Here is a 111,506-nt window from a genome sequence, read left to right as displayed (position 1 = left end):
GCTATACAGAAGGAGGAATGCTATCGGGAGAACGGGCGGGCGGAGGCGGGCCGACGGGAGCGCTGAATATGTCATGAATAGAACACGGCGGCTGCTGCCAATAGCACTGGCACCGGTGATTCTGTGCGCGGTTCCGGCCATTCCCGCGATGGCCCGGCGATCGGCGAGCGGGACGATCGCGATGCGTGCGGCGATAGAGATGATCGGCGTCCCGTACTCGTGGGGCGGCGGCGGGGTGAACGGCCCCGGGTTCGGCACCGGAAGAGGGGCGAAGACGTGGGGATTCGACTGCTCGGGGCTCGCGGAATACGCGTGGGCGCGGGCGGGGGTGTCGATCGGCTCGACCACGCGGGAGCAGTGGCGCTCCGGGATCCGGATACCCAAGGAGCGGGCGGAGCCGGGGGATCTGATCTTCTTCGACAGCGACTCTCACAGCCCCGGGCCCGAGCACGTCGGCATCGTCGTGGACGCGACGCGGATGGTGCACGCCCCGTACACCGGGCAGTCCGTCCGGGTGGACCCGCTCGGCAGGCGTACCTTCCTCGGCGTGGTCCGGCCGAGCGACACCTGGATGAACGGCCACGCGCTGAGCTCCGCGGCCTCGGACGGCGGCGACGCCCCGAGCTCCGCCGCCGTGAACGGCCACGCGGCCCAGGTCGTCCTGCAGTGATCGACCTGGGCCGCGGGACGGAGAGCTCGGTGCGCACCGGGCCCGTGCCGTGGGTTCGCGAACGTCCACGGCCCGTTTTCGCGGTTCACCTCAAGGCACCAGGAAGACGACCTTGGCCGGGCGGAGTCCCTCCCGGGAACCGCCGATCGGCTTCCTGCCTACGCCACGAGAGGAGCCGTCAGTTGTTGTCGCCCGTGTTCTCCTGGTTGTTCAGGATGTTGGCATCGATGTCCTGCAGGTGGAGGAGGGTCAGGATGTCGACGTACTTCACGGAGTCGTTGAGGACGTCGTTGAGCGCGGTCAGGTCGTCCAGGGCGCTCAGCTGACTCAGGATGGATTGCCCGCTGTTGTGCGGGTTGGGGCCGACGCTGGCCGAGGCTCCCGTTGCGGAGAGACCGAACGCGGCGGCCGCGATTGCTGCACCGGCCAGAATGCGACGGATCATGTGTGGTTTCCTCCATGGAACGGCGCCGGAATTCAGCGCCTAGTCGTTTGTGCAGGGCTGTGAGGTGCCGGAAATAACCATCGCGGCAGGCGGCCGGAACTGCAACTCAAAAAGCCCACCTCGAAGTCAAGGCGGCACCTCGCATTCTTGGCACGGAGTTTTCCCGACCGTCGCCGAAACGGGACCCACGCGCAGGGTTCGAAGCCCTTTTGGCGGGATTTATTTTGGCCCGTCGCGCACCCGATGGGCCGAACCTGCACTGTCGTTTAGGAAACGATCACCCGAAACTTGAGAAGCGCCCCTACGCCTGCCGGCGTACCCGGAGAGCCCTCCGGAGGCTGACGTGCCGGGCGAACAAAGCGTCGATGATGGCCGGCGAGTTCACTCAATGCGGAGGTGAGATCGATGCGGCCGAGTATCCGCAAGACGGTCATGGTTATCCATGTCATCGCGTCCGTCGCGCTGGTCGGAGAGGTGTGGGGCCTGGTCGTGCTGAATACGGCGGCGGCCCTGACAAAGGACGCCGGACTGGCGCACGCGGCCTATCGGCTGATGCCCGCCCTGGTCTTCGCGGGCGGCATACCGCTCAGCCTCATCGCATTGATCAGCGGCATCACACTGGGGCTGACCAGCCATTGGGGGCTGTTTCGCTATTACTGGGTGGCGGCCAAGCTCGTACTCCTGGTGGCCGTGATCTGCGTGGGCATGTTCCTGTTCGACCCCGAGGGAATGGCGGCCGCCACCGAAGGCGCCGCCGCCGTCCCAGCCACTCGCCAGTGGGGGCAGGTGGGCGCACTGGGAACGCAGATCGCCATGCTGATGACCGCGACCACGCTCTCGGTCTTCAAACCCCGCCGCAAACTCCGGTGACGGCCGGGTGGGTGGCGGGATTCAAAAACGACCATGAATTCCACCCGCCGCGGCCCGCTCCGCCGACGCGGCGCTCCGAGGTGCCGGGTGCTGCCCGCGTGCAAGCGCCTCGCCCCAGGACGCCCGCACGGACGACGCCGCGCACGCCCCGAAGGACGCCCGCACGCCGCGCGGCCCGCATCGCCAGGCGGCACGGGCCAAGGGCGTCGGTGGCGCGACCGGCGGGCCACCGCACCCCGGCGCCGGGCTCCACCGCACCACGTCCCGCCGACGCGGCACTCCAGGACGCCGGGGTGCTGTCCGCGTGCGGCGGCAGGGGCCTACGAGGGGGTGGTGAGGCGGTCGAGGGTGGTGGAGAGGAGGTGGAGGGCGGCGAGGCAGTCGCGGGCCGCGTCCACCCCCATCTCCGCCACCAGCCGATCAGCGAGGGCCTGATGGCCGGGGTTGATCTTGGCGACGGCCGCGCGCCCGGCGGCCGTGGGCTGGAGGAGCTTGGCGCGCCGGTGCGCCGGGTTGGGCAGGTATTCGGCCAGCCCCCGCTCCACCAGCAGGTCCGCGATCCGCTGCACCCCCTGCCTGGTCATCCCCATGACGCGGGCCACCCCCGCCACCGGGAGCGGCTCCCGCAGGACCGCCCCGAGCACCTGCCACCAGGCCGCCGTCATCCCCGCCGGGCGGGCCAGCCCCTCCGCCACCTGAAGGAACTGCCCGTTGAGCCGGAACGACCCCAGCGCCAGGCCCGAGAGCAGTTCCCCCGTGTCGGTCATGCCGCCATCAACACCCCGAACGCCGCCGGGTCGCTGCTCGCGAACAGCCGGAACCACGCGTCCAGCACCTCAGGACGGTAGATGTCGAGCCGGCGGAAGATCTCCCGCGCGAACGCCACCGGCTCCGTGGGACCAGCCGTGATGAGGTCGCCCCCGAGCACCGCGTCCCGGTCGAGGTAGTGACCGGCGCCGGCGTAGCCCTCCTGCGCCTCCAGATACTGCACCACCGCGCTCGTGTGATCACGCGAGTCCAGGAGCCCTTCGCGGGCGAGCCCGGCGGTGGCGCCGCAGATGGCCGCCACCGGCACCCCCGCGTCCAGGAACTCCCCGGCCTTGGCGGCGAACGGCGCCAGCGACGGGCCGGCGTCCCACAGGTCGGCCCCGGGCAGGATGAGCAGCGCGCTGGAGGCGGGCGAGAGCTGGTCGAGCGCCAGGTCCGGGGTGACGCGCAGCCCGCCCATGCTGACGACGGGATCCGTGGTCAACCCCACGGTGACGATCTCGAAGCCGCCCGGCTCGCGCTGGTAGCGCCCGTTGCGGAGGTGCGTGGTCGCGTGACCGGTCTCCCAGTCGGCGAACGTGTCATAAACGGCGTGGTGCACGATTCCCTTCATGACAACATCCTGTCATTTCGACAACATGCTGTCAATGCGCAATCGTGGGAGGATACCTCTCATGGCAGAGATCGTCGGCGGGGGACGTCCGGTCAACGACGCCGAACGGCGGGTGATCGCTTATCTGCGCGACCAGGCGCCCGCCGACTGGCTGCTGCTGCACAACATCGAGGTTCCGCGCGGCCACGATGTCTTCGAGGTCGACCTGATCGTGCTGACCGGCCACTCGATCGTGGTCGTCGACGTCAAGGGCACCAGGGGCCGCATCGAGGTGTCGGGCACGCGCTGGTTCCCGCCGCGCAGGGAGGCGTTCGGCTCTCCCGTGGCCAAGCTGCGGGGCACCGCCAAGGCGCTGAAGGGCCTGCTGGTGTCCAAGGCCACCCAGCTGGAGCGGGTCTACGTCGACAGCCTGGTCGTGCTCTCCTCGCCCGACGCCGAGCTGATCGACCCGGCCGGGCGCGACGCGATCAACGTCACCGACCTGCCCCGCCTGCTCGCCACGCTGAGCGACGTCTCCAGGGTCAGGCGCGGCTGCAGCCCGGACACCAAGCCGTACCTCACCGCGATCCTCGACGCGCTCAACCAGAGCGTACGCCGCAGCACCGCGCCGCCGAGGTTCGGCAACTGGGAGGTCGAGGAGCAGCTCGGCGGCGACACCAAGATCACCGAATACCGCGCGTTCAACGCCACGCTGCCGGGCAGCGAGACCGTGCTGCTGCGGGTCTACCAGGCCGACCCGCTGGCCGACCACCACGCGCGGGCGGCCGAGCGGCAGCGCATCGCCAACGCGTACCAGACCCTGGCCAGGATCCCCCCGCACCCGTGCGTGGTGCGCTCGCGCGACTTCTTCGCCATCGACGACGAGAGCCGGTTCGTGCTGGTGCTGGACGACGTGCACGGCGAGACGCTGCAGCTGTCGCTGGGCAAGGGCGCCCGGCTGGGCGTGATCCAGGACCTGCTGCGCGGGCTGGCGCACGCCCACGCCCACGGCGTCGTCCACCGCGCGCTGACCCCCGCCTCCGTCCTGGTCACCGACGACGGGCACGCGGTGCTGACCGGGTTCGACTACGCCAAGCCGGGCCCGCGCAACTACACCGTCGCTCACGAGCTGGGCAACGTGCTCGACGCGCACTACGTGGCGCCCGAGTGCCAGGAGCGGCCCGACCTCATGACGACCGCCTCCGACGTCTACGCGGCCGGCGCCATCGCCTACCAGCTCCTCACCGGCCAGTTCCCGACCAGCGCCGACGCCCACGGTCCCGACGTGCCGGAGGTCGTGCGCCGGATGCTCGACCACTCCCCGGCCAAGCGCCCGACCGCCGCGGAGGCCCTTGACGCCCTTGAGGGCGCCCCGCTCCAGGAGTCCCGCCTCAAGCGACTGGTACGTCGTCTAGTGTCCCGATCATGACTGTTCGCCTGCGTCCTGTCGAAGAGGACGACCTGTCCTTCCTGCACCGGCTCACGAGCGACCCCGGCAGCTCGGGCGAGTTCCAGTGGTACGGCTTCCAGAACCCCCATCGCATGCGCACGCGCTGGCAGGAGAACGGCATGCTGGGCGACGACGGCGGCACCCTGATCATCGCGAACGGCGACGAGCAGGTCGGTTTCCTGGTGTGGAGCAAGCACGTCGCCAACCGCGCCAGCTACTACTGGGAGATGGGGCTGATCGTGGCGCCGGAGCACCGCGGCCAGGGCCACGGCACCGAGGCGCAGCGGCTGCTCGCGCGCTACCTGTTCGACCACTCGACGGCCAACCGGATCGAAGCGTCCACGGAGATCACCAACGTGGCCGAGCAGCGGGCGCTGGAGAAGGCGGGGTTCACCCGCGAGGGCGTCATCCGCGGCGCCGGCTTCCGTGCCGGGGAGTGGCACGACGGTGTGCGGTACAGCATGATCCGCTCCGACCTCGGCGGAAGGCCCTAGACGGGCAGGCTGCGGCGCAGCGCGCTGGCGTGGCTGAGATAGGTGCGCGCCAGCCCCGTACGACCGGCCGAGCGGTACAGCTCGCCCAGGAGTTGCGTCGAGGAGGCCGCGCCGCTGAGGTCGCCGAGCTCCTGGAAGATCTCCAGCGACCTTTCGAGCCCGGTGGAGGCCCGCGCGAGGTCACCGCGCGCCGCCTGCAGCCCGGCCAGGCTCTGCAGCGCGTACGCCCCGCAGTGCCGGTCCCCCAGCGACTCGAAGATCTCCAGAGCGTGCTGGTGGAACGACATCGCCTGGTGCAGGTGCCCCATCTGGAGGCACACGCACCCCTCCCGATGGGCGTCCCCCAGCTCCTGGGCCAGCCGCATGGCCTGGCCGAGCGACTCCGACGCCTGCTCCAGGTCCCCCGACTTCAGGCAGGCCCGGCCGATGGCCTGGCGGGCGAACGCCTCGCCGTGCCGGTCGCCGGTGGCCACGAAGATGGCCAGCGCGTTCCTGAAGTGGATGAGCGAGTGCGCGGGCCGGCCTCTGAACTGGCTCACGGCCCCGAGCCCGCAGATGGAGGTGGCCTCGGCCCGCCGGTCGCCCAGGTCGCTGAATATCTGGCGGGAGCGGGTGAAGCCGTCGGCCGCCTCCTCGTAGCGGTCCTGGTAGAGGCTGACCTGCGCCAGGCCCCTGAGCATCGCGGCCTCGCCGTACCTGTCGCCGGCCGCCCGGGCGGCGGCCAGCGCGGCCCTGTGGGTGCGCCGCCAGGTGGCGAGATGGCAGTGCAGGTCGAGGTACGGGACCATGGCCGCGGCCAGCCCCCACGCCGACTCCGCGAGGCCCGACCGGGCCGCCAGGTCCACCGCCCCGGCCAGCGCCTCGTGCTCGGCCTCGAACCACGCGACCGGGTCGGCCGTCAACCGGTCGAGGGTGCGGTCGGGCAGCCGCCAGCGGGGCGCCCGGGCGGCCGTGAGGCTGAACACGGTGGTCGGCAGCCGCGCCATGGCGTGCTCCGCGGTCGCCGTCCACGCCGCCAGCACCCTGCCCACCGCGTCCAGCCGGGGTTCTCCGAGAGGGAAGGCAGGAACGCGTTCGAGCGCGTGACGGCCGATGAGGTCGGGGACGCGGTAGCGCGGCTGGCCCACCGCGTCGGTGCCGACCAGGTCCAGCAGGCTGACGTCCACCAGCAGGTCGGTCACGTCGTCGGCCCCGTGCCGCCCGAGCGCCGCGTCGACCACCCACCCGGGCTGCGCGGACGCGCCGAGCAGGCCGAACGTCGCGAGCGTACGGGCGGCCTCGGCGGGCAGGCGCGCGTACCCGCCGTCGAAGCTGGTCCGCACGTCCCGCAACTCGCCGAGCCAGTCGTCCGTCAGCCGCTGCCTGAGCACCGACAGCGACCAGCCGGGCCGGGCGGCCAGGCGCGTGCCCGCGTTCCTGACGGCCAGCGGCAGCCCGCCGCAGGAGGCCACGATGGCCAGCGCGGCCTCGCGCTCCCGGGCCACCCTGTCCCCGCCCGCGATGGAGCCGAGCAGGGACAGCGCCTCGTCGGGCGCCAGCGGTCCGAGCTGGACCAGCACCGCGCCGGGCAGCTCGGTGACGCGGCGGCGGCTGGTGACGATCACCACGCTGCCGTCGCCGGGCAGCAGCGGGCGCACCTGGTCCGCGTCGCGGGCGTCGTCGAGCAGCACCAGCATCGGCCGTTCGGCCAGCAGCGACCTGAACAGCGCGGACCGCTCGCCCACGGTCGGCGGCACGCCGGGAACGCCGAGCCCTCGGAGCGCCTCGGCCAGCAGGTCGCCCGGCTCCCGCAGGCCGAGCTCCAGGTGGAGCTGCCCGGCTGGGTAGGCGCCGCACAGCGCGTGCGCCGCGTGCACGGCCAGCGCCGACTTGCCCGAGCCCGGCGGCCCCGAGATCACCGCGACGGTGAACGGCCGGCCCAGCGCGGCCACCTCGCCCGCCCGGCCGGTGAAGTCGGGAAGGCGGGGCGGGAGCTGGCGGGGCACGGCGGGCAGCGCCTCGTCCGCGAGGATCAGCTCGTACGCCCCGCGCAGGTCGGCCCCCGGCTCGACGCCGAGCTCGTCCACGAGCTGGGCCCTGACCGTGGCGTAGGCACGCAGGGCCTCGGCCTTCCTGCCGCCGCTGTGCAGGGTCAGCACCAGCCGCCCCCACAGGTCCTCGCGGTACGGGTGCTCGGCCAGCAGCCCGCGCAGCTCGGACACGGCCCCGTCGTGGTCCCCGCGCTGGATCCGCCGGTCGATCAGCGCCTCGGCGGCCCACAGGCGTACCCGGTGGAGGGGTTCGAGGCGGCGGTCCCAGACGGGGCTGCCGGGCAGGTCGGACAGCGGCGCCCCGCGCCACAGCGCGAGCGCCTCGGCGAACTCGCCCCGGTCGACCAGGGCCTCGAACTCCAGCAGGTCGAGCGCCCCCGCCCCCACGTCGATCGCGTACCCGACCCCGTCGGCCCGGAGGAGCGCGGGCCCGAGGTCGGAGCGGAGGGAGCTGACGTACGTACGGAGGTTGGCCTGGGCGGAGCGCGGTGGGCGGTGCGGCCAGAGCACGTCGGCGAGCCGATCGGCGCCGACCACGCGGCCCGCGTCGAGCAGCAGCGTGGCCAGCAACATGCGGGGCTTCCTGCCGGAGATCCGGACGGGACGGCCATCGCGACGGACCTCCAGCGGCCCGAGCACATGGAAGGTGACCGGCACATCGGCTCCTCTACGGAGGTCTGACAGCTTCCTGTATCGGTTCTGGACGATTCCTGTGCGCTTTGTCCAGACCCTGGTCTCAGAGATCCCAGGGAAAGGATCACCCCATGAAGCTCGGCGCAGCAATGGTCGCGGGCCTCGCCTTGTTACTCAGCCTCGGTACGACGTCAGTCGCCGCGGCCGACCCCGTGCCGGGGGCGGACGCGCAGATCCTGGCCACGAACTTCCAGCTCCCGTTCCCCTGCAACCAGACGTGGACGGGCAACTCCAGCAACAGCAGCGCGCACCAGTCGTGGGAGATCGACTTCAACCGGGGCAGCACCGCGGACGCCGACCTCGGCGACACCGTGGTGGCGGCCGCGGCGGGAACCGTGGTGATCTCCGCGCACCAGGGCTCGACCAACGGGTACGGCAACCTCGTCAAGATCGACCACGGCGGCGGCTGGACCACGTACTACGCCCACCTGAACTCCCGTACGGTCAGCGAGGGCCAGGCGGTGTCGCAGGGCCAGCAGATCGGCACGGTCGGCAACACCAGCAAGCCGGGCAACAACATCAGCCCCCACCTGCACTACGAGGTGCGGCTGGGCACCAACTACCCGGACAACATCCAGAAGGCCGTCTTCAACGGCGTCACCTTCGGCTACCCGCAGCAGTCGGTGACCTCCAAGAACTGCGGCAACCCGCACACCCCGACGGAGGTCTGCGGCTCCGGCTACGACGTGATCGACTCGGCCACGCTCGGCAGTGACGGCGCCGTCTACCTGCTCTACAACTCCTCCAACGGCAACAACTGCGTGACGACGCTGAAGTACAAGAACGTCGGCACGGCCACCGCCACCACGGCCTACCTGGAAGTGGAGGGCAGTACGAGGAAGACGGACTCAGGCAACTTCGCCTACTACGCGGGACCGGTCATCGCCTCGGCGTCCGGCAAGTGCGTCAAGTGGGGCGGCAAGGCCGGCGCCTCGACCTACGACAGCCCGCTCGAACACTGCGACTGACGATGCGGAGGGGTCGGGTGGAATGCGCCCGGCCCCTCTCATACGTGAACCGTGCCCAGCACGTCTATGACGTAGAGCGACGGCCGGTCACCGAGGCCGGAGACCGCGACCCGGCTCCCGACCTGCCGGCCCACGAGCGCGCCCAGCCAGCCGTCGGGGACGTCCCCCTCCTTCAGCGTGTACGCGCTCGGCCCGCCCCTCCGGTAGGACGAGTCCACGACCGTCCGCTCGGGCCATGACGCGGCCACGTACTGGACCACCACCTTCGAACCGGCGAGGACCTCCTCGCCGGAGCCGGCGATGAGCGTGCGGGGCGGCGAGCCCGGCCCGAGGTCCGCCGGGACCACCGGCAGGGTGCGGCCGACCAGCCGGGCGTCGGGCGGGTAGCCGCCCAGGACGTCGAAGATCAGCACCATCGTGTCGGCGGGCGCGAGATCGGTCAGCGTGAGCGGCGCGTCCGGGCCGAGGGCCTCGCCCGCCTGGCTGACCAGCATGATCCGGCTGCCCGCGGACCGGCCGATGAGCGCCTGCCGCCAGGTCTCCGACACCCGCCTGCCGTCGAAGACAACGGAGGTGGGCTGGTGGCCGTCGTACGTGCTCAGATACGGCTGGTTGCCCGACCACCGCCGGATGTCCACGTCGGCGAGCACCACGTCGCCCGGCAGCGTGCGCCGTCCGCTGCCCGACGACAGCACGGTGATCCGCGGCGTGCGGCCCGGGCTGCCCTTGGGTATGGCCACGACCGGCTTGGTGCCGAACGCGCCCGTGACGACGGGCTGCGTGCCCTCCTCGGCCAGGCCGCACGAGGTGGCGAGCATGAGCACGGCCGGCAAGAACAGGCGCACGATATCCTCCATGGCCTCACGGCCGGTGGTCCGAACGTGTTACTTGCCGCGATGGGCAAAAGCAAAGCTGCCGGTCTCGCCATCTCACGACAAAGGCGCGGGAGACTTGAGGCCATGAGCAAGCCCAATCTGGCGCGCAGGGTCGCGGAGGCGGCCGAGATCGCGCTGACCACGCGGAAGTACGTGACGTTCATCGACGTGGTGACGGGCCTGCGCTGGCTGCACTCCAGGCACGTGGACATCTGGCGGCAGGGCCGGGCCGGCACGCTGGCCGAGCTGGCGGCCGTCGACGAGGACCGCCTGCTCGCGACGGCCGGCCTGCTGCGGGAATGGGCGCTGGCCAAGGGGCTCAGGCCGGTGGACACGCCGTACGTGGCCGGCACCCGCGACCGCCGGGAGCTGCGCTTCACCTCCGGGGACGGGCAGGAGCCGTTCCGCGTGCACTGGCTCTCGCCCGACCTCAGCGAGGCCAGGGTCCGCAAGCTGAGCGAGCCCAAGGTGCCCGACCTGGTGGCGGTGGCCCCGCTCGACACCTGGACGTGCGCCTCCTGCGGCGACACCGGCCCCTACCTGATCATGGAGGAGGACCGGCCGCACTGCCTGACCTGCGCGGACATGGACCACCTGGTGTTCCTGCCGTCCGGTAACGCCGCGCTCAGCCGCCGCGCCAAGCAGGAGAGCGGACTGTCGGCGGTGGTCGTGCGGTACAACCGGCGGCGCAAGGTCTACCAGCGCTTCGGCCTGCTGGTGGAGGAGGCCGCGCTGGCCGCCGCCGAGGAGCGGTGCCTGGCCGACGAGGAGGTACGCGAGCGCCGCCGCGAACGCGACCGCGACCGCAGGGCCGAGCAGGACGTCGACTTCCAGGCCAGGATGGCGGCCGAGATCGCCAGGCTGTTCCCCGGCTGCCCCCGGGACCGGGCCCAGGAGATCGCCGAGCACGCCGCCCAGCGCGGCAGCGGCCGGGTGGGCAGGACGGCGGCGGCCAAGGCGCTCGACGAGAACGCCATCACGCTGGCGGTCATCGCCTCCATCAGGCACCTCGACACCGACTACGACAGCCTGCTCATGTCGGGCGTTCCCAGGATGGAGGCCAGGGACAGAATCAGGGAACGCATCGAGCGCAAACTGGAGGAGTTCCGCGGATGAGCGACTGGCACGACGTACGGGAAGAGCTGCGCGCCTTCGCGCTCCGGCTGCCCGAGGCGCACGAGGACCACCCGTGGGGTGAGACCGTCATCAAGGCGAACAAGAAGGTCTTCCTCTTCCTCGGCATCGACGAGCAGACCGAGAAGTGGGACTCGATGTTCAGCGTGAAGCTGGTCTCGGAGGCGCACGGCCACGCGCTGACCGTCGAGGGGGCGGCGCCCACCGGCCACGGGCTCGGCCGGGCGGGGTGGGTGACGGTGCCGTTCCTGTCGGAGCTGCCCGAGACGGAGGTGCTGCTCGACTGGGTGGAGGAGAGCTACCGGGCCATCGCGCCCAAGCGGGCGGTCAAGCAACTGGACGAGCACCCGGTCAGGTGACGGCCAGGCGCGTGGCGTACCGCTCGTCCCGCCACAGCTCCTTGTCCAGCACTTCGAGCAGCATGGCCGCCGCGTCGTACACGTCGGCGTAGCCGATGTAGAGCGGCGCGAAGCCGAACCTGAGGACGTCCGGCGCGCGGAAGTCCCCGTGCACGCCCCGGTCGATCAGCGCCCGCATCACCGGGTAGCTGTGGGGGTGGCGGAAGCTCACCTGGCTGCCCCGGGCGGCGGCGTCGGCGGGCGAGACCAGCTCCAGCGCGTCGCCGACCAGGTCCACGAAGAGCGAGGTCAACGCCATGCTCTTGGCCCGCACCTGGTCCATCGGCACCCGCTCCCACATGTCGAGCGCCGCCTCCAGCGCCGCGAACGACAGCACGTGCGGGGTGCCCACCGCGAACCGCCGAATGCCCTCCGCCGGGCGGTAGCCGGTCTCGAACGCGAACGGCTCGGCGTGCCCGTGCCAGCCGGACAGCACGTTCTCGGCGGCGGCGTGGTGGCGCGGGTTGACGTAGAGGAAGGCGGGCGCGCCGGGCCCCGCGTTGAGATACTTGTACGTGCACCCCACCGCGAAGTCGGCCCCCGAGACGTCCACGTCCATGGCCCCCACGCTGTGGCACACGTCCCAGACCATCAGCGCGCCGGCCTCGTGCACCCGGGCGGTGACCGACGGCACGTCTTGGCGGGCGCCGGTGCGGTAGTCGACCTCCGACAGCAGCACCACGGCCGCGTCGTCGAACCGCCCCTGCGCGAAGTCGCGCACCTCGTAGCCGCCGAGCAGCCCGGCCAGGCCCTGGACCATGTAGTGGTCGGTGGGGAAGTTCCGGACGTCGGAGACGATCACCCGGCGGTCGGGACGCAGCCGCAGCGCCGCGGCCACCGCCTGGAAGACCGCGATCGAGGTGGTGTTGCCCACCACGACCTGCCCGGGGCCCGCGCCGATCAGCGGGGCCAGCCGGTCGCCCGCGGTCAGCGGCTGCGCGTACCAGCCGGCGTGGTTCCAGCCGCCGACGAGCTGCCTGCCCCACTCGTCCTCCACCGTCTGGCGCACCCGTTCGGCGGTACGGCGGGGCAGCGCGCCGAGCGAGTTGCCGACGAGGTAGACGACCCCCTCCGGCAGCACGAACTCGTCCTTGAAAGCCCGCAGCGGGTCGTTCGCGTCGAGGGCGAGGCACTGGTCGCGGTCCACGATTCACTCCTGTCGCGGGGGGATGGTGGCGATTATCCGGTTCACGCCATTCTGGTACTGGCGGACGTACCAGTTCTGCACCGGGTTGTGGGTCGCGTCCAGCCGGAACGTCCCGCGCGGGCCGCCCAGCTCGCCCACCGCCGCCATTCCCCCGTTCGCGGACAGGCCCCGGTCGATGAGCCGCATGGCGTCCCAGCCCTGGAGCGCGACCGCGGACGGGTTCCTGCCGGTCTTGGCCCGCCACCGGGCCACGAACGCGGCGTTGTCCGGGTTGTACAGCGCGGGCGAGTACATGCCGACGGTGGTGATGCCCTCGGCCTCCCGGCCGACGGCCCGCAGCACGTCCTCGTCCGTGAGGTTCTGGCAGCCCAGTAACGCGATCTCGGAGGCGTGCTGGCGGTACCCCTTCAGAAACTCGATCGCCTCTCCCCCGGCGTAGAACGCGTACAGGAGCTTCGTCCCGGGCGGGATCCGCGCGAAGTACGGCTCCAGGTCGGTGACCCTGCCGTAGGGCGTCAGGATGCGTTTGAGGGGCTGCGCGCCGTATCCCTCGGCGAAGCCCCTGAGCGTTTCGACGCCCGCCGAGTAGTCGGAGGCCATGAGCACCACGCCCTCCTTGCCGTACCGCTCGGCGGCGTACCGGCCGGCCGCGTAGCCGTGGTCGCGGTTGGTGTACGACACGCGGAAGACGTTCGGTCCGCCCAGCGCGTCGGCGCCCGCGTTGGCGATCACCACGGGCGTGCGGCCCGCCACCTCGACCACCGACTCGGCGACGGGCGAGGAGAGCAGCCCGGTGATCACGTTCACGCCCTCGTCCTCGATGAGCCGCCTGGCCTGCTTCTGGCCCTCCTCCGGGTTACCCGCGTCGTCGGCCACCACCAGCCCGGCCGGGCGCTCGCCCAGGCGTCCGCCGTGGTCGTCCAGGTAGAGGCGCATGGCGGCCTCCATGTCGTCGCCGAGCGCGGCGTACACGCCGGTCTGCGAGATGATCGCGCCGACCTTGACCGGGGGATCGCCCTCGGCCAGGAGCGGCGCCGTCCCGCCGCAACCGGCGGCCATCAGCACCACCAACCCCAGGACGGATACGCGCACGGCTCACCCCCGGCAGGTCATGGCCGCTCCTGCGGGCGGTAGGCGACGGCCTGCATCTCGATGAGCAGGTGGGGGTGCGGGAGCTGGTGCACCGCGACCGTGGCCCTCGTGGGCCCCTCCTCGTCGAAGAACTCGGCGTAGACCTCGTTGTAGCCCGTGAAATCGTTCATGTTGACCAGATACGTGGTGATCTGCACGAGGTCGCCGAGCGAGCCTCCGGCGGCCTTGAGGATGTCGCCGATGTTCTCGATGACCGCTCTGGTCTGTGCGCGGATGTCCAGGTTCGTCGCACCGTACGTGTCCACTTCCACACCCACGAAGGTGCCGTCGGTGCGCCGGCAGTTCGTGCCCGAGACGTACAGGAGGTCGCCTGCCTGCTTGACGTGCGGGAACCTGCCTCGGGGAGTGGCCTTGCCGGGCACCAGGAGCCCTTTGGTGCGTTCGATCACTTGGCGAACACCGCCCGGACGGAGCCCAGCCCCTCGATGCGCGCCTCGAACTCGTCCTGCGGGCCGGCGGGCACGACCGGGCCGAGCGCGCCGGTCAGCACCACGTCTCCGGCGCGCAGCGCGTAGTCGGTGCGGCCGAGCCGGGAGGCGAGCCAGACGGCGGCGTTGAGCGGGTTGCCCATGACCAGCTCGCCGGAGCCGGTCGAGACCTCCTCGCCGCCCCGGGTCATCGTCATCCGGGCCGCCCGCAGGTCGAGCCCGGCCAGCGGGACGGGCGTGTTGCCCAGCACGAACGCGCCGGCCGAGGCGTTGTCCGCGACCGTGTCGGCCAGCGTGATGTCCCAGTCGGCGATCCGCGAGTCGGCGATCTCGATGGCGGGCAGCGCGAACTCCACGGCCCTGAGCACGTCGGCGGCCGTGAAGGGCCCACCGGCCAGGTCCTTGCCGAGCACCAGCGCGACCTCGGCCTCGGCCCGCGGCTGCAGGAAGGCGTCCACGGGCACGGGGAGCCCGTCGCAGTAGGACATGTCCGCGAAGAGCATGCCGAAGTCCGGCTGGTCGATGCCGAACTGCCGCTGCAGCACGACGTTGGTCACGCCGATCTTCCTGCCCACCAGCCGCCGCCCCGCTCCGAGCGCCCGCCGCGTGTTGATCTCCTGGATGGCGTACGCCTCGGCCACCGTGCCGACCAGGTCCCTGATCGGCGGGCACGGTTTGCCGGAACTCGCGGCCTCCGCCAGCCGGTCGGCGACCTGGGACCGCGCGTCCACGGCCTCGGACCATTCGTCATGCATCGGGCTGCTCCAGTTTGATGGTGATCGTGGTGGGTTGAGAGTAGAAGTCGAGTGACTGGACGCCGCCCTCCCTGCCGATGCCCGACAGCTTCATACCGCCGAACGGGGTACGCAGGTCACGCAGATACCAAGTGTTCACCCAGACGAGCCCGGCCTCCAATCGCTGCGCCACCCTGTGGGCGCGGTCGAGGTTACCCGTCCAGAGCGTGGCGGCCAGGCCGTACTCGCTGCCGTTGGCCAGATCGACCGCCTCGGCCTCGCTGTCGAAGGGGGCGACATGGCAGACGGGGCCGAAGATCTCTTCTCTGTTGAACCTCGACCACTCCGACAAGCCTGCCACCACCGTCGGTTCCACGAAATATCCGGAATCGCGGTTGTCGCCGAACGTGGGGACGCCACCCCCAGTGAGCACCTTGGCTCCCTCCGAGCGGGCCAAGGCGTAGTAGGAGAGCACCTTCTCGCGGTGCTCCTTCGAGATCATGGGCTGCGGCTCGAACTCCTGCGCGCGGGCTGCCAGCCGGGCGCAGAACTCCTCGAAGATCGGCCGCTGCACGTAGACCCGCTCGGTGCACAGGCACACCTGCCCGCCGTTGGTGAAGACCGACTTCGCCGTCCCCTCGACGGCCCGGTCGAGCCGGCAGTCATCGAAGATCAGCCCCGCGTTCTTGCCGCCCAGCTCGAACGAGATCGGCTTGACCCGGTCGGCCGCCGTATTCATGATCGCGGTGCCGGTCCTGGTGGAACCGGTGAACGACACGGCGTCCACCCCCGGGTGCTCGACCAGGAGGTGGCCGGAGGAGCCGTACCCGAAGATGATGTTGACGACGCCGGCGGGCAGCCCGGCGTCGGCGCAGATCTCGGCGAAGACCGCCGCCGAGCCCGGCGTGTGCTCCGACGGCTTGACCACCACGGTGTTGCCGGCGACGAGGGCGGGCGCGAGCTTCCAGGTCATCAGCAGGAACGGCAGGTTCCACGGGACGATCACCGCGACCACGCCGAGCGGCCGTCGCACGGTGTAGCTGAGCACCCCGGACAGGTGGAAGGCGTCGTCCGGGCGCTGGGCGGCGATCTCGGCGAACGCGCGGAAGTTGGCGATGCCGCGCGGGACGTCGAGCGTGCGGGTCTGGTCGATCGGCTTGCCCGTGTCGGCGATCTCCGCGTCCACCAGGTCGTCGAAGCGGGACTCGATGCCCTCGGCCAGGCGCCGCATCCACCCGGCGCGCTCGCCGACGGGCAGCGCCGCCCAGTCGCGGGCCGCCTCCCTGGCCGCGCGCACCGCCCGGTCCACGACTTCGGGGTCGGCCTCGTGCACCTGCCTGATCACCGCGCCCGTCACGGGGTCATGGACGGGGAACGTCTTACCCGCGCCCACCGGCTCGCCACCGATGAAATGCGTCAGCACCACACTCTCCTCTACTTCCCTGTATAGATCGCTGGTCGATCGGCGGACAACGGGTGCGTCGGGACCTTTCTGATCGCATCGTCTCCCCGGAACGCGGCCCGCGCCATGCGCGATGCTGTTGCACATGCGAACCAGAACCGATCAAGTGGCCGCCCACGACGGCGGCTTCGACGTCCATCTGTGGTTCCCCGACGCCGGGACGGGCCCCGGCATCCTGCTCGTCCAGGAGATCTACGGCGTGGGGCCGTACATCGAGAAGGTCGCCCTGGACCTGGCCTCGCGCGGCTACGTGGTGGCCGCGCCGGACCTGTTCTGGCGCCTGCACCCCGGCTGGCTGGGCGAGCACACCCCCGAGGGCACGGCGGCCGCGATCGAGCTGGCCGGCCGGTTCGACTTCGCGCAGGGGGTGGCCGACTGCGCGCTCACGGTGGCCCACCTGGGCGAGCTGCCCGAGGTGGCGGGCGGGGTCGGCGCGGTCGGGTTCTGCCTGGGCGGCTCGATCGACTACATGCTGGCCACGCAGGTGGAGCTGGCCGCGGTCCTGTCCTTCTACGGCTCCGCCGTGCCCGACGCGACCGGGCTCATGGACCGCGTCACCGCGCCGCTCCTGCTGGTCTTCGGCGGCAGCGACCCGTTCATCCGGCGCGACCGGGTGGCCGTCGTCGAGCAGGCCGCGCAGGGCCGGCCGAACGTGGTCATGCACGTCGAGGAGGAGGCCGGGCACGCCTTCCACAACAGCGAGGCACCGATGTTCCACCACCCGGAGGCGGCCGCGCGCACCTGGGAGGTGGCGCTCACCTTCCTGTCCGAGCACCTGCCGGTGACCCTGTCCAGATAGACATCTTCCGGTACCCCTAGATCATCGCCATTATGGGCGGATGGCGCGGACGTGGGAATTGTGGGGAAACGTCATTATTGCTGGTACTTTTGCACTTCCCCTGGCCTTGCTAGCAATCTTGCTCCTCTCCCGTCACCGCGCCCGCGCCGGCCACCCGGCACCGCTGCGCACGTCGATCGCCGACGTCGGCATAGCGGTCGGCACGGCCCCGTGGATCTGGATGACCCTCACCCCGCGCAACGGTCAGACCGGAGTCAGTCTCGTCCCGTTCAAAGATCTTGCCGACCTGGTCAGCGCGCCGTGGGACGCGGTGTTGGTGCAGGTCGGAGGCAACCTGCTGGTGTTCGCCGCGCTCGGCGCGCTGCTCCCGGTACGCAGCCGGGCGATGTCCTCTCTCGCGCGCGTTGCGGCGGTCGCGGCCGCCTTTTCGGTCATCGTCGAGATCCTCCAGTACGCCTTGCGACTAGGCCGTTTCTCCTCCGTCGACGACGTGCTCATGAACACGGCAGGCGCCGTGATCTTCGCTTTGGTTACTCGGCGCTGGTGGGCCGATCGGATACCGGCCGGGACCGTTCCACGGTAACGGTCTGCTAAAACTCGCCGGAATTCACCACTCGGGCACGATCCGCTCAAAAGAAGGCCGCGACCAACCTTTCCATCTGTGCGATCGTGGACAAGACGGGGCAAGTTCTCTGGAGACGCCACAACCTGGTTGGTGACAGAGGGTGATCAAAGTTGTCTGAATCCCCGGTACCCCACGAGCCCCCTATCTATCGCCGCATCGCCGACGGCCTCCGCGCCCGGATTCTGTCCGGCGAACTGCGCGACGGGGACCGACTACCGGGCGAGAACGCGCTGATGGCCGAATACGCAATCGCACGAGCCACCGCCAGGCAGGCGCTTGCCGTACTGATCAACGAGGGGCTGGCGGTGCCCAAACGAGGTTCGGGGGTATACGTGCGGCTGTTCAAACCGATCCGCAGGCACGGCTCACGCCGCCTGTCGAGAGAGCAGTGGGGTCAGGGGCGGGCCATCTGGGACGCCGACACGCGTGGCCGGCCTTTCACGGTGGACGGGGTGGAAGTCGTGTTGGAGCGAGCCGGCGAGGAGGTGGCGGGCGTCCTCGAGAGCGGCGAGGTATGGGTACGTCGCCGCCGCTACTCGGTCGACACCAGACCCGTGCAGCTGGCCACCTCGTATTTCCCCGCGCACCTGGTCGAAGGCAGCGCGATCACCCTCGCGGACACCGGACCCGGTGGCGTCTACGCCAGGCTGAGCGACCTGGGCGTCTCCCCCGCCCACTTCACCGAGGAGGTGCGGGCCCGGATGCCGTCACCCCGCGAGATCGCGATGCTCGACCTGCCGGGGGGCACGCCGGTGATCGTGATCGCCAGGACCGCCTACACCTCGGGCGGGGTGCCCGTCGAGCTCAACGAGATGGTGCTCGACTCCGCCGCGTACGTACTCCAGTACGACTTCGATGCCTAGTTTGTCAAGGAAAGGTGACCCTGTCCGGCACGATCATTGTGTTCTCTAGAGAAGTGCCGCATCGTCGAAGGAGATGGAAACCTCGCCTGGGGCCCGGGAAAGGCGAACAGCGATGTCCTTTGATCGGCATCTTGCCGAGATTGCCCGGGAGTACCCCCAATGGACCATCTGGCGGAGCGACGCGGGCCGCTGGTGGGCCACGAGACATCGTCCGCTCGACGCGGCGCAGCGCGATGCCGGATGTGCGATGACCATCGACGCGGACGACCCGGACGGCCTGCGCGGCCGGCTCCGGGACCAGGAGAAGCGGGCCGGCGGGCAGCACCCGCGGGCCGGCCCCGCACCTCCATGACGCCGGCCGTGGCGCGTCCCACGGCCGGCGCACAAGAGCAGCCCGGTGCCGTGTCCAGCGTCTCGGCGGCCCCGGCACCGGGCCACCAGGACAGGAGGGGCCACTGACGCGGAAGCCTCCGACCCAATCGGGGGCGGGGGCTTCCGCTCCGTGGACCGCCTGCACCGCCGGGCCGCGCACCCCTTCCCCAATCGCGCGGCCCCGCGGCTCTCACCGCCCGCTCGGCTGTGGGGCGGTCCCAGCCGGGCGGGCACGCCTCCAGCCGTGCCCGCCCGGGGTGTGGACTACTTGTGCACCTCGGACAGCCGGACGACGTGGATGTCGGTGTCGTCGGAGACGCCCGCCTCCTCCAGGGGCTTCTTCTCCTCCTCGCTCTCGTCCACGATGACCCGCACGTCCTCCTGCGGCGAGACCGGGGACGCGACCGCGTCGGGGATCAGCGGCCCGGCCGCCGACTCGGTGCGCATGAGGTCGCCGAGCACCGAGCTGATCTCGGTCAGCCGCCGCACGACCTCCGAGTGCGTGTTGGTCAGATAGTCGACCCGCCGCCCCGTCTGCTCGTCGAGCGCGGCGGTGCGCTGCTGCGCGGAGGCCAGCATCGACTCCGAATCGTTCCGCGCGCCCGTCACCAGCTGCTCGGCCTGCGCGTTGGCGGCCTGCATGATCTGCTCCGACTCCGACTGGGCGGCCGTGACCAGCCGCTCGGACTCGGCGCGCGACTCGCGCAGCAGGTCCTCGGCCTCGGTGCGGGCCGCCGCGAGCTGCTCCTCCGCGTCCGAACCCGCCTGGGCCAGCATCCGCTCCGCCGCCTGAGTGGCCTCGTTCACGCGCCGCTCCGCCTCCGCCTGGGCGGAGGTGAGGATCTTGTCGGCGGTCTCCCGGGACGACGACTGCAGCCGGTCGGCCTCCGACTTGGCCGCGTCGCGCACGCTGGCGGCCTCGGCCTCGGCGTCCTCCCGCTTGGCCGCGGCCTCCTCCTCGCCGAGCCGGAGGATCTGGGCGAGTCTCGGGCTGAGGTCGTCGTAGCTCTGCGGCGCCTCGACCATGCGCCGCCTGGCCTCCGCGAGCTCGATGCGGCCCTGCTCTGCCTGGTCGATGGCCCGGGCCAGCCGCTCTTCCAGATCCCTTACCTGGTTACGGGTACGGATCATGAAGTCGTGAACCTGACGGCGGTTGTAGCCGCGCATCACGACCTCGAAGGTGTCCTCTTGCATCAGATCGGGAATGCTCTCGTGCTGGTTCATCATGGGGGTACCTAAGGGTGGTTTGCGTGAGGCGGGGGAAAATTGCGGGTTGTGAGGGTCTGACAACGAGACGTCAGGAAACGACTTTCCTGCCATCTGCCCACGTCCGCAACCGGAACGCCACAGCCGGACGGGGAATTACGATGGCTCGGATGTACATCGCATCTTTGGATAACGGGGCAGTCCCGGACATACACCCTGAAGCCTTCATAGCCCCTGGCGCCGTCGTGGTCGGCAGCGTGCGGGTGGGCCGGGCGTCCAGCATCTGGTACGGCTCCGTTCTCCGGGGGGACGACGAGCGGATCGAGATCGGCGAGGAGTGCAACGTACAGGATCTGAGCTGCTTGCACGCCGATCCCGGCGAGCCGGCGATCCTGGAGGATCGGGTCAGCCTGGGCCACAAGGCCATGGTCCACGGCGCCCATGTGGAGACCGGCGCGCTGATCGGCATCGGCGCGATCGTGCTGGGCGGCGCCCGCATCGGTGCGGGCACCCTGGTGGCCGCCGGTGCGCTCGTCGGACCGGGCAAGAAGATCCCGTCCGGCGTGCTGGTGGCCGGTGTTCCCGGAAAAATCGTACGCGAACTCACCGACGACGACCGGGCGTCCTTCGCCCGCACGCCGGACAACTACATGGCCAAGGCGCTCAGGCACCGGCAGGCGTCATCGCTTTGATCAGGACTTCGTCCGACACCGAGGCGGTGTTGAGCGCGTCCGCGTACTCGGGCAGCTCGGGGCGTAAAAACCGGACGAAGTCGACGGTCATCTTCAGATCGGGCACGCCCTTGACCTGCTTGGCGTTGGCCTTGGTCGCGTCCTTCTTGAGCAGGTTGTAGCTGTCCCAGTCGGTGTAGGCGGTGATGCCCCACTGGAGCACGTCGGGGAGGTTGGACGGCCAGCGCCGGCCGACCTTCCACTTGCCGCCGTCCTCCCGGTAGAGCGCGACGAAGACGCGGCCCACCCGGCCGAGCGCCAGGTCCACCCAGCCTGTCTTGACGGCCAGCTCCTGAGGTTTGGAGCTGCCGTCCTGGGTGTACTTCACCTCGACCTGGCCGCTCTGGTCGGCCGTGCCGGTGGTGACCGACACCCAGTTGGGCTTGGCGTACGAGCCGGGCTGGCGGGCCATCAGGCCCCCGAGCGAGAACTTCCGCTTGGGCTGCCCGCCCTTCATGCCCTCGACCTTGACCCTGGCGTACATGAGGACGTCGCCCGCCAGCTCCTGGTACACGTAGGGGCCGCGGAAGCCGTCGAACCACGTCGAGGTCCTGGGCTCCAGATACAGGGAGCCCTTCACTGTCTTGTTGATGTCGAGCTTGCCGATCCGGTCGACGTCCTTCTCCGTCTCGCTCAGCTTGGTCCACATGGACATGTCCGTCGCGTTCTGGAACTCCGTGGACGCCTCGCCCACCTCGCCGCCGGGCTCCGGCGCCGTGGCCTTGTCCAGCGTGAGCACGCCGGGCCCCGTCGGGGACGGCTGCGCCGTCGTGGTCGTACCGCATCCGGAGAGCGCACCGACCACCGCCAGCACCCCTGCAACCTTCGCCCTCATAACGGTCATTCTGCCGTGAAATGCCGATGGATGATTTGGGCGCTCCCAGTACGATGGCGCCCGTGCGACCCTGGGATGCGTTCACCTCCGCCGAGGCGGAGGTCCGAGCGATGGTCGCGGACCCGCGCTGGCAAGGGCTTTCCGTCCCCGATCGGGCCCACGTGCTGGCCGCCAGAATACTTGTGACCCCAGATGGCGACAGATGGCTCTTCGGGGTGCACGCGCGCTGGCATCTGCACGATCCGGCCGACGGCCGCTGGCGCCTCGCGCCGCCGCCGAGGGGCACCCGGGCGCGCCAGGTGCAGCATCCCGCGGCGGTGCTGCCGGAGGACGTGATCCCGTACGGGCCCGACTTCCACGCCGAGCCCGGCTCCACCCAGGCGTTCATCGGCCCGGACGTCTCCGAGGGCCTCACCGAGCGGCTCAGGGTGCTGCTGCGGTCCAGCGGGCTCAAGTCGGAGCTGGACTACCCGCTGACGGCGTTCGACGAGATCTTCGGCTCCGACGTGCCGAGCACGGTGGCGGCCGTCTGGGGCGCGATCATGTGGTGCGCGTACGCGCCCGCGTTCGACGGCAACGAGCGGCTGATCACGGTGTTCGGCGAATACCTGCGCCGCCCGCTGCCCGGCGACGAGTGGGTGCGCTGGCTGCCCGCGCCGCCGCTGCTCGACCTGGCCACGCTCGTCGCCGAGCGGCAGCGGGCAGGGCAGCCGCGGGCCGCGCTCAGGCTCGCCGCCACGATGGCGGACGCGGCCCAGATCCTGATGTCCGACACCCGCTTCAGGCCGCGGGCGCTCGCCCTGCTGACGATGGTCGAGCCCATGCTGCGCCGGCAGGGGCTCGACGACCCCCACACCGACGCCGAGGCCCTGCGCGCGGCCTGGCTGGAGCGTTGCCCGCGGCGGCTGTGCCGGGCCCTGCTCGTCGAGAACGACCTGGAGGCGGACTTCTCGCACGCCGTCTACGACCTGGTCGAGGCGCTGGCCTTCATGCCCGACCCGCCCATGGCCGCCGCCACGTTCCTGGCCGACCTGTCGGACTCCAAGGGGCGGTTGCCGGCCCGGCTGGACCACCGGCTCAGGCGCGCGTACGAGGAGCTGGAGCGCGCCGGGCTGACCGGTACCTCAGCGAGCGAGTCGACCGAGCCGGACGGCTTCCCCGTGCCCGGTCAGGTGCTGACCAAGCCCGCGGCGGTGCTGGAGGTCTCGCCGCCGGACCGGGCGAGCACCGCGGCCGTGCTCGGGGCCGCGTACGCGACGGGACTGGCGTGGGGCCGGCTGACGGGGGCCAGGGTGCCGGAGCGGGGGCTGGCCGGGCAGACCGCGCTCGTGCACAGACTCATCCACGAACGCGACGACAACCACACAGACCACACCTAAACCACAAATATCGTTATTTAACCCTTACTTCGCCTATATGGTTCTAACGCTCAGGTAACAGGCAATTCTCCGAATTGTGATCTCCGATTCGGGAAATGATCGTTCCCGGGCCCCGCAGTTCGGAAAGGAATGACTCCGATGGGCCATGTTGCCAGAAGGGTCTCCGCCGTAACCTCGTAGAGGGTGTGGGCTGCGGAAGGAAGGACGACGCGGTGGGGCACGATGACCTGGACTCTCGGGTCCACGACCGTGTCGCGTTGGACGAGATTGCGCTCTACGCCGAGGTGCTCACGGCCGTGGCTGTCAGCGAGCGGCGGCTGACCTTGGACGAACTCGACGACGCGCTCGGATTGCGGACTTCGGCGAGCCGCTGAAGGATCAACTCGATTACTAGCCCCGGAGACCTAGTTAGAAGGTTTCCGGGGTTTCTCATAACTAGTTAATCCCTCGGAATGTCCTCCTTCTGGAGGATGACCGCCCCGCCTATGAGCGGACGAGGCGCGCGATGGCCGCCGAGGCCTCCTTGACCTTCGCGTCGGCCTCCGGCCCGCCACTGTTGATCGCATCCGCCACACAGTGGGAGATGTGCTCCTCCAGCAGCCCCAGCGCCACCGCCTGGAGCGCCCGCGTGGCCGCGGAGACCTGAGTGAGCACGTCGATGCAGTAGGCGTCGTCATCGACCATGCGCTGCAGGCCCCTGATCTGACCCTCGATCCGCCTGAGACGCGTCAGATACGCCTGCTTGTCTCCGCTGTACCCATGCATGCTTCTAAGGTACCCGTAACCGGTTGGGGGTGCCCGGGTCGTTCAGCGGAGGTCGCCGATGAGCTTCTCCCACTGCTCGGCCACCTCACCGGCCGCGTGGCGCACCGCGGTGTCCAGGGCGCCCGCCGCGAGCGAGCGCCGCCTGCGCTCGTCGTCGATCAGCGCCAGCAGGGCCGCCGCGAACAGCTCCAGGCCGCCCTCGTTCTCCGGCACCAGCACCCCGTTGTAGCCCGTCGCCACGAACTCCCTCGGCCCCCTGGCCCCGTCGAAGGCCACCACGGGCACCCCGCAGCCCATGGCCTCCAGCACCGCCATGCCGAGGTCCTCGGTGAGCGAGGTGCTGGCCACGATCGACGCCTTGGCGAACTCGCCCGCCAGGTCGGGCGTCGTGCCCATGAAGTAGACGTGGTTGTGCAGGCTGAGCTCGCGGACCAGCGCGCGCAGCCGCCGCTCCTCCGGCCCGCCGCCGTACAGGCGCAGCCGCCAGTCGGGGCGCTTGTCCACCACGATCGCGAACGCCCTGATCAGCCGGTCGTACGCCTTGACCGGCACCCACCGGCCGCCGGCGGCCACGATCCGGTTGTCCATCCGCGAGCGCGGCCACGGCCCGTCGGGCAGCGCGTCCAGCACAGAGGCCACAGGGGGCCCGTCGGTGAGGAGCTTGCTCCACTCCTCCTGGGCCGACTCCGTGGCCGTCACGACGGCGTTCAGGCGCGGATAGAACCGTTTCACCGGCCCGGGGACGGCCGGCCGCCCCCACTCCCTGGCGATCTTCAGGGTCTCGCGCGGCGCGTGCCTCGCGGCCTGGACGCCGAGCCCCGGCCGGGTCGTGATCAGCACGTCGGACTTGAGGTTGCGCAGCAGCCGCCACAGCGCCACCTCCGCGCGGACCTGCCCGCGCGGGAACAGGTGCCGGACGCCCGGCCTGGCGTCGATCAGGCTGCGCATGGTGACGTTGGGCCCGACGGGGAAGAACGGCTTCTCCTTCTGCCGCCTGACGCTGACCACCTCGACGTCGTGCCGGTCGGACAGGGCGGTGGCGAGGTTCAGCATGGCGCGGACGTCGCCCCTCATCGCGTACGCGGAGGCGAGGACCAGGCTGACCTTCATCCGCCCACCTCGATCCGCAGCTCGTCGTCGGCGGTGTAGCAGGGTCTGATGGGCACGCCGTCCACCGTGGCCGAGGGATAGTGCAGCCGGCGTCTCTTGCCGTCGACGTCATCGAGCCGCGAGCCCAGCTTGAGCGGCGTGGACACGCCCTCGACCTCCAGCGCGGGCTCCCAGGTGCCGGAGCTCGCCACGGCGTCGGGATCGGCGCCCACCACGTCCACGAGCGACACGGCGGCGTGGAAGCGCACGCCCTGCACGGTGGCGGTGGCCGAGAGCCGCGCGTTGGTCTGCCTGCGGTCCAGTCTCAGCACGGCCTCATGGCGGGAGTCGTCGTCCTCGAGCCCGGTGTACGCCAGCAGGCCCATCACCTCGAAGCGCCCCTCCCTGAACCAGATCGAGCGGACCTCGGCCACCGGCTCGGCGTCGGAGATCTTCAGTGCCAGGAACCCGTTGCGCGTGCGGTACGAGCGGTAGGCGAGGGTCCGCCTGCACAGCGCGTACGCGTCGAGGTGGTCGAGCGAGAAGCCCGGATCGACGCTGCGCAGCCTGCTGCGCTTGCCGCCCGCCCCCCGCAGGTAGGCGTCCCAGCGCCCGGCGCTGAGCTCCAGCGGCGCGAGCGAGACCGCGACCGTGGCCTCGCGCGCCCGAGCGCCCGGTGTGCCGAGCCGCACGTCGCGTTCCACCCCCGTGGTGCGGTGCCTGAGCACGAGTTCGGTGCCGTCTTCCAGTGGTGCGTCGATGGCGAGCCGGAGGGCGAGGACGTCGGCCAGAGTGACTTCGGCGTCCGTGACGACGACGCCCATCACGAGCCCCCTCCCCGTCGAATAGAGCCATGCGACGTTGAGGTTACCGTGATTTTCCCGTTATGTGGATGCTGGATTTCTTGCACTTGACCCGCTGACGTGCGGAACTCCTCCACAGAAGCTGTGGAGGAGTCCGACAATCCTCGGTCAGGAAGCGCCCTTGACCGATTTGATCAACAGCTGGGCGACGTCCACGACTTCGAGCGATTCCTTGGCCTCGCCGTTGTTCTTCTTCTCGTTGATCGCGTCGCCGAGCATGACCATGCAGAACGGGCAGGCGGTGGAGACGGTGTCGGGATCGGTGGTCAGCGCCTCGTCCACGCGTTCGGTGTTGATGCGCTTGCCGATGCGCTCCTCCATCCACATGCGCGCGCCGCCGGCGCCGCAGCAGAACCCGCGGTCCTTGTGGCGGTGCATCTCCTGGGTCTGCACGCCCGGCACCTTGGACATGATGTCGCGGGGCTGGGAGTAAACCTTGTTGTGGCGGCCCAGGAAGCACGGGTCGTGGTAGGTGATCTTCTCCTCGATCGGGGTGATCGGGGTGAGCAGGCCCTCGTCCACGAGCTTCGACAGCAGCTGCGTGTGGTGCACCACCTCGTACGTGCCGCCGAGCTGCGGATATTCGTTGGCCAGGGTGTTGAAGCAGTGAGGGCAGGTGGCGACGATCTTCTTGACGCCGGCCTCGTTGAGGGTCTCGATGTTCTGCTGGGCGAGCATGTTGAACAGGTACTCCATGCCCAGGCGGCGGGCCGGGTCGCCGGTGCACGCCTCCATCGGGCCGAGCACCGCGAACTTCACGCCCGCGATGTGCAGGAGCTCCGCCACGGCCTTGGTGGTCTTCTTGGCCCGGTCCTCGAGCGCGCCCGCGCAGCCCACCCAGAACAGGTATTCGGCGTCCTCGGGCATCTTGTCCTCGACGAGCTCGACCTCGAAGTCCAGCTCCTCGATCCAGTCGGCCCGCTTCATCTCGGACATGCCCCACGGGTTGCCCTTGTTCTCCAGGTTCTTCACCATCACGCCCGCCTCGGACGGGAACGACGACTCCACCATGACCTGGTAGCGGCGCATGTCGAGGATGTGGTCGATGTGCTCGATGTCCACCGGGCACTGCTCGACGCAGGCGCCGCAGTTGGTGCACGACCAGAGCACGTCGGGGTGGATCACGCCGTCCTCGCCGACCAGCGGCTTCTCCAGCAGCGCGAGCACGTCGGTGTCCTTGTGCTCGACGCCCTGCTGGGCGGCCAGCAGGTACGGGGCCACCTTGAAGGCGTGGTCACGCTGGTCGAGGATGAGCATCTTCGGCGACAGCGGCTTGTCGGTGTTCCACGCCGGGCACTGCGACTGGCAGCGGCCGCACTCCGTACAGGAGTAGAAGTCCAGGAAGCCCTTCCACGTGGTGTCGGCGATCTTGCCGCGGCCGAGCTTCTCCGGGTCGAGGTCCTCGTCCTCGAAGTCGACGACCTTGCCGGCCACCCGCATCTCCGGCGCGCCGCCCAGGCCGTCGGGACGGCGCGAGAAGAGCACGTTGAGGGGGGCGGTGAAGATGTGCAGGTGCTTGGAGTTCACCACGATGACCAGGAACACCAGCATGAAGCCGATGTGCAGCAGCAGCGCGATCTCCTCCAGCAGCGCGCTGTCCGGCAGCACGTCGCCGAGCGCGAGCGAGACGAACGCGCCGGAGGAGTAGGGGAAGTTGCCGTTGGCCGCCGACGCGCCCCTGGCCAGGAACAGCGTCCAGATGATGTTGAAGATCATGAACAGGACGAGCCACGCGCCGCCGAGGTGGGAGCCGGAGAAGCGGGAGCGGCGGCCGAGCTTGTCGGGGGAGTTCTTGAGCCGGATGACCGCGAAGGCGACCAGGCCGAGCACGCAGGCGACCGCGATGAAGTCCTGCAGGAAGCCGAGCACGGCCCAGGTGCCGATCAGCGGGATGTGGAAGTCGGGCGTGCCGGTGATCGCGCCCTGGATGATCGCGCCGTACGCCTCGATGTAGACGGTCAGCAGGATGAAGAACGCCCACATGACGAAGAAGTGCGCGACGCCGGACGGCGTCCACTTCAGCAGCTTCTTCTGCCCGAACACCTCGACCAGCTGCGCCTTCGCCTCATCGGCCGCATGAGACTTGGCGTAGTCGATCCGCTCGGGCGCGGGCGGCCCCACGGTCGCCAGCTTGAACAGGAACAACGCCCTGCGGCCGGCGACGGCCACCGCGAGGACGGTCATCACGAGCCCGATGATGGCTACCCAGAGCACAGGGTCCTCCCACAGACGACGTTGGCTGTCAGCGTACGGTCACCCGTCGCTCAGACCGCTACCCGGATCCTACCCGCGAGTAACATTTCCGGCGTACGCGACATACCCTATGGTCATCGACTTTGGCAGAACAATGCTCTAGCCGGTGAAGTACCTCTGGATGGTCGGCGCGAGCACCTCCACGAGCTCGTCATGACCGGCGCTCGCCAGCGGCTCCAGCCTGATCACGTAACGGGCCATGACGATGCCGAACATCTGCGCGAACGCCGCCTCGATCCGCAGGTGCGGCACCTCCATCCGGTCGGCCACCTGGAAGAGCAGCGCGTTCGTGAAGAACTCGCGGACCATCGTGACGGCCTGCTCGTTGGTCATGGCCGAGCGGATCAGCGCCAGCATCGGCTCGCGCGTCTCCGGGGAGGCGGTGACCTGCAGGATCATACGTACGAGCCGCTCGCCGACCTCCTCGCGCGGGCCCTCGACCAGCACCTTGACGATGGTCTCGGGAGAGAACGGCAGCCGCATGGCCGCCGCGAACATGCCCTCCTTCGTCTCGAAGTAGTGGTGCACGAGGGCGGGGTCGACCTTGGCCTCGCGGGCGATGCCGCGCACGGTCGCCTTGTCGAACCCCTTCTCCGCGAACACCTTCCTGGCCGCGGCAAGGATCTCCCCCCGCGTGTCAGCCGACCCGGGCCTGCGCCCAGGCCGCTTCTTATCGACCGTCACCCGTCACCTACCCACCGCCAGGTAGACGCGCATGGGGACGGAGAGCACGCCTTCGGGGAACTCCCTGCGCAGCTCGGCGCGCTGCCGCTCGACCAGCTCGTCGGCGGCCTCCGGCGGCAGGGCCGCCATGTAGGAGTGGGAGCGCAGGTCGAGCAGGAAGTCCTCGATGCCGACCAGCCGGGTCCAGGGGATCCAGCGCTCCTCGACCACCTCGAAGGCCGCGGCGATCGGCGGCGCCGACCACTGCTCGACCGCCGGCCCGTAGTAGGTGGGCACCGCCTCCGCCAGGCGGGCCTCGTAGGCGGCCAGCCATGCGGCCTGGGCCGCGTGGTTGAAGTTCCAGCAGCCCACGATGGCCCCGTCGGGCCGCAGCACCCGCCGGGCCTCGGCGATCGACGCCACGGGGTCGAGCCAGTGCCACGACTGCGCGTACGTCACCAGGTCGGCCACGCCGTCGGCCAGCGGCAGCGCGTTGCCGTCGGCCAGCACGGCCGCGACGGAGGGCGTCCCGCTCTCCGATCGGGAGACCAGGCGGGCCAGCATCTCCGCGCCCGGGTCGACCGCGATGACGTGGGAGCCGCGGGCCCTGAGCGCGCGCGTCATGATGCCGGTGCCCGCGCCGACGTCCACCGTGGTGGCGCCGTCGAGGTCGACGCCGGTCACCTCGGTCAGGGCGCGGTACAGCTCGTCGGGATAGTGGGGCCGGCCCGCGTCGTACGCGTCGGCCACCCGCTCGAACATCCTGCCCAGACCCCTGATCGGCCCTATGTTCATGAGGTGGCCGCCAGGTGCAGCCGGGCGAACGCCAGCGCCTCCGCCAGGTCGTCGATCCGCTCGGTGCGGCTGGCCGCCTTGCGGGTGTTGATCTCCAGCACGACCAACCCCGAGTAGCCGGTGTTGGCCAGGCGCTCCAGCATCGGGGCGCACGGCTGGTTGCCCCTGCCGGGCACGAGGTGCTCGTCCTTGTTGGTCACCCCGAGGCCGTCGGCCAGGTGGAGGTGGGCCAGCCGGTCGCCGAGCTTGACGGCCATCTCCATGGCGTCGGAGCCGGACACGGCCGTGTGGGACAGGTCGAGCGTGACCTGCGGGAAGTCGTAGTCGATCGGATTCCAGTCGGGCGAGTAGGGCACCACGTCGTTGCCCCTGGCCTTCAGGGGGAACATGTTCTCGACGGCGAACGTGACGTCGGTCTCGTCACGCATCCTGGCCAGCCCCGTCTCGAACTCGCGGGCGTACTCCCGCTGCCAGCGGAACGGCGGGTGGACCACGACCGTCGAGGCGCCCAGCCGTTCGGCGGCCTTCTGCGCCTTGACCAGCTTGGCCCAGGGGTCGCGGCCCCAGACGCGCTGGGTGACCAGCAGACAGGGCGCGTGGATGGCCAGGACGGGGATCTTGTAGTGGTCGGACAGCCGCTCGATCACGTCGATGTCCTGACTCACGGGGTCTGCGCCCACCATGATCTCGACACCGTCGTAACCCAGGCGCGCGGCCAGCTCGAACGCGTCGGGAGTGCGTTCCGGATATACCGAAGCAGTGGACAATGCGATCTTCGCATTGGGCACGCGGATGACATCAGCCACGCTGCCAGCCTAAGCCGGTGGAGCCGATCTGGCGCGAAAGCCCCTTTGGTGAGCCGCGCCCGGCGGCTGGCTTAACTTTGGGGCATGCCACGGATAGCGAAAGGTGCGATCCCCAGCCCGAACATCTGGAACACGCCCCAGATCTACGAACTGGAGAACCGCGCCGTCGACCCCGAGGGCGCGGCCGACGCGGCGATGCGCGCCCTGCGCCCCTGGAACGGCGCCACCGTGCTCGACATCGGCTGTGGCACCGGGTTCCACCTGCCCGCGCTCGCGTCCGAGGCCGCGCAGGTGGTCGGCGTGGAGCCGCACGGCGACCTGGCCGCGGTCGCCGTACGCCGCTGCGCCGCGCTGGCCAACGTGGCCGTCCACGCCGCCACGGCCCAGAACCTGCCGCTGCCCGACGCGAGCGTGGACGTGGCCGTCGCGCGCTGGGCGTACTTCTTCGGCCCCGGCTGCGAGCCGGGGCTGCGCGAGCTGACCCGGGTGGTACGCCGCGGCGGCGCGGCCTTCGTCCTCGACCTCGACGCCACGCGGGGGGCGTTCGGCCGCTGGTTCTCGCGTACGGTGCCGACGTACTCCGTCCGGGAGGTCGAGTCGTTCTGGGACCGCCAGGGCTGGCAGCGGCGGCCTCTGGACCTCAGGATGGCCTTCGAGCGGCGGGCGGACCTGGAGGCGGTGCTGCGCATCGAGTTCACGCCCGAGGTGGCCGAACAGGCCATCGCCGAGACGCCCGGCCTGGAGCTCCCCTACCCGAACGTGCTGCGCTGGCGCTACTACTGAGTTCGCGGCGGTGCTCCCTCGCGGCTTGACATTGACGTCGGTGTCAACGTTTACCGTGAAGGCATGCGCATCGGAGAGCTGGCGGAACGTACGGGGGTGAGCACCCGCTCACTTCGCTATTACGAGCAGCACGGCCTGCTCAGAGCCCGTCGCGGGTCCAACGGCTACCGTGATTACAGCGAGGACGACGTCAGGCTGGTGTCCGAGATCCGGGCGCTGCTCAGCATCGGGTTCACGTTGGAGGACACCCGGCCGTTCATCGACTGCCTGCGCCGGGGGCACAGCTCGGGAGGCTCGTGCGCGGAGTCGGTCGAGGTCTACGAGCGCAAGCTCAACGAGATCGACGAGGAGATCCGCGTCCTGCTCGCCCGCCGTGCCGAGGTCGCCGCCCAGCTCGCGCAATCGTGCCCAGGTTGCTTCGTAAGGGGATAGACATGATCACGTTGACCACCGAGAACTTCGAGGAGCAGGTGCTCAAGAGCGACAAGCCGGTGCTGGTCGACTTCTGGGCGGAGTGGTGCGGGCCGTGCCGCATGGTGGCGCCGGTGCTGGACCAGATCGAGGCGGAGCACGGGCTGACCATCGGCAAGCTCAACACCGACGAAAACCCGGAGATCATGGCCCGTTACGGCGTGATGGGCCTCCCGACGATGCTGCTGTTCGAGAACGGCGAGCCGGTCAAGCAGATCGTCGGGGCCAAGCCCAAGCGCATGCTGGTCTCCGAGCTGGGCCTGGCGTAACACGGGGCTCCGCCTCTTACCTGTCGAAGATTGTCGGCACGTCCCGCTAGCCTGCTCGACATGGCCAAGACTGCCCAGAAGCCCGGATACCGCTGCGCCGAGTGCGGGTGGCGCACCACCAAGTGGGTGGGCAGGTGCGGCGAGTGCCAGGCGTGGGGCACGGTCGAGGAGGAGGGCGCGCGGGCCGGCGCCAATGTCGTCCAGGCGGGCGCCACCACCGGGCCCGCGGTGCCGATCGGGCAGGTCAAGGCCGAGGTCGCGGCTGCGCGCACGACCGGCGTCGGCGAGCTCGACCGGGTGCTCGGCGGCGGCCTGGTGCCGGGCGCGGTGGTGCTGCTCGCGGGCGAGCCGGGCATCGGCAAGTCCACGCTCCTGCTCGAGGCCGCGGCCCGCATGGCCGAGCGCGAGAAGGTCCTCTACGTGACGGGCGAGGAGTCGGCGGCCCAGGTGCGGCTGCGGGCCGACCGCATCGGCGCGATCCGCGACCACCTCTACCTCGCGGCCGAGACCGAGCTGTCGGCCCTGATCACCCATGTGGAGAAGGTCGAGCCCACGCTGCTGGTGGTCGACTCGGTGCAGACGATCGGCTCGGCGCAGGCCACCGGCGTGCCCGGCGGGGTGACGCAGGTGCGCGAGGTGGCCGCCAACCTGGTCCGCCTGGCCAAGGAGCGCAACATGGCCACCGTGCTGGTCGGCCATGTCACCAAGGACGGCTCGATCGCGGGCCCGCGCACGCTGGAGCACCTGGTCGACGTCGTGCTCAACTTCGAGGGCGACCGCCACTCCAGGCTGCGCATGGTGCGCGCGATCAAAAACCGCTTCGGGCCGACCGACGAGGTCGGCTGCTTCGACCTGCACGAGCGCGGCATCGAGGGCATCACCGACCCGAGCGGCCTGTTCGTCTCGCGGCGCAGCGAGCCGGTGCCCGGCACCTGCGTCACCGTCACGGTCGAGGGCACCCGCCCGCTTCCCGCCGAGGTCCAGGCCCTGGTCGCCCGCACCGAGGCGCAGCAGCCCAGGCGCACGTCGTCGGGGCTCGACACCTACCGCGTGCAGATGATCCTCGCGGTGCTGGAGCGTCGGCTCAACGCCCGGCTCGGCGGCTGCGACGTGTTCACCGCGACCGTGGGCGGCATCAAGCTGGCCGACCCGGCCGTCGACCTGTCGGTCATGCTCGCCGTCGCCAGCGCCGCCGGCGACAAACCGCTGCCGCCGGGCCTGGTCGCGCTCGGCGAGGTGGGTCTGGCCGGCGAGCTGCGCCCGGTCAAGGACGTACGCAGGAGGCTGACGGAGGCGGCCAGGCTCGGTTTCAAGCGGGCCCTCGTGCCGACCGGATCGCTCGAAGAAGCCGGCCGCAAGCGTAACGGACAGCGTGCTCTGGTGCCCGTGGGGCCGGTGGCGTTCGCGCCGGGGTTCGAGGTGGTGCAGGCGGAGAACGTCTGGGACGCCCTCACGCACGTGACCTAGCGCGGCTAAGCTGAGCGTGACCGATCGACACGGGGGTCAGGTGGATAGGAGTCTGGACGACCGCCGTCGCGAGGCCTTGGCCGCGGTGGCCCCGGGCACACCTCTGCGCGACGGCCTGGAGCGGATCCTGCGCGGGCAGACCGGCGGGCTGATCGTGCTCGGCTACAACACGGTCGTCGAGGAGCTGTGCAGCGGCGGTTTCGAGCTCGACGTCGACTTCTCCGCCACCAGGCTGCGCGAGCTGGCCAAGATGGACGGCGCCATCGTGCTGAGCGGCGACCACAAGATCGTACGCGCCGCCGTGCACCTGGTGCCCGACCCGTCCATCCCCACCGACGAGTCCGGCACCCGCCACCGCACCGCCCAGCGCGTGGCCCGGCAGACCGGCCTGCCCATCATCGCCATCAGCAAGTCGATGCGCATCATCGCCCTCTACCTCGACGGCATCCGCTACGTCCTGGAGGAGTCGGCGGCCATCCTCTCCAAGGCCAACCAGGCCCTGGCCACCCTAGAGCGCTACAAGCACCGCCTCGACGAGGTCTCCGGCACCCTGTCGGCGCTGGAGATCGAGGACCTGGTCACGGTCAGAGACGTCTCCGCGGTGGCCCAGCGGCTGGAGATGGTCCGCCGGATCTCCGACGAGATCAAGGGCTACGTGGTGGAGCTGGGCACGGACGGCCGCCTGCTGTCCCTCCAACTGGACGAGCTGGTGGCCGGGGTCGACTCGGAGCGGGAGCTGGTCATCCGCGACTACCTCCCCGCCCCCTCGGGCCGCCGCCAGCGACGCCTGGTCGAGGCGATGCACGACCTGGACAAGCTGTCGGGCAGCGAGCTGCTCGACCTCTCGGCCGTCGCCCACGTCCTGGGCCACACCGGCGCCGACAAGCTGGAGAGCCCGGTCAGCCCCCGCGGCTTCCGCCTCCTGGCCAAGGTCCCCCGCCTCCCGGCCACGGTGGTCGACCGCCTGGTCAACCATTTCGGCGGCCTGCAGAAGCTGCTGGCGGCGAGCATCGACGATCTTCAGGCGGTGGGCGGGGTCGGAGAGTCCCGCGCCCGCAGCGTCCGAGAGGGCCTCTCCCGCCTGGCCGAGTCCTCCATCCTGGAGCGCTACGTCTAAAGCAAGCCGCTCCGCTCCGTCGCCTTCAGCCGGCTGCCTTACGGACGAGCCTGCGTTCGCCCTCCAGGAGGAGACGCCGGAGGGCCACGGACAGGGGCTCGCTCGACCCAACCAGCGGCAACCCCGACCTCGGCGACAGGCGCGATCGCAGCCGGCCAGGGAACCCCCAGAACCGGTTCTCACCTTCCTCAGGGCCAACCCACGGCGCCCAAGCTGCGCTCAGAGCTCCTGACACAATGAGGTGGTTCGGAGCTCTTAACAGGCAGGAATCGGCACGGCCGACGGCTGCCACTCTCGCCTGATCAACCCGAACACCCATGAGTCGGACACCTCGCCGTTGACGATGCAGTCTTCCCGCAACGTCCCTTCACGTACGAATCCGATCTTCTCCAGAACCCGGGCAGATGCCACGTTGCGCGTATCGGCCTCGGCCTGAACACGATTCAGATCCACTGTGTCGAATGCCCACCGCAGCAACGCGTGCGCGGCCTCCGTCGCGAAGCCGTGGCCCCACATCGCCTCATCGAGGCAGTAGCCCAGTGATGCGCTGCGGTAGTCCGGGTTCCATCGGGTCAGACCGCACCAGCCGACGAAGGCCCCGTCAGAAACACGGTCGATGGCCACCCGCGCCCCGGTGCCTTCGTCCGCCATCTTCCGGCAAGCCGCGATGAAGCGCTCGGCGCGGGCCCGTTCGGTCCACGGCGGGGAGTCCCAGTAGCGCAGCACGTAGACGCTGCTGTGCAGCGCGAAGAGGGCGTCCGCGTCGGCGTCGGTAAAGGGGCGCAGTCGCAGGCGAGCGGTGTGCAGTATGGGGGTGGCCAGAGTCATGCGCCTCATCTTGCGTCCTCAGGAGGCGGGCAGACCACCGAATATCCGAGCCCGGTCCGGTCCTCACGACTAAGGACCTCCAACACAATGATCAGCGGGCCGAGGGCCATGAAAGCCTCGTGGATGTCATCGCGGATCTCCCAGCGGATACGCAGAGGACCGAACCAGTGCGGCGGTGCGATGGTCTGCTCGATCATCCAGCGGTGGACGCCCAGGCCGGAGCCATGCCCGGCACCTCGGCGGGCGATCATCGGCTTCACGCCGGTGGCCCAGACCAGCCGTCGGTACTTGTCGTGGTCGTAGCCTCTGTCGGCGTACAGCACCTTGGGCCGTCGGCCGGGGGGCGGCCACGCCGCCCGCGCACGGGCGGCATCAGCTGGGTGACGTCGTTGCGGTTACCACCGGTCGATCACAACAAGAGGCCCGACAGCACCTTGTGGTCCTCCAGGCGCTTGCGCCCAGGGTGATCGGCACGACGAGGCACCACCGGCAACACATCCGGAACTGCCCATGGCGGCTGCGTGCCCTTCGTCACGCCGCGATCGACTCGGGAGCGATCACCCGTGTTCCTAGATCATTCTGTTAGAAGTTCTCAGTTGACCCTGAGGCAGTCCTGCTTGGCCAGCACCAGGCTCATCTCGACCACTTCGCCCTTGCGCTCGTTGAAGACGTAGTACGCCTTCCTGTTGCCGGGCACGGTGGCAGCGGGGTAGCCGCCCGGGCCGCGCCGCAGCCTGGGGTAGGCGGCCTTGAGCTGCGTGCTGGTGGAGCCGATGCCGATGCCCTTGGGGGTCCTGGCGCCGGCGGGTGCGACGATCACGACCACGCCGAGCTTCTTCGAGATGTACATGCCCACGCGGTACTCGTTGTACGGGCTCTCCTTGAGGTCATACGTCGTGCACCTGGCGGAGTCCCCGTCGGGCTTGTGCACGATCCTCCCGGTCGCTCTCGCCTTCGCGGCGGTCATCCCGAGCTTCAGGTTGCCGTACCCGAAGGGCCCGAAGGCCGGCCTCTGCACGGCGGCGGACGCCGAGGAGGCGACGCCGACCGGCACCAGGCCCGCCGCCAGCGCCACCAGCAGAACCGAACGGCCGATCGTCTGCCTCATAACGACTCCTCCATGATCACATGACCGGGTCACTCTACTGTGAGTCCAGATCAGGTGTGGAGAAATCGCGACATATGCGCAACCGCCTCAGCGGAGGTGGAAAACGCCCTTGACGGTGCGGAGCTGGCCCATGCGCACGGTGGCCACGTACGTGCCGGGCAGCGCGGCGGCCGGGGTGGAGCGGCAGTCGGAGCTGGAGCGGTGCCGGTTCCACACCAGGGACCGGACGTACGGCACCCCGCGCTGCAGTTCCTTGACCTCCGAGCCCGCCCCGCTGACGCAGTCGGCGGTGGACCAGATGCGGTCGGCCCCCGAGGTGATGCGGATCTCCATGGCGCGCGGTCCCACGTCGGCGGTGCACATCACGGAGCCCGTGTTCACCAGGGTGACCAGGAACGTGGGCTGGCTCTCGCCCGTGTAGATCGGCTCCCTGCCGCCCTGCATGCTGAGCACCAGGTCCTGTTCGGTGCAGGGGTCGCCGGGGTGCCTGGGGAGCGCCGGGGGGGTCGGCCTGGGGGCGGAGGGGGACGGGGACGGGCTGGCCGTGCCCATCGCGAGCGTACGCAGGCCCGCCAGCAGGGGATCGACGGCGGGGGTCGCACTCGGTGACGATTTCGCGCTGGATGTGCGTTCCGGCCCGCTGCCCCCGCTGGAGCACGCCCACGCCACGACGGCCACCACGACGAGCACCGCCACCAGCACGCTCATCCGGCGCCGCCAGTAGACGTCACCGCCGTCGCCGCGCATAGTATCCGGATCCATAGGCACAGGATGGTAGCCATGCGGCTACAACGAGTGACGACACGCCGAGGGGCCTTCTTCTCCGAATACGCTTGACCCCGTGGTTGAGCCGAACCTCCTGCACATCCCCGTTCTGGACTGGTACGAGGACAACGCCCGAGACCTCCCGTGGCGCGCCGCCGACGCCACCCCGTGGGGGGTGCTGGTGAGCGAGATCATGCTCCAGCAGACCCCGGTCGTACGCGTGCTGCCCATCTGGCACGAGTGGATGGAGCGCTGGCCCATCCCCGGGGCGCTGGCCGCCGAGCAGCCGGGAGAGGCCGTACGTCATTGGGGGCGGCTCGGTTACCCGCGCCGGGCGCTGCGCCTGCACGCCTGCGCCAGGGCCATCACCGACGAGCACGGCGGCGAGGTGCCGTCCGATCACGAGACCCTGCTGTCCCTGCCCGGCATCGGCGAGTACACCGCCGCCGCGGTCGCCAGCTTCGCCTACGGCGGCCGCCACGCCGTCCTGGACACCAATGTCCGGCGGGTCTTCGCCAGGGCGGTACGCGCGGAGGAATACCCTCCCACGGCCACCTCAGCGGCCGAGCGGCGGCTGGCGGAGACCCTCCTGCCCGAGTTGGGCGCGCCCCGCTGGGGCGTGGCCGTGATGGAGCTGGGCGCCCTCGTCTGCACGGCCCGCGCCCCGCGCTGCGCCGACTGCCCGATCAGCCAGGTGTGCGCCTGGCGTCTGGCGGGCAAGCCGCCGCACGCCGGCCCCGCGCGCAAGGGCCAGACGTACGCGGGCACCGACCGGCAGTGCCGGGGCCGCCTCCTGGAGGTGCTGCGGAAGGCCCACGGCCCCGTCCCCAAGGCGGCCCTGGACGTGGTGTGGGACGACGCCGTCCAGCGCGAGCGCGCCCTCGACGGCCTGATCACCGACGGCCTGGCCGAGCACCTGGACGACGGCACCTACCGCCTCCCCCACGCGACTACCTGACCCAGAGCGGCACGATGCGCTCCACGTCCTTGGGCGCGAGGTCGCAGGCGTCCGGCTCCGACACCCCGCTCGGGTTGTAGGCCCGCGCCCCGGCGGGGGCGACCACGATGGACACGAACCCGCGCTCCGGGTCCGCGAACATCTGGCGGCTCACGTCGGCCGGCAGCACCATGGTGTCCCCCGGGCCCACTTCGAACCGCTCGCCGCCCAGCTCGACGACGGCGGACCCGTCGAGCCAGGTCCACACCAGCTCGACGTCGAACGCGTGCACCGGCCCGACCATGCCCGGCTTGGCGTCCACCCGCCACATGGCCTGGCCCACCGCCCCGCCCTGGGTCGGGGAGGCGAGGGTGGTCATGACGCCGTTGGGCGTCTCGGTCTTGCGGGAATCGGCGGCCATGACAACAGACATCGATGAACTCCTTTAAGATGGGCAACTACGTTGTCTATATAGTTAACCAGGTTGTCTATCATGTCAAGTCCAGGCTTCGAACTTCCGCTGCGCCTGCTGCTCGCGTTCAGGATGCTGATCGACGAGCTCCACGCCGAGCTCGCCCGGCAGGGGCATCCGGACATACGGCCCATGCACGGGTTCGTCATGCAGGCGATCGGCCCGGGCGGCACCACGGCCGTCGAACTGGGCCGCACGCTCGGGGTGTCCAAACAGGCGGCGGGCAAGACCATCGACACCCTGGAACGCATCGGCTACGTGGAACGCACCGCCGATCCCCACGACACCAGACGCAAGATCGTCCGGCTCACTCCGTACGGGATAGACGCCCTGGACCGGTCGGCCCGCATCTTCGACACACTGCGCGCCCGCTGGGCCGCCGAGCTCGGAGAGGACCGCCTGCAGGCCCTGGAGTCGGACCTGCGCAGAATGACCCCGGCCAACCTCTGGCGCCTCGACACCCCGGGCTGGTTCGGCAGCCTGTGACGCGCCCCCGTCCCCGGTCGACCGCCAGCCCCGCGATCCCCGCCGGTCAGACCGCCCTGCGACGCCCGCTGTCTCCGACCGCTGTCATACGGACCCCACCCGGGCTCATTCGGCAGCCGTCGGGGCAGGGCTCAGGTGGCCACCGTCCAGGCGCCGGGCGTAGGCATCGGGCTTAGGCGCCGGACGCAGACTGCGGGCGCTCAGGCGCGGCGCTGAGACGGGCAACGCCTAGCTCGGCAGCGCTCGGCCCGGGCGGTGTTCAGCCCGGGCGGTGCTCATGCAGGCCGTGCTCAGGCGGCCAGCTGGAGGCCCAGGCTGGTCAGGTTCGTACGGGCCCAGGCCAGCTCTTCGGCCAGCAGCGACACCAGGGCACCCGGCCCCTTGGCGCGCCCCGGCACGGTCAGGTTGTGCGTCTCGACCTCGATGTGCGCACTGCCGCTCACCGCGCCCGACAGCATGGCCATCAGCGTGTCATGCAGTACGGCCCCCGTGCTCGGCGTCTCCCCCGTGTGGTTGTGCACGTGCCCCAGCTTGACCACCGGCGCGCCGGCCGCGGCCAGCCCCTTCAGGGCCGCGCCCGGCTCCTCGGCCCCGCAGGCGAGGTGACAGGCGTCCAGGCACACGCCCAGGTGCTCGGAGTCGATGCCGCCGACCCGCTCAAGGGCCTGCTCGGTGGTCTCCAGCACGCATCCGGGCCACGGCTCGAACCCGACCCTGATGGTCTTCCCCGTCACGCTGTAGATGCCGCGCAGCTCGCGCGCCAGGCGCTCCAGCCGGCGGGTGGCGATCGAGTGCAGGTCGGCGGGCCAGTCGCGGCGCCACCCGATCGGGATCGTCGAGATGCTCCCGAACCGCACGTCCTCCGGCAGCAAGAACGCCAGGATCTTGGCCAGGGCCATGGTGTAGCGGTAGCGCTCGGGCTTGGCCCAGTCGGGGCCGGGGACCTCCTGGTTGCGGCCGCCGGTGCCATTGAGGCTCACGACTTCCAGGCCGCGCTCCTCCAGGGAGCGGCGCAACCGTACGAGCTCGATGCGGTCGGCCGTGAGGTGGTCGGCGACGCTCGGCGAGAGCCACAACCCGATGCCCATCCGCTCCACGCCCAGCCGCTTGCGCACCGGGACGGCGTAGCGGGTCAGGTGGGCGATCAGGTTCTCGAGGTCCTCGGCAGGGTGGATGCCCGCGTTGTAGGCGAGGTGAACGAGCGTTCCGTCATTGTGACGCAGGCGCATCGGTTTCCTCCACGGCTTGCTCTTTGTGTTCCGTCGCCCGCCCTGGACGATGCTGACCCTTGAGAGCATGGCTGCTCGTTCGGTGGTCACGCGTCCGCCCCGAGTTGATTTCGCGCTACTCCCCAAGGAGCAGGCCTCAGCCTAGGAACACGATCTTGTGATTCGCTTGGATGCGACTTGGCGGTGCTCTACGCAGTGTAGTACTACTCGCGGTGGCGGCACACCCGGTATCCCAACAATTACGCAACGACCGAGTGTGCTCATCTCACAGCCCGCCACGCCACGGCCCCACGCGGGTGCAGCGTCGAAGGAGCGGCATCGGCATCGCTCGGGCGACGGGTGCGCGATGAGGCAAGGGTCGAGGTCGGCACCCCGACGGTGGAATGCACCAACCCACCGGCGTAGAGCGTGGCGCGGTGGGTGCCACGGTCAGGCACCACCCCAAAGGCGGCTCCGTGGCGCGGCGGGGGTCACGATCAGCAGCACCTCGGCGGCCGGGGCACGGTCGCTCACCCCGTGACGGACGCGAGAGACGCGAGACGGTCGCTCACCCCCTGACGGACGCGAGGGACGCGAGGGACGCGAGGGCCACCCCCGAGGCGTGGGGCGCAGGAGGTGGAAATGGAAAACCCCCGTGTGAAGGGATTCACACGGGGGTTTTCGGGATCCGTCAGTGCTGGATCGGGGCCGCGATGGCGGCGGCCGAGTCGGGGACCTTGGAGGCGGACTCGCCCTTGAAGATGAACTTGGCGTTGTCGCCTTCACCCTCGATGGTCACCTTCACGACCTGCCCCGGCCGGAGCTCGCCGTACAGGATCTTCTCCGACAGCGAGTCCTCGAGCTCGCGCTGGATCGTCCGGCGGAGCGGACGGGCGCCCATGACCGGGTCGTAGCCCCGGTCGGCCAGCAGTTGCTTGGCCTCGGGCGAGACGTCGAGCCCCATGTCGCGGTCCTTGAGCCGAGCGTCCACCTGGGTGAGCATCAGATCCACGATCTGGATGATCTCCTTCGGCGTGAGCTGGTGGAAGACCACGATGTCGTCGACACGGTTGAGGAACTCGGGCCGGAAGTGCTGCTTGAGCTCCTCCTGCACCTTGGACTTCATCCGGTCGTAGTTGGAGTCGGCGTCGTTCGACTTCGCGAACCCGACCCCGATGCCCTTGGAGATGTCACGGGTGCCGAGGTTGGTGGTCATGATGATGACCGTGTTCTTGAAGTCGACCACGCGGCCCTGGGCGTCGGTCAGGCGACCGTCTTCCAGGATCTGCAGCAGCGAGTTGAAGATGTCGGGGTGGGCCTTCTCGATCTCGTCGAAGAGGACCACGGAGAACGGCTTGCGCCGCACCTTCTCGGTGAGCTGACCGCCCTCCTCGTAGCCGACGTAGCCGGGAGGCGAGCCGAACAGCCTGGAGACGGTGTGCTTCTCCATGAACTCCGACATGTCCAGGCTGATCAGAGCGTCTTCGTCGCCGAAGAGGAACTCCGCCAGAGCCTTGGACAGCTCGGTCTTACCGACACCGGAGGGGCCCGCGAAGATGAACGAGCCACCGGGACGGCGCGGGTCCTTCAGACCGGCGCGGGTGCGCCGGATGGAGCGCGACAGGCCCTTGATGGCGTCGTCCTGGCCGATGATCCGCTTGTGGAGCTCGTCCTCCATGCGGAGCAGGCGCTGCGACTCCTCCTCGGTCAGCTTGAAGACCGGGATGCCGGTGGCGGTCGCCAGGACCTCGGCGATGAGCTCCTGAGTGACCTCGGCCACGACGTCCATGTCGCCGGCCTTCCACTCCTTCTCCCGCCGCTCGCGCTTGAGCTGGAGCTGCTTCTCCTGGTCGCGGAGGGCAGCCGCCTTCTCGAAGTCCTGCGCGTCGATCGCGGACTCCTTGTCGCGACGGACGTTGGCGATCTTCTCGTCGTACTCGCGCAGGTCCGGCGGAGCGGTCATCCTGCGGATGCGCATCCGGGAACCGGCCTCGTCGATGAGGTCGATGGCCTTGTCGGGAAGGTAGCGGTCGCTGATGTAGCGGTCGGCCAGCTGCGCGGCGGCCACCAGCGCGTCGTCGGTGATGGACACGCGGTGGTGCGCCTCGTAGCGGTCGCGCAGACCCTTGAGGATCTCGATCGTGTGGCTGAGCGAGGGCTCGGCCACCTGGATCGGCTGGAACCGGCGCTCCAGCGCCGCGTCCTTCTCGAGGTACTTGCGGTACTCGTCGAGCGTGGTCGCGCCGATCGTCTGCAGCTCGCCGCGCGCCAGCATGGGCTTGAGGATGCTGGCCGCGTCGATCGCGCCCTCCGCGGCACCCGCGCCGACGAGCGTGTGCAGCTCGTCGATGAACAGGATGATGTCGCCGCGCGTGCGGATCTCCTTGAGCACCTTCTTCAGGCGCTCCTCGAAGTCACCGCGGTAGCGGGAGCCGGCGACCAGGGCGCCGAGGTCAAGCGTGTAGAGCTGCTTGTCCTTCAGCGTCTCGGGCACCTCGCCCCTGACGATCTTCTGCGACAGGCCCTCGACGACGGCGGTCTTGCCGACGCCGGGCTCGCCGATGAGAACCGGGTTGTTCTTGGTCCTCCGGGAGAGGACCTGCATGACCCGCTCGATCTCCTTCTCGCGGCCGATGACCGGATCCAGCTTGCCCTCGCGGGCCGCCTGGGTCAGGTTGCGGCCGAACTGGTCGAGCACCAAAGAGGTCGACGGGGCCGACTCCTGCGGGCCGCCTGCCGCGGCCGGCTCCTTGCCCTGGTAACCGTGGAGCAACTGGATGACCTGCTGCCGGACACGGTTGAGATCAGCCCCAAGCTTGACCAGCACCTGGGCGGCCACACCCTCACCCTCGCGGATGAGCCCGAGCAGGATGTGCTCGGTGCCGATGTAGTTGTGGCCCAGCTGCAAAGCCTCACGGAGCGACAGCTCGAGGACCTTCTTGGCCCGCGGGGTGAACGGAATGTGCCCCGACGGAGCCGACTGGCCCTGGCCGATGATCTCCTCGACCTGCTGGCGCACACCCTCAAGGCTGATCCCGAGGCTCTCCAGAGCCTTGGCGGCCACGCCCTCACCTTCGTGGATCAAACCAAGAAGTATGTGCTCAGTGCCGATGTAGTTGTGGTTGAGCATCCTGGCCTCTTCTTGGGCCAAGACGACAACACGCCTCGCTCGGTCGGTGAACCTCTCGAACATCTCGTCGCTCCTCACAGAGCGGTCAGTCAGGTCCGGTAAATCCGGGCCCGTCATCCCGCATGCTAGCCCTGGCTCGGCGAACCGTGCCCACTGCCACTGACACGCTCTATAGCAGAGACGTTCCCCGGGAGCAGGGCGTTCACCCTCCATCCAACTACTGTTCGGGGGTGACGTGTTCCCGATACGCCGCAAGCGAACGATGTTTAGGACGCTTCGCGGAAGCGTCAAAAAATTGCCCTCTGCGGCGCACGCGGTACACACGGATCGGCCATCGGACGCGCCGGGGCGGAGTCAGCGTTGGGGCGCCACTTCGCCCGCACATCTCAGATGCCGCGTCCGTATCGTTACGTAATCATCCTACGTAGCGGAGGGCCGCCGTCCAAACGACCGCTCTACGCCCTGAGCACAACGCGGCACGGGCGGCACACCAAGGGAATCTTGCATCCGGTCAGCCCGGTTACCAACTTCATCTCGCATGATGAGACCACGTCTCGCTCGGCGCCCCGGATTCGCGGCACTTCCGCGCAGTTGAGAAGGCACGGCATTGTGTGCAGATGCCGGGGAACGGGGATTGTCCGAGCCCTGCTCGGGTTCGCGGGTTTTGCCCGCCGGCGGGGATCCGGGCGCCCGCGGTATTGCCCGCCGCCGCGCATCCAGCCCGGCACCGCTTTACCTTCGCGCCGGTCGCGGGTTTACGCTCAGTGAGATCACCCGTATACACCCGCCGCCGCCCCGTAGATCGCCTCCGGGCTATACGGCGCCGGGTTTTCCGTCATGGCGCGTTCCATGAGCGCGGAGATCGATCGTGACGTACGGACGCGAGCGTACGTTGAATGAGGTATGGCCGCCTCACACGGCTTTCGGCGCGCGACTACGACGCCGCCACATATGTGGACGACCGCCGGTGAAACAGCGCCACGGGCGAAGCCGAACACGCAGCCAAAACGCCCGCATATGTGCACACAGAAGATCACAGTCCGGGCGGTCCGGCTTTCGAGTTCCGGCCCGGATAACGATCATGCGCTTATGGCGGCCGCCGGGGTCCTAAGCGAACGGCATAAGCGCATGGTCGATCGTCGGCTTGCTCAGTGGGCCGCTTCGTACTTCTCGACGACCGTGGAGGCGATCCGCCCGCGCTCGCTGACCGGCAGGCCGTGAGCCTTGGCCCACTGCCGGATCTCCGAGCTCTTCTCGCGGCTCATCGCCCTGCTGCCGCCGCGACCGCGGCGACGTGCGGTGACGGCGCCTGCCCTGCGCGCATGCTGCACGAAAGGCGTGAGCGCGTCCCTCAGCTTCTTCGCGTTAAGGTCGCTGAGGTCAATCTCATAGGACGAGCCGTCAATAGCGAAGCTGACCGTCTCATTGGCCTCGCCCCCATCGAGGTCATCGATGAGAATCTCCTGGATCTGCTTGGCCATCTACGCAATCCTTTCGCGGAGCATTGTTTCATTCGCCTGCCCAAACATATACCCGGAAAGGCGTGGAGACAATTCAGCGCAGCGGGGATTCGGCTGACTGGCCGATCAGTTCTGCCCGTCGACCGGATCCTCGCGGTTTCGGCGGCCTCCCAGGGCCTCGGACCGGACCAACTTCACTACGCCAAAGATGAAGGCACCCCCGACCACCGCCGGGGGGATGAGCGCTGACAATACGTCTGTTAGGGCTTCCATTCGTCCTCGCCTCCACGGCTTGCGGGGTTTCAGGGGCGCATTTTGCGGATGGGAGCGCGCCCAGGAGGGGCGTTGCGGCCCTCACGACGCGCCAGGTGACTACCGTTCGCACCCGACCATAGCGGCGCACAGATGCCCTGCGCCTCGCAGGGCACCAACTCCGGCGACCCGGATGCCCCATAGCCTAATGCCAGTCTCTCCAGGCTCCTTACCGGATCAAGAGAAAATTTTTGGAATTGGCTTCCTGCCAGGCACGGGATGGGTCAGCGAAGATCTTTTACCACACGCGTTCCGGCCAGCCTGTCATGCGGCCCGCGTTCCAGGGGCTTGTCGATCAGGATGAGCAGCCCCACGCAGAACAGGAGCATTCCGGCCACCAGATTGGCCACGGGAATGCCCATCAGCATGACGGGGCCCGGATAGACCAGGGCCCGTTTGAGCAGCGCTCTGGAGGCCACGTGGGGCGGCGCCAGGCGAATCCCCATGATCGCCTTGCCGAACGTCCTGCCGCGCCGGTAATGAGCCCACCAGTCGTAGCCGGTATAAGCCAGCCCCGCCGCCAGCCACGCGAACACACCGGGCAGCCGGCCCTCGAACGCCTCCAGCATCCCTACAGTCCGGAAGACGCCCCACAGCGCGATGAACAGAATGTAATAGAGCACCCCGAAGACGAACGCCTCAATCGCCCGGGCGGCGAGCCGTTCCCACCATTCCGCGGGCGGCGCGTCCGCCCGCGGCGGCGACCCGGCCATAACCCCCACCTCGCGTCATCAGCGGCTCAGGTTCCCCATTTTGGTACGGCCTGTGCACACAAAACAGGGGCCGACGCGAAGCCGGCCCCTGCTTTTACCTGACGCTTGGACTACTTGATCTTCACCACCACGGTGTTCGCGAACTTGTCCGCGAACGTCTGCTGCAGCGGCTTGTCCCAGAGCTGGGAGGCGCCGTTGACGCCCACGGCCGCGTAGGCGAGCAGCGTGCCGATGAAGCTCAGCGGGAGGGCGCCGAGCACATAGCCGCCCCAGGTGACGCCGGCGCGCTTGAGCGCCACGTCGGTCGGCAGGCCGCCAGGCGGTATGCCCTGGCCCACGGGGACGACCTTGATGCCCATGACCATCTTGCCGACAGTCTGCCCCTTCGCCTTCAGCAGGAAGAAGTCGTAGAGGACCCATATGACGGTCACGATGATCGTTATCAGGATGCCCACGACCAAGCTCGAGAAGAAGCCGCTGCTGCTGCCGCTGCTCGAGACGTAGCTGGCCACGAGGATCGCCGTCAGGATGGCGCTGATGACGAGGTTCACGATGAAGAGGATGACTCCGTCGATGAGCCTCGCCACCAGGCGCTGCCACCACTCCGCCAGCGGTGCCGGCGCGCCGGGCGGCTGCACGCCCACGGGCCCGGGCTGGCCGTAGGCCTGGCCGTAGCCGGGCTGGCCGTACTGCTGCGCCTGCCCGTAACCCTGCTGCCCGTACTGCTGCTGGCCGTACTGCTGGTCGCCGTAGCCCTGCTGTGCGTAGCCGGGCTGGGACTGCTGCTGCTGGCCGTAGCCCTGCTGGCCGTACTGCTGCTGGCCGTAATCGGGCTGCGACTGGGGCTGCTGCCCGTACTGCTGCTGGCCGTAGTCCGGCTGGGACTGCGGCTGCTGGCCGTACTGCTGCTGGCCGTAGTCCGGCTGCGACTGGGGTTGCTGGCCGTACTGCTGGCCGTAGCTCTGCTGGCCCGACTGCGGCTGCTGGCCGTAGCCCGGCTGGGACTGGGCCTGCTGGCCGTAGCCGGGCTGGGACTGCTGCTGCTGGCCGTACTGCTGGCCGTAGCCCTGCTGACCCGACTGCGGCTGCTGGCCGTAGCCCTGCTGGCCGTACTGCTGCTGGCCGTAGTCCGCCTGGGACTGCTGCTGCTGGCCATAGCCCTGCTGCCCGTAGCCCTGCTGGGACTGGGCCTGCTGGCCGTAGTCAGGCTGGGACTGCTGCTGCTGGCCGTACTGGGGTTGCTGGCCGTACTGCTGCTGTCCGTACTGGGGTTGCTGACCGTACTGCTGTTGCTGTCCGTACTGCTGTTGCTGGCCATAGCCCTGCTGACCGTACGGGGGCTGCTGCCCATAGGCGTCGTCCGCCCGGTAGCCGATCACAGTCGCGTCCGGGTCGGGCTCGCCGGGGTGGCGGCCCTGGTTCTGCTGCCCGTAATAGGGAGGCGCAGAGTTGTCTCCGGATTCGTCCTGTGGATACGGCGGCTGTCCGGTGCTCACCGTGTCACCTCGCTTCGAGTGCGCATGTGGCACGTGTCAGGACACATGCCTGTGCTGCCCAACGTATCGACATAGGTATCAACAATCACCTTTCCATCTGGTCAAGGTCCACGTCACCCGATGTCAGGTGGAGCAGCATGCGGGTGTTTCCCAGCGTGTTCGGCTTGACGTGTTCAAGATCCAAAAACTCGGCAACACCCTCGTCGTACGAGGCCAGCAGTTCGGCGTAGACCTCAGGTGAGACCGGCGTGCCCTGAATCGGGCGGAACCCGAGTCGCGCGAAGAAGTCGACCTCAAAAGTAAGACAGAATACACGTCGCAGACCCAAATCCTTAGCCTGCTGGATCAGCGCGGAGACGATCCGGTGGCCGACGCCCATCCCCCGGCACTCGGGATCCACCGCCACCGTGCGGACCTCGGCGAGGTCCTCCCAGAGCACGTGGAGCGCGCCGCAGCCGACGACCTGCCCGCCTCGCTCGGCCACCCAGAACTCCTGTACGTCCTCGTACAGCGTCACCGTGGCCTTCTCCAGGAGCCTCGGCCCCGCCCCCGCGTAGGTGTCCACCAGGCGTCTGACCATGCGCACGTCGGGCGTGCGGGCACGCCGGACCACCACCGCGGTCTCGGGCACTGTCAGCTCGGCCACCTGCTCCATGGTTCTCCAGGGTACAGATCTCATTACGGCTCAGCCCTAACTCCCATGTCTCGGCCCATCTTGTTACATCTTGTGGTCAGATCGGCACGGGACCGCGCGGCCAGCTCGCACCCGCCGAAGGCGCGGACAAATAGGGCGTAGGGCCTCTTCTGCACGGGTGCCCACGAGATCACCTTGTGACCCTTCGGTTGTGAAACCTCTACAGACTTGGCAGTTCTGGTTGAGCACGAACCCGGAGTGCATTAGTGTCCAGCGACAATGTTTCCCGCGTGTCGCGCGGGAGGCACGCCCAATTCTCGCAAGAGAAGCCGGGGAACCGCCGGTGGCGACCTCCGACGCCACCACGGGGTGAATCCGAGTCTTTCGGTAGGGCTGCTCCGGCCCGAACCCGTCAGCTAACCCGGTAGGCGTCGACGAGAGGAGCTGGTTGGTGAAGCCCACGCTCAGCGGTGGGGGGAAGTCGGCGGGCAAGCACGCCCGCCCTCCGGAACGGGCCCGGCGACCACGCCGCGTAGGTGTGGTGAGTCTCACAGTCGCCGCGCTGCTGTTCGCCATCCCCGTCGGTTCGGCGTCCGCGGATCCCGAGCCCTCGCTGAAAGAGCTCGCCGACCAGGCCACGAAGTTGCACACCGACATCGAGACGCTGAGCGAGCAGTACAACGGCCAGCGGGAGAAGCTCAAGACCGCCAAGAAGGCCGCCGAGGCCGCGGAGAAGACGCTGACGAGCAGCGAGACGGATCTCGCCGCCAAGCGCTCGAAAGCCGTCGCGCTGGCCCAGAACGCCTACATCACGGGCGGTCTGAAGACCCTCGCCTTCGCCACCTCCGACGACCCCGAGGGCTTCCTCAACCGCGCCGCGACCTCGTACGCGCTGCAGACCGAGCAGGGCGAGGAGATCAACCAGCTCACCAAGGCGATGGACACGGCCACCCGCGCCAAGGAGAGCGCCACGGCCCGCATCGACGAGGTCCAGAAGCTCGTCACGGACCTCGAGGCCAAGCGCAGCAAGATCACCAAGCTGGTGACGAAGGTCGAGAGCAGCCTGTTCAGGCGGGCCCTGGGCGAGGCCGGGCGCCCCGGCACGCGGGCCGTGCGCGTCAACCTGCCGATCCCGGGCTCGGGGAAGGCCGCTGAGGCCGCGCGGTGGGCGCTCACGCAGCAGCTCAAGCCGTACGTCTGGGGCGCCGAGGGCCCCGGCTCGTACGACTGCTCCGGGCTCGTCATGGCGGCGTTCCAGCGGGTGGGCATCTCGCTGCCGCACTACACCGGCGACCAGTGGACGGCCGGCCGGCACGTCTCGCGCGAGGAACTCCGGCCGGGCGACCTGGTGTTCTTCTACAGCGACCTGCACCACGTGGGCATCTACATCGGCGGCGGCATGATGGTGCACGCCCCGCAGACCGGTGACGTCGTACGGATCGCGTCGATCGCGAGGCGGCCGTTCGCCGGCGCGGTGCGCATCGCCGACTGAGCCCGCACCCCGGCGGTCCGCCGCGGCTAGATCAGCTGGCGGCGGGCTGCCCAGGCCACGGCCTCGATCGCCGTGGCCACGCCTATGCGGTCGCAGATGCCGCGCAATCTTCGTCGTACCGTGCGCCCGCTGATATCCAGCCGCCGCCCAACCCGATCGACCGTGACTCCCTTGGCCAACTCCGCCAGCAGCGCCAAATCAGCATGGCTGAGCTCAACGCCTTCAGTGAGCACATCCATCGGGAGCCCTCCCCCCAACAGCAGAACTTGGACCTCACAGACGGGCCAAAGCCGCTCCTCGCAGACGGTAAACGCATCGTGGAAAGGTCGTCAAGCATGACAATCGCCGCACTTGACGAGCGCTATTGACATGATCCGCTATATATGACGCACTCGCGATATGTCAGAACGTAGAGTGATCACATTGGGGCTTCCGGAATGGCCCTGACCAGCGTTCCGGTTTTCGATCAGTTCGCCATGGATATTCCGCATGATCGATACCCGCGTTATCGCGGGACACGCGTCCGTGACGCGATCTTTCCGGCGCACGGGAAGCCACCAATCGCTCGCTTTGTGCTGCGCTCCCACATGATCCGACAACCCAGGTCAGGCAGTTGATTAAGGCAATTGGATCAATCCGCCATGGCAATTGCCGCCGCGGGTTCAGGTCGGCGGCCCGCCGGGTGGCGGGCGTTCTGCTCTGACCGCCGGGCCGGGCGGCCTCGTTTCCGGGTGCGCGTGCCCGGCGGGATCACAGGGGTGGCCGGGGCACCACGGACGCTCCCTGACCCGCGCCTCCGCGGCCTTGACGCGATGCTTACAAGCGGCTTCGGATCGGAAACCGGGCGGCCCGGAAGCCGGATTCGCGACGGCGATGATCGCTCAGGTGCCGGCGGCGTCGTAGCGGTCCCTGGCGGCCTCGACGTCCTCCATGTGCGCCTCGGCCCAGCTCTTGATCGCGGCCACCAACGGCATCAGGCTCTCGCCCAGCGGGGTGAGCGCGTAGTCCACCCGTACCGGCACAGAAGGGGTGAGCGTGCGCGAGACCAGGCCGTCACGCTCCAAGCCGCGCAGGGTCTGCGTGAGCATCTTCTGGCTGACGCCCGCGATGCGCCTGGACAGGTCGCTGTAGCGGCGCGGGCCCTGCGCCAGCGCGGTCAGCAGGAGGGTGACCCATTTGTCGCTGAGGGTGTCGAGCAGCTTCCTGGAGGGGCATTCGGCGAAGTACGCGTCGAAGACCTGTCTGGCCTCGTCCCGCTGCTCCGCCGCCGTCTTCGTGGCCATCCGCGCGCCCCTTCCCGATCGCTGCTTACCAGGAGAGGGTAGAGCGCCCCGGGCGGGCGCTCTACGACGGCGGCGGGACGCGGGTCAGTGGGTGGGCTTGACCAGCGGGAACAGGATGGTCTCGCGGATGTTCTTGCCGGTGAAGGCCATGATCATCCGGTCGATCCCCGCGCCCATGCCCCCCGTGGGCGGCATCGCGTACTCGAGGGCCTGCAGGAAGTCCTCGTCCAGCTGCATCGCCTCGAGGTCGCCCCCGGCGGCCAGGAGGGACTGCTCCACCAGGCGGCGGCGCTGCTCGATCGGGTCGATCAGCTCGGAGTAGGCCGTGCCCAGCTCCGTGCCGAAGCCGATCAGGTCCCACTTCTCGGTCAGCAGCGGGTTTTCCCGGTGCTGGCGGGTCAGGGGCGAGGTCTCCAGCGGGTAGTCCATCACGAACGTGGGCTGGACGAGCGTGTGCTCCACCAGCGCCTCGAAGAGCTCCTGCACCAGCTTGCCCTGGCCCCACTTCGGGTCCCAGTGGATCTCGCGCCGATCGGCGATCTTGCGGAGCTCCTCCAGGCCGGTCGCGGTGGTGATCTCCTCGCCCACGGCCTCCGACACCGCGCCGTACAGGGTGATGCGCGGCCACCGGGCGATCCCGAGGTCGACCTCCACCCCGTCATGGACGACCACCGTGGTGTCCAGGGCGGCCACCACGGCCTTCTGGTACATCCGCTGGGTCAGGTCGGCCATGTCGTTGTAGTCGAGGTAGGTGCCGTAGGCCTCGAGCATCGTGAACTCGGGGTTGTGCGTGGAGTCGGCGCCTTCGTTGCGGAAGTTGCGGTTGATCTCGAAGACCTTCTCGATGCCCCCGACCACGAGCCGCTTGAGGTAGAGCTCGATCGCGATGCGAAGGTAGAGCTCCATGTCGTAGGCGTTGATGTGGGTCTTGAAGGGCCGGGCCGCCGCGCCGCCGTGGATGGGCTGCAGCATGGGCGTCTCGACCTCGAGGTAGCCCTCCTCGTGCCAGAAGTCGCGCACGGCGCGCACCGTGGCGCTGCGCAGGCGGGCCATCTTCCGCGACTCGTCGTTGACGATGAGGTCGACGTAGCGCTGGCGGACGCGCGCCTCCGGGTCGGTGAGCCCGACGTGCTTCTCCGGCAGCGGACGCAGGCACTTGGCGGTGATCTGCCAGCTGTCGGCGAGGATGGACAGCTCGCCGCGCCGCGAGGTGATGACCTCGCCGGTCACGCCCACGTGGTCGCCCAGGTCGACGTCGCGCTTCCACGCGGCCAGCGAGTCCTCGCCCACCTTGTCGAGCGAGATCATGACCTGCAGATCGGCGCCGCCGTCGCGGAGCGTGGCGAAGCAGAGCTTGCCACCCACGCGGTTGAGCATGACGCGCCCCGCGACCGCGACCGTGTCGCCGGTGGCGGTGTCGGGCTCCAGGCCCTGGTATTTCTCCCGGACCTCGGCGTTGGTGGCCGTACGGGGGAAATTCACCGGGTAAGGGTCGACGCCTTCGCTGCGAAGGCGGTCGAGCTTCTCCCTCCGGATGCGCATCTGCTCGGGAAGTTCGTCGCTCACAAGAACAAAGGGTAGGGGATATGGCGACCTGCAAGGGTTCGTCGGCACGCTGCAGGACCGCTGCAAGAGCCCTCTTCTATCAATGTCTCACGAGCTCAGGGGGGAACCGGTAGGGAGCCGGTCCAAGGGGAGCTCAAGGAGAGAAGATGTTGAAGAAGATCGCGACAGGCTTCCTCGCCGTCGCCGCCACCAGCGCTCTGGCCCTGTCGCTGCCTTCCGCCGCCAACGCCGCCACGGCCGGCGCCGCGAACCACGACGACGACTACTCCGACTACTGGAGCCCCGTCTACTCCAAGAACGGCCTGGCGAAGTCGCAGGGCTGGATCGGCGTCAGCTGGGACGAGGACGGCGAGTCGAACGAGGTCACCGTCAAGGGCCGGCTCTACGACCTGGACAACCGCGACGAGGACGAGGGCGGCAAGTGCGCATTCGTGAAGTTCGAGGCCAGCGACTTCGACCACGACTGGTCGCCGGTCTTCTCCAAGAAGTACTGCGGCTTCCCCGGCTACAAGAAGTTCACCTTCTCGGAGAACGACGTCTTCAGCGTGCGGGTGAAGGTCTGCCAGATCGGCCAGTACAGCAACTACCCCACGAAGTGCAGCCCCTGGGACTACATCTACACCGCCGAGAGCGAGTGACGAGTCGTCCCCGGACGTGCGAGCGGCCTCCCACCCGAGCGGGAGGCCGCTTTTTCCTGTCGGGGCTCAGGCCGTGTTCCGCTTGTAGATCAGGCGCAGGCCGATGAGCGTCAGCCACGGCTCGTGCACGTCGATGGAGCGCGACTCGCCCACCACCAGCGCCGCGTGCCCGCCCGTGGCCACCACCGTCACCTCGTCGGGGTCGTCGGCCAGCTCGGCCGCCATCCGTTCCACGATCCCGTCCACCTGGCCCGCGAAGCCGTAGATGATGCCGGCCTGCAGGGCCTCCACGGTGTTCTTGGCGATCACCGAGCGCGGCCTGACCAGCTCCACCTTGTGCAGTTGGGCCCCGGCGGCGGCCAGCGCGTCGACCGAGATCTCGATGCCGGGCGCGGTCACCGCGCCGACGTACTCGCCCTTGGCCGACACCGCGTCGAACGAGGTCGCGGTGCCGAAGTCGACGATGACGCAGGGGCCGCCGTACTGCTCGATGGCCGCCAGCGCGTTCACGATGCGGTCGCTGCCGACCTCTTTGGGGTTGTCCATGCGTACGGGCACCCCGGTGCGGATGCCCGGCTCCACGATCACCGCCGTCACGTCGCCGTAGTAGCGGCGGCACATCTCACGCATCTCGTTGAGCACGCTCGGAACGGTCGAACAGATGGCGATGCCGTCAATGTCGGCCCCCTTGAGCAGCGGCGACTGCGCCAGCAGCCCCTGGAGGACGACGGCGATCTCGTCGGCGGTGCGGCGGGCGTCGGTGGCCAGCCGCCAATGCTCGATGACGTCCTCGCCCTCGAACAGCCCGAGCACGGTGTGCGTGTTGCCGACGTCGATCGTGAGCAGCATCAATTACCCCCGCAGATCCAATGCGATGTCCAGAGCCGGCGCAGAGTGCGTCAGCGCTCCCACCGCCAGATAGTCAACGCCAGTTTCGGCCACGCGACGAGCCGATTCCAAGGTCAATCCCCCGCTGGCTTCGAGCGCAACCCTGTTCCCTGCCCGATTTTTCACGACATGTACGGCGCGGTCCGTGTCCTCGATCGTGAAGTTGTCCAGCAGGATCTCCTCGGCCCCCTCGTCCAATACGGCCTCCAGTTGATCGAGCCGGTCGATCTCCACCTCGATCGGCAGGTCGGGGTAGCGCTCCCTGACCGCCCTGAACGCCGCGGCCACCCCACCGGCCGCCACGACGTGGTTGTCCTTGATCAGCGCGGCGTCCGACAGCGACATCCGGTGGTTCACGCCGCCGCCGCAGCGCACCGCGTACTTCTCCAGCGCCCGCAGCCCCGGCAGCGTCTTGCGGCTGTCCCGCACGCGCGCCGCCGTACCGCTGATCGCCTCCACCCACCTGCCGGTCAGCGTGGCCACCCCGGACAGGTGCGTGAGCAGGTTGAGCGCGGTGCGCTCGGCCGTCAGCAGGGCCCGTACCGGCCCCTCGACCGTCATCAGCACGTCTCCGGCCCGCACCCGCTCGCCGTCCTTGGCCCTCCTCTCGGTACGGGCGGCGCCCAGCCGGACGAACACCGCCTCCGCGACCGCCAGCCCGGCCACGACGCCGTCCTTGCGGGCCACCACGTCGGCCACCGAGCGCTGCTCGGCCGGGATCGTGGCCAGGCTCGTCACGTCGCCGGCCTCCTGCAGGTCCTCGGCCAGCGCCCGGTCGATCAGCGCGTCCACCTCGGCCGGGTCCAGCCCGGCGGCGGTCAGCTCCTGCGCCAGGCGCGGCGGAGTCGCGTCGCCGTGGGGCGTGTACGTCATGCGGGGGCCCTCCTCGGTCAGGGTCACGTCCAGGTGGCCCAGCCATTCGTTGTCGTCACGGGTGCCGTAGTCCTCGCGCCAGTGCGAGCCGCGGGTCTCGAGCCTGGCCGCCGCCGCGCCGGTGAGCACGGTGGCGACGGTGAGCAGGTTGGTGGCCTCCCAGGACTCGGTGCAGGCGGGCACCTCGACCGGCGTCCAGCGGGCGTCGCGCAGCGCCCTGGCCGTGGCCAGCAGCGACTCGCGGCTGCGCAGCACGCTCGCCCCGGTGCTCATGTGGCCCTGGATCCTGGGCCTGACCCTCGGGTCCACCAGGCCGGAGGCGGCGCCGCTCTCGACCGGCTCGCCCGGCGCGGGGCGTACCGCCTGGATGTCCTCGGCGATGCGCTCGGCGAAGACGAGCCCTTCGAGCAGGGAGTTGGAGGCCAGCCGGTTGGCGCCGTGCACGCCGGTGCAGGCCACCTCGCCGCACGCGTACAGGCCCTCGATCGAGGTACGGCCGCGCAGGTCCGTCATGACGCCGCCGCTCGCATAATGGGCGGCCGGGGCCACGGGGATCGGCTCGGTGGCCGGGTCGATGCCGTGCTCGCGGCAGACGGCGTAGATCGTGGGGAAGCGGGTCTCCCACTTCTCGCGGCCGAAGTGGCGGCCGTCGAGGTACATGTGGTCGCGGCCCGTCTCGCGTATCCTGCGCATGATCGCCTTGGCCACGATGTCGCGCGGCGCCAGGTCGGCCAGCTCGTGCGCGCCCTGCATGAACCTGACACCCTCGTGGTCGACCAGGTACGCGCCCTCGCCCCTGACCGCCTCCGAGATCAGCGGCTGCTGGCCCGTCGAGCCCTCGCCGAGCCACAGCACGGTCGGGTGGAACTGGACGAACTCGATGTCGCGCACCACGGCCCCGGCCCGCAGCGCGAGCGCGACCCCGTCGCCGGTGGAGACGGCGGGGTTGGTGGTGGCCGAGTAGACCTGGCCCATGCCGCCGGTGGCCAGCACCACCGCCCTGGCACGCACCGCGCCCACCCCGTCGCGGGCGCCTTCGCCCATGACGTGCAGCGTCACTCCCCTGGCCCGGCCCCGCGCGTCCTTGAGCAGGTCGAGCACCAGCGCGTGCTCGATCACCTCGATCTCCGCGGCCCGTACGGCCTCGACGAGCGCCCGCTGCACCTCGGCGCCCGTGGCGTCGCCGCCCGCGTGCACGATCCGGTCGCGCCGGTGCCCGCCTTCCCTGGTGAGCTGGAGCTCCCCGTCGGGGGTGCGGTCGAAACGGGCGCCGCGGCCGATGAGCCGCCGCAGCGCGCCGGGCCCCTCCGTGACGAGCGTGCGCACCGCCCGCACGTCGCACAGCCCGACGCCGGCGATCAACGTGTCGTTCAGGTGCTCGTCAGGGGTGTCGCGGGGGTCGAGCACGGCCGCGATGCCGCCCTGGGCCCACCGGGTGGAGCCCGCCGACAGCACGTCCTTGGTGACGACCAGCACCTTGGCGGACGGTTCCAGCTCCGCGTGGCGCAGGGCCACGGTCAGGCCCGCGACGCCGGAGCCGATGACGACCACGTCCGCCTCGACGGTCCAGCCGGCCGCGGGCGCGGTCAGCCGCAGGGGAATCGCCGGTGCACTCATCAGGGATCTCCTCACTGAGGGATTTCGTCAATATGACGATAACGCCTCGTGCGGAGTGAGATGTCAGCGGCCCTCTGTTTTCCGGATGAACGCCTCGTACTCGGCGAACGGCTCCAGCCCCACGGCCGCGCGACGCTCGTCGAGCAGGCCGGGGTCCTCGATCGGCATGGGCTCCAGGCCGCCTACGCCGTCGTGGAACTGCGTCCCGTAGAGCTGGGGACGGCCCGAGCGGACGCGTACCCGGTCCTCCAGGTACGCGAAGTCGCGCGGCGAGGCCTCCTCGCGCTCGACCGCGTCGGCCATCGCCTCGTGGAAGACCCGCTGCGCCCGGCGGGAGGTGGCGTGCTGGGCCAGCAGCCAGGCCGCCCGCGCGGCCCGGTGCCCGACCTGCGAGACCAGCGGCCAGCCGCGGGTGGCGACCACGGAGTAGAGCCAGGCGGTGTTTCCCTCGTCGAGCTTCTGCAGCCGCGCCAGCTGCCGGTCGTCGGGAAAACCCTTGGCCGGGTCGCGCATCGCCTGGTCCATCTCCATGCGCCGGAGCAACTCGTCCCGCAGCTCCTCGTCGGTCATGACCCGACGGTAAACCGCCTCAGGCGGGATTCAAGGTGAGGGTGACGTTGTCGATCAACCGGGTGGTGCCCACCGTGGCGGCGACCGCGAGCACGGCCATCCCCGCGTACGACTCGTCGACCTCGGCGAACGTCGCCGGATCGACCAGCGCCAGATAGTCGGTCGTCAGCCGGGGCCCGGCCGCGTCGAGCACCTCCTGGGCCACCGTACGGACCCGGGCCGGGGTGAGCTCGGCCGCGCCCGCCCGCAGCGCGCGGGAGAGCGCCAGCGCCACCTGGCGGTCGTCGTCGGACAGGTAGCGGTTGCGGCTCGACAGGGCCAGGCCGTCGGGCTCGCGTACGGTCGGCGCCCCCAGGATCTCGATGGGCAGGTCGAGGTCGGCGACCATGCGGCGGATGAGGGCGAGCTGCTGGGCGTCCTTCTGCCCGAAGACCGCCAGGTCGGGCTGGACCAGGTTGAACAGCTTGAGCACGACCGTCAGCACGCCGTCGAAGTGGCCGGGCCGGAAGGCGCCCTCGACGATCGAGCCCATGTGGCCCGCCGAGACGCTCACCTGGCGGTCGGACGCGTACATCTCCGCGGCGTCCGGATGGAAGACGACGTCCACGCCCTCGGCCCGGCACACGTCCAGGTCGGCGTCGAATGTACGGGGATAGCGTGAAAAATCCTCGCTTGGGCCGAATTGCAGGGGGTTGACGAAGATGCTGACCACGACCTGATCGGCGCGGACGCGGGCCTGCCTGATCAGCGACCTGTGCCCCTCGTGCAGCGCACCCATGGTGGGCACCAGAGCCACTGCACCACCCCGACGCCCCTTGACCAGGTCTTCCCGGCCCTTGGCGACGATCAACTCCATAAGATGCCCCTTACCGTCAGGTCCATATATTGCCCCCCAGCGCGTCGAGGAGCCGCTCCGCCTCCTCCGGTTTGAGCAGCCCCGCGGCCAGCGCGCGGTCGGCCGTGAGGCGGGCCAGCGCGATGTAGGCGTCCGCCGCCTCGGGAGCCGCCAGGATCAGCGCGTCCACGTGCCTGCGCACGGTGCCGGCGTCGCCGCGGACGACCGGGCCGGTCAGCCCCGTGATGCCCAGCCGCAGCACGTTGTCGAGCGCGGCCCCGAGCAGCGGGCCCAGCATCCGCCCCGGGTGCTCGACGCCGATGCGCCCCAGCAGCTCCTGCGACTCGGCGATGAGGGTGACCATGTGGTTGGCGGCCCCGGCCAGCGCCGCGTGGTAGAGCGCGCGGTCGGCGTCGGCGATCCAGACCGGCTCGCCGCCCATCTCGATCACCAGGGCCTCGGCGATCGGCCGCAGCACGTCGGGGGCGGTCACGCCGTACGAGATGCCGGTGAGCTTGTTGAGGTCGTCGTCCCTGCCCGTGAAGGTCATCACCGGGTGCAGCGCGAGCGGCAGCGCGCCGGCCTTGGCCGCCGGCTCCAGCACAGACAGCCCGTACGCCCCGCTGGTGTGCACCAGCAGCTTGCCGTGGAGGTCGGCACCCGTCGTGGCCAGCCCGTTGACGAGGTCGGGCAGCGTGTCGTCGGGCACGGTGAGCAGGATGAGCTGGGCCTGCGCGACCACCTCGTCGGGCCTGGACGGCTTGACGCCGAGCCGGTCGGCCGCCCATCGCTGTGAATTGTCCGAAACGCCGCTCGCGGCCGCGATCCGGTGGCCCGCCTGAGCCAGTGCGGCACCGAGGGCCGAGCCGACCTTGCCCGCCCCGAGTACGCCGACAGTCAGCCGTGCCGGGCGATCCCCTGCGTCCATGACGTCACACCCCTGTCGACCTGCTGATGAGAAGCCTGCCGGTCGGACTGCCGCCCTGGCCTCAACCAGGCACGACGAGCTGGACTCCGGTCCGACGAGCAGGCTTCTGTTGTGGCACTGCCGACCAGCGTAACGGCCTCCCAAGGGCTGCGGACTGTCGGGCGCGTCTCGCGACTCGCCCGAGGGCTCCTACGTGACCGCGGTTTTGCCGCCCGTTGAGTTAACGACAAAAGCGACAAGGGCATACAAAACGTGCACCCCCTGTCGGAAGAGATGAGGAGAGGGGTTTCATCGCATGGCAGCGGGCGCCGAGTCCCCTCATCCAGGACCCGACGCCCGCAGGATGTGACCTCTTGGAGGTGCGACCGGCCGGCCGCTCGCCGACCGACCAGCCGGAGTCGGAGCCCGGGCCGGACGAGTGCCGGCCCGGACTCTCTTCTTTCAGTGGTGGCTCGGCACGTAGGCGGTGGCGCCGCCCTGGCAGCCGGCGAACGCGGCGCCGATGACGGCCACGGCGTTGCCACAGATGTTGATCGGGATCGCGATCGGAAGGTGCAGCTGGTTGCCGCCGAGCACACTGCCGTTGCCGCTGGTCGTGTCGGCGTGCGCCGGGGCCGCGAGCGACAGCATGGCGACGGCTCCTGTGACGACCATGACCTTCTTCAGCACGAGGGCTCCTCTCGGTTTCGCGGCCTGGGGCCGCTGGTGCTTGCTCGGGAGCGGTCGGTCGCGCCAAATGGGGGTGACGCAACGCGCACGCTCGATGACATTAGGTAAACGTACCGCAAGTCGGCGACAATGAGTAGCCAAACGATGACGATGCGTGTCACCCGAAAGTCATGAGATAGTCCTGACATGTGGCTCACCTGGCGCGCCGCAATGGAGCGCGCGCTGTACGGCGAGGAGGGCTTCTACCTTCGCGAACGCCCTTCGGGCCACTTCCGGACCTCGGTCAGCGCCTCCCCGGCGTTCGCCGACGCGGTGCTGGCGTTGCTGTCGGAGGTGGACACCGAGCTCGGCGGTCCTGACGTGCTCGACCTGGTCGACATCGGCGCGGGCGAGGGCACGCTGGTCGCCCAGGTGCTGGAGGCCGCCGAGCCCGCGCTGCGCGACCGGCTCCGCGTCACCGCCGTCGACCTCTCCCCCAGGCCGGACGGCCTGCCCGAGCGGATCGCCTGGCGGCGGAGCGTGCCCACCGGCATCACGGGCCTGGCCATCGCCAACGAGTGGCTCGACAACGTGCCGCTCGACGTGGTGGAGCAGACCTCCGCCGGGCCACGCCTCATCATGGTGAACGTCCGCACCGGCGAGGAGCGCCTCGGCGGGCCGCCGCGACCGGACGACTGCGCCTGGCTCGACCGGTGGTGGCCGCTGGCCCGGGTGGGCTCGCGCGCGGAGATCGGCCGCCCCCGCGACGAGGCGTGGGCCTCCGTCCTGGGACGCCTCACAAGGGGCCGAGCGATTGCCGTGGATTATGCACACCCTGTGGATAACCGGCCGCTCTGTGGCACGTTGACCGGTTACCGCGACGGCGCGGTCGTTGCCCCGATCCCCGATGGGACCTGCGATATCACGGCTCATGTCGCGCTTGACGCGTGCGCCGAGGCCGGGCGCCAGGCCGGCGCGATATCCACAGCCTTGTCCACACAGCGCGACGCGCTGAGGGCTTTGGGGATCACCGGCACCAGGCCCCCGATCGACCTGGCCCGCACCGAGCCGCGCACCTACATCCGGGCGCTGGCCAGGGCGTCGGAGGAGGGTGAGCTGATCGACCCGGCGGGGCTCGGCGGGTTCGGCTGGCTCAGCCAGCGGCGGTGACCTCCAGCGACCGCAGCCCCCTGATGATGTAGCCGGGCTTCCAGCTCGGCTCCTCCCGCAGTTCGAGCTTGGCCGCCCGGTCCAGGAGAGCGCCGTACGACTCGATGAGCTCGATGCGGGCCAGCGGCGCGCCCAGGCAGAAGTGGATCCCGGCCCCGAACGAGATGTGCGGATTGTCGGCCCGCCCCACGTCGAGCCGGTCCGGGTCCTCGAAGACCGCCGGGTCGCGGTTGGCGGAGCCGAACAGCAGCGCCACCTCCGACCCGCGCGGGATCTCCACCCCGTGCACCTCGATGTCCTCCAGCACCCAGCGTTCGAACATCTGCAGCGGCGTGTCCCAGCGCATCACCTCCTCGACGGCCGTGGGCAGCAGCGAGCGGTCCTCGCGCAGCCGGGCCAGTTCGGAGGGGTTGCGGAGCAGGGACCACCAGCCGTTGCCCGTCACGTTCACGGTGGCCTCGTGACCGGCGTTGAGCAGCAGCACGCACGTGCCGACCAGCTCGTCCTCGGTCAGCTCGTCGATCTGCGCCAGGGCGCTGATCAGGTCGTCGCCGGGAGCCCGGCGGCGCTCCGCGGCCAGGGTCTTGAGGTAGTCGGCGAACTCCGACGCCGCCCGTACCGCCGTGTGCTGGGCCTCAAGGCTCGGGTTGAGCTCGTACATGCCGCAGATCTCCGCCGACCAGGGGCGCAGCAGGTGGCGGTCGGCGTGGGGGATGCCGAGCATCTCCGCGATCACCGTCACCGGGAGCGGCTCGGCTACCTCGGCGAGCAGGTCGCCGCCGCCCTTCTCCACGAACGCGTCCACCAGGCCCGCGGCGATGGCGCGCACCCGGGGACGCAGCGACTCGACCATGCGCGGAGTGAACGCCTTGGAGACCAGCCGGCGCAGCCTGGTGTGCACCGGCGGCTCCACGTCGAGCATGCCCGCCCTGATCACCCGCCAGAACGGCTCCTGGAACTCCGGCTCCGCCGGCCTCCCGAACTCCTCGTTGGTGGCCACGTGGAGGTGGGACCGCCCCAGACGGCGGTCCCTGAGCAGGGCGTTCACGTCGGCATGACGTGAGATCAGCCACTGGTTCGTCGGCTCGAAGTAGCTGACCGGCGCCTCGCGCCTCAGCTCGTCGTACACCCGGTACGGGTGCGCCACGAAATCCGGATCCCAAGGGTCAAATCGCACTATTTCATCTTAAGGAGTGAGGTCCTCCTGTGGCGCCGTCCGCTTGCTCCGCATCCGGATGTTCAGCAGCTCGACGACGAGCGAGAACGCCATCGCGAAGTAGATGTAGCCCTTGGGGATGTGCTGGCCGAAGCCCTCGGCGATGAGCACCACGCCGATCAGCACGAGGAACGACAGCGCCAGCATCTTGATGCTCGGGTGCCGGTCCACGAACCTGCTGATCGGTCCCGACGCGAACAGCATCACCAGCACCGCCACCACGACCGCCGCGATCATCACGCCGAGCGTGTCGACCATGCCGACGGCGGTGATGACGGAGTCGAGCGAGAACACGATGTCCAGCACCATGATCTGGATGATCACCGAGGCGAAGGAGGCGGCCGCGGCCTTCTTGCCGTCCTTGCCCACGGGGCCGTCCATGCTGTGGCCGATCTCGGTGACGCTCTTGCCCAGCAGGAACAGTCCGCCGAGCAACAGGATCAGGTCGCGTCCCGATATTTCGTGACCGAAGACGGCGAACAGCGGCTCGGTGAGCTGCACCACCCACGACAGGGCGAGCAGCAGGAGCAACCGGGTGATCAGCGCCGCGCCCAGACCCAGCACCCGGGCTCTGTCCCGTTGTTCGGGAGGTAGTTTCCCGGCCAGGATGGAGATGAAGATGATGTTGTCGATCCCCAGCACGATCTCCAGGGCGACCAGGGTGAAGAAACCGATCCAGATCTGCGGGTCGGTTACCCAGTCCAACATTTACGCACCTCCATGACACATGAGCGGGATTTCCGGTAGCAACGAGTCAGCCGCCGGATAAGTTCACCGACTTGCGATCGATGGAGGGGATTGGGTTATAGTCTCCGCCGTAGGTCATGAGTGCCAGCGACAAGCCCCGGCTAGCTGGCCGGCAACCCTCGCGTCCGCGGCGGGGTGCCCCGGGTGAAGACCTGGTCCGTCACGAAGTGTGGCGGGCAAGCGCGGGCTCCGTGGCTGCTTCCAGGGGTCCGATGACCCTGAGGGAGATGTGCCGTGTCCACGTTGACGATCTTCAGCTCCGTCCCCGCTCGCGCCGCCGAGGCCGAGGCCGTTCCGGTCGCCACGGGCAGGCCGATCCCCGCCGTGCTCGGGGCCGACCTCGAGGTGCCGGTCAAGGGCGGCCGGCTCGTCGGCTACGCCAACCTCGACTACGCCGCCAGCGCCCCCTGTCTCGAGCCGGTCAGCGCCGCCGTCACCGCCGCGCTCCCGGCCTACTCCAGCGTCCACCGGGGCGCGGGCTACGCCTCGCAGCTCACCACCGCCCGCTACGAGCAGGCCCGCCACACGGTCCGGGCGTTCGTCGGGGCCCGCCCGGACGACGCCGTGATCTTCACCCGCAACACCACCGACGCCACGAACCTCCTGGCCCGCTGCCTGCCCGCCGGCACCACCACCGTGGTCTTCGACACCGAGCACCACGCCTCTCTCCTCCCCTGGGAGAAGTCCGTACGGCTGGCGCCGCCCGCCTTCCCCGGCGAGGCGGTCCGCGCCGCCGACGCGGCCCTGGCCGGCATCGACGGCCCCAAGCTGCTCGTGGTCACCGCCGCCTCCAACGTCACCGGCGAGCTGTGGCCCATCGCCGCCCTGGCCCACGTCGCGCACCGGCACGGCGCCCGCATCCTGGTGGACGCCGCCCAGCTCGTACCGCACCGGCGGCTCAACCTGACCGCGCTCGACCTGGACTACGTGGCCTTCTCCGGGCACAAGCTGTATGCGCCGTTCGGCGCCGGAGTGCTGGTCGGGCGGCGGGACTGGCTCGCGGACGGCGAGCCGTACCTCAAGGGCGGCGGCGCGGTGCGCTCCGTGGGCGACGACACCGAGTGGCACGACGACCCGGAGCCGCGCCACGAGGCGGGCACCCCGAACGTGCTGGGCGCCATCGCCCTGGCCGCCGCCTGCGACGCGCTCACGGCCACCGGCTGGACCGCGCTGGTGCGGGAGGAGGAGCGGCTGATCGCGCGCCTGCGGTCCGGGCTGGCCTCGATCGAGGGCGTACGGGAGCTGTCGCTGTGGGGGGACGACCACCCGCGCGTCGGCATCGTGTCGTTCACCGTGGCCGGCTACTCGGCCCGCGAGGTGGCCGAGGTGCTGTCCGGCGAGTACGGCATCGGGGTGCGCGACGGCAAGTTCTGCGCGCACCCGTTCGTCCGGCACCTGTTGGGTGAGGCCGACGGCGGATGTGAGGACGGCACCGCTTCCGCGGTGCGGGCCTCCATCGGCATCGGCTCCACGCAGGAGCACGTGGACCGGCTGGTCGAGGCCGTGCGGGACCTCGTGAATCGCTGAGCCGGCCGCCCAATGAGCCGCCGAGTGAGCCGCTGGGTGAGCCGTTAGACGGCGTCGGAGCGGTTCGGCGGCTTGCGGTGCGGCGGCGGCTCGTCGGAGACCAGGGCGTCGATGTCCCTCATGTCGTCGTCGTTGACCCCGCCGGCCCGGTGCTCGGTCGGCTGCCTGGGCACCCGAGGCGCCTCGGCCGGCGTCGTGAGGCCGGCGGGCCTGGTCGTGACGTTCGACGGCTCCGGACGCTGTGGCCGCGCGGCGCTTTCCTCCTCGGCGGCCCGGCGTTCCGAGCGCCGGCGGAACATCGCGGCGAAGATCCCGTCGATCCCGATCCGACCGCCCCCCAGCGCCAGGAACAACAGGGCCAGTGCCCCGAGCGCGCCGGGCAGCTCCCAGCCGCCGGCGCTGGACAGCACCCCGTGCCCCGCGTGCACGTACGTGATGGCGCCCAGCATGTTGATCAGCAACAGCAGCCCCACCAGGCGCACCAGCAGGCCCAGGATCAGGAAAATGCCGCCCGCCATCTCGATGAGGGTCGCGAACATGGCGGCGAGCTCCGGCATCGGGATCCCCATCCCCTTGAACGCCTGCCCGGTGGCCGCAAGGCCACCCTCCCACTTCTGCGCGCCGTGGACCAAGAAGATCACGCCGGTCACCACCCGTGCGATCAACGCCGCGACATCAAACACAACTCTCTTCATGGTGTTATCTCCCCCCGGTTCCTTGTATTCCTCCCCGTGTCCGAGTTAGGGATGCGTTTCCGTACCATTCCTTGACCCGGCCCCGCCCTGGCCCAGCAACCGGCGCGGTGGCAGCATTGCCATATGACGGAACGTGTGGTCGGGATCGGCGCGGGTGCAAAAGAGCTGGCCACCGAGGACATGATCCTCAACATCGGCCCGCAGCACCCCTCGACCCACGGGGTGCTCCGGCTCAGGCTGACGCTCGACGGCGAACGCATCACCGCCGCCGAGCCGATCATCGGCTACATGCACCGGGGCGCGGAGAAGCTGTTCGAGGTCCGCGACTACCGTCAGATCATCATGCTGGCCAACAGGCACGACTGGCTGTCGGGGTTCGCGAACGAGCTGGGTGTGGTGCTGGCCGCCGAACGCCTGCTCGGCATGGAACCCCCGGTCCGGGCCGTGTGGGCGCGCACGCTGCTGGCCGAGCTCAACCGGGTGCTCAACCACCTGATGTTCCTCGGCTCCTATCCGCTGGAGCTCGGCGCGATCACGCCGCTGTTCTACTCGTTCAACGAGCGCGAGCGCATCCAGGCGGTCATGGAGGAGATCTCCGGCGGCCGCATGCACTACATGTTCAACCGGGTCGGGGGCCTCAAGGAGGACGTGCCGCTCGGCTGGCTCGACCGGGTGTCGGAGGCCGTCGCGGAGACCCGCCGCCGCGTGCCCGACATCGAGAACCTCATCCTGCACAACGAGATCTTCATCGCCCGCACCAGGGGCGTCGGCGTGCTCTCCCGCGAGCAGATCACGCAGTACGGCGTCAGCGGCCCCATCGCCCGAGCCTCCGGCGTGGACTTCGACCTGCGCCGCGACGACCCGTACCTCGCCTACCCCGAGCTGCCCGTGAAGGTCGTCACGCGGCAGGCCGGCGACTGCCACTCCCGGTTCGAGGTGCTGTTCGACCAGCTCAAGGTCTCACTCGACCTGGCCGAAGCCTGCGTCTCGCGGCTGCGCTCGCTGCCTCCCGGGCCGATCAACCAGCGCCTGCCGAAGGTGCTCAAGGTGCCGGAGGGCCACACGTACGCGTGGACCGAGAACCCTCTCGGCATCAACGGCTACTACCTGGTCTCCAAGGGAGACAAGACCCCGTGGCGGCTCAAGCTGCGCTCGGCCTCGTACAGCAACGTCCAGGTGCTGCGGGAGATGCTGCCCGGCCACCTGGTCGCCGACATGGTGGCCATTCTCGGCTCGATGTTCTTCGTCGTGGGTGACATCGACAAGTGAAAGTCGAGCGCGACAAGTACGTCGACTGGCTCCGCGCCCTGAGCCTCTGCGTCGTGGTGGTCTGGCACTGGGCGTTCACCATCCTGGAGTGGAAGCCGAGCGGCCCCGAGCCCACCAGCCCCCTGGGCTTCACCTCGGGGCTGTGGATCCTGACCTGGCTGCTGCAGGTGCTGCCGCTGTTCTTCTACGTCGGCGGCCACGTGCACCTGCTGTCCTGGGAGCGGGCCAAGGAACGCGGCGTCGGCATCGGCTCGTTCGTCTGGCGGCGCATCCGCGCGCTGGCCTTACCCGCCCTGTTCCTGTCCGGGGTGTGGATCGCCATCGGGGCGGTCGTGACGTACACGTTCCAGGTCGACTGGATGTGGCGGGTGGTGCTGCTGGTGCTCAGCCCGCTGTGGTTCCTGGGCGTCTACCTCGTCCTGATCGCGCTGCTGCCCGTGGCGCTCTGGCTGCACCGCCGCTACGACGTGCTGGCGCTGATCTGGCTCGGCGGCGCGTCGCTGGTGGTGGACGTGGTGCGCTTCCGGTACGGGGTCGACTGGGTCGGCTGGCTCAACATGATCATCGTCTGGGGGCTCGCCCACCAGGCCGGGTTCTTCTACGACCGGATCGTCATCCTGCCCAGGCGCTATGACGTCGCGGTGCTCTGGACGGGGCTGTTCGCCCTGTTCGGCCTGGTCTATTCGGGAATCTACCCGGGCTCGATGGTGGGCGTGCCGGGCGACAAGTGGTCGAACATGGCGCCGCCCACGTTCGTGATCGTCGCCCTGCTGCTGTTCCAGGTCGGGCTGGTGGAGGTGCTGCGGCCGTCGATGGAGCGGGTGCTGGAGCGTCCGGGCTGGCGCCGGGTGAACGAGTTCATCAACCGGTACTCGCTGCCGCTCTTCCTCTTCCACACGACCGGGATGGCCATCGCGCTGGGCCTGTCGTGGTGGCTCTTCGGCAGCCTGGGCACCGAGATCCCGCCGGACCTGAAATGGTGGCTGGAGCGCCCGATCGCCATCCTCGGCCCGCTGATCTGCACCGCCCCGGTCATCTATCTTTTCGGCAGGCGCTCGTCTTAGTCCGGTTTGTGCTCGTCCTGGTCCTTGGGGATCCGGCAGGCGTGCTCCAGGTAGAGGGCGGCGCAGATCAGCGCCACGCAGGCCACGAACGACCCCGCCGCGACGAAGAACTCCGCCCGCGGCGTCTCCCGGTCCAGGATCTGCACCGTGTAGAGCCCGAACCCGGCGAACAACCCGCCGAACACCGCCCCCGCGTACGCCGACGCCTTGGCCAGCGCCGCCAGCCGGGCCACCGACAGCGGCTCCACCGGCTTGGTGCCCGGCTTCCTGGCGATCCTGGCCTTGGTCACCCAGGCGCTGTAACCCTCGCCGATGGCCAGCAGCAGCACGGTCGGGATCGCCGTCCACGGCATCAGGGGCAGGTCTGAATAGAAGGGCCTGACCGCCGCCCACGCGATCAGCGCGACAACAGCGATGATGCCGACCAGGCGGCCCGGATGGGTGGGCTTCAATCGGGCCTCTGCAGCTTCAGGTCGTCGCGCAGGCGTACCCCCTGCTGGTCGATGCCCGCCAGCAGCTCCGCCACCCGGCCGCGCCCGGGCACCACCGCGTCGGGGTCGGCCTTCGCCCACGGCACGAGCACGAACGCGCGCTCGTGAGCGAGCGGATGCGGCAGCGTCAGCTCCGGCTCGTCGCAGATCGTGTCGCCCACCACGATCAGGTCGACGTCGAGCGTACGCGGACCCCAGCGCTCGGCGCGCACCCGCCCGAAGGCGTTCTCCACGCTCTGTGCCCGCTCCAGGAGCGTGCGCGGCTGCAGGGTGGTCTCCGCGATCACGATCGCGTTGAGATACGGCTTCTGTCCCGGCGGACCGCCCACAGGGTCGGTCTCGTAGACCGGCGACGCCTGGACGAACTCCAGCCCCGGGGCGTCGAACAGGGTGTCCACGGCGCCTTGCAACGTCTGGAACCGGGGCCCCAGATTGCTGCCGAGAGCGAGGACGACTTTCATACGCGGCTCCGCTCAATGGTCACGACCACGTCGTCGAACGGCAGCGGGATGGGCGCCGCCGGTTTGTGCACGCTCACCTCGACCCTACGCACCAGCTCACTGGCCAGGCACACATCGGCCAGCCGCTGCGCGAGCGTCTCTATCAACGCGACCGGCTCGCCCTCCACGACCTTGACCAGCGCCTCGGCCAGCTCTCCGTAGTGGACGGTCTTGGTGAGGTCGTCGCCGGCCGCGGCCGGCGCGGTGTCGAGGAACAACGTCGCGTCCACGACGAACTCCTGCCCGAGCTCCCGCTCGGCAGGGAGCACGCCGTGCCTCCCCCTGGCCCGCAGGCCCTTGAGAGCGATGCGATCAGGGCTCAAGCTCGCCTTCCTCCTCCTCGTCGTCATCTCCCTGGAGCACCGGCGAACCGTGGTGCATCCACAGCCTCCAGCCCTGCGGGGTGCGGATGTAGACGTTGCTGGCCACCACCTTGCCCGCGGCGAAGCTGGACTCACCCTCCTCGCCGGCGGTGAGGATGTTCTCGACGCAGGTGAGCACGGCCACATCGCCCAGCACGGTCGTGTCGACGTCGGTCAGCACGAACTGGATGTAGGTGGTGTTGGCCATGATCAGGGCCCACGACCGCAGCACCTCGGACCGGCCGCTGAGCAGGGTCCAGCCCGGGTGCACGCAGCTCACCTGGTCGTCGGCGGTGTCCTCGGCCCAGATCTCGGTCATCTTGTCGAGATCCGCGTTCTCGATCGCGGCGTAGAACTCCTGGTTGATCGTCTCGATCGCGACGGTGTCGACGCTCATGTGTTGGCTCCGGCTCTCTTCCATGCGGCTGCCACGCGTACGGCATCGGCGTTGGGACCCACCTCGTGGACGCGCACGCACCAGGCGCCCGCCTGGGCGGCCAGTGCGGTCACGGCCAGCGTCGCGGCGTCGCTGCGGCTGAACGGCCGGGGTGTGCCGTCAGGACCTGCCAGCAGGCGCCCGAGGAAGCGCTTGCGCGACGCTCCGATGAGCAATGGGTAGCCGAGCTCGGCCAGCTGGGGGATCCCGGCCAGCAGTGCCCAGTTGTGCTCGGCGTTCTTGGCGAAGCCCAGGCCGGGGTCGAGCACGATCTGCTGCTCCGTGACGCCTTCGGCCAGGACCAGATCGACCCGCTTGCCGAGCTCCTCGCGGACCTCGGTGACCACGTCGGCGTAGACCGCGCGGTTGTCCATGTCATGACTGTGGCCGCGCCAGTGCATCACGACGTACGGGACGCCGGTCGCGGCCACCACGCGCGGCATCTCCGGGTCGGCGAGACCACCGCTCACGTCGTTGACCAGCCGCGCCCCCGCCTCGACCGCGGCCTTGGCCACCTCGGCCCGCATCGTGTCGACGCTGACCGCCACTCCCTCGGCGTGGAGTGCCCTGATCACGGGGACGACCCTGGCCAGCTCCTCCTCGAGGGACACCCTGGCCGCGCCCGGACGGGTGGACTCGCCGCCCACGTCGACCAGGTCGGCCCCCTCCTGGACCAGCTCAAGGCCATGCTGGATGGCGGCCGCCTCGTCGAACCACAGGCCGCCGTCGGAGAACGAATCGGGGGTCACATTGACCACACCCATGACGAGGCACCGATCCGCACCTCCCGGCACGCTGATGGGCACGCTAGTCATGGGCCAAGCCTAGGCGCTCCCCCACACATGTTGACATCGTGGGTCCCCGTTCGGTCATCAACGACCCAGGATCAGCGCCATCGCCTCAGATCGGGTCTTGTCGCTCGTGCGGAAATCGCCGCGAACCGCCGAGGTGACGGTCTTGGCGCCCGGTTTGCGTACGCCGCGCATCGTCATGCACAGATGCTCGGCCTCGACCACCACGATGACTCCGCGCGGCTCCAGAACCCGCATGAGAGCGTCGGCGATCTGGGACGTCATGCGCTCCTGGACCTGGGGGCGGCGGGCGAACACGTCGACCAGCCGGGCCAGCTTCGACAGGCCCGTCACCTGGCCGCGGTCATTGGGGATGTAACCCACGTGGGCCACACCGTGGAACGGGACCAGGTGGTGCTCGCAGGTCGAGTAGACCTCGATGTCCCGGACGAGCACCATCTCGTCGTGATCGACGTCGAAGACCTTGGTCAGGACGTCTTCGGGCTTCTGGCCGAGCCCCGAATACTGCTCGGCCATGGCGCGGGCGACCCGGGCCGGCGTGTCGAGGAGGCCGTCGCGGTCGGGATCCTCGCCGATGGCGTAGAGGATCTCGCGTACGGCCTTCTCGATCCGGCCCAGGTCAACGTCGTACTGAGTCACACACTGTCCCCGGACGGGAGGGCGTCCTGGTGGCCCGCGGTGAGCGAGCCGTTGGCCGACTGCTCCTTGGGGGTCAGGATCGGCGGACGGTCGGAGGGGAGCCGCTTGCCGTAGCCTGCGTAGGACGGGCGGTGCGCCCTGACCACGACCGAGGCGAAGATCTCCAGCACCTGCTCGCGGGAGAGCGTCTCCTTCTCCATGAGCTCGAGCACCAGGTTGTCGAGCACGTCGCGGTATTCGACCAGGATGTCCCACGCCTGGTCGTGCGCCGTCTCGATCATCCGGCGGACCTCCTCGTCGATCGTGGAGGCGATCTTCTCGGAGTAGTCGCGCTCGTGGCCCATCTCGCGGCCCAGGAACACCTCGGCCTGGCCGGTGCCGAACTTACGGGCGCCGAGCTGCTCGCTCATGCCGTACTCGGTCACCATACGGCGGGCGACCGCCGTGGCCTTCTCGATGTCGTTGGAGGCGCCGGTGGTGGGCTCGTGGAAGACGAGCTCCTCCGCCGCGCGGCCGCCGAGCAGCATCGCGAGCTGGTCCATCATCTCCGACCTGGTGGCCAGGAACTTGTCCTCCATCGGCAGCGTCATCGTGTAACCGAGGGCGCGTCCGCGGGACAGGATCGTGATCTTGTGGACCGGGTCGGAGTTGGGCAGCGCGTGCGCCACCAGCGCGTGACCGCCCTCGTGGTAGGCGATCATCTTCTTTTCCTTGTCGGACATGACCCGCGACTTGCGCTCGGGCCCTGCCATGACGCGGTCGATCGACTCCTCGAGGACGTCCATCGTGATCAGCTTCTGGTCGGCCCGCGCGGTGAGCAGGGCGGCCTCGTTGATCACGTTGGCCAGGTCGGCGCCGGTGAACCCGGGGGTGCGGCGCGCGATGACGTCGAGGTCGACGTTGGGGGCGAACGGCTTGCCGCGGCCGTGGACCTTGAGGATGCCCTTGCGGCCCTCGAGGTCGGGGCGGTCGACGGTGACCTGCCGGTCGAAACGGCCCGGGCGCAGCAGCGCCGGGTCGAGGATGTCGGGCCGGTTGGTCGCGGCGATGAGGATCACGCCGCCCTTGACGTCGAAGCCGTCCATCTCGACGAGCAGCTGGTTGAGCGTCTGCTCGCGCTCGTCGTGACCGCCGCCCAGGCCGGCGCCGCGGTGGCGGCCGACGGCGTCGATCTCGTCGATGAAGATGATCGCCGGGGCGTTGGCCTTCGCCTGCTCGAACAGGTCGCGCACACGCGAGGCGCCGACACCGACGAACATCTCGACGAAGTCGGAACCGGAGATCGAGTAGAACGGCACGCCCGCCTCACCGGCCACGGCACGGGCCAGCAGGGTCTTACCGGTGCCGGGCGGGCCGTACAGCAGCACGCCCTTGGGGATCTTGGCGCCGATCGCCTGGAACTTGGCCGGGGCCTGCAGGAACTCCTTGATCTCCTGGAGCTCCTCGATGGCCTCGTCGGCGCCTGCGACGTCGGCGAAAGTCGTCTTGGGGGTGTCTTTGGTGATGAGCTTGGCCTTCGACTTGCCGAAGTTCATCACCCGGGAGCCGCCACCCTGCATCTGGTTCATGATGAACAGGAAGATCAGCACGATGAAGACGATCGGCAGGAAGCTCACCAGGATGCTGACCAGGAAGTTCTCCTGGGGCACCTCGGTGGTGAAGCTCTTGGTCTTGCCGGCCTCGTACTGAGCCTGGAGTTCGTCGGTCAGCTTGCTGCCGTAACCGGTGACCCAGTTGGACTGGATCAGCTTCGTCGGGGCGTCGCCGGCCTTGACCGTGATGGGGTTGGTCAGCGTCACCTCGATCCGGTTGTCCTTGTCGACAATCTTGGCGTTGCTGACGTTTCCGGCGCGAATCTGCTGGAGAACCAGTGACGTGTCGGCCTGCTTGTAATTACCGCCGCCACTCCAAAGCTGAGTGACGAGTAGGAGCAGCACGACGATGCCCAGGATCCACAGCAGTGGCCCACGTGTAAATCGCTTGAGATCCATCCGATGCGGAACCCCTTGCGGGCCCGTCCCTTCCTGACCATGGCCTGGAACCCCGGGCTGGCCCGGGGCCGCGGCATCCGGCACCGCGACTTCTGACTACCCGAGGGGGACACGCGGTCACCCTCCAGGAGTCTGAAGGTACACCGGCAGAGCGCACGGGGGGACCCGCCCGCTGCACCGGCCTTGCCCTATCAACGTACGTCACGGTGCGCGGTGTTCCCGGCCGAGGTCCAGATTGCTACTTGTAAACGTGTGGGGCGAGTGTGCCGATGAACGGCAGATTCCGGTATCGCTCGGCGTAGTCGAGGCCGTAACCGATGACGAACTCGTTGGGAATGTCGAACCCCACGTATTTCACATCGATCGGCACCTTCACCGCGTCGGGTTTCCGCAGCGCGGTGCAGATCTCAAGTGAGGCGGGATTACGCGACTTCAGGTTTTCCAACAGCCAGTGCAGGGTCAGGCCGGAGTCGATGATGTCCTCGACTATCAGCACGTCGCGGCCCAAGATGTCGGTGTCGAGGTCTTTCAGCACGCGTACGACGCCGGATGACTTCGTGCCCGCGCCGTACGACGACACCGCCATCCAATCCATTTGCACGGGCACGTGCAGGGATCTGGCCAGGTCGGCCATCACCATGACGGCGCCCTTCAGCACGCCCACGAGCAGCAAGTCTTTACCCGCGTAGTCCTCGTCGATCCGCCCGGCAAGCTCTTTGATCTTGGCCTGGAGCTTGTCCTCGGGAATGAGGACATTTTCCAGGTCATGGCCCATGTCGGCAGCGTCCACCTGTGGTTCCTTATGCGATGGGACTGATGGCGAGTATCAGGGTGCCATACCGCCGGACAGCGGACAGACCCCCGGGCAGGTCCACGGCCTTCTGCCCGCGCCAGCTCGTGACCAGCCGGTCCACGGCCAGCACGTGCGTGGCCGAGAGGGCCCCTGACGGGGTTCCCGCCGCGATGGCCGCCCGCCGCAGCACCCGCCGCCTGACGGCGTCGGGGAGCTTCTCCAGCTCTGGCAAGGCCAGTGTCACCGATCCCGGAATATCGCTAAGAGCGCAATTTTGGTACGCCGATTCGGCCCATTGATCGAGAGCGTCGGCGTCCTCCCGCGCCATCCCCGCGGTCCTCGCGAGCGCCTCGGCCACCCCGGGGCCCAATTCCGCCTCGAGGACGGGCAGGACCCTCCTTCGCACGCGGACCCTCGTGTAGCGGGGGTCCTCGTTGTGGGGGTCGTCCCAGGGGTCGAGCCCCATGGCCTCGCAGGCCTTGACGGTGGTGGCCCTGGGGATGTTCAGGAACGGCCTGCGGTAGCGCCCGCTGCGTGCCGCCATCCCGGACAGGGACCTGACGCCGCTCCCCCTGGCCAGGCCCAGGAGCACCGTCTCCGCCTGGTCGTCGCGGGTGTGCCCGAGCAGGACCGCCTCCGCCTGGAGCCGGTCCGCCGCCTGGGCCAGCGCGGCGTACCTCGCGTCCCGCGCCGCCGCCTCGGGGCCGCCCTCGGCGCCGACCGTGACGGTGAGCACCTCGGCCGGGCTCAGATCCAGCCGGCGGGCCCCGATGTCCGCGACCGTCCGGGCCCGCTCGGCCGAGCCGGGCTGAAGCTGGTGATCCACGGTGAGCAGCCCTGCCCTGAGGCCCGTCCTGGGCGCCACGAACGCCAGCGCCGCCGCCAGCGCCAGGGAGTCGGCCCCGCCGCTGCAGGCGGCCAGCACGAGCGCGCCTTTCTCGACGTCGGCCAGCGCCTCACGCACTGCCCGGCGCACGTCGGCTACGGCTGGATGTGGACCCACGGGTGCCATTCTCACCCCCCGCCGCCCACCCCAGCACCACGCGCGCTGCCCGTTGCCTGCGCCACCCGCGCCCGCCGCCAACCGTCCGCCGCCAGCGCCGCCCACCAACGCCCGCCACCTCCGCGGCCCGCCACCTGCGCCATGCCGCTCACCGGCGCGGGGCGCCGAACTCCCCCGCACCACGCCCTATCGGCGCGGCACCCCAAGGGGACGGAGCGTTGGCCTCATGCACCTGCATCACGAGGCACTTGCGCCACCCGCCCACCGCCGGCCGCCTTCGCAGCCCGCTGGGCGGTCGCTGGCGTAAGGGGCCGGGGCGGGCCGGGAGGGTCAGGCCGGGAGGGCCGGGGTGCCGATGACGCGGCTGATCCAGGCGTCCGGGTCGGAGATCTCCGACGTCGTCGGAAGCGTCTCGGGAGAGGTCCAGATCTTGTTGAAGCCATCCATCCCCACCCGGTCCACCACCTTCCGCACGAACGCCGACCCCTCCGCGTACTGCTTCATCTTGAGGTCGATCCCCAGCAGCCGCCGCACCGTACGGTCGAGGCGGGAGCCGCCCTCCCGGCGCTGGGCGAACTTGGCGCGGATGTCGCCCACCGAGGGCACCACGGACGGGCCGACCGCGTCCATGACGTAGTCGCCGTGCCCCTCCACCAGGGTCATCACGGCCGTCAGGCGGTCGAGGATCTCCTTCTGCCCCGGCGACTGGATGGCGTCGATGAGGTTGCCCTCCCCGCCGCGCACCACGTCGGCCACCGTGTCGGCGGCGCTGCGGAGGCGTTCGAGCAGCGTGGGCAGGTCGAGGTCGGAGGCGAGCAGGAACTCGGTCATCTGCGACCGGACGTATTCGCGCAGCCACGGCACACCCGTGAACTGCACCCGGTGCGTCTCCTCGTGCAGGCACACCCACAGACGGAAGTCGTGCGGGTCGACGCCCATCTCGCGCTCGGCGTGGACGATGTTGGGGGCGACGAGCGTCAGCCGGCCCGCGGGCTCCTGGCCCGTGGGGTCGGGCGGGAGGAACAGCTCGTACTGCCCGAGGACCCGCGAGGCGAGAAAGGCCAGGACGGCCCCGACCTCGACGCCCGTGATGCGGGAGCCCACGGCGGTGACGATGGCGGGCGGCTGGTTGTCGCCGCTGCCCATGCGCTCCGTCAACGGCTCGAGCACCACGCGGAAGCCCTCGACGTTCGCCTTGATCCAGCCGGGCCGGTCGACGATGGTCGCGGCCTGCGGCGCGGCCTCCGCGTGGATCTTGGTGAACTCGCGCACGTGGCCCTCGGCCTCACGCGACAGGGTACGGAGCTCGGTGACGGCCTGCCTGGCCTCCTCCCGGCTCACTTGAGGACCGGGGCGCACCAGGCGCGTGCCGGTCGTGACGGCCAGATCCCAGTCGATCACCTGCATACCGTCCACCGTACGTGCTCGATGCCCAACCTGCGAAGGAGCGACCATCCCAGGGATCGCCGATCAGGACCTTGCCACGGTGGCGGCGAGGCGGTCGAGTACGGGTTCGGCCGTGACCGGGACGCGGTCCGCCATGAACGCGAAGGTCACCAGCCGCCCGTCCTTCGTGGTCGCCATGCCCGCCAGCGTGTTGACGTTGTTCAGCGTGCCGGTCTTGGCGCGTACGAGCCCCACCTGCCCCCTGCTGTCGCTGCCCGTGAACCGCCGGCCGTTCCCCAGCGTGCCGGAGAAGCCCGCGATCGGCATGCCGGAGGCGACGGCGTGCAGGTTGGGCTGGCTCGTGGAGCCGGCCATGGCGATCAGCTTGGCCAGGGCGCTGGGGCTGATGCGGTTGCGGGTGGACAGGCCGCTGCCGTCGGAGAGCGAGATCCCCTGCGCGGCCCCGAGCCGCTGGAGCACCGCCACAACCGCCTTGTTGCCCCCTTCGAACGACGCCTCCTGGCCTTCCTTGATGGCCACGTGCCTGGCCAGGGCCTCGGCCATGTCGTTGTCACTTCGGGTGAGCGTGTGCTCGACGAGGGAGTAGATCGGGGCGGAGTCCACCCGGCCCAGCTCGGGGGCACCTGCCGGGGCCTTGTCGGGCTTCACGGACCTGGAGACCGTGATCCCCTGCTTGGCCAGCAACTTGGCGAAGGCCGCGGCGGCGTACTGGGGCGGGTTGGCGACCCGGGGCTGATGGAAACGGGGATTCTGGCGGCCTTCGTCGATGGTCAAGGCGTAGACGGGAGCGACCTCGCCGTCCGGGACGTAGTTCGGCTTCCAGCCGGGCGCGATCGGTGAACCGACGAACAACGAGGTGTCGTACGAAAGGGTGATTTTTCGAACGTTTTGCGACTTGAGGGTGGCGGCCGTGCGGGCCGCCAGGGTGGCCAGGCTGGCCTGCTTCGGGTACGTCGGTTTCGCCGACGGGCCGGCCAGCATCGGGTCGCCGCCCCCGACCAGGATGGCCGTGCCCGGCTTCGCGCCCTGGACGACCCTGGTGGACAGACGCGTGTCCGGGCCGAGGGAGGCGAGGGCCGCGGAACACGTGACGATCTTCGTGGTCGAGGCCGGGACGATGGGGACGTCGGCGTTGGCGGCGAAAATCCGTTCGCCGGTGGCCGCGTCGAGCACCACCGCACCCACATGAGAGCCGAGCGCTTCGTCACCCAGGGCGCTGGTGAGCTGGCGCGTCAAAGTACCCTTAGTCGGGAGAGGTCCGCCCCCTGACTTCACCGAAAGCTGGGCCAGCACAGGCCCTGAGGTGACCACGGGGACGGAGGAAGACCCTTCCGGCGGGGACGCCGTCGGCTTGGTCGGTGGAGACTGCCTCGTCAACGCGCCCAGGCTGAAGTCGGTGGTCATCGCGTAAACGCCGATGACGATCGTCAGGGCCTGCAGCACGGCGAGAGTGGTCAACATCACCCACCGGTCGTGCCGCGCCACGTCGTCTGCCTCTCTCCTGTGTTCGCCTACGAGACATTAACGCCCAACCGGGGGTCCCCGGGGGCTTGAGTGCGGGAGACGAAGCCGAACCAGGCACTGCCCGGTGAAGCGGAATCGGCCCATGAGAAAGGACCGCGGTGGAGTTCGACGTCGTCGTTGAGATTCCGAAGGGGAATCGGAACAAGTACGAAGTGGACCACGAGACCGGGAAGATCAGGCTCGACAGGCTCCTGTTCACCTCCACGCAGTACCCCGCCGACTACGGCTTCATCGAGAACACCCTCGGCGAGGACGGCGACCCGCTGGACGCGCTGGTGCTGCTGCAGGAGCCGACCTTCCCCGGGTGCTACATCACCTGCCGGGCGGTGGGCATGTTCAGGATGACGGACGAGAAGGGCGGAGACGACAAGGTCCTCTGCGTCCCCTCGACCGACCCGCGGATGCACCACATCCAGGACATCCATCACGTGTCGGAGTTCGACCGCCTGGAGATCCAGCACTTCTTCGAGGTCTACAAGGATCTGGAGCCGGGCAAGTCCGTCGAGGGCGCCAACTGGGTCGGCCGCATCGAGGCCGAGGCCGAGATCGAGCGTTCCTTCCGCCGGGCCAAGGAGGAGGGTCACCACTGACCCCCTCAGCGGGGCCTGGTGGCGCCCACCAGGTCCCCGCGCCAGATCGAGGCGACCCGTACGACGTCGCCGGTCTGCGGCGCGTGCACCATCTGACCGTTGCCGACGTAGATCCCGACGTGGTGGATGGTGCCCGGGTCGCTGCTGACGTAGCCGAAGAACAGCAGGTCGCCCCGTCTGAGCTGGTCCAGCGGCACGTGCGGGCCCGACGTCCACTGGGTGCCCGTCCAGTGGTCCAGCTGTATGCCCACCTTCTCCCAGGCCCGCATCACGAGCCCTGAGCAGTCGTACGTGTCCGGGCCCGCGGCCGCCCACACGTACGCCTTGCCCAGCTGGGTCAGCGCCCAGTCGGCCGCCACGTCCCCCATGGCCGAGCCGCCGGTGGCCATGCTCTGCAGCGCCGCGGCCCGCTGCCTGGCCAGCAGCTCCGCGCGGGTGCGCGCCGCGTCCACCCGGCGCTGGAGGACCACCGTACGGGCCTGCAGCTCCGTCGTCTCCTGCCGCTGCCGGGCCACCGCCTGCTCGGCCACGGTCTTGGCCAGCGCGACCCGCTCCGAGAGGACCCGGTGGGCGGCGTAGGCGTTCGCGGCCTGCGTACGCAGGATGGCGGCCACCTCCTGCGCGTCGCGCATGCTGCCGAGAGTCGCCGACTGCTCGCTCCTCATCTGCGCCAGCAGGCCCGCTCTGCGCAGGACGCCCTCTCGGTCGCCCTGATCGACGATCATGCTGACGACCGGGGTCATCAGCCCCAGCCCGCCGTAGCTCTGCGCCGCAAGCAGCGCGACGGCCTGCCTGGCCCGCTCGACCTCCGCGTCCGCCGACGCCAGCCGCGCCCTGGCCTGCGCGTAGGTCTGGTCGGCCTGCTGCAGCCTGACCAGCTCGCCGTTGTACGCCTCCACCAGCCGCTCCACCGCGGCCGCCATCCCGTCCAACCGCGCCTGCGCGGTGGCCAGGTGGGCGCTGGCCGCCCCCAGCTCCCGCGAACGGTCCTGCGCGGCCTGCCGGGCCTTGCGCACCTCCCGCGAGGAGGGGACGGGGTCGGCCACGACGGGCGGGCACAGAGCGACGACCAGGCAGCACACGAGGAGCCCGGCCCGGAATGCGCGCATTGGTCCCCCCGGAAACACATGGTTACTCTATGCACACAGTTCCCGGCAATTCACTCACGTAACGTGATCGCGGCTCGCAGATTCAGACGAGGGCGGCATCAAGCCCCCGGTGGACCGGTCAGCCGGTGGTGGTGGGTGAGGGGGCTTCGGTGGGGGTGGTCGTGGTGGGTGGGGTGGGGGTCTGGGTGGGGGTTTGGACCGGGGTGGGGGTCGGGGTGGGGCAGGGGGTTCGGGTGCCGGGGGCGGAGGGTGGCGGGTTGTCCTCATGCGGTGGGCCGCCCGCCGGTGGCCGGTGCGTCGGCGGGGACGGTGGAAGCTGGGGGACGTACGTCGGGGATTGCCAGTCCGAGGGCGGAGGAGGGTCGGAGGGGTCGTGGGAGGCGGGCGCCTCGGCCTCAGGCGAGGAGCGTACGGAGTCGCGGACCGGCGCGACGGACGGCACCAGCATCGGGACGCCGGTGACGCCGATCGGACGGGTGGTCCTGCTGTCCAGGACGGGATCGCCCGTCACCACCACGTCCGGGGAGTCGGAGCGCCAGGGCAGGTGGATGGCGGGCGGTTCGCCCGTGGCCGGGAACGCGGCCGTCGCCACCCCCGACACCCCGCCCTCCTCGGTCTCGAACTGGTGGAAGATCAGCGCTATCGCCACCACGGCCGCGACCGCCGCCAGCGCGCCTGCCAGCGCCTTAGGCCACCCTCGAACGTTCCTGTCCGCGGGAACGGGAAATCCGGCGGCGCCCAGGTTGCCCGTACGCCTGGCGACGTAACGGCGGTACGGCAGGAGTTCGGGGTCGACGAAGCAGCTCATCACCCGCAGGCGGAGCGTGTCGGGCAGGGTCTGCTGGGGCAGCAGGCCGAGGACCTTGGCGGGCGACACCTCGCGGGTGCGGTGCGGCGCGCAGGTCTCGCAGCGCCGCAGGTGCCGGACCAGGCGCTCGCGCATCTCCTGGGTCAGCTCGCCGGAGAACCCGGCCAGGATCGCGGCCCGCTGCGGGCAGTCGTACGGGCCCTTCAAGGCGAGGATCTCGGCGGTGATCGCGTCGCGCAGCCGCTCGCGCGCCCCCTCCAGGACCTGCTCGACCTGCCGCGTCCCCAGCACTTGGGCCAGCTCCGGCGCGGGCAGCGAGTGCCGGTACGTGAGCTCCAGGGCCTCGCGGTCGGCGACGGGCAGGCTCTGGACGGCGTTCCAGGCCATGACCCGCAGGTCGGCGTCGGCCGCGTCGTGCGGCGGCGGCGCCTTGGCCAGGGCCTCGGCGGACCCCGGCAGCGCGGCGGCCCGGCGGCGCAGGCACTCGGCGCGGGCCAGCGCGTACAGCCAGGTGCGCAGCCTGTCCGGGTCGGCCAGCGCGCCCGCGTGCGCCTCCGCCGCGATGAGGGTGTCGCGGAGCGCCACCTGGGCGCTGTCCGCGTTCAGCAGGAGGGACCAGCAGTAGCGGTAGACGCTCTCCGCGTACGTGTCATAGAGCGCGGCGAGCGCGCCCGGGTCACGGGCGCGGAGTGCTTCGACCAGGACGCGGTCATTCATATGACCGAAGGTAATTGATTGGTAACTAGTAGTTCTACCGCTTTCGGGGTGTCGGTATAACAACGCCTTTGGATTTTACCCAATTCATTGTTTATGCTCCGACACGACCTGTGTGCTCCGATCTACCGAGAACGGCTCGGTCACCGGCTTGACGGTATGGACCGGTGCGGCTCCGGCGAGCGCCAGCTCCTCGTAGGGACGGCCGGTCGAGCCCCAGGTCCTGGCCGTGATGTCGGTCCTCGCGACCTTTGTCCCTTGGGGCAGCCCTGACACGGTGAGGATGAATCGCGGCGGGCTTCCGGTTTTGACGTCGTCCACGAATGTGCTCCCGCCGCCGAGGAGTTTGCCCGCTTTGTCGCGCAGCAGCGCGTTCACGACGAGACTGCTGGCCGACATTTGATAGGGATTGCCGACATATCCAGTAATAAGGTATGAGCCGTCTTTCTGGGGCAATGTCTGGACTCGGCTCACAGGGAACCGCTGGAACGCGGAGGGAATCCGCGCCGCCGCCCGCCAGCGCGCGGGACGGTACTGGATCGTCACCTTCGCCGGCTTCTCGGATGCGGTGGCCTGGCCGGTGAAGGCCAGCGAACCGCCCGGCGGCACGGCGTCGAGCGGCTGGTCCATCCTGACCACCTCGGTGCCCTTGGCGTCGTGTCCGACGATCGTGGCCACCACGTGCTCGCCGAAGTGCCACGGGTTGGCGTTGCTGAGCACACCCGCCCAGGTGACGGCGTACCCGTCGGCGGATTTGACGATATTGGAGACCTGCTCCTTGAGCGCAAGGGGCTTGAGCTCTTGCACGGGTCGCTTCTCGCTCGCGCACCCGGAGAGGCAGATCGCCCCGAGTGCGCAGAGTGCGAGCAGGCTGACGGTTCGGCTGCGCGGGATCACTTTGCCGTGATAACCCGTGCATGGGCACGGCTGGCAGAGGACACGCGCCAGGCGTACCAACTCTTTAACGGGGACGTACGACCCTGGCCTCGTCCCAAACGGGCTCGGACGACTCGTAGACCGTGCCGTCGGAGCCGAAGACCAGGTAGCGGTCGAAGTCGGCGGCGAACCAGCGGTCGTGGGTGACCGCCACGACCGTGCCGTCGAACGCGTCGAGGCCGGCCTGCAGCGCCTCCGCACTGGCCAGGTCGAGGTTGTCGGTCGGCTCGTCGAGCAGCAGCAACGTGGCCCCGGACAGTTCGAGCAGCAGGATCTGCAGCCGGGCCTGCTGCCCGCCGGAGAGCGTGTCGAACCGCTGTTCGGCGATCAGCCCCGCCAGCTCGTAGCGGGCCAGCGTCTTCATGGCCTCGTTCTTGAGCTTGGCGTGCTCGGTCATGACGATCTCGACCGGGGTGCGGCCGAGCAGGTCGGGCCTGGCGTGCGTCTGGGCGAAGTGGCCGGGGACCACGCGGGCGCCGAGCTTGGCGACCCCCTCGTGGTTGACCGGCTCTCCGGCCAGCAGGCGCAGGAAGTGGGACTTGCCCGAGCCGTTGGAGCCGAGGACCGCGACGCGTTCGCCGTACCAGACCTCCAGGTCGAACGGGCTCATGAGACCGGTGAGCTCGAGCACCTCGCAGGTGATCGCGCGCTTGCCGGTGCGGCCTCCCCTGAGGCGCATCTTGATGTTCTGGTCGTTGGGGGGCGTCTCGGGCGGGCCCGCCTCCACGAACTTGCGCAACCGGGTCTGGGCAGCGTGGTAGGGGGCGGCCATGCCGTCGTTGTATCTCGCCTTGTTCTTGAGCATGTTGACCAGGGCCTTGAGCTTGGCGTGCTCTTCGTCCCAGCGCCTGCGCAGCTCGTCGAGGCGTTCGTTGCGGGCCTTGCGGGCCTCGGTGTACGTGCCGAACCCGCCGCCATGGATCCAGATGTTGCCGGACTCGACGGTCACGATGCGGTCGGCCGCGTTCGCCAGGAGCTGGCGGTCGTGGCTGACCAGCAGCACGGTCTTGGGCGTCTCCCTGAGCTGCTGCTCCAGCCACTCCTTGCCGGGGACGTCGAGGTAGTTGTCGGGCTCGTCGAGCAGCAGCGTCTGGTCGGGGCCGCGCAGCAGCGCCTCCAGGACGAGCCGCTTCTGCTCGCCGCCGGACAGCGTGGACACGTCCCGATATTTCACCCTTTCGTACGAGACGCCGAGCGCGGCCACCGTACACGTGTCCCACAACACCTCGATGTCGTAGCCACCCGCGTCGGTGTAGTCGCTGATGGCCTGCGCGTAACGCATCTGCGTCTTCTCGTCGTCGCGCTCCATCATGACCAGCTCGGCCGCGTCGAGCCGCTCGGCCGCCTTGCGCACCGCCGGCGGGGCGACGCCGAGCAGCAGGTCGCGCACGCTGCTCCCGTCGCGCACGCTGCCGATGAACTGCCGCATCACGCCCAGCCCGCCGGAGCTCGCCACGCTGCCGTCGACCGGCTGGAGGTCACCGGCGATCAGCCGCATGAGCGTGGTCTTGCCCGCGCCGTTGGGCCCGACGAGCGCCGCTTTGACGCCTTCGCCGATCCGGAAGGACACGTCGTTGAGCAGGGGCCGCCCGTCGGGCAGCACGTACGTGAGATGTCCTACTTCGACGTGGCCCATCCCGGCAGGCTACCGGGCCCCTTCCGGCGCGGTCACCACATTTTCCGCCGCTCAGCCGGCCGCGACACCGCGCAGAAGGGCCGTCTCCTCAGGCGCACGGCCGCCACGAGCTCGCGACCTGCCCGCGGAGCAACGCGACCTGAACCTCGCGTCATTCGATTTCCGTCGCCGCGGACGCGGTCTGTTCCTCAGACGAGGGCGGACTTGTAGAAGATGCTGGCCTTGCGGGCCCCCGCGACGCCCGAGGCGAGGCCGAGGCACAGCCTGGGCCGTCCCGAGACGATCTGGATCGCCATGCCCTCCGGCTCGCGGTAGTCCAGGGACTTGCCCGCCTGGCTGAGCGAGCGCTGGACCTTGGCGCCCGTGCGCAGGTCGACGCAGGTGATGTACGTGTTGCCCGGCGCGGGGTTGGAGGGGCCGTAGGCCGTGCCGTCGAGCAGGTAGAGGTAGTTGCCGTAAGCCGTGTAGCCCTGGAAGACGCCCAGGCCGGACGGCTGCGCGACGTCGTACAGCTTCTTGGCCGTGCCCGCCTTGACCGCCGCCAGCGAGTACGCCACGAACCGCGCCTGGCCGCCGACCCGGCAGCGCATGATCAGCCGGTTGGTGGACGGGTCGATGGCGCAGGTGGTGCTGGTCGCGCCCGAGATCAGGGTGTACTTGGTGAGCGCCGAGGACGACGGCGTGAGCGTCTGGCCGTTGACGAACTTGAACCTCGCCAGCCTCCGCCCCCACGCGTTCCCCGAGCCGTCGGCGACCGCGTCGGTCTCCGTCCACAGGTAGGCGGAGCTGCCCGACGGCTCGACGCCGATCTGCACGCCGTGGCCGAAGCCCTTGAGGTACATGTGGCCGAGCACCGATCCGGACAGGCTCAGCTTGGTCACGCAGAGATCCCCGGCCGCCGCCGAGCCCGAGCCGTTCTTCAGCTGGGCCAGGTAGATGTGCCCGTGGGCGTTGTCGAAGGCGAACGACTGCAGCACGGTCTCGTCGTACAGCGCCTTCTTCCAGATCAGCTGGCCGGCGGGCGCCGCCAGGTCGAACCGGCCCGCTGCGGAGGCGGCGGCCGCCGCCGTCTCCGTGCCTGCCAGAGCCGCCGCCGCGGCTCCGGCGCCGACCTTGAGCAGATCTCGGCGAGTGACCGGCATACGACCCCCATAACGGATATTTACGGATATTTCAGGAAGTCACTCACCCTAGTGCAGCTCGCTGAGGATCACCTCCGAACTCCAACGATCTGATTCAGCCGAGTGTGAGAGGGCCCTAGACAGTAAGTGATCTAATGACTAGAACTGTAGGGAACTTCCCTCCCCCAAGGACGAGTGATGACGCGATTCCGCTCCGCCTTAGCACCCCTCGCCATCGCGTTGGCCGGCCTGACGGCCGTACCGCAGCAAGCCTGGGCCGCCCCGCCCAAACCCGTCCCCTCGGTGGCCCAGCAACAGCAGCCACCGGCCGCACCGAAGGCCGCGTGCGGCCCGACCGTCAAGGCAACCACGACCGACGCCCGCCTGACCAGCCTTTTCACCAACTACGGCAACGACAACAGCCGGCTGGACGACTGGACGGGCGCCGACGGCACCTACTCGGTCAAGCTGCCGAACGGCAAGGAGCTGTGGATCTTCTCCGACACGTTCCTCGGCCGGGTGAACGCCGACGGCTCGCGCCCGCCCGTGGTCGGGGAGGGCGGGGACACGGTCTTCCTGAACAACTCCTTCGCCGTCGAGCGCGACGGCAGGCTGTCCACGATCCACGACGGCACCGCCGCCGCGCCGACCGCCGTCATGCCTCCGCGCGACCAGAACCACTGGTACTGGGCCGGCGACGCGACGGTGGCCGGCGGGCTCGTGGAGGTCACCTACCAGGAGTACGAGCGCTACGGCACCGGCGCGTGGGACTGGCGCTGGCACCGGAACGTGGTGGCCAGGTTCGCCCCGGGCCGGCTGAACGCGCCCGTCAGCGTCACCGACCTGCCGTCCGGGCACGGCGTGGCGTGGGCCTCCGCGATCCTGAAGGACGGCGGATACACCTACGTGTACGGCGTCGAGGACCTCGGCTCCCCCAAGTACATGCACGTCGCCAGGGTCAGCGGGCAGAGCCTGCTGGGCACGTGGGAGTTCCTGAAGGCGGACGGCACCTGGTCCCCGAACGAGGCCGACTCGGCGCGCGTCATGAGCGGCGTCGCGAACGAGTACAGCGTCACCAAGGTCGGATCCGGATATGTCCTGATCACGCATGACACGACCGAAGTGCTGAGCCCCAACATCGTGGCCTACACCTCGTGCTCCCCGTTCGGCCCGTTCACCGGCAAGCAGCACGTCTACACGACCCCCGAGACCAAGGGGAACATCTTCACCTACAACGCCCACGCTCATCCCGAGGTCGCGGGCAACGGTCTCGTGATCTCCTATAACGTCAACAGCTTCGTGAACACCGACCACTACCGGGACGTGACCATCTACCGGCCGAGATTCCTGGATGTGACCTTCCAGTGAGGCGTAACTGGGCGGCCCGCCTGCGGCCCGTCACGATCGACGGGCTGCGGGCGGTCGTGCTGGAGAACGAGCGGATACGCGTGACCGTCCTGCCGGACAAAGGCGGCGATGTGCTGGAATTTCTGCACAAGCCCACCGACACGGACTTCGTCTGGCTCTCCCCGCAGGGCCTGCGCAACCCGCACGACCACCTCCAGGGTGCGGCCGACGACGTCGCCCAGTTCATCGACCACTACGAGGGCGGCTGGCAGGAGGTCTTTCCGAACGGCGGCGCGCCCAGCGAGTATCGGGGCGCGCGGCTGGCGCAGCACGGGGAGGTCTCCGGGCTGCCGTGGCGCTGCGAGGTCGTGGCCGACTCCGAGGAGGAGGTCGCGGTACGGCTCAGCGTACGGACGCGGCGGCTCCCGTACCGGATGGAGAAGGTCTTCAGGCTCAGGTCGGGCACGGCGGCGCTGGAGATCGAGGGCCGGGCCACCAACGAGGCCGATCTCCCGCTGCACGCCATGTGGGGGCAGCACATCGTGTACGGCCTGCCGTTCCTGCGTCCCGGCGCCCGGATCAGGCTGCCGGAAGGCGTCAAGGTGATCCCCCACGAAAGCGCGATAAATCCGGCGGGCCGCCGGGTCCGGGCAGGCGGGCCGTGGGAGTGGCCCGTCGTCCCGGCCGACGGCGGCGGCGAGACCGACCTGAGCGTGGTGCAGGAGCCGGGGTCGCCGAGCGACATCGTCTACGTGACGGGCTTCGACGAGGGTTGGTACGAAATTTCGGGGGATATCGGTATGCGGGTGGAGTGGGATGCGACTCTCCTGCCGTACCTGTGGATGTGGCAGGAGCTCGGCGCGTCCACCGGCTACCCCTGGTGGGGACGGGCGTACACGCTGGGGCTCGAACCGTTCTCCAGCATGCCGACCGACGGCCTGGCCGCCGCGGTGGACAACGGCACGGCCCTCGTCCTGGGCCCGCACGAGACGAAGGTGTTGAGAATGCGCGCGGAGGTTCTGGCGTGAGTGAGCGTAGCGAACGAACAATTAGACGCAGTAGTGAATCACTCATGCGCCCGACGAAGGAGGGCGCATGAGTGAGTTCAGCGGGAAAGTGGCGCTGGTCACGGGTGGTTCGATGGGCATCGGGCGGGCCGTGGTGGACCGGCTGGCCGACGGCGGGGCGTCCGTGGTGTTCTGCGGGGTCGACAAGGACGCGGCGCTCGACACCGAGAGCGTCACCGGCGTGGTCGCCGACGTGCGCCGGGCCGGCGACATGCGCGACCTGGTGGACCTGGCCGTGACCAGGTACGGCGGGCTCGACGTCGTCGTCACCTGCGCGGGCGTGCAGCGCTACGGCACGGTCGAGGACACCCCGGAGGAGGTCTGGGACGAGGTGCTCGACATCAACCTCAAGGGCGTCTACCTCACCTGCAAGGCGGCCGTCCCCAAGCTGAGGGCCCGCGGCGGCGGCTCGATCGTGATCATGTCGTCGGTGCAGGCGTTCTCCTCGCAGGCGCAGGTGGCCGCCTACACCGCGAGCAAGGCCGCGCTCAACGGCCTGACCAGGGCCATGGCGCTCGACCACGCCGCCGACGGCATCCGGGTAAACGTGGTCTGCCCGGGCTCGGTGGACACCCCGATGCTGCGCTGGGCGGCGGACCTGTGGCGGGGCGACCTGTCGCAGGAGGAGCAGGTCGCGCAATGGGGCCGCTCCCACCCGCTGGGCCGGGTGGGCCGCCCTGAGGAGGTGGCCGAGCTGGTGGCGTTCCTGGCGGGGCCGCGCTCGTCGTTCATCACCGGGGCCGAGCACCGGGTGGACGGCGGCCTGCTCGCGCAGAATCCGGCCGCCCTTCCCGAATAGCCCACAGGTTCCCCTGGGGGCCTACCAAAGCTGGCAAGTGTTGTGTCAACGCGAGGAACTTGCAGGTCGTACCACTGATACCAGTGGTCCTCGGCGTGCCGGGCACGCGACCCGATCCACGGGCGCGCAGCCCTTGATCGTGCGGCGAGTCATAGCGACTCGTGATCGATCTTGCACGTTAGGTTACGAGGTCGAAACGACTCACCGAGGAGAGACCTGTGAGGCTATCGAGAAAGGCCGCCGGCATCGTCGCCGCGGCCGCGCTGTTGACCGCGGTCGTGCCGGCCACCGCAGCGGTGGCCAGCCCCCGCTCGACCTGCTACGGCGGTCGAGTCTGCCTGTACGCCAGCTTCGACTACAACCGCGGTCAGGTCGACCACTGGCGTGACTTCATCGAGGACGACTCGGACTTCGCCGACAACAACTGGCTGAACTGGGACTTCAGCAACTCCTGGGAGACCATGGACAACGAGACCAGCTCTGTCAGGAACCGCATCGGCTGCAGCGCCACCCTCTGGCAGCACCCGGGGTACACGGGAGCCCACAGCACGTTCATGCACAACTCGAACGACGGCTTCCTGGCGAACAACGCCATCGGCAACAACCGCGCCAGCGCGCTCGACATCTGGTGCCGCTGAGCAGTAACGGGAGTGCCGGTTTCCGGGCTTGGCCGCCGGAAACCGGCTGTCGCGGACTCCTCGCGGGCGCACTGCTGCTGACCACGGTCACGGCCTGCGCCGCCGACGAGCCCGCGCCGCGAGCGCCGGTGAAAGGCGTCTCCTCGGTGTCGGAGCTGGTGCTGCCGTTCGACGCCTACAAGACCACTCCCGAGCAGCGGGCCGTCCTGGGCAACGCCCACAACCAACTCGTCGTGCAGTGCATGCGCAAGCAGGGCATCACGATCGACCCACCCGCGGAGGACGCCGCCGCCCTCGCCGCGGTGGACCCCGGCAACTCCCGCCGTTACGGCGTGGCCGACATCGAGGCGGCCAGGACCTACGGCTATCACCTCGCCCGGCCGCCCTCGCCCGACACCACGGGCGCCTGGGCCGGCAAGCTCCCCAAACCCGCCCGGCACCGCCTGTACGGCACCGCCGCCGACCGCGGCTGCCTGGACCGGGCCACGCTCACCCTGGACAAGGGCTCGACGAAGGCCGACTGGCCGTGGCTGGCCCTCCAGGACTCGCTCACGCTGGAGCAGGCCGCCAAGGATCCGTCCGTGACGGCGGCCGCCAAGCGCTGGGAGACGTGCATGGGCCAGGCGGGCGAGTCCTACCCGGCTCCCGAGGCCGCCATCGCCGACAGCCGCTGGGACCTGGACAAGCCTGCCGTCAGCGAGGACGAGAAGCAGACCGCGACCGCCGACACGACCTGCAAGTGGTCGTCGGGCCTGGTGGCGGCCTGGTTCACGGCCGACGCGGAGCTCCAGCGGGCGGTCGTCCGGGACAACCCCGACCGCTTCGCCGCGCTCCGCGACAACCTCAAACAGCGCCTGGCCCGGGCCTCAGCCCTGCTGACCGAGCACGAAGGCGGCCAGGTCGGCTGACTGCCGGAGCCTGCTCGGCTCGTGGACGTACATCATGTGGCCGGCCTCGTAGTACCTGAACTCGACGTTGGCGGCCAGCTCCGCGGGCACGGGCAGGTGCGCGAACGCGTGCTCGGCGGCGTAGTACGGCGTCGCGCCGTCGTGGTAGCCGCAGGCCACGTGCACGCGCAGGTGCGGGTTGGCCCGCATCGCGTCGGCCAGCTTGTCGACCACCGCGACGTGGGCGCCCTCGAACTCCTTGAACGACCACGGGTGCACCCGCGACGTGAGCACCTCGTACGGCAGGTCGTTGGCGTAGCCCAGCTCGGCGCGCAGGTAGTGGTTGAGCGCGGCGCTGTAGGGGCCCATGATCGCGTTCATGCTGGGGTCGGCGGAGAAGTGCTCGCGCCCCGAGTCGGGGTCCCAGCCGGTGAACCGGCCGTCGAGGCGGCCGACCACCTGGCGGCGCGAGCGCAGCACCTCGGTGAAGAACCTGATGTGCTCGATCCGCAGGTCCACGCGGTCGACGTAGTCCTCGCTCAGCCCGGTCAGCGCGGCGACCGTGGAGACGGCGGCCGAGCGCTCCTCGCCGGTGAGGCGGTTGCCGCGGGCCAGCGCCCACGGGTAGTCGCGCTCGGCGTACGCCTCGGCCTCGCGCAGCACGTCGGGCAGCGGCCGGTCACCGTGCAACCCGTGATAGTGCGCAATAGCGGCATAAGTCGGCAAGTAGAGGGCGTAGGACAGGTCGTTGCCCTGGTTGAAATCCCCGGTGATGAAGTCGAGCACCGAGGAGATCAGCATCACGCCGTTGAGGTACATGCCATACCGCGACTGCAGATGGTCCGCCAGCCCGGCCGCCCTGACCGTCCCGTACGACTCCCCCGCCAGGAACTTCGGCGACATCCACCGCCCGTTCCTGGTGGTCCACAACCGGATGATCTCCCCGACGGACTCGATGTCGCCGGTGAAGCCGTGGTACGGCTCCGGCTTCTCACCCTCGGCCGCCCGCGAGTAGCCCGTCGAGACCGGGTCGATGAAGACCAGGTCGCTCACGCTCAGCAGGCTCTCCTCGTTGTCGGCCAGCCCGTAAGGGGGAGGCAGGAGCGCGCCCGCGTCCCCCATCACGACCCGGCGCGGCCCGAGCACGCCCAGGTGCAGCCACACGCTCGACGATCCCGGGCCGCCGTTGAACGCGAACGTGACCGGCCTGCTCAGCGGCTCGGCCCCGTCGAGCGTGTACGAGGTGACGAACATCTCGGCCTTGGGCCGCAGGCCCCCGAACTTGCCGTCGTCGATCACCTCCTCGCGCAGCACCATGGTGCCGGTGGTGGCGGTGTACGCCTGCCCGGACGGCAGCGTGTGCGAGGTGGTGACGAGATTGTCAGCCGGCGGGGCCGGCTGGGTTTCTTCCGACATGTCGCCCAATTATGGAGCTATATCGAGGGACACGGTGGGGTCGGCGAACCGTTCGTTCGGCACAGTGGCGTACCAGCCGGGCCGCCCGGGGTCCCGGTCGTACGGATAGCCGCCCGTCTCCCGGTAGAACTCGGCGTACTGAGCGACCCGCTCGGGATCCAGGCGCACCCCCAGCCCGGGGCCGGACGGCACCGCGATGGCGCCCTCCGAGTACGCCAGCTTCCCGCCCTCGATCACGTCGTCCCTGAGCTGGTGGTAGTGCGCGTCGGCGGCGTAGGTGAGGTTCGGCAGCACGGCGCCGAGGTGCAGCATGGTCGCCAGCTGGATGCCCAGCTCGCCCGAGGAGTGCACGGCCACCCCGAGCTGGAACGTCTCGCACACCCCCGCCGCCTTCACGCACGGCCTGATGCCGCCCCAGAACGTCGTGTCCAGCAGCACCACGTCGGCGGCCCTGCGCATGACGTTGGAGGCGAGCTGCTCGAAGTTGACGACGACGGTGTTCGTCGCCAGCGGCACCCTGACCTGCTCGCGGATGGCCCTGAGCCCTTCGAGCCCCCAGACGGGGTCCTCCAGGTAGTCGTTGTTCAGCCCCTCGATGGCCCGGCCGAAGCGCAGCCCCTCGGCCACCGACAGCACGGCGTTCGGGTCGTACCTGAGCCGGTCGCCGGGGAACGCCTCGGCCAGCGCCCGGTAGCACTCCAGCTCGTGGTCCGGCGGGAACACGCCGCCCTTGAGCTTGTGCACGGTGAACCCGTGGTCGGCCTTGAGCTGCTTGGTGTGCTCGACGAGCTGGTCGGGCGTGCGGATCTCGCCGTACCCCTTGGCCGCGTACCGGAAGAACAGGTACGAGGCGAACGGCACGGCGTCGCGGATCCGCCCGCCGAGCAGGTCGTGCGCGGGCACGTCCAGGTGCTGCCCGATGAGGTCGATGCAGGCGAACTCGATGGCCGCCAGGAGCTGCGTCCTGTTGTTGTAGAGCGAGGCCGTCGGGTTGGCGATCTTGAAGCGCAGCGCCTCCAGCTGGAAGGGATCATGGTCCTTCAGGTACGGCACGAGCGCCCGGAACGCCGCTTCCGCGCTCTCGCCCCCGCCGCCCATCTCGCCGAGCCCGACCAGCCCGTTGTCGGCCTCGACCTCGACGATCGTGCGCACGAACCGGCCCCAGTGGGCGCCGTTGCTGTGCCGCAGCGGCGCCTCCAGCGGGACCGCGACCGTCGTGGCCCTGATGTCAACGATCTTCACGAACACGTCCCCCAAACAACGGCCACCCCGCACGCGGGCAGCCGTACCTTGACCGTCTCGTCCACGACATCGAGCCCGCGGGCCGAGCGCAGGCCCGGCAGGCCGACCGTCACCTCGACCGGCTCGGCGGCCAGCGACTGCAGCCGCACCACGCGCTCCTCACCCGTCCGACCGAGGGACGTGACGAGCACGTCGGGGTGGTCGACGGACACGTAGGTCTCGGTGACGTCGGGGCTGTCGGTGACGAGCGCGCCGACGAACGGCTCGGTCAGCCCCGAGGCCACCGCCGCGCCGAGCCGCCTGCCCTGTGCCCCGGCTTCCGAGGTCACGGCGTAGCGGAACGTGGTCTCGCCCTGCTGCTGGGCCGGGAAGTTCGTGTCCCAGATGTTGTTGAGCGCCCACGAATAGACCGTGCCGTCCTCCTGGTCGAGGGTCGGCGGGAACGGCGCGTACGGCATGTGGATGGTGCCGAGCTGCACCAGCGGCGCTTCCAGCGTGGCCCAGGCGACGGTCAGCTCAGGGTCCTCGAAAGCGATCCAGTGCCTGATCGGCAGCATGTACTCGGCCGAGCCGGGCACGCGCGGCACGTCAGGACCGCCGATGCCGCCGGTCAGCTCCCAGGCGGTGGCCGGCCCGGTGGCGAACGGGAAGGCCAGGAAGACGGCCTCCTTGGCCGGGGTGCCCTGCTTGGCGAGCTGGTAGGTCAGGTCGACCCTGGGCACGCCGGCGTGCAGCTCGATCGTCGTGCGGATCCAGTCGACGCCCTTGCCATGCAGCTCGACGACCAGCTTCTCGCCGACGGCCGTGCGCTGGACCTTGGTGATCGTGGCGCCCTTGCCGATGGCCCGGTCGCCGAGGAGCGTGCGGTCGTGCGCTCCGACGTGTCCCGACAAATGGTTGAAATGCGGGGCGGTGGCGTACTGGTCGTAGACGTACTGGCCGAAACCGGCCGCCGCGTCACCGTTGACCAGCTCGCGGCCGGCCCGCTTGTCGAAGATCGAGCCGACGTAGCCCTCGCGGACGTCGTAGGCCACCCGGTAGAACTCGTTCTCGATCACCCCGCTCGGGTCCAGCTCGACCGGCTCGGGGGCCTGGTTCACGCCGGGCACGACGTCGAGGCGGGCGTAGCTGTAGCCGGGCACGCCGGGGACGACCGCGTGGACGTGCCGCCCGATGGGCCGGGTCGGCCAGTCGTCCGGGTGCACCAGCTCCTCGTGGTGCGGGAGCGTCTCGCCGGTCCGCGAGTCCACCAGCGCGATCGGCACGTCCACGCCCACCACGTCCCTCGGCAGGAACGCGCGGACCACGTCGGTCCGCGTCCAGGTGCCGGGGTTGAAGACGGCGAACGAGGCCAGCGCGCCACCCTCGGTGCCCGCCTCCGACAGCGCGGCGCCGAACCTGCGGACCGCGGCGTGCAGCAGGTCGGCCGCGTCGTCCTGGGCGTCGTAGGCGCCGGACGACTTGCGCGTCCACTGCAGGCCGCCCGAGTCGCCCGCCTCCTCGGCGTCCTCCCACGGGTTGGCCGCGCCCCAGGTGTGCTCGTTGAACAGGGCGACCTTGTCGTAGGCCGCGTCCACCTGCTCGGTCGCGTCCACCCCGGCCAGCGTGTGCAGCGTCTCGGCGACCCGCAGGGCCGACTGTGCCCGGCGCACGTAGCCGAGCGGGCGCGCGCCCGAGCCGAGCCCGTCGGCCCACCAGTCGGTCCAGTCGCCCTCGTGCACGGCCAGCCGGTCGTGGTAGCGTTCCTCGACGTGCTCGAAGAAGTCGCTGTTCACGGCCGAGCGCAGGCGCGGGTAGGCCCATTCCTCGTTCCACCGGCGCGCGATCGACGCGGGCACGATCGACGGGCCCGCGTTGTCGGCGTGCGCTCCCTGCACGCGCAGGTGCAGCACGTCCAGCTCGTACGGCTCCTTCGGCGCGTCCGGCCCCTGCCAGCCGAACGTCCCCGGCCCGTACGGGTAGCCGCGCGTGGCCAGCGCCGACAGGTAACGCGGCAGCAGGTCGTCGGCCAGCTCGTAGGAGTCGGTCAGCCCGACCGTGTTGCCCTCCATGTACGCCATGCCGTGCGGCGTGTCCGTGAACCAGACGATGATCTCGTTGCCGCTCGGCGCCCGCCAGCGGAACGGCCTGGTCAGCTTGTCGCCGCCGTGCAGGTAGGGCACGGAGCGACCGGCCCAGTTGTGCGCCGCGGCCAGGTAACGCACGCCGTGCGAGTGCAGCGCGTCCACCAGGCCGACGACCGCACCCGGCACGTCGGTGTGCATGGCGGACTTGGTGGCGAAGCCGTACTTCTGCTCCAGCTGGGTGGTGAAACGGAGCTGGCGGTGCAGCTCCTCGGTCGAGCACGCCTCCGTGTGGAGCTGGAACGGCAGCGCGGTCACCTCGATCACGCCCTCGCGGGCCTTCTGCGCGAAGGACTCCACCATCTCGGCGGGCCGCGCGGCCAGCCACTTCAGCGCCGGCATCGACGACTCGACCGACCAGCGGAACTTCGCGTCGTCCGGCCAGGACGCGGTCTCCTCGGCCAGCCGCAGCGCCGCGTCCAGGTAGTCGAGGTGGTGGCGGAGCACGGTGCCCTGCGGGTCGGTGTAGCCGATGTCCAGGTGCGAGTGGTGGACGACGAACACGCTCCACTTGCGCTGCGGGGTCACCGTGACCTGCGCGGTGCCGACCACCCCCGCGTCGTCGCGGCACTCCAGCGTGAACGCGCGCGGCGCGTCCACCTCGGGCACCAGCAGTGTCACGTCGCTGCCCGACGCGCTGTCCACGCCCACCAGCACGTGGGTCAGCGGCTCGGTGCTCGACACCCTGACCGCCTGCCGGCCGTCATGGGTGAACAGCGGCAGCACCGCGACCCGAACCTCCAGCCCGCGCACGCTGATCACCGGTGTCGAGGTGTCGTCGCGCAGCGCCTGCCTGATCCCGTCATAGTCGGGACTGCCCAGGCTCCGCTGGAGCAACCGGCTCGTCATCAAACACTCCCTAGAGACAGGCCCCTGGCGAAGAGGCGCTGGGTGGCGAGGAACAGCACGACGGTCGGCAGCGAGACCACAAGGCCCGCGGCCAGGCCGACGGGCACGGGCGTCCCGGCGTACACGTCGGTCATGAGGCCGGCGATGGCGGTCATCACCGGCCGCACGTCCTCGGTCTGGGACAGGGTCAGACCGAAGATGAGGTCGTTCCAGACGAAGGTGAACTCCAGGATGAACACCGCCGTCAGCGCGCTGAGCGAGATCGGCAGGTAGATGCCCCAGAAGATGCGCCAGGTGGAGGCGCCGTCCATCCTGGCCGCTTCGAAGATCGAGAACGCTACGCCAGTGTAGAAGTTGCGCAGCACGAAGGCGGCGAGCGGCACGCTGATCGCCGTGTAGATGAGGATCATGCCGAGGCGGCTGTCGTACAGGCCGGCGTCGCTGTAGCCGACGAACAGCGGCACCAGCAGCATCTGCGAGGGGAAGACCGTGCCGCCGAAGATCAGGATGAACCAGAAGAACCCGTGCCGGAGCCGCAGCACCACGATCGTGTACCCGGCCAGCGCCCCGATGAGCACGCCGAGCAGCGGCGAGACGACGGCGTAGAGCGCGGTGCTGGCCAGGCTCTGCGTCAGGTTGGCGCTGTCGAGCGCCCGCGCGAAGTTCTCGAACAGCGCGAAGTCGGACGAGGGCGCCCACGCCCGGCCCGGATCGTACGAGGCGGCCGGGCGCGAGGCGTTCACGAGCAGCAGGTACGTCGGCCCGAGCCAGACCAGCCCGAGCACGACCAGGACGGCTCGCCGGATCACTGGGACACCTGCCGCTTGAGATAGAGGTAGGACGCCAGCCCCGTGACGACGGTCAGCATCACCGCCACGGCCGAGCCGTAACCGTAGTCGCTGGCCACGAACGTCTCCTTGTACATGGTCACCGCCAGCGTCTCCGAGTTGCGCCCCGGCCCGCCCTGCGTCAGCACCCACACGATGTCGAACGTCTTCAGGCTCGCCACCAGCGCGAGCCCGACCACGACCGCCGTCAGCGGCCTCATGAGCGGCCAGATGACGTACCTGAACAGCCGCCACCCGCCGGCCCCGTCGAGCCGGGCGGCCTCGATCGGCTCCTTCGGGATCGACTGCAGCCCCACCACGAACAGCAGCATGTTGACGCCGAGCTGCTGCCACGTCCAGACCAGCAGCATCGCCAGCGTGTTGACCGGCGCGTCCTGCAGGAACGCGGTGTCCACGCCGAGCAGCTTGTTGGCGATGCCGTCGTGCGACAGGATCGGGCTCCACACCATGGCCAGGCCGGCGCCGCTCAGCGCGTACGGCAGCAGGAACGGCACCCGGAACCACACGCCGCCCTTGATGTCGTACGACAGCACCGCGACCAGCAGGCCGAGCCCGACGGGCAGCACCATGGTGCCGATGACCCAGAGCAGCGTGTTGCGGATCGAGGTGAGCAGGGCGGGGTCGTCGAGCAGCTTGCCGAAGTTGTGCGCGCCGATCCACTGGGCCGGCTCCAGGCCGTCATAGCGGGTGAAGCTGAGGTAGGCCGTCCACAGGAACGGCGCGTAGAGCAGCCCCGCGACCAGCAGGACCGCGGGCGCCACATAGCCGAACCCGAACCGCCCGAGTATAGGTGCGCGCATCACTGATGCGTGCTCCAGTACTCATCAGCGGCCTTCTGGATGGTCTCCAGGACCTCCTTGTAGCTGCCGGGCTCCGTCACGAACTTGCCGAACCCGTCCAGCGCGGCCGTCAGGACCGGCGGCGGCGTGGCCTCGAAGTACCGGTTGACCAGGCGGTACTGGCCGCTGCCCGCATCCTTCGTGACGGTGCCGAGCGCCTTGTCCGAGATGCTCACCTTGGGGTTGGCGCTCACGTCTCCCCTGCTGCTCGCCCACTTCTCCTGCGCCTCCGACGTGGTCCACCACTTGAGGTACTTCTGGTTGGCGGCGGGGTCGGCGCCCTTGGTCAGCGAGCAGAGCGGACCGCTCTCGAAGATCATCGAGGTCTTGGGCAGCGAGGGGTTGACGTTGGGGATGACGAAGAAGTCGTAGTCCTCGCCGGCCTTCATGTTGCGCTGGGTCATGCTGGTGTTGAACCAGGTGCCGAAGGAGACCATCGCCGCCTTGCCGTTCTTCAGCACGTCACCCGGGTCCGTTTTGTCGCCAGGGTTGATGAAATATCCGGCGTCGATGAGGGACTTCCACTTCTCCATCACCTGGACCACGCCCGGGTCGGTGTACTTGGCCTTGCCGGTGGACAGGCGGTCGTACAGGTCGGGGTCGGAGCCGGCCATGAGCTGCTCGAACCAGACGAAGGAGAACAGCACGCTGGTGTGGTAGAAGGCCTTGACGCCGTTCTTCTTCAGCGTGTCGGCCACCTTGACCAGGTCGTCCCACGTCTTCGGCGCGGTGAGCCCGTACTTGTCGAAGATCTTTTTGTTGTAGAACATGCCCCAGTACGCAACGTTCATCGGCACGCAGTACTGCTTGCCGTCGATCGTGTAGTACGGCGCGAGGTCCTTCGACAGGTCGCCGGCCTGGATCGCCTGCTGCCAGATGTCCGTGGTGTCGGCCACCTGCTTCTGCTTGACGATCTCTTCGAGCATCCCCCCGGTCTGCCAGGTGAACAGGTCAGGCTTGACGTTCGTGCGGAACGACGCCTTGATGAACGCCTGGTATTGGGCCGAGTCCGTGTATCCCGTCGGCTTCATGCCCAGGCCGATGCTCTGCTTGGACAGGGCGCCCATCTGGTCGAAGTACTTCGTCCAGGCGCCCTTGTCGTTGTACAGGGTCAGCTCGCTCTTCTTCTGCGTCTCGGCGCCGTTTCCGCCGCAGGCGGTCAGGACGAGCGCCGCCACGCCGAGCGTGACCACACGTGACCGGAACATGGACCGGCCTCCTTGTTTCTTCAGGGGTCTTACGTCAGGGGTGATTGCAACCTGTGCTCTATAACCGTCTTGACGTCCACCAGGTGGGCCCGCATGCGCTCCTCGGCCTGCGCCGCGTCGCGTGCTTCGATGGCCTCCAGGATCGCCAGGTGCTCGTCGTAGTCGCGGCGCCGGTCGTCGAAGATCTGCAGGATCTCCTGCTGCTCGGGTCCGTGGACGGTGAGCAGCGAGTCGACGACCTCGTGCAGCACGCTGTTGCCGGCCAGCCGGGCCGTCGCCCGGTGGAAGGACATGTTCGCGTCGTGCAGGAGGGCGTCGTGGCCGCGCAGGTGCCTGCCCGCCTCTTCGAGCACCCGCTTGAGCGGGGCCAGCTCCTCGGAGTCCGCGTTGTGCGCGGCCATCGCGGCGAGCGGCGGCTCGATCACGATCCGCGCGCCGAGCAGCTCCAGGAGCTGGGCGGCGTGCATCTCGCGCATGTTGGGGTTGGGCAGGACGACCCGCTCGATGTCGGTTCCGACGTAGATGCCGGAGCCGTGCCGCATCTCGATGGCCCCGGTGGCCTCGAGCCTGCGCAGCGCCTCGCGCAGTGTCGGGGTGGTGACGGCGAAACGCTGGGAGAGCTCCCTGGTCGAGGGCAGCCTGTCGCCCGGCCGGTGCCCTCCCGTACGGATGAGCTCCAGCATGCGCTCGGTCAGAGCGTCGGACAGCGTCGGCCGCGTTACCTCGGACATATCAAGTGATCTAATCACTTATTCGTGTGGCCGTCTATGATTTCGTCATGAGACGTGTGCTGGCGTGGATCGCGGCCGTCCTGGCGGTCCTGGCGCTGGTGGGGCTGGGTGGCGCGGGCTGGTATTACTCCGGGCTGGTGATCGACCCCTCGCACGGGGGATCGTACCCGCTGGAGGTGGTGGCCTTCGACGGCTCGAAGGTCACGCTGAAGGGCGGCTCCGACACCGCGGCGCCCGGCACGTACGGGCTGACCTGGCGCGACGGCAACGCCACGCTGGGACCGGTGGTCTCCGTCGCCGGCTCCACGGTCGTCAGGAAGGTGACCCGCGTGCGGAGGGGCACGCTCGCGCCGGGCGTCCACGCGTACTTCGACCGCTGGATCTGGGGTCACGAGGACCCGCGCTCGGCGCTCGACCTGCCGTACGAGAGGGTGTCGATCCGCGGCGAGTTAGGCGACTTCCCCGCCTGGCGAACCCCCGGCACCTCCAAGACCTGGGTGATCGCCGTGCACGGCCGCAACGCGAACGCCTCCGAGACCCTGCGCTTCCTGCCCGTCCTCCACTCGCTGGGGATCCCGGTGCTGGCGATCAGCTACCGCAACGACGAGGGCGCGCCGGCGAGCGAGGACGGCACGTTCCACCTCGGCGCCACCGAGTGGCGCGAGGTCGCCGCGGCCATCTCCTACGCCCGCGGCCAGGGGGCGACCGGAGTGGTGCTGTACGGGTTCTCGATGGGCGGGGGCATCGCCCCGATGGCGGCCAGGATGTTACCCGGCGAGCCGATCAAGGGCCTGATCCTGGACAGCCCGGTCATGGACTGGAACGCGCCCATCGACCTGGGAGCGCGGCAGCGGGGGGTGCCGGGCTGGCTGGCCTCGGTGGGCAAGTTCGTGGTGGAGCGGCGTACGGGGATCTCGCTCGACGACCTCGACCACGTGCGGCACGGGAAGGAGTTCAGACAGCCGATCCTGCTCTTCGTGGACGACGACGACACCAGCGTGCCCGTCGAGCCCTCGCTGCGGTTCGCGAAGCTCAGGCCGGACCTGGTGACGCTCGTACGCACGAAGGGCGGCGGCCACGTGGGCTCCTGGAACGTCGACCGGGCTCGCTACGAGGGGGCCCTCCGGGACTTCCTCACCGCTTCAGCAGCTTCATCATGATCTCGATCTGCCCCTTGCGCGAGGTCCGCACCTGCCCCGCCCACTGCTGAACGGCCGGGTTGGCCCCGCCCGCCACCTCGGCGGCGGCCAGCTGCACGGCGTCGTCCTGATGCGCGATGAGCAGGTTGAGCAGGTCGTGCTCGAAGCTCTTGGACTTCCGCAGCGCCTGGATCCGCTTGACGTCGGTCTCGGGCATGCCTCCGTGGTGATCGTGCGCACCGCTCGGGGGCGTGAGCGGCTGGTCCCAGGAGTGCAGCCAGCGCAGCATCCGCTCGACCTCACTCTGCTGCGTGCCGGCGATGGCCGCGACCAGCGTCCTGAGCTCCGGCGTGGTGGCACGCTCCGCCCCCACCTTGGCGATCTCGATGCCCTGCCGGTGGTGCGGCACCATCATCTGCACGAACATCACGTCCTCGGCGTTGACCGGGGCCTCCTGGGTCCGGGCCGGGCCGCAGGCCGTGATCAGCAGCAGAGCCGCTAAGGCGGGCAGCGCGCGCATAATCGATAGGAAACCTTCCTAAGGGTTTCCTGTCAGGCTACGTGACTTCGTAGCGAAGGTAAACGATGCCCGAGGGGAACGCCCGGGTTTCCAGCAGCCGGGTCCTGATGGAGGCGTCGAGGTGGGGGAAGAACGGCTTGCCCGCGCCCAGCACGAGCGGGTGGACGAAGATGCGGAACTCGTCCACCAGCCCGAGCCGCAGCACGCTCCACGCCAGCGTGGCCCCGCCCAGGTCGAGGTCGCCGCCGTCCTGCCGCTTGAGCCTGGTCACCTCCTCCTCGAGGTCGCCGGTGACGAGCGTGCTGTTCCAGCCGACCTGGTCGAGAGTCTTGGAGAAGACGTACTTGGGCATGGCCCGCCAGATCCTGGCGAAGTCGACCTCGAGCGCGTGGGCGTCGGGGCTCTGGTCGGCGGTGGGCCAATAGGCGGACATGTTCTCGTAGAGGCGCCGGCCGTACAGGGATCCGCCCATTTCGCGGGACATGTCGTTGATGAACGCGTGGACCTCTTCGTCGGGCGCGGACCAGCCGATGTCGCCGTTCGGGGACTCCACGTAGCCGTCGAGGGAGATCAGCATCGAGTAGATGATTTTCCGCATGCCCTTAAGACTGCTCCGGCCCGCGGAACTCATCGCCTTCCCGCGAGGAACTCCAGCGCCTCCCCGCTGTGGAACTTCGAGATCCCCAGCATGAACTCCCGGTCCGGGAAATCGCCGTCGAGCAGCCGGAGCGGCCCCGCGGTGAGCGACAGATGCTGGGCCAGCTCGTACAGCCTCATCCGGCCCTCGTCCAGCCCGTCGACGCGCAGCCGTTCGTAGTGCTCGTGGAACCGGATCCGCAGGAAGACGTGCTCCCATTCGACGTCGAAGAACATCGTGCCTTCGATGTCGATCAGCACCGGCGCGTCGTGGTCGTCCACCAGCACGTGGTCGGGCCCGAGCTCCCCGTGGATGAGCCCGTGATCCGCCCGCGGCCGCACGCCCGCGGCCATCTCCCGCAGCGCGCTCTCGAACTCCTCCCGGACCGCGCCGATCCGCCCGACCCGGACGGCCGCCTCGTCCAGGTCCCGCAGCGCGTGCTCCAGCACGACCTCGACCGCGGATCGCCGTCGGATCCCCTCGATCTTCCCCACCCACGGGGCCCGCTCCCGCCCCATGGCCTCAAGGTTCTCCGCCAGCCGATCCATCACGCCGCCCGCCCGCGCCGGGTCGTCGCGCAGCAACGCCTCCAGCGTCCCGCCGCGTACGTCCTCGACCACCACGACGTCGCCCGGCCGGTCCACCAGGTAGACCTCGGGCACCCGCACCCCGAGGCCGCTCAATCGCCCATGGGCGACCTCGAAGAACCGCAGCCCGGACGCATGACCGAACGGGGTCTCCGCGTCGGCGTTCGCCGCGGCGGGCCAGAAGTCCTCCTCCTGGGACCAGACGTAGACGATCGCGCCGGGCCCGTCGTCGTCGAACGAGAGCCGATAAACGCCCTTCTTGCTCCCGCCCTTGAGCCGCTTGACCCCTGCCGGCCGGCGCCCCTTCCCGAAGGCCGCACGCGCGATCTCGGCGAACCGCTGACCATCCATCACATGCCCTTCATCGCTGTGCCGTGGATCCTCAAGCGCCCAGACTCCACACCCGGATGGTCTTGTCGAGGCCGCTCGAAATGGCGACAGGGGTGCCGTCGGTGCGTTTCCCGATCGCCAGCGCGAATGTCGCGCGAGTGTGTCCGGTGAAAGGTCCGCCGATGCGATCTCCCGTGTCCAGGTCCCACACCGACAGGCTCCCGTCGCCATCGCCGGAAACGATGACCGGGGAGCCGTCGCCTTGCTGCCCGACCGCGACCTCCATGGTGGTTTCGCTCCGGGCGGTGATGGATTCGCCGATGGGCTTGCCGGTGTCCAGGTTCCAGATCCGGATAGAGCTCTTGGGGGTGCTGCCTTCCTCGGCGGGGCCTGGCGGGATTTCACTGGTGACGGCCACCGGAGTGCCGTCGCCGCGCTTGCCTACGGCGAGCCCTTCCACCAGGCAGGTGCCACATCGGCTGAGAGATTTGCTGAGGGGCTTGCCCGTGTTCATGTTCCAGATGCGCGCCCTGCCGTTGGTCGCGCCCGTGACGAACACAGGGGTGCCGTCGCTGCGATTACCGGTCACCAGCTGGGTGACCGTGAACGCGAAGGGGTTGACGGACGGCTTGCCGATGAGTTTTCCCGTGTCCAGGTTCCAGATTTCGACGTCCCTGGTCAGGGCGTCACCGCTGGAGATGATGACCGGGGTGCCATCGCTGCGCCTGCCGGTCGTCACCGCCCAGACAAGCCCGTTCCGAGCCTTGAGGGGCTTGCCGATCGGCTTGCCGGTGTCCAGGTTCCAGATCCGTATGTCATCGGCGGCACCGGAGACGATGACCGGGGTCCCGTCGCTGCGTTTGCCGACGGCGACATCGTAGATCTCACCCTTGTGGCCCTTGAGGGGCTTGCCGAGGGCCTTTCCGGTGTCCAAGTCCCAGATCCGCACGGTCTTGTCGTAGCCGGCGGAGACGATGACCGGAGTGCCGTCGCTGCGCTTGCCCACCGCCACCGCCTCCACCTGGGCTGTGTGCCCTTTGAGGGGCTTGCCGACGGGCGTGCCGAGGGGAGGGACATCGGCCCGCGACGAGGCCACGGCAGCCGTACTGACCTGCTCGCCGGACGCGAAGTCGCTTCCCGCTGCCGGATCAGACAATCCGACGATCATCAACGCGCCCATGGCGATCGCTCTGGCCGACACCCTGCGGATTCCCCTCATGTTCCTAAAGCTGATCATCCAGATCGCCGCAACGTCAGCGACTGGAACCGGAGTTTGTCAGATCCCACGACGTGGAAATCCACCACCTCGAAAGTCTTTCGTGCGTACTCCTGGAGCTGCTCATCGCTGCGGAAAGAGAAGAACCGAGGAGGATGGTGATCGTCCCCTTCGAAGGGACCCTCACCCGTCACGCTGCCTCCGCCATACACGCCGAGAAAGAAGAGGCCACCGGGCCGCATGAGCGTGTGGATCGTATCCAGTACCGCTGGAAGGTCGCTGTTGGGCACATGCAGCAAGCAGTTCAGCGCGTACACCGCGTCGAACGAACACGGTGCGAAATCGAGGCTCAGAAAGTCCATGACATGCGCTTCAATGCCCTTCTCCCGGCAGAGAGCCACCATGGCAGGCGACAGATCGACGGCCACGACTTCCAGGCCGTTTTCCTGGAAGTACGCGCTGTCCTGGCCCGTTCCGGCGCCGACCTCCAGCAGTCGCCCGCGACGGTCGCCCTGCAGACGGCTCAGGAACGCCTCCCGCTCCGCCAGCTTCCACGGGGCTTTGCCGCTGACCTCACGTCGCTCGGCGCCATCGTCGTATGCCGTTCGGAGGGGGCCGATCACGTCGTCGTAGCGCGCGCTCATCGCGCCATGATGCCCTACGAAGGATCTTCGACGACAGGCACCCGTTGGCCTGGAGCCGCCTTGGGGACGGCAAGACCTGCGACCGCCAGGGATGCGGCTCAGCGCGGCTTCGCCGGACGGCGGCACGAGGCCGGAGCGAGCCAGCCGGCGCTGTCCTACGAGGCGTCGTGGACGACCAGGGCCAGCTGAACGCGGTTGTCCAAGCCTGCCTTGGTGAGGATGCGGGAGATGTAGCCCTTGACCGTGCCCACGCTCATGTGCAGCTCGCCGGCGATGACGGCGTTGGTCTTGCCCTGCCCGACCGCGAGCGCCACCTCCCGTTCGCGCTCGCTGAGTGCCGACAATACCCGCCGGGCGTCGGCCCGCCGCCGGTTGTCCTCCTCGGGCACCAGGTGGGCGATCAACCGCCGGGTGACGCTCGGCGACAGGCTGGGCTCGCCGGCGGCGACGCGCCGGATCGCCTCGACGATCCCCTCGGGCGGCGTGTCCTTCAGCAGGAACCCGCTGGCTCCCGCGCGCAGCGCCCGGAACACGTGCTCGTCGGCGTCGAACGTGGTCAGGATGATGACCTCCGGCGCGTCCTGGCGGGCGCGCAGCCTGCGGGTCGCGTCGATGCCGTCGACGCCGGCCATCCGGATGTCCATCAGCACCACGTCGGGAGAGTACTCGCCGACCGCGGCCTGGACCTGCGCACCGTCGGCCACCGCGCCCACCACCTGGAGGGCGGGCGCGCCCTTGAGCATCAACGTCAGCCCGGTACGGACGAGCGCGTCGTCGTCCACGATGAGCACCCGGATCGCGGCGGACGCACCCCCACCTCCGCCAAGGGACGCACTCGCAACCTCACCCCCGGCCGCACTCGCAGACCCACCCCCGGACGGACCCGCACCCCCGGACGGACCCGCAGACCCGGACGGACCCGCAGACCCACCCCCGGCCGCACCCGCAGCTCCGCTCACGGGCGGATCCGTGGACCCGCTCACCGGCTCACTCATGGGGCCGCTCACGTGGCCATGGTAGCCGCGCCGCCAGCCGGAACCCGCCGCCTTCGGTACGTCCCCGCTCCAGGCGCCCGCCCGCCAGCGAGACCCGTTCCTCCAGCCCGGCCAGCCCGGCCCCGCCCCCGGTCGTGGCCAGCTCCGCCGCCTCCCGCCCGGCGGCCGGCGGGTTGCGCACCTCGACCGTCAGCTCCCCACCGGCCGCGCCGGAGACCACGACGGTGACGGGCCGGCCGGGCGCGTGCTTGCGCGCGTTGGTCAGCCCCTCCTGCACGACGCGGTACGCCGTGCGCCGCGTCGTCTCCGGCAGGTCGGCGAAGCGTACGTCGTGCTCGTACAGCTCGATGCGCATCCCGGCCCGCCGCGACTCCTCCACCAGCGGCGCGAGCCCGGTCAGCGGGAGCTCGGCCGACGGGCTCTCGCGCAGCACGGAGATGACCGCGCGCAGCTCCTGCAGGGCCTGGTGGGCGCTGGTCCGGATCACCCCGGCCGCCTCGGCGACCTCGTCCGGCCTGGCGCCGGCATTGAACTCCAGCGCCCCGGCGTGCACCGCCAGCAGCGACAGCCGGTGGGCGAGAACGTCGTGCATCTCGCGGGCGATGCCGAGGCGTTCGGCGCGGCGGGCCTCCTCCGCGCGCAGCCGCTGGTCGGCCTCGGCGCGGCGGGCCCGTTCCGCCAGTGACGCCAGCAGCTCCCGCCGGGTCCTGGCCAGGATGCCCCAGCCGGTGATCGCCCCGCCGAACAGCACGCCGACCAGCGCCCACACCGGATACGGCGCCAGCCCCGGCGGCCGCCAGGCGAACCTGACCAGCGTCGCCGCCACCCACGCCACCCCCACCGCGACGGCCGCGGGCGGTCGCCGGTAAAGCGCCGCGACGAGCGTGGCGATCCCCGCGGCCACCGACGCGGCCGCGGCCGGGATGGACAACGCGATGACGACCAGCGAGGCCGCCATTGGCCACCGCCGGCACAACCACAGCCCCACGCACGCCAGAGCCCCGCCGGCCACGTCGGCCCACAGATACCAGCCGGGCATCCCCGGGACCAGATCACCCCAGACCACCGCCCCGGCCCCGGCCACGGCGAGCACGATGCCACCGGCCCCGACCGCCCAGTCACGCCGCGACCGCCCCGCCCTCGGCCGCCCACCCGCCCCCGATCCCCAGCCACTCCCGCCCTGGCCACCACTCCCGGCTGCGCGATCCCGTCCCGAGCGGTCATCGCCTGCGGCTTCTCCATGCCTCCAGGGTTCGCCGTCGCGGCGGCCCCCGTCCTGGCCCTGTGCTTGTGCTGCGAACACAACCGCAGATCGTATCCACCAGCCTTACACCTGGTAAGCAACCAAGGTCACCATCACCGCCCCGCCATGGCAACCAAAGTCACCACCCGGAAGCGACCGAAGAGGCCAAGGACCGGCCTGGCGGCAGCAGCGCCCCGCGCCCGCCGCGGGAGACCGTAGGCGCATGGTCACCTCACGAGCACGCGGCCGGTGGGCCGCGCTCCTGCTGGCCGGGCTCACCCCGGTCGTCGCCGAGCTCACGCTCGGCAATCCGCCCCTCCGCCAGGCGTGGCTGCTGCTGCTGTGGGTGCCGATCTACGGCGCCGGCACCGTACTGATCCGCGAGCTGGTACGCCGTACCGGCCGGGGCTGGCTCGCCATCCTGCTGCTCGGGGCGGCGTACGGGATCGTGGAGGAAGGGCTGGCGCTGCAGGCGCTCACCAGCCCGACCATCTACGGCGTGGCCGACTGGGCGCCCAGGATCCTCGGCCTCAACAGCGCCTACACCGAGCTGAACATCCCCTACCACGCGGTCTTCAGCGTGGCGCTGCCGATCCTGTTGGTGGATCTCATCGTCCCGGATCTTCGCCATCGTCCCTATCTGGGGCGGACCGGGCTGGTCGTGGCGGGGGTGGTGTTCGTGCTGGGCGCCCTGCTGCTGCGGTGGACGACGGCCTTCATCGACCCCGGCTACCAGGCGCCGCCGGCGGTACTGGCGGCGTTCGTGCTGGCGATCGCGGTACTCGCGGTGCTCGCGCTGCGGTTCGTCCCCCGCCCGACGGACGTGCCGGCCGCCGCGCCCCGGACGCTTCCCGCGCCGCCGGTCGTCGCGTGCCTGGCCGGGGTGATGGCGTTCGGATATCTCGCGCTCCTGTTCCCCTTCGGCGGCGCCCAGCACCCGGCCTTCACCCAAGGCGGCTGGGTGGCGGTCCCGATGCTGGCTGCGGCGCTCCTGGCGGTGGTGGCAGCGGTACTGCTGCGCCGATGGACGGCACACGGCGGATGGCGCGACCGGCACAGCCTGGCGCTGGCCGGCGGGGCGCTCGTGGCGCACACCGTGTTCGGGGTGATCGCCAACGGCGAGAACACCGCCGACCGCCTGTCGCTGGCCGCGCTCGGACTCGTCATGACCATCCTGCTGGCCCTCCTTAGTCGGATCAATCGCCCTGCTTGACCAACCCAGACCGTGGCCGGGTACGTGTGCGCGGTGGCGCGGTTGTGTCAGCGTGGGAGCGCCGCAGGTTGATCACGAGAGGATCCCGGATGGGGGATCCGATCCTCTTCCAGATCTTGGGGATACATACTGGTGCACACCTCGATCCCCCCTTCCGAAGGCCTCCAGGTGATGCAGCTCTCTCAAGGGCGATTGCGCCCGGTCGGTGGCGTCGCGCTCTTCGCCATCGCGGCCGTGGTGTCCGATTCCCTCGTCGGGGCCGCCACAGTGGGGATCAACCTCTGGTACGCGTCGCTCGTGGATCGTATGAGCAGTGATTTCGAATCCGTCTCCGAGGCGGCGATGCGAACGGGGGAACTGCTCCTCCAAGGGTCCGGGGTCGCGCGATTCTTCATCTTCCTCGTGGCCGTGGCCGGGTTCCTGGCCTGGTTGTTCCGCGTCAGAACCAACGCCGTGAGCCTCTCGCTGAACGGTCACCGGCACAGCAGGGCCTGGGTGATCGCCGGGTGGGTGATGCCGATCAGCTGGTTCTGGATTCCCAAGCAGATCGTGGACGACATCTGGCGCGCCTCCACGCCCCCAGGCTCTGCCAAGGGGCTGATCAACGCCTGGTGGGCGGCCTGGCTTGCCGCCTGGGTGATGACGAAGGCGACCTGGGGCCTGCTCAACTTCTCCATCAACCTGGAGGGAATCGCCTTCGCCCTGCGCTTGGAGGTGGTCGGCCTCGGGCTGATGCTGATCGCGGCCGTTCTGGCGATCGGCGTCATCCGCAAGATCACCTCGGCCCAGGAGACGCTCCGCTCAACGCCTCCAGCCAACCCCGCTGCCGGCTCGGGTGCGCCTCCGGCACCCGGCGGCGCACCCGAGCCGGCCGCGGCGTCATAGGGCTTCGCGCCAGTACGGCGTCTCCGGGTCACGTCCACGGACGCGGTACGTGAACCGAGGATCTCCCGGCGGCCGTCGGCGTTGATGATGCGGCCGCCCTTGCGCACCTTCTGGGTCAGCACGTCCAGCCAGACGAAGGTGTCCTTGCTGCTGGGTAACCCCAATGCGAGTTACGCCGAGACGGTTGGCCTGAGCGCTCGCCCTCTCGAAGCGACCGAGGACGTCCATGATCGAACGCCTTCGTTGTCAGCCACTTCGTCACCCGGTCGGGTCGGCAAGACCTTCGAGCGCCAGGCACAAGGATGCAGCTCAGCGCGTTCTCAGAAGAGCGCGCCTGCAGGGATGGCCCGCAAGCCTGCACGCATGGGCCACAGCGAGCGAAGAGAAGCCCGTGGTCAGCAACAGTTGGCCGAGGCGCTGACCGGCTCGGTGGCCTGCTCGCCGGCCGGGGTGCAGCAGGCCGAATCGGTTTCCTTGGTCAGCATGCCGGCGTCGCCCTTGACCACGTACACCTCCCATGGCTCGGCGCCAGGACCGTGTACCCAGACCTTGTCCTGGAGGGCGTAGCAGCAAGAGGTGTCGTTCTCCTCGAAGGTGGCCAACCCGGCGTCCTTGAGCCGCTGGGTGGCGGCGTTGACCTGGGCGGTGTCCTCGACCTCGACGCCGAGGTGGTCCATGCGGGTCGGCTCGCCCTCCTCCCCCTCGATGAGCACCAGCTTGAGCGGGGGTTCGGCGATGGCGAAGTTGGCGTAGCCGGGGCGGCGCTTGGCCGGTTCGGTGCCGAACAGCTTGGAATAGAACGTGATCGAGCTCTCCAGATCGGCGACACGGAGGGCGAGCTGGACACGAGACATGACGATCTCCCATCGTTGCTTCGACGGATGTCTAAGTAGTGTTGAGTTTGCGCCGCTGCTTAGGAATCTGTCAAATTAGAGATATGTCGAAACAGGAGCTGCCGGTGCTCGCCTCCGAGTGCTGCACACCGTTGATCGCCGAGCCGATCGCTGAGGACGAGGCCGCGGAGATGGCTCGCGTGTTCAAGGCGCTCGGCGACCCGATCCGGTTGCGGCTGCTGTCCCTGATCGGCGCGCAGGAGAACGGCCGGCGGATCGGCGACGGGGTGTGCGTGTGCGAGTTGACCGGCGCCTTCGAGGTCACCGCGCCGACGATCTCGCATCATCTCAAAGTGCTGCGTGAGGCCGGCCTGATCGACAGCCAGCGGCGCGGCACCTGGGTCTACTACTGGATCATCCCGGCCTCACTGAAGCGCCTGACCAGTGTTCTGGCCCTGCCCGAGACGCTTGCCGCGGACGCGCGGTGAACCTGGCACGCCGGTCGCTTGCCGAGTTCGCCGGCACCGCCGCCCTGGTGGCCGTGGTGGTCGGCTCCGGCATCATGGCAACCGATCTTTCGCGTGACGTCGGCGTACAACTGCTGGCCAACAGCCTGGCCACGGCGGCAGGTCTGGCGGTGCTCATCCTGATCCTCGGACCCGTGTCCGGCGCGCACTTCAATCCGGTCGTCTCCGTGGCGGCCTGGGTACTCACCCGACGCGACGCTGCCCCGGCGATGCGCGGACGGGAAGTAGCGGCCTACCTGCCCGCCCAGGTCACTGGAGCCGTCGCGGGGGCAGTCCTGGCGAACGCCATGTTCGCGCTCCCGGCCGTTCAGATCTCGGCTCATGACCGGTCGGCCCCTCACCTGCTGCTGGGTGAGGTGGTGGCCACCGCGGGGCTCATCGTGGTCGTCTTCGCGTTGGCCCGGCAAGGCCGCGCCGCGCTCGCCCCGGTCACGGTCGGCGGCTACATCGGCGCCGCCTACTGGTTCACCAGCAGTACGAGCTTCGCCAACCCTGCTGTCACCCTGGGCCGGGCCTTCACCGACACCTTCGCTGGGATCGCCCCTGCTTCGGTGCCCGCTTTCATCGTCGCCCAGTTGGCCGGAGCCGCGCTCGGCGGCCTGCTGCTGGTCGCGCTCTACCCGAACAGCCCGCAGCCCGCTGCGGAGCCCGTCCCCGGCTCCGCCTACCAGCCTCGATAGGAGGAACCCGTGCCGGACCAGATCGACGCGCCGCCGCAGGTGTTGTTCGTGTGCGTGCACAACGCGGGCCGCTCCCAGATGGCCGCCGCCTTCCTGACCCACCTGGCCGGCGATCGGGTACGCGTGCGTTCGGCCGGTTCCGCGCCCGCCGATCAGGTGAACCCGGCCGTGATGGAGGCGATGGCAGAGCGTGGCATCGACATCTCCGCCGAGATTCCCAAAGTGCTCACCGTCGATGCCGTCCAGGCCAGCGACGTCGTGATCACCATGGGTTGCGGCGACGCCTGCCCGATCTTTCCCGGCAAGCGCTACGAGGACTGGGTGCTGGACGACCCGGCCGGCCAGGGCGTCGAAGCCGTACGCCCGATCCGCGACGCGATCGAGGCCCGCGTACGTGCGCTGATCTCCGACCTCACCTCCACTACCGCGGACACGGCGATCAGGTGAGCGTGGACGGGACGGCCCATGGCCGCTCGTCGAGTCCATGCGTGCCGCTCATGCCGATCAGGTTCTGGCCGTCTACCAGCTCGGCATCGACGAAGGCCAGGCCACCTTCGAGACCACCACCCCGACCTGGGCCCAGTTCGAAACGTCCAAGCTGCCCGACCATCGCCACGTCGCCCTCGCCACCCTCGACGGCCCGCCTGATCGGCTACTCGGCTGGATCGCCGCATCGGCCGTTTCGGCCCGCAGCGCCTACGCCGGGGTGGTCAAGCATTCGGTCCACGTGCACCCCGGTGCCCGCCGCCGTGGCGTCGGCCTGGCGCTGCTGCGGGCACTGTTCGCCTCCACGGCCCGCGGGCATCTGGACGATCCAGTCCGGCATCTTCCCCAAAGACGCCGCCAGCCTGACCCTGCACGCTCGCGCCGGGTTCCGGGTGATCGGCGTCCGCGAACGCATCGGCCGCCACCACGGGATCTGGCGCCAAGGCCCGCGAGTGGTTCGACAGCGGCTATTTCGGAGACAGTAACGTCAACAACCTAAGCCGCTCCATCCTGGAGTTCGCCATCGCGCTCGGCGAGGAGCGCTACTTCTTCGATGCCATGGACAAACAGCGACGCAGCGCACTCGCCGCCGCAACAGCCCGCGTCACCGCGCCGCTGATCGGTCTTTAGGCTCCGGACGACGGCTGAACTTTCGGCCAGCACCCTGGTCATCTCCACCGCCGCGGGGACGGGCATCGACGGCTACGGCGAGGGACGGCGGCCCGGCCGCCAACGCCAAGCTGCACAGCCCTGAGGGTGGCATTGGTAGGCAGGGCGCGGTCTGGCCCACCAGCCTGAGAACGCTGGATAAGCACAGGTGAGGGGCGTATCCGTTGGATCCTGCGCCATTACTACCGGGACCCCTAGAAGCTCACGTAGGTGGGCACCCCGGCGATTGCCTGTCTAGTCGCTGTCCTGGGCGATGAACTCGGCGTAACCGTCCGCGTCCCAATTGAAATCGGACTTGGGCTTGTGGTCATGGATCTCCATCTCAAACAGCCAGCCCTCGCCGTAGGGGTCCCTGATGAGTAGCTCCGGAGTGTTGGCGAGCTCGGTGTTGACGGCGACGACTTTCGCCTCGACTGGTGCGCAGAAATCGCTCCAATCCTCGTCAGGAGCAGCATCCCCGTCCTCCCAATCCTCGTCAGAATCCCCCTCCTGACTCCAACTGACCCGACCGAAGTAGTCACCCAACTCGACGTAGCTACCTACCTCAGGCAACTGCACCCGCAGCCCTCTGTCGGGGATCTGACCTATGAAGAAGGTGGTGAAGCCGACCCTCACCCGGTCGCCAGGCGTGTCCAGCTTCCTGTTGCGCTTGAACCACTCCCCGTTGCCCCACATGTGCAGCTCGCCGGCGTACAGGCGATCCTGGGGATACTCGCTCACTTCTTCCTCCCGTAGAAAGGCAAACCGAACTCTTCTGATCTTCACCGGCGGCGGACATAGTGTCGAGGCCCCCGGACGGAGCGGTGCTGGACGACCGCCTTGGCGACCCTGTAGCAGAAGTAGGTCGCCCACCCGCATAACATCCGGGTCAGACTCGTGATCGCTCGCCTGGCGGGCCGTCCCTTGAGCAATAGTCAAGACCTGTGGATCGTGAGTTCCTAGGCGGCTGTGGGGACGGGCGAGTCTGCGGGACGTTCGACGAGCTTGCCGTCGATGAAGG

112 protein-coding genes, 1 pseudogene and 2 riboswitches are annotated in these 111,506 nt (G+C 69.6%); of the genes and pseudogenes, 38 read left to right on the top strand and 75 right to left on the bottom strand.

What is annotated here, in order from left to right:
- Positions 1–181 precede the first annotated feature (181 nt).
- Positions 182–670 (top strand): C40 family peptidase, encoded by a 489-nt coding sequence (locus AB0J87_RS46620; RefSeq protein WP_350723664.1) that lies wholly within the window; start codon positions 182–184, stop codon positions 668–670.
- A gap of 178 nt (positions 671–848) precedes the next feature.
- On the opposite strand, the gene AB0J87_RS46615 is transcribed toward AB0J87_RS46620, so the two are convergent.
- Positions 849–1,115, bottom strand: a complete 267-nt coding sequence (locus tag AB0J87_RS46615; RefSeq protein WP_350723666.1) for a hypothetical protein — start codon at positions 1,113–1,115, stop codon at positions 849–851.
- 405 nt (positions 1,116–1,520) lie between these two features.
- Between AB0J87_RS46615 and AB0J87_RS46610 the strand changes: the two genes are divergently transcribed.
- A complete protein-coding gene (locus tag AB0J87_RS46610) occupies positions 1,521–1,985 on the top strand; it encodes a hypothetical protein (RefSeq protein ID WP_363977831.1) in 465 nt (154 codons plus the stop codon).
- Positions 1,986–2,305: 320 nt separating this feature from the next.
- On the opposite strand, the gene AB0J87_RS46605 is transcribed toward AB0J87_RS46610, so the two are convergent.
- Both AB0J87_RS46605 and AB0J87_RS46600 read right to left on the bottom strand, forming a co-directional pair.
- Positions 2,306–2,752 (bottom strand): helix-turn-helix domain-containing protein, encoded by a 447-nt coding sequence (locus tag AB0J87_RS46605; RefSeq protein WP_363977828.1) that lies wholly within the window; start codon positions 2,750–2,752, stop codon positions 2,306–2,308.
- Positions 2,749–3,366, bottom strand: a complete 618-nt coding sequence (locus AB0J87_RS46600) for a type 1 glutamine amidotransferase family protein (RefSeq protein ID WP_363977825.1) — start codon at positions 3,364–3,366, stop codon at positions 2,749–2,751. The genes AB0J87_RS46605 and AB0J87_RS46600 overlap by 4 nt, the downstream gene beginning before the upstream one ends.
- Positions 3,367–3,427: 61 nt before the next feature.
- Between AB0J87_RS46600 and AB0J87_RS46595 the strand changes: the two genes are divergently transcribed.
- Positions 3,428–4,774, top strand: coding sequence for an NERD domain-containing protein (locus AB0J87_RS46595; RefSeq protein WP_363977823.1), 1,347 nt, complete (start codon positions 3,428–3,430; stop codon positions 4,772–4,774).
- Positions 4,771–5,289 (top strand): GNAT family protein, encoded by a 519-nt coding sequence (locus AB0J87_RS46590; RefSeq protein WP_363977821.1) that lies wholly within the window; start codon positions 4,771–4,773, stop codon positions 5,287–5,289. Before AB0J87_RS46595 ends, AB0J87_RS46590 begins: the two co-directional genes overlap by 4 nt.
- Here AB0J87_RS46590 and AB0J87_RS46585 read toward each other — a convergent pair.
- Complete coding sequence (locus AB0J87_RS46585; RefSeq protein ID WP_363977818.1) at positions 5,286–7,976, bottom strand: BTAD domain-containing putative transcriptional regulator; 2,691 nt, start codon at positions 7,974–7,976, stop codon at positions 5,286–5,288. The genes AB0J87_RS46590 and AB0J87_RS46585 overlap by 4 nt on opposite strands.
- A 107-nt stretch (positions 7,977–8,083) precedes the next feature.
- On the opposite strand from AB0J87_RS46585, the gene AB0J87_RS46580 reads away from it, so the two are divergent.
- A complete protein-coding gene (locus tag AB0J87_RS46580) occupies positions 8,084–8,980 on the top strand; it encodes a M23 family metallopeptidase (RefSeq protein ID WP_363977815.1) in 897 nt (298 codons plus the stop codon).
- Positions 8,981–9,018: 38 nt separating this feature from the next.
- Here the strand turns inward: AB0J87_RS46580 and AB0J87_RS46575 are convergent, their stop codons facing one another.
- Complete coding sequence (locus AB0J87_RS46575; protein ID WP_363977812.1) at positions 9,019–9,825, bottom strand: FKBP-type peptidyl-prolyl cis-trans isomerase; 807 nt, start codon at positions 9,823–9,825, stop codon at positions 9,019–9,021.
- 114 nt (positions 9,826–9,939) lie between these two features.
- On the opposite strand from AB0J87_RS46575, the gene AB0J87_RS46570 reads away from it, so the two are divergent.
- Both AB0J87_RS46570 and AB0J87_RS46565 read left to right on the top strand, forming a co-directional pair.
- Positions 9,940–10,971 (top strand): DUF2293 domain-containing protein, encoded by a 1,032-nt coding sequence (locus AB0J87_RS46570; RefSeq protein WP_363977809.1) that lies wholly within the window; start codon positions 9,940–9,942, stop codon positions 10,969–10,971.
- A complete protein-coding gene (locus AB0J87_RS46565) occupies positions 10,968–11,348 on the top strand; it encodes an MmcQ/YjbR family DNA-binding protein (RefSeq protein WP_363977807.1) in 381 nt (126 codons plus the stop codon). The genes AB0J87_RS46570 and AB0J87_RS46565 overlap by 4 nt, the downstream gene beginning before the upstream one ends.
- Here AB0J87_RS46565 and kynU read toward each other — a convergent pair.
- Genes kynU through AB0J87_RS46540 form a run of 5 tightly spaced genes read right to left on the bottom strand, consistent with a single transcriptional unit; the run spans position 11,341 to position 16,271 of the window.
- Positions 11,341–12,537, bottom strand: coding sequence for a kynureninase (gene kynU, locus AB0J87_RS46560; RefSeq protein ID WP_363978451.1), 1,197 nt, complete (start codon positions 12,535–12,537; stop codon positions 11,341–11,343). The genes AB0J87_RS46565 and kynU overlap by 8 nt on opposite strands.
- Positions 12,538–13,626, bottom strand: a complete 1,089-nt coding sequence (locus tag AB0J87_RS46555) for an ABC transporter substrate-binding protein (RefSeq protein WP_363977804.1) — start codon at positions 13,624–13,626, stop codon at positions 12,538–12,540. It abuts the gene before it with no gap.
- A 17-nt stretch (positions 13,627–13,643) separates the two neighbouring features.
- Positions 13,644–14,075, bottom strand: coding sequence for a RidA family protein (locus AB0J87_RS46550; RefSeq protein ID WP_350723688.1), 432 nt, complete (start codon positions 14,073–14,075; stop codon positions 13,644–13,646).
- Positions 14,072–14,869 (bottom strand): fumarylacetoacetate hydrolase family protein, encoded by a 798-nt coding sequence (locus AB0J87_RS46545; protein WP_363977801.1) that lies wholly within the window; start codon positions 14,867–14,869, stop codon positions 14,072–14,074. The genes AB0J87_RS46550 and AB0J87_RS46545 overlap by 4 nt, the downstream gene beginning before the upstream one ends.
- The gene (locus tag AB0J87_RS46540) at positions 14,862–16,271 is read right to left on the bottom strand and encodes an aldehyde dehydrogenase family protein (protein WP_363977798.1); all 1,410 of its coding nucleotides are present in this window, start codon (positions 16,269–16,271) and stop codon (positions 14,862–14,864) included. Before AB0J87_RS46540 ends, AB0J87_RS46545 begins: the two co-directional genes overlap by 8 nt.
- A 124-nt stretch (positions 16,272–16,395) precedes the next feature.
- Between AB0J87_RS46540 and AB0J87_RS46535 the strand changes: the two genes are divergently transcribed.
- The 3 genes from AB0J87_RS46535 (at position 16,396) to AB0J87_RS46525 (ending at position 18,597) form a co-directional block, all read left to right on the top strand.
- Positions 16,396–17,109 carry a dienelactone hydrolase family protein gene (locus AB0J87_RS46535; RefSeq protein ID WP_363977795.1) on the top strand — a complete coding sequence of 238 codons (714 nt, stop codon included), beginning with the start codon at positions 16,396–16,398 and terminating at the stop codon, positions 17,107–17,109.
- A 40-nt stretch (positions 17,110–17,149) separates the two neighbouring features.
- Positions 17,150–17,692, top strand: coding sequence for a VanZ family protein (locus tag AB0J87_RS46530; protein ID WP_363977792.1), 543 nt, complete (start codon positions 17,150–17,152; stop codon positions 17,690–17,692).
- Between the two features lie 152 nt (positions 17,693–17,844).
- Positions 17,845–18,597 (top strand): GntR family transcriptional regulator, encoded by a 753-nt coding sequence (locus AB0J87_RS46525; RefSeq protein ID WP_363977789.1) that lies wholly within the window; start codon positions 17,845–17,847, stop codon positions 18,595–18,597.
- A 636-nt stretch (positions 18,598–19,233) separates the two neighbouring features.
- Here AB0J87_RS46525 and AB0J87_RS46520 read toward each other — a convergent pair.
- Entirely contained in the window at positions 19,234–20,196 is a 963-nt protein-coding gene (locus tag AB0J87_RS46520) for a hypothetical protein (protein WP_363977786.1), read from the bottom strand.
- A 149-nt stretch (positions 20,197–20,345) separates the two neighbouring features.
- Here AB0J87_RS46520 and AB0J87_RS46515 point away from each other — a divergent pair, with 149 nt between their 5' ends.
- On the top strand, positions 20,346–20,867 hold the full coding sequence (locus tag AB0J87_RS46515; protein WP_185069301.1) for a gamma carbonic anhydrase family protein: 522 nt from the start codon (positions 20,346–20,348) through the stop codon (positions 20,865–20,867).
- On the opposite strand, the gene AB0J87_RS46510 is transcribed toward AB0J87_RS46515, so the two are convergent.
- Positions 20,839–21,720, bottom strand: coding sequence for a hypothetical protein (locus AB0J87_RS46510; RefSeq protein ID WP_363977782.1), 882 nt, complete (start codon positions 21,718–21,720; stop codon positions 20,839–20,841). The two genes, AB0J87_RS46515 and AB0J87_RS46510, sit on opposite strands and share 29 nt — an antisense overlap.
- Before the next feature lie 74 nt (positions 21,721–21,794).
- Here AB0J87_RS46510 and AB0J87_RS46505 point away from each other — a divergent pair, with 74 nt between their 5' ends.
- Complete coding sequence (locus tag AB0J87_RS46505; RefSeq protein ID WP_350723704.1) at positions 21,795–23,120, top strand: hypothetical protein; 1,326 nt, start codon at positions 21,795–21,797, stop codon at positions 23,118–23,120.
- Between the two features lie 483 nt (positions 23,121–23,603).
- On the opposite strand, the gene AB0J87_RS46500 is transcribed toward AB0J87_RS46505, so the two are convergent.
- The 7 genes from AB0J87_RS46500 to AB0J87_RS46470 form a co-directional block, all read right to left on the bottom strand.
- The gene (locus AB0J87_RS46500) at positions 23,604–23,885 is read right to left on the bottom strand and encodes a metal-sensitive transcriptional regulator (protein WP_138670633.1); all 282 of its coding nucleotides are present in this window, start codon (positions 23,883–23,885) and stop codon (positions 23,604–23,606) included.
- A 42-nt stretch (positions 23,886–23,927) separates the two neighbouring features.
- The gene (locus AB0J87_RS46495; RefSeq protein ID WP_363977778.1) at positions 23,928–24,995 is read right to left on the bottom strand and encodes a glycosyltransferase; all 1,068 of its coding nucleotides are present in this window, start codon (positions 24,993–24,995) and stop codon (positions 23,928–23,930) included.
- Complete coding sequence (locus AB0J87_RS46490; RefSeq protein ID WP_363978448.1) at positions 24,992–25,798, bottom strand: hypothetical protein; 807 nt, start codon at positions 25,796–25,798, stop codon at positions 24,992–24,994. The genes AB0J87_RS46495 and AB0J87_RS46490 overlap by 4 nt, the downstream gene beginning before the upstream one ends.
- 147 nt (positions 25,799–25,945) lie before the next feature.
- Positions 25,946–28,051, bottom strand: a complete 2,106-nt coding sequence (locus AB0J87_RS46485; protein WP_363977775.1) for a (Fe-S)-binding protein — start codon at positions 28,049–28,051, stop codon at positions 25,946–25,948.
- Between the two features lie 138 nt (positions 28,052–28,189).
- Complete coding sequence (locus AB0J87_RS46480; protein ID WP_363977772.1) at positions 28,190–28,774, bottom strand: TetR family transcriptional regulator; 585 nt, start codon at positions 28,772–28,774, stop codon at positions 28,190–28,192.
- Positions 28,775–28,777: 3 nt separating this feature from the next.
- On the bottom strand, positions 28,778–29,548 hold the full coding sequence (locus AB0J87_RS46475; RefSeq protein WP_363977769.1) for a class I SAM-dependent methyltransferase: 771 nt from the start codon (positions 29,546–29,548) through the stop codon (positions 28,778–28,780).
- Entirely contained in the window at positions 29,545–30,354 is an 810-nt protein-coding gene (locus tag AB0J87_RS46470) for a sugar phosphate isomerase/epimerase (protein WP_350723713.1), read from the bottom strand. Before AB0J87_RS46470 ends, AB0J87_RS46475 begins: the two co-directional genes overlap by 4 nt.
- Before the next feature lie 84 nt (positions 30,355–30,438).
- On the opposite strand from AB0J87_RS46470, the gene AB0J87_RS46465 reads away from it, so the two are divergent.
- The 5 genes from AB0J87_RS46465 to disA all read left to right on the top strand — a co-directional run bounded on the left by AB0J87_RS46465 (position 30,439) and on the right by disA (position 34,461).
- Entirely contained in the window at positions 30,439–31,137 is a 699-nt protein-coding gene (locus AB0J87_RS46465) for a class I SAM-dependent methyltransferase (protein ID WP_363977765.1), read from the top strand.
- Between the two features lie 63 nt (positions 31,138–31,200).
- Positions 31,201–31,569, top strand: coding sequence for a MerR family transcriptional regulator (locus AB0J87_RS46460; RefSeq protein WP_350723717.1), 369 nt, complete (start codon positions 31,201–31,203; stop codon positions 31,567–31,569).
- A 2-nt stretch (positions 31,570–31,571) separates the two neighbouring features.
- The gene (gene trxA, locus AB0J87_RS46455; RefSeq protein WP_350723718.1) at positions 31,572–31,877 is read left to right on the top strand and encodes a thioredoxin; all 306 of its coding nucleotides are present in this window, start codon (positions 31,572–31,574) and stop codon (positions 31,875–31,877) included.
- A 60-nt stretch (positions 31,878–31,937) separates the two neighbouring features.
- Entirely contained in the window at positions 31,938–33,344 is a 1,407-nt protein-coding gene (radA, locus tag AB0J87_RS46450) for a DNA repair protein RadA (RefSeq protein WP_363977761.1), read from the top strand.
- Between the two features lie 40 nt (positions 33,345–33,384).
- Positions 33,385–34,461 carry a DNA integrity scanning diadenylate cyclase DisA gene (gene disA / locus AB0J87_RS46445; protein WP_363977758.1) on the top strand — a complete coding sequence of 359 codons (1,077 nt, stop codon included), beginning with the start codon at positions 33,385–33,387 and terminating at the stop codon, positions 34,459–34,461.
- Positions 34,462–34,716: 255 nt separating this feature from the next.
- On the opposite strand, the gene AB0J87_RS46440 is transcribed toward disA, so the two are convergent.
- The 4 genes and pseudogenes from AB0J87_RS46440 to AB0J87_RS46425 form a co-directional block, all read right to left on the bottom strand.
- A complete protein-coding gene (locus AB0J87_RS46440; protein ID WP_363977755.1) occupies positions 34,717–35,289 on the bottom strand; it encodes a GNAT family protein in 573 nt (190 codons plus the stop codon).
- Positions 35,290–35,294: 5 nt separating this feature from the next.
- Positions 35,295–35,695, bottom strand: a pseudogene (locus AB0J87_RS46435) (hypothetical protein); the annotation flags it as partial.
- Positions 35,696–35,881: 186 nt separating this feature from the next.
- On the bottom strand, positions 35,882–36,397 hold the full coding sequence (locus AB0J87_RS46430) for a hypothetical protein (RefSeq protein WP_363977752.1): 516 nt from the start codon (positions 36,395–36,397) through the stop codon (positions 35,882–35,884).
- Between the two features lie 87 nt (positions 36,398–36,484).
- On the bottom strand, positions 36,485–37,159 hold the full coding sequence (locus AB0J87_RS46425; RefSeq protein WP_363977749.1) for a hypothetical protein: 675 nt from the start codon (positions 37,157–37,159) through the stop codon (positions 36,485–36,487).
- 79 nt (positions 37,160–37,238) lie between these two features.
- On the opposite strand from AB0J87_RS46425, the gene AB0J87_RS46420 reads away from it, so the two are divergent.
- Positions 37,239–38,120 carry an A/G-specific adenine glycosylase gene (locus AB0J87_RS46420; protein WP_363977746.1) on the top strand — a complete coding sequence of 294 codons (882 nt, stop codon included), beginning with the start codon at positions 37,239–37,241 and terminating at the stop codon, positions 38,118–38,120.
- On the opposite strand, the gene AB0J87_RS46415 is transcribed toward AB0J87_RS46420, so the two are convergent.
- A complete protein-coding gene (locus AB0J87_RS46415) occupies positions 38,113–38,532 on the bottom strand; it encodes a cupin (RefSeq protein ID WP_363977743.1) in 420 nt (139 codons plus the stop codon). The two genes, AB0J87_RS46420 and AB0J87_RS46415, sit on opposite strands and share 8 nt — an antisense overlap.
- Before the next feature lie 60 nt (positions 38,533–38,592).
- On the opposite strand from AB0J87_RS46415, the gene AB0J87_RS46410 reads away from it, so the two are divergent.
- Positions 38,593–39,057 carry a MarR family winged helix-turn-helix transcriptional regulator gene (locus AB0J87_RS46410; RefSeq protein WP_363977740.1) on the top strand — a complete coding sequence of 155 codons (465 nt, stop codon included), beginning with the start codon at positions 38,593–38,595 and terminating at the stop codon, positions 39,055–39,057.
- A gap of 290 nt (positions 39,058–39,347) precedes the next feature.
- Here AB0J87_RS46410 and AB0J87_RS46405 read toward each other — a convergent pair whose 3' ends face one another.
- The 6 genes from AB0J87_RS46405 to AB0J87_RS46380 form a co-directional block, all read right to left on the bottom strand.
- Entirely contained in the window at positions 39,348–40,286 is a 939-nt protein-coding gene (locus tag AB0J87_RS46405; RefSeq protein ID WP_350723731.1) for a TIM barrel protein, read from the bottom strand.
- 670 nt (positions 40,287–40,956) lie between these two features.
- Positions 40,957–43,458 (bottom strand): ATP-dependent Clp protease ATP-binding subunit, encoded by a 2,502-nt coding sequence (locus tag AB0J87_RS46400; protein WP_355193577.1) that lies wholly within the window; start codon positions 43,456–43,458, stop codon positions 40,957–40,959.
- A 1,085-nt stretch (positions 43,459–44,543) separates the two neighbouring features.
- Complete coding sequence (locus AB0J87_RS46395; protein ID WP_319714331.1) at positions 44,544–44,876, bottom strand: Lsr2 family protein; 333 nt, start codon at positions 44,874–44,876, stop codon at positions 44,544–44,546.
- A gap of 515 nt (positions 44,877–45,391) precedes the next feature.
- Positions 45,392–45,880 (bottom strand): RDD family protein, encoded by a 489-nt coding sequence (locus AB0J87_RS46390; RefSeq protein ID WP_363977735.1) that lies wholly within the window; start codon positions 45,878–45,880, stop codon positions 45,392–45,394.
- Positions 45,881–45,990: 110 nt separating this feature from the next.
- Positions 45,991–47,376 (bottom strand): RDD family protein, encoded by a 1,386-nt coding sequence (locus AB0J87_RS46385; protein WP_363977732.1) that lies wholly within the window; start codon positions 47,374–47,376, stop codon positions 45,991–45,993.
- An 85-nt stretch (positions 47,377–47,461) separates the two neighbouring features.
- A complete protein-coding gene (locus AB0J87_RS46380) occupies positions 47,462–48,031 on the bottom strand; it encodes an amino-acid N-acetyltransferase (protein WP_363977729.1) in 570 nt (189 codons plus the stop codon).
- 276 nt (positions 48,032–48,307) lie between these two features.
- A riboswitch (cyclic di-AMP (ydaO/yuaA leader) is annotated at positions 48,308–48,456 on the top strand.
- Between the two features lie 95 nt (positions 48,457–48,551).
- On the opposite strand from AB0J87_RS46380, the gene AB0J87_RS46375 reads away from it, so the two are divergent.
- The gene (locus tag AB0J87_RS46375; protein ID WP_363977726.1) at positions 48,552–49,502 is read left to right on the top strand and encodes a C40 family peptidase; all 951 of its coding nucleotides are present in this window, start codon (positions 48,552–48,554) and stop codon (positions 49,500–49,502) included.
- Positions 49,503–49,528: 26 nt separating this feature from the next.
- Here the strand turns inward: AB0J87_RS46375 and AB0J87_RS46370 are convergent, their stop codons facing one another.
- From AB0J87_RS46370 to lysX, 3 genes are all read right to left on the bottom strand, one after another.
- Positions 49,529–49,741, bottom strand: a complete 213-nt coding sequence (locus tag AB0J87_RS46370) for a LuxR C-terminal-related transcriptional regulator (RefSeq protein ID WP_043615366.1) — start codon at positions 49,739–49,741, stop codon at positions 49,529–49,531.
- 642 nt (positions 49,742–50,383) lie between these two features.
- Positions 50,384–50,785, bottom strand: coding sequence for a helix-turn-helix domain-containing protein (locus tag AB0J87_RS46365; protein ID WP_363977723.1), 402 nt, complete (start codon positions 50,783–50,785; stop codon positions 50,384–50,386).
- Positions 50,786–50,869: 84 nt separating this feature from the next.
- Positions 50,870–52,351, bottom strand: a complete 1,482-nt coding sequence (lysX, locus tag AB0J87_RS46360) for a bifunctional lysylphosphatidylglycerol synthetase/lysine--tRNA ligase LysX (RefSeq protein WP_363977720.1) — start codon at positions 52,349–52,351, stop codon at positions 50,870–50,872.
- A gap of 146 nt (positions 52,352–52,497) precedes the next feature.
- Here lysX and AB0J87_RS46355 point away from each other — a divergent pair, with 146 nt between their 5' ends.
- On the top strand, positions 52,498–52,989 hold the full coding sequence (locus AB0J87_RS46355) for a hypothetical protein (RefSeq protein WP_350723746.1): 492 nt from the start codon (positions 52,498–52,500) through the stop codon (positions 52,987–52,989).
- A gap of 66 nt (positions 52,990–53,055) precedes the next feature.
- On the opposite strand, the gene AB0J87_RS46350 is transcribed toward AB0J87_RS46355, so the two are convergent.
- The 6 genes from AB0J87_RS46350 to AB0J87_RS46325 form a co-directional block, all read right to left on the bottom strand.
- Complete coding sequence (locus AB0J87_RS46350) at positions 53,056–53,838, bottom strand: type III pantothenate kinase (RefSeq protein ID WP_363977717.1); 783 nt, start codon at positions 53,836–53,838, stop codon at positions 53,056–53,058.
- A 3-nt stretch (positions 53,839–53,841) separates the two neighbouring features.
- Positions 53,842–56,367, bottom strand: a complete 2,526-nt coding sequence (locus tag AB0J87_RS46345) for an L-aspartate oxidase (protein ID WP_363977714.1) — start codon at positions 56,365–56,367, stop codon at positions 53,842–53,844.
- Between the two features lie 63 nt (positions 56,368–56,430).
- Entirely contained in the window at positions 56,431–56,937 is a 507-nt protein-coding gene (locus AB0J87_RS46340) for a DUF6624 domain-containing protein (RefSeq protein WP_363977711.1), read from the bottom strand.
- 19 nt (positions 56,938–56,956) lie between these two features.
- A complete protein-coding gene (gene panC / locus AB0J87_RS46335; protein WP_363977708.1) occupies positions 56,957–57,793 on the bottom strand; it encodes a pantoate--beta-alanine ligase in 837 nt (278 codons plus the stop codon).
- 16 nt (positions 57,794–57,809) lie between these two features.
- Positions 57,810–58,700, bottom strand: a complete 891-nt coding sequence (locus tag AB0J87_RS46330; protein WP_363977705.1) for a DUF2520 domain-containing protein — start codon at positions 58,698–58,700, stop codon at positions 57,810–57,812.
- Positions 58,701–59,141: 441 nt separating this feature from the next.
- Entirely contained in the window at positions 59,142–59,369 is a 228-nt protein-coding gene (locus tag AB0J87_RS46325) for a chaplin family protein (protein WP_350723755.1), read from the bottom strand.
- Between the two features lie 186 nt (positions 59,370–59,555).
- Here AB0J87_RS46325 and AB0J87_RS46320 point away from each other — a divergent pair, with 186 nt between their 5' ends.
- Positions 59,556–60,518: an SAM-dependent methyltransferase gene (locus AB0J87_RS46320; protein ID WP_363977701.1), complete on the top strand. Its 963-nt coding sequence runs from the start codon at positions 59,556–59,558 to the stop codon at positions 60,516–60,518.
- Here the strand turns inward: AB0J87_RS46320 and AB0J87_RS46315 are convergent.
- Both AB0J87_RS46315 and AB0J87_RS46310 read right to left on the bottom strand, forming a co-directional pair.
- Positions 60,502–61,695, bottom strand: a complete 1,194-nt coding sequence (locus AB0J87_RS46315; RefSeq protein ID WP_363977698.1) for a cytochrome P450 — start codon at positions 61,693–61,695, stop codon at positions 60,502–60,504. The genes AB0J87_RS46320 and AB0J87_RS46315 overlap by 17 nt on opposite strands.
- 9 nt (positions 61,696–61,704) lie before the next feature.
- Positions 61,705–62,442 carry a TerC family protein gene (locus AB0J87_RS46310; protein WP_363977695.1) on the bottom strand — a complete coding sequence of 246 codons (738 nt, stop codon included), beginning with the start codon at positions 62,440–62,442 and terminating at the stop codon, positions 61,705–61,707.
- 112 nt (positions 62,443–62,554) lie between these two features.
- Positions 62,555–62,670: riboswitch (SAM riboswitch) on the top strand.
- A 126-nt stretch (positions 62,671–62,796) separates the two neighbouring features.
- Between AB0J87_RS46310 and AB0J87_RS46305 the strand changes: the two genes are divergently transcribed.
- Positions 62,797–64,008, top strand: a complete 1,212-nt coding sequence (locus tag AB0J87_RS46305) for an aminotransferase class V-fold PLP-dependent enzyme (RefSeq protein WP_363978445.1) — start codon at positions 62,797–62,799, stop codon at positions 64,006–64,008.
- 44 nt (positions 64,009–64,052) lie between these two features.
- Here the strand turns inward: AB0J87_RS46305 and AB0J87_RS46300 are convergent, their stop codons facing one another.
- On the bottom strand, positions 64,053–64,703 hold the full coding sequence (locus tag AB0J87_RS46300; protein ID WP_355193552.1) for a DoxX family protein: 651 nt from the start codon (positions 64,701–64,703) through the stop codon (positions 64,053–64,055).
- Between the two features lie 123 nt (positions 64,704–64,826).
- Here AB0J87_RS46300 and AB0J87_RS46295 point away from each other — a divergent pair, with 123 nt between their 5' ends.
- Both AB0J87_RS46295 and AB0J87_RS46290 read left to right on the top strand, forming a co-directional pair.
- A complete protein-coding gene (locus AB0J87_RS46295) occupies positions 64,827–65,972 on the top strand; it encodes an NADH-quinone oxidoreductase subunit D (protein WP_363977690.1) in 1,146 nt (381 codons plus the stop codon).
- The gene (locus AB0J87_RS46290; protein WP_363977687.1) at positions 65,969–67,036 is read left to right on the top strand and encodes an acyltransferase; all 1,068 of its coding nucleotides are present in this window, start codon (positions 65,969–65,971) and stop codon (positions 67,034–67,036) included. The genes AB0J87_RS46295 and AB0J87_RS46290 overlap by 4 nt, the downstream gene beginning before the upstream one ends.
- Here AB0J87_RS46290 and AB0J87_RS46285 read toward each other — a convergent pair.
- From AB0J87_RS46285 to dacB, 11 genes are all read right to left on the bottom strand, one after another.
- Positions 67,033–67,488: a DUF3180 domain-containing protein gene (locus tag AB0J87_RS46285; protein WP_350723765.1), complete on the bottom strand. Its 456-nt coding sequence runs from the start codon at positions 67,486–67,488 to the stop codon at positions 67,033–67,035. The two genes, AB0J87_RS46290 and AB0J87_RS46285, sit on opposite strands and share 4 nt — an antisense overlap.
- On the bottom strand, positions 67,485–67,988 hold the full coding sequence (folK, locus tag AB0J87_RS46280; RefSeq protein WP_350723766.1) for a 2-amino-4-hydroxy-6-hydroxymethyldihydropteridine diphosphokinase: 504 nt from the start codon (positions 67,986–67,988) through the stop codon (positions 67,485–67,487). The genes AB0J87_RS46285 and folK overlap by 4 nt, the downstream gene beginning before the upstream one ends.
- On the bottom strand, positions 67,985–68,377 hold the full coding sequence (gene folB, locus AB0J87_RS46275; protein ID WP_350723768.1) for a dihydroneopterin aldolase: 393 nt from the start codon (positions 68,375–68,377) through the stop codon (positions 67,985–67,987). Before folB ends, folK begins: the two co-directional genes overlap by 4 nt.
- Positions 68,340–68,786: a nuclear transport factor 2 family protein gene (locus tag AB0J87_RS46270; protein WP_350723770.1), complete on the bottom strand. Its 447-nt coding sequence runs from the start codon at positions 68,784–68,786 to the stop codon at positions 68,340–68,342. Before AB0J87_RS46270 ends, folB begins: the two co-directional genes overlap by 38 nt.
- Positions 68,783–69,640, bottom strand: coding sequence for a dihydropteroate synthase (gene folP, locus AB0J87_RS46265; RefSeq protein WP_350723772.1), 858 nt, complete (start codon positions 69,638–69,640; stop codon positions 68,783–68,785). Before folP ends, AB0J87_RS46270 begins: the two co-directional genes overlap by 4 nt.
- A gap of 57 nt (positions 69,641–69,697) precedes the next feature.
- Entirely contained in the window at positions 69,698–70,276 is a 579-nt protein-coding gene (folE, locus tag AB0J87_RS46260; RefSeq protein WP_192788835.1) for a GTP cyclohydrolase I FolE, read from the bottom strand.
- Positions 70,273–72,267 (bottom strand): ATP-dependent zinc metalloprotease FtsH, encoded by a 1,995-nt coding sequence (gene ftsH / locus AB0J87_RS46255; protein WP_350723774.1) that lies wholly within the window; start codon positions 72,265–72,267, stop codon positions 70,273–70,275. The genes folE and ftsH overlap by 4 nt, the downstream gene beginning before the upstream one ends.
- Positions 72,268–72,505: 238 nt before the next feature.
- Positions 72,506–73,057 carry a hypoxanthine phosphoribosyltransferase gene (gene hpt / locus AB0J87_RS46250; protein WP_350723776.1) on the bottom strand — a complete coding sequence of 184 codons (552 nt, stop codon included), beginning with the start codon at positions 73,055–73,057 and terminating at the stop codon, positions 72,506–72,508.
- 10 nt (positions 73,058–73,067) lie between these two features.
- Positions 73,068–74,072, bottom strand: a complete 1,005-nt coding sequence (gene tilS, locus AB0J87_RS46245; RefSeq protein ID WP_363977679.1) for a tRNA lysidine(34) synthetase TilS — start codon at positions 74,070–74,072, stop codon at positions 73,068–73,070.
- A gap of 321 nt (positions 74,073–74,393) precedes the next feature.
- The gene (locus tag AB0J87_RS46240; RefSeq protein ID WP_357738108.1) at positions 74,394–75,470 is read right to left on the bottom strand and encodes a zinc-dependent metalloprotease; all 1,077 of its coding nucleotides are present in this window, start codon (positions 75,468–75,470) and stop codon (positions 74,394–74,396) included.
- 63 nt (positions 75,471–75,533) lie between these two features.
- Positions 75,534–76,931, bottom strand: a complete 1,398-nt coding sequence (gene dacB / locus AB0J87_RS46235) for a D-alanyl-D-alanine carboxypeptidase/D-alanyl-D-alanine-endopeptidase (protein WP_363978442.1) — start codon at positions 76,929–76,931, stop codon at positions 75,534–75,536.
- Positions 76,932–77,092: 161 nt separating this feature from the next.
- Here dacB and AB0J87_RS46230 point away from each other — a divergent pair, with 161 nt between their 5' ends.
- Positions 77,093–77,584: an inorganic diphosphatase gene (locus AB0J87_RS46230; RefSeq protein WP_185069348.1), complete on the top strand. Its 492-nt coding sequence runs from the start codon at positions 77,093–77,095 to the stop codon at positions 77,582–77,584.
- Positions 77,585–77,589: 5 nt separating this feature from the next.
- Here the strand turns inward: AB0J87_RS46230 and AB0J87_RS46225 are convergent, their stop codons facing one another.
- The 5 genes from AB0J87_RS46225 to AB0J87_RS46205 form a co-directional block, all read right to left on the bottom strand.
- Positions 77,590–78,693: an NlpC/P60 family protein gene (locus AB0J87_RS46225; RefSeq protein WP_350723782.1), complete on the bottom strand. Its 1,104-nt coding sequence runs from the start codon at positions 78,691–78,693 to the stop codon at positions 77,590–77,592.
- A gap of 118 nt (positions 78,694–78,811) precedes the next feature.
- Complete coding sequence (locus AB0J87_RS46220; protein ID WP_363977674.1) at positions 78,812–80,218, bottom strand: sigma-70 family RNA polymerase sigma factor; 1,407 nt, start codon at positions 80,216–80,218, stop codon at positions 78,812–78,814.
- Positions 80,219–80,302: 84 nt separating this feature from the next.
- Positions 80,303–81,022 carry a hypothetical protein gene (locus AB0J87_RS46215; RefSeq protein ID WP_350723786.1) on the bottom strand — a complete coding sequence of 240 codons (720 nt, stop codon included), beginning with the start codon at positions 81,020–81,022 and terminating at the stop codon, positions 80,303–80,305.
- Between the two features lie 154 nt (positions 81,023–81,176).
- Positions 81,177–82,787 (bottom strand): ATP-binding cassette domain-containing protein, encoded by a 1,611-nt coding sequence (locus AB0J87_RS46210; protein WP_363977671.1) that lies wholly within the window; start codon positions 82,785–82,787, stop codon positions 81,177–81,179.
- A 188-nt stretch (positions 82,788–82,975) separates the two neighbouring features.
- Positions 82,976–83,929 carry a teichoic acid biosynthesis protein C gene (locus tag AB0J87_RS46205; RefSeq protein ID WP_363977668.1) on the bottom strand — a complete coding sequence of 318 codons (954 nt, stop codon included), beginning with the start codon at positions 83,927–83,929 and terminating at the stop codon, positions 82,976–82,978.
- A 177-nt stretch (positions 83,930–84,106) separates the two neighbouring features.
- Between AB0J87_RS46205 and AB0J87_RS46200 the strand changes: the two genes are divergently transcribed.
- The 5 genes from AB0J87_RS46200 to AB0J87_RS46180 all read left to right on the top strand — a co-directional run bounded on the left by AB0J87_RS46200 (position 84,107) and on the right by AB0J87_RS46180 (position 88,667).
- On the top strand, positions 84,107–85,276 hold the full coding sequence (locus AB0J87_RS46200) for a DUF4185 domain-containing protein (protein ID WP_363977665.1): 1,170 nt from the start codon (positions 84,107–84,109) through the stop codon (positions 85,274–85,276).
- Entirely contained in the window at positions 85,273–86,283 is a 1,011-nt protein-coding gene (locus AB0J87_RS46195) for a DUF4432 family protein (RefSeq protein ID WP_363977662.1), read from the top strand. Before AB0J87_RS46200 ends, AB0J87_RS46195 begins: the two co-directional genes overlap by 4 nt.
- A 67-nt stretch (positions 86,284–86,350) precedes the next feature.
- Positions 86,351–87,121, top strand: coding sequence for an SDR family oxidoreductase (locus AB0J87_RS46190; protein WP_363977659.1), 771 nt, complete (start codon positions 86,351–86,353; stop codon positions 87,119–87,121).
- Positions 87,122–87,339: 218 nt separating this feature from the next.
- Complete coding sequence (locus AB0J87_RS46185; protein WP_363977656.1) at positions 87,340–87,759, top strand: peptidase inhibitor family I36 protein; 420 nt, start codon at positions 87,340–87,342, stop codon at positions 87,757–87,759.
- 128 nt (positions 87,760–87,887) lie between these two features.
- Positions 87,888–88,667 carry a hypothetical protein gene (locus AB0J87_RS46180; protein WP_363977653.1) on the top strand — a complete coding sequence of 260 codons (780 nt, stop codon included), beginning with the start codon at positions 87,888–87,890 and terminating at the stop codon, positions 88,665–88,667.
- Here AB0J87_RS46180 and AB0J87_RS46175 read toward each other — a convergent pair.
- The 7 genes from AB0J87_RS46175 to AB0J87_RS46145 are packed head-to-tail and all read right to left on the bottom strand — an operon-like array spanning position 88,626 to position 97,902.
- Positions 88,626–90,062, bottom strand: coding sequence for a peptidase S10 (locus AB0J87_RS46175; protein WP_363977650.1), 1,437 nt, complete (start codon positions 90,060–90,062; stop codon positions 88,626–88,628). The genes AB0J87_RS46180 and AB0J87_RS46175 overlap by 42 nt on opposite strands.
- A 9-nt stretch (positions 90,063–90,071) precedes the next feature.
- Positions 90,072–91,304, bottom strand: coding sequence for an enolase C-terminal domain-like protein (locus AB0J87_RS46170; RefSeq protein ID WP_363977647.1), 1,233 nt, complete (start codon positions 91,302–91,304; stop codon positions 90,072–90,074).
- Positions 91,301–94,276, bottom strand: a complete 2,976-nt coding sequence (locus AB0J87_RS46165) for a glycoside hydrolase family 38 C-terminal domain-containing protein (RefSeq protein ID WP_363977644.1) — start codon at positions 94,274–94,276, stop codon at positions 91,301–91,303. The genes AB0J87_RS46170 and AB0J87_RS46165 overlap by 4 nt, the downstream gene beginning before the upstream one ends.
- Entirely contained in the window at positions 94,276–95,085 is an 810-nt protein-coding gene (locus tag AB0J87_RS46160; protein ID WP_363977641.1) for a carbohydrate ABC transporter permease, read from the bottom strand. The genes AB0J87_RS46165 and AB0J87_RS46160 overlap by 1 nt, the downstream gene beginning before the upstream one ends.
- Positions 95,082–95,924: a sugar ABC transporter permease gene (locus AB0J87_RS46155; protein ID WP_363977638.1), complete on the bottom strand. Its 843-nt coding sequence runs from the start codon at positions 95,922–95,924 to the stop codon at positions 95,082–95,084. The genes AB0J87_RS46160 and AB0J87_RS46155 overlap by 4 nt, the downstream gene beginning before the upstream one ends.
- On the bottom strand, positions 95,924–97,171 hold the full coding sequence (locus AB0J87_RS46150; RefSeq protein WP_355193515.1) for an extracellular solute-binding protein: 1,248 nt from the start codon (positions 97,169–97,171) through the stop codon (positions 95,924–95,926). The genes AB0J87_RS46155 and AB0J87_RS46150 overlap by 1 nt, the downstream gene beginning before the upstream one ends.
- A 29-nt stretch (positions 97,172–97,200) precedes the next feature.
- Complete coding sequence (locus AB0J87_RS46145; RefSeq protein ID WP_363977634.1) at positions 97,201–97,902, bottom strand: FadR/GntR family transcriptional regulator; 702 nt, start codon at positions 97,900–97,902, stop codon at positions 97,201–97,203.
- Between the two features lie 47 nt (positions 97,903–97,949).
- On the opposite strand from AB0J87_RS46145, the gene AB0J87_RS46140 reads away from it, so the two are divergent.
- The gene (locus AB0J87_RS46140; protein ID WP_363977631.1) at positions 97,950–99,062 is read left to right on the top strand and encodes an alpha/beta fold hydrolase; all 1,113 of its coding nucleotides are present in this window, start codon (positions 97,950–97,952) and stop codon (positions 99,060–99,062) included.
- On the opposite strand, the gene AB0J87_RS46135 is transcribed toward AB0J87_RS46140, so the two are convergent.
- From AB0J87_RS46135 to AB0J87_RS46105, 7 genes are all read right to left on the bottom strand, one after another.
- Positions 99,037–99,561: a DUF305 domain-containing protein gene (locus tag AB0J87_RS46135; protein ID WP_363977628.1), complete on the bottom strand. Its 525-nt coding sequence runs from the start codon at positions 99,559–99,561 to the stop codon at positions 99,037–99,039. The two genes, AB0J87_RS46140 and AB0J87_RS46135, sit on opposite strands and share 26 nt — an antisense overlap.
- 37 nt (positions 99,562–99,598) lie before the next feature.
- Positions 99,599–100,159, bottom strand: coding sequence for a dihydrofolate reductase family protein (locus tag AB0J87_RS46130; RefSeq protein WP_363977625.1), 561 nt, complete (start codon positions 100,157–100,159; stop codon positions 99,599–99,601).
- A 29-nt stretch (positions 100,160–100,188) separates the two neighbouring features.
- Positions 100,189–101,136, bottom strand: coding sequence for a phosphotransferase (locus AB0J87_RS46125; protein ID WP_363977622.1), 948 nt, complete (start codon positions 101,134–101,136; stop codon positions 100,189–100,191).
- A gap of 31 nt (positions 101,137–101,167) precedes the next feature.
- Positions 101,168–102,334 carry a hypothetical protein gene (locus tag AB0J87_RS46120; RefSeq protein WP_363977619.1) on the bottom strand — a complete coding sequence of 389 codons (1,167 nt, stop codon included), beginning with the start codon at positions 102,332–102,334 and terminating at the stop codon, positions 101,168–101,170.
- Positions 102,335–102,348: 14 nt separating this feature from the next.
- The gene (locus AB0J87_RS46115; protein ID WP_363977617.1) at positions 102,349–102,975 is read right to left on the bottom strand and encodes a class I SAM-dependent methyltransferase; all 627 of its coding nucleotides are present in this window, start codon (positions 102,973–102,975) and stop codon (positions 102,349–102,351) included.
- 155 nt (positions 102,976–103,130) lie between these two features.
- Positions 103,131–103,757, bottom strand: a complete 627-nt coding sequence (locus tag AB0J87_RS46110) for a response regulator transcription factor (protein ID WP_363977614.1) — start codon at positions 103,755–103,757, stop codon at positions 103,131–103,133.
- A 205-nt stretch (positions 103,758–103,962) separates the two neighbouring features.
- Positions 103,963–105,063 (bottom strand): histidine kinase, encoded by a 1,101-nt coding sequence (locus AB0J87_RS46105; protein ID WP_363977611.1) that lies wholly within the window; start codon positions 105,061–105,063, stop codon positions 103,963–103,965.
- 373 nt (positions 105,064–105,436) lie between these two features.
- Between AB0J87_RS46105 and AB0J87_RS46100 the strand changes: the two genes are divergently transcribed.
- Both AB0J87_RS46100 and AB0J87_RS46095 read left to right on the top strand, forming a co-directional pair.
- The gene (locus AB0J87_RS46100; RefSeq protein ID WP_363977608.1) at positions 105,437–106,426 is read left to right on the top strand and encodes a hypothetical protein; all 990 of its coding nucleotides are present in this window, start codon (positions 105,437–105,439) and stop codon (positions 106,424–106,426) included.
- Between the two features lie 132 nt (positions 106,427–106,558).
- The gene (locus AB0J87_RS46095) at positions 106,559–107,311 is read left to right on the top strand and encodes a DUF4328 domain-containing protein (RefSeq protein WP_363977605.1); all 753 of its coding nucleotides are present in this window, start codon (positions 106,559–106,561) and stop codon (positions 107,309–107,311) included.
- 395 nt (positions 107,312–107,706) lie between these two features.
- Here AB0J87_RS46095 and AB0J87_RS46090 read toward each other — a convergent pair whose 3' ends face one another.
- Positions 107,707–108,165, bottom strand: a complete 459-nt coding sequence (locus AB0J87_RS46090) for an ArsI/CadI family heavy metal resistance metalloenzyme (RefSeq protein WP_363977602.1) — start codon at positions 108,163–108,165, stop codon at positions 107,707–107,709.
- Positions 108,166–108,248: 83 nt separating this feature from the next.
- Between AB0J87_RS46090 and AB0J87_RS46085 the strand changes: the two genes are divergently transcribed.
- From AB0J87_RS46085 to AB0J87_RS46075, 3 genes are read left to right on the top strand one after another with little or no spacing between them, the layout of a single operon-like run.
- Positions 108,249–108,632, top strand: a complete 384-nt coding sequence (locus AB0J87_RS46085) for a metalloregulator ArsR/SmtB family transcription factor (RefSeq protein WP_363977599.1) — start codon at positions 108,249–108,251, stop codon at positions 108,630–108,632.
- Positions 108,629–109,351, top strand: a complete 723-nt coding sequence (locus AB0J87_RS46080; RefSeq protein WP_363977596.1) for an MIP/aquaporin family protein — start codon at positions 108,629–108,631, stop codon at positions 109,349–109,351. The genes AB0J87_RS46085 and AB0J87_RS46080 overlap by 4 nt, the downstream gene beginning before the upstream one ends.
- Before the next feature lie 9 nt (positions 109,352–109,360).
- Positions 109,361–109,798 (top strand): arsenate reductase ArsC, encoded by a 438-nt coding sequence (locus AB0J87_RS46075; protein ID WP_363977593.1) that lies wholly within the window; start codon positions 109,361–109,363, stop codon positions 109,796–109,798.
- On the opposite strand, the gene AB0J87_RS46070 is transcribed toward AB0J87_RS46075, so the two are convergent.
- Positions 109,791–109,967 carry a hypothetical protein gene (locus AB0J87_RS46070; protein WP_363978462.1) on the bottom strand — a complete coding sequence of 59 codons (177 nt, stop codon included), beginning with the start codon at positions 109,965–109,967 and terminating at the stop codon, positions 109,791–109,793. The genes AB0J87_RS46075 and AB0J87_RS46070 overlap by 8 nt on opposite strands.
- Here AB0J87_RS46070 and AB0J87_RS46065 point away from each other — a divergent pair.
- On the top strand, positions 109,884–110,336 hold the full coding sequence (locus tag AB0J87_RS46065; RefSeq protein ID WP_363978439.1) for a GNAT family N-acetyltransferase: 453 nt from the start codon (positions 109,884–109,886) through the stop codon (positions 110,334–110,336). The two genes, AB0J87_RS46070 and AB0J87_RS46065, sit on opposite strands and share 84 nt — an antisense overlap.
- Before the next feature lie 404 nt (positions 110,337–110,740).
- On the opposite strand, the gene AB0J87_RS46060 is transcribed toward AB0J87_RS46065, so the two are convergent.
- Complete coding sequence (locus AB0J87_RS46060; RefSeq protein WP_363977590.1) at positions 110,741–111,271, bottom strand: hypothetical protein; 531 nt, start codon at positions 111,269–111,271, stop codon at positions 110,741–110,743.
- Between the last annotated feature and the right edge of the window lie 235 nt (positions 111,272–111,506).

The organism is Nonomuraea sp. NPDC049625 (assembly GCF_040675285.1).
In the GTDB taxonomy this organism is placed as follows: Bacteria; Actinomycetota; Actinomycetes; order Streptosporangiales; family Streptosporangiaceae; genus Nonomuraea; species Nonomuraea angiospora_A.
This window is presented reverse-complemented; position numbering and strand designations above follow the sequence as displayed.

Excerpts from the sequence above, each read along its gene's own strand:
- AB0J87_RS46620 (WP_350723664.1), top strand. The coding sequence starts at position 182 with ATGCGTGCGGCGATAGAGATGATCGGCGTCCCGTACTCGTGGGGCGGC.
- AB0J87_RS46615 (WP_350723666.1), bottom strand. The coding sequence starts at position 1,115 with ATGATCCGTCGCATTCTGGCCGGTGCAGCAATCGCGGCCGCCGCGTTC.
- AB0J87_RS46610 (WP_363977831.1), top strand. The coding sequence starts at position 1,521 with ATGCGGCCGAGTATCCGCAAGACGGTCATGGTTATCCATGTCATCGCG.
- AB0J87_RS46605 (WP_363977828.1), bottom strand. The coding sequence starts at position 2,752 with ATGACCGACACGGGGGAACTGCTCTCGGGCCTGGCGCTGGGGTCGTTC.
- AB0J87_RS46600 (WP_363977825.1), bottom strand. The coding sequence starts at position 3,366 with ATGAAGGGAATCGTGCACCACGCCGTTTATGACACGTTCGCCGACTGG.
- AB0J87_RS46595 (WP_363977823.1), top strand. The coding sequence starts at position 3,428 with ATGGCAGAGATCGTCGGCGGGGGACGTCCGGTCAACGACGCCGAACGG.
- AB0J87_RS46590 (WP_363977821.1), top strand. The coding sequence starts at position 4,771 with ATGACTGTTCGCCTGCGTCCTGTCGAAGAGGACGACCTGTCCTTCCTG.
- AB0J87_RS46580 (WP_363977815.1), top strand. The coding sequence starts at position 8,084 with ATGAAGCTCGGCGCAGCAATGGTCGCGGGCCTCGCCTTGTTACTCAGC.
- AB0J87_RS46570 (WP_363977809.1), top strand. The coding sequence starts at position 9,940 with ATGAGCAAGCCCAATCTGGCGCGCAGGGTCGCGGAGGCGGCCGAGATC.
- AB0J87_RS46565 (WP_363977807.1), top strand. The coding sequence starts at position 10,968 with ATGAGCGACTGGCACGACGTACGGGAAGAGCTGCGCGCCTTCGCGCTC.
- AB0J87_RS46545 (WP_363977801.1), bottom strand. The coding sequence starts at position 14,869 with ATGCATGACGAATGGTCCGAGGCCGTGGACGCGCGGTCCCAGGTCGCC.
- AB0J87_RS46535 (WP_363977795.1), top strand. The coding sequence starts at position 16,396 with ATGCGAACCAGAACCGATCAAGTGGCCGCCCACGACGGCGGCTTCGAC.
- AB0J87_RS46530 (WP_363977792.1), top strand. The coding sequence starts at position 17,150 with ATGGCGCGGACGTGGGAATTGTGGGGAAACGTCATTATTGCTGGTACT.
- AB0J87_RS46520 (WP_363977786.1), bottom strand. The coding sequence starts at position 20,196 with ATGATGAACCAGCACGAGAGCATTCCCGATCTGATGCAAGAGGACACC.
- AB0J87_RS46515 (WP_185069301.1), top strand. The coding sequence starts at position 20,346 with ATGTACATCGCATCTTTGGATAACGGGGCAGTCCCGGACATACACCCT.
- AB0J87_RS46505 (WP_350723704.1), top strand. The coding sequence starts at position 21,795 with ATGGCGCCCGTGCGACCCTGGGATGCGTTCACCTCCGCCGAGGCGGAG.
- AB0J87_RS46500 (WP_138670633.1), bottom strand. The coding sequence starts at position 23,885 with ATGCATGGGTACAGCGGAGACAAGCAGGCGTATCTGACGCGTCTCAGG.
- AB0J87_RS46495 (WP_363977778.1), bottom strand. The coding sequence starts at position 24,995 with ATGAAGGTCAGCCTGGTCCTCGCCTCCGCGTACGCGATGAGGGGCGAC.
- AB0J87_RS46490 (WP_363978448.1), bottom strand. The coding sequence starts at position 25,798 with ATGGGCGTCGTCGTCACGGACGCCGAAGTCACTCTGGCCGACGTCCTC.
- AB0J87_RS46475 (WP_363977769.1), bottom strand. The coding sequence starts at position 29,548 with ATGAACATAGGGCCGATCAGGGGTCTGGGCAGGATGTTCGAGCGGGTG.
- AB0J87_RS46465 (WP_363977765.1), top strand. The coding sequence starts at position 30,439 with ATGCCACGGATAGCGAAAGGTGCGATCCCCAGCCCGAACATCTGGAAC.
- AB0J87_RS46460 (WP_350723717.1), top strand. The coding sequence starts at position 31,201 with ATGCGCATCGGAGAGCTGGCGGAACGTACGGGGGTGAGCACCCGCTCA.
- trxA (WP_350723718.1), top strand. The coding sequence starts at position 31,572 with ATGATCACGTTGACCACCGAGAACTTCGAGGAGCAGGTGCTCAAGAGC.
- radA (WP_363977761.1), top strand. The coding sequence starts at position 31,938 with ATGGCCAAGACTGCCCAGAAGCCCGGATACCGCTGCGCCGAGTGCGGG.
- AB0J87_RS46440 (WP_363977755.1), bottom strand. The coding sequence starts at position 35,289 with ATGACTCTGGCCACCCCCATACTGCACACCGCTCGCCTGCGACTGCGC.
- AB0J87_RS46430 (WP_363977752.1), bottom strand. The coding sequence starts at position 36,397 with ATGAGGCAGACGATCGGCCGTTCGGTTCTGCTGGTGGCGCTGGCGGCG.
- AB0J87_RS46425 (WP_363977749.1), bottom strand. The coding sequence starts at position 37,159 with ATGGATCCGGATACTATGCGCGGCGACGGCGGTGACGTCTACTGGCGG.
- AB0J87_RS46415 (WP_363977743.1), bottom strand. The coding sequence starts at position 38,532 with ATGTCTGTTGTCATGGCCGCCGATTCCCGCAAGACCGAGACGCCCAAC.
- AB0J87_RS46410 (WP_363977740.1), top strand. The coding sequence starts at position 38,593 with ATGTCAAGTCCAGGCTTCGAACTTCCGCTGCGCCTGCTGCTCGCGTTC.
- AB0J87_RS46405 (WP_350723731.1), bottom strand. The coding sequence starts at position 40,286 with ATGCGCCTGCGTCACAATGACGGAACGCTCGTTCACCTCGCCTACAAC.
- AB0J87_RS46400 (WP_355193577.1), bottom strand. The coding sequence starts at position 43,458 with ATGTTCGAGAGGTTCACCGACCGAGCGAGGCGTGTTGTCGTCTTGGCC.
- AB0J87_RS46395 (WP_319714331.1), bottom strand. The coding sequence starts at position 44,876 with ATGGCCAAGCAGATCCAGGAGATTCTCATCGATGACCTCGATGGGGGC.
- AB0J87_RS46390 (WP_363977735.1), bottom strand. The coding sequence starts at position 45,880 with ATGGCCGGGTCGCCGCCGCGGGCGGACGCGCCGCCCGCGGAATGGTGG.
- AB0J87_RS46380 (WP_363977729.1), bottom strand. The coding sequence starts at position 48,031 with ATGGAGCAGGTGGCCGAGCTGACAGTGCCCGAGACCGCGGTGGTGGTC.
- AB0J87_RS46370 (WP_043615366.1), bottom strand. The coding sequence starts at position 49,741 with ATGGATGTGCTCACTGAAGGCGTTGAGCTCAGCCATGCTGATTTGGCG.
- AB0J87_RS46365 (WP_363977723.1), bottom strand. The coding sequence starts at position 50,785 with ATGGCCACGAAGACGGCGGCGGAGCAGCGGGACGAGGCCAGACAGGTC.
- AB0J87_RS46355 (WP_350723746.1), top strand. The coding sequence starts at position 52,498 with ATGTTGAAGAAGATCGCGACAGGCTTCCTCGCCGTCGCCGCCACCAGC.
- AB0J87_RS46350 (WP_363977717.1), bottom strand. The coding sequence starts at position 53,838 with ATGCTGCTCACGATCGACGTCGGCAACACGCACACCGTGCTCGGGCTG.
- AB0J87_RS46345 (WP_363977714.1), bottom strand. The coding sequence starts at position 56,367 with ATGAGTGCACCGGCGATTCCCCTGCGGCTGACCGCGCCCGCGGCCGGC.
- AB0J87_RS46340 (WP_363977711.1), bottom strand. The coding sequence starts at position 56,937 with ATGACCGACGAGGAGCTGCGGGACGAGTTGCTCCGGCGCATGGAGATG.
- panC (WP_363977708.1), bottom strand. The coding sequence starts at position 57,793 with ATGGAGTTGATCGTCGCCAAGGGCCGGGAAGACCTGGTCAAGGGGCGT.
- AB0J87_RS46330 (WP_363977705.1), bottom strand. The coding sequence starts at position 58,700 with ATGGACGCAGGGGATCGCCCGGCACGGCTGACTGTCGGCGTACTCGGG.
- AB0J87_RS46320 (WP_363977701.1), top strand. The coding sequence starts at position 59,556 with ATGTGGCTCACCTGGCGCGCCGCAATGGAGCGCGCGCTGTACGGCGAG.
- AB0J87_RS46310 (WP_363977695.1), bottom strand. The coding sequence starts at position 62,442 with ATGTTGGACTGGGTAACCGACCCGCAGATCTGGATCGGTTTCTTCACC.
- AB0J87_RS46300 (WP_355193552.1), bottom strand. The coding sequence starts at position 64,703 with ATGAAGAGAGTTGTGTTTGATGTCGCGGCGTTGATCGCACGGGTGGTG.
- AB0J87_RS46295 (WP_363977690.1), top strand. The coding sequence starts at position 64,827 with ATGACGGAACGTGTGGTCGGGATCGGCGCGGGTGCAAAAGAGCTGGCC.
- folK (WP_350723766.1), bottom strand. The coding sequence starts at position 67,988 with ATGAAAGTCGTCCTCGCTCTCGGCAGCAATCTGGGGCCCCGGTTCCAG.
- folB (WP_350723768.1), bottom strand. The coding sequence starts at position 68,377 with ATGACGACGAGGAGGAGGAAGGCGAGCTTGAGCCCTGATCGCATCGCT.
- AB0J87_RS46270 (WP_350723770.1), bottom strand. The coding sequence starts at position 68,786 with ATGAGCGTCGACACCGTCGCGATCGAGACGATCAACCAGGAGTTCTAC.
- folP (WP_350723772.1), bottom strand. The coding sequence starts at position 69,640 with ATGACTAGCGTGCCCATCAGCGTGCCGGGAGGTGCGGATCGGTGCCTC.
- ftsH (WP_350723774.1), bottom strand. The coding sequence starts at position 72,267 with ATGGATCTCAAGCGATTTACACGTGGGCCACTGCTGTGGATCCTGGGC.
- tilS (WP_363977679.1), bottom strand. The coding sequence starts at position 74,072 with ATGGCACCCGTGGGTCCACATCCAGCCGTAGCCGACGTGCGCCGGGCA.
- AB0J87_RS46240 (WP_357738108.1), bottom strand. The coding sequence starts at position 75,470 with ATGCAGGTGATCGACTGGGATCTGGCCGTCACGACCGGCACGCGCCTG.
- dacB (WP_363978442.1), bottom strand. The coding sequence starts at position 76,931 with ATGTTGACCACTCTCGCCGTGCTGCAGGCCCTGACGATCGTCATCGGC.
- AB0J87_RS46225 (WP_350723782.1), bottom strand. The coding sequence starts at position 78,693 with ATGCGCGCATTCCGGGCCGGGCTCCTCGTGTGCTGCCTGGTCGTCGCT.
- AB0J87_RS46220 (WP_363977674.1), bottom strand. The coding sequence starts at position 80,218 with ATGAATGACCGCGTCCTGGTCGAAGCACTCCGCGCCCGTGACCCGGGC.
- AB0J87_RS46210 (WP_363977671.1), bottom strand. The coding sequence starts at position 82,787 with ATGGGCCACGTCGAAGTAGGACATCTCACGTACGTGCTGCCCGACGGG.
- AB0J87_RS46205 (WP_363977668.1), bottom strand. The coding sequence starts at position 83,929 with ATGCCGGTCACTCGCCGAGATCTGCTCAAGGTCGGCGCCGGAGCCGCG.
- AB0J87_RS46200 (WP_363977665.1), top strand. The coding sequence starts at position 84,107 with ATGACGCGATTCCGCTCCGCCTTAGCACCCCTCGCCATCGCGTTGGCC.
- AB0J87_RS46190 (WP_363977659.1), top strand. The coding sequence starts at position 86,351 with ATGAGTGAGTTCAGCGGGAAAGTGGCGCTGGTCACGGGTGGTTCGATG.
- AB0J87_RS46175 (WP_363977650.1), bottom strand. The coding sequence starts at position 90,062 with ATGTCGGAAGAAACCCAGCCGGCCCCGCCGGCTGACAATCTCGTCACC.
- AB0J87_RS46165 (WP_363977644.1), bottom strand. The coding sequence starts at position 94,276 with ATGACGAGCCGGTTGCTCCAGCGGAGCCTGGGCAGTCCCGACTATGAC.
- AB0J87_RS46155 (WP_363977638.1), bottom strand. The coding sequence starts at position 95,924 with ATGCGCGCACCTATACTCGGGCGGTTCGGGTTCGGCTATGTGGCGCCC.
- AB0J87_RS46150 (WP_355193515.1), bottom strand. The coding sequence starts at position 97,171 with ATGTTCCGGTCACGTGTGGTCACGCTCGGCGTGGCGGCGCTCGTCCTG.
- AB0J87_RS46145 (WP_363977634.1), bottom strand. The coding sequence starts at position 97,902 with ATGTCCGAGGTAACGCGGCCGACGCTGTCCGACGCTCTGACCGAGCGC.
- AB0J87_RS46140 (WP_363977631.1), top strand. The coding sequence starts at position 97,950 with ATGAGACGTGTGCTGGCGTGGATCGCGGCCGTCCTGGCGGTCCTGGCG.
- AB0J87_RS46135 (WP_363977628.1), bottom strand. The coding sequence starts at position 99,561 with ATGCGCGCGCTGCCCGCCTTAGCGGCTCTGCTGCTGATCACGGCCTGC.
- AB0J87_RS46130 (WP_363977625.1), bottom strand. The coding sequence starts at position 100,159 with ATGCGGAAAATCATCTACTCGATGCTGATCTCCCTCGACGGCTACGTG.
- AB0J87_RS46125 (WP_363977622.1), bottom strand. The coding sequence starts at position 101,136 with ATGGATGGTCAGCGGTTCGCCGAGATCGCGCGTGCGGCCTTCGGGAAG.
- AB0J87_RS46120 (WP_363977619.1), bottom strand. The coding sequence starts at position 102,334 with ATGAGGGGAATCCGCAGGGTGTCGGCCAGAGCGATCGCCATGGGCGCG.
- AB0J87_RS46115 (WP_363977617.1), bottom strand. The coding sequence starts at position 102,975 with ATGAGCGCGCGCTACGACGACGTGATCGGCCCCCTCCGAACGGCATAC.
- AB0J87_RS46100 (WP_363977608.1), top strand. The coding sequence starts at position 105,437 with ATGGTCACCTCACGAGCACGCGGCCGGTGGGCCGCGCTCCTGCTGGCC.
- AB0J87_RS46090 (WP_363977602.1), bottom strand. The coding sequence starts at position 108,165 with ATGTCTCGTGTCCAGCTCGCCCTCCGTGTCGCCGATCTGGAGAGCTCG.
- AB0J87_RS46085 (WP_363977599.1), top strand. The coding sequence starts at position 108,249 with ATGTCGAAACAGGAGCTGCCGGTGCTCGCCTCCGAGTGCTGCACACCG.